Source organism: Pseudoalteromonas sp. MEBiC 03607 (assembly GCF_004792295.1).
GTDB lineage: Bacteria > Pseudomonadota > Gammaproteobacteria > Enterobacterales > Alteromonadaceae > Pseudoalteromonas > Pseudoalteromonas lipolytica_C.
Genome location: NZ_SRRY01000002.1, coordinates 634,388 through 749,730 on the forward strand (window position 1 = coordinate 634,388; position 115,343 = coordinate 749,730).

The 115,343-nt window shown below is 39.7% G+C and carries 98 protein-coding genes (2 of these 98 running past the window's edge); 61 read left to right on the forward strand and 37 right to left on the reverse strand.

Going from position 1 to position 115,343, the window contains the following annotated elements:
• From E5N72_RS19780 to E5N72_RS19800, 5 genes are all read left to right on the forward strand, one after another.
• Positions 1-1,595: the 3' portion of a TonB-dependent receptor gene (locus E5N72_RS19780; protein WP_135926803.1), read on the forward strand. It extends 1,096 nt beyond the left edge of the window; 1,595 of the gene's 2,691 nt are visible here — the last part of the coding sequence; its start codon lies beyond the left edge, outside the window; its stop codon occupies positions 1,593-1,595.
• A 66-nt stretch (positions 1,596-1,661) separates the two neighbouring features.
• Positions 1,662-2,438 carry a family 16 glycosylhydrolase gene (locus E5N72_RS19785; RefSeq protein ID WP_135926804.1) on the forward strand — a complete coding sequence of 259 codons (777 nt, stop codon included), beginning with the start codon at positions 1,662-1,664 and terminating at the stop codon, positions 2,436-2,438.
• A gap of 37 nt (positions 2,439-2,475) precedes the next feature.
• Positions 2,476-5,007: a glycoside hydrolase family 3 protein gene (locus E5N72_RS19790; RefSeq protein WP_135926805.1), complete on the forward strand. Its 2,532-nt coding sequence runs from the start codon at positions 2,476-2,478 to the stop codon at positions 5,005-5,007.
• Positions 5,008-5,136: 129 nt separating this feature from the next.
• Positions 5,137-6,123: a histidine kinase gene (locus E5N72_RS19795; RefSeq protein ID WP_135926806.1), complete on the forward strand. Its 987-nt coding sequence runs from the start codon at positions 5,137-5,139 to the stop codon at positions 6,121-6,123.
• Positions 6,120-6,908 carry a LytTR family DNA-binding domain-containing protein gene (locus E5N72_RS19800; RefSeq protein ID WP_135926807.1) on the forward strand — a complete coding sequence of 263 codons (789 nt, stop codon included), beginning with the start codon at positions 6,120-6,122 and terminating at the stop codon, positions 6,906-6,908. Before E5N72_RS19795 ends, E5N72_RS19800 begins: the two co-directional genes overlap by 4 nt.
• A gap of 60 nt (positions 6,909-6,968) precedes the next feature.
• On the opposite strand, the gene E5N72_RS19805 is transcribed toward E5N72_RS19800, so the two are convergent.
• From E5N72_RS19805 to E5N72_RS19855, 11 genes are all read right to left on the reverse strand, one after another.
• A complete protein-coding gene (locus E5N72_RS19805; RefSeq protein ID WP_135926808.1) occupies positions 6,969-7,628 on the reverse strand; it encodes a LysE family translocator in 660 nt (219 codons plus the stop codon).
• A gap of 201 nt (positions 7,629-7,829) precedes the next feature.
• A complete protein-coding gene (locus E5N72_RS19810; RefSeq protein WP_135926809.1) occupies positions 7,830-8,603 on the reverse strand; it encodes a class I SAM-dependent methyltransferase in 774 nt (257 codons plus the stop codon).
• Between the two features lie 104 nt (positions 8,604-8,707).
• A complete protein-coding gene (locus tag E5N72_RS19815; RefSeq protein ID WP_135926810.1) occupies positions 8,708-9,280 on the reverse strand; it encodes an NAD(P)H-dependent oxidoreductase in 573 nt (190 codons plus the stop codon).
• Positions 9,281-9,462: 182 nt separating this feature from the next.
• Complete coding sequence (locus E5N72_RS19820; protein WP_063527685.1) at positions 9,463-10,155, reverse strand: DUF4336 domain-containing protein; 693 nt, start codon at positions 10,153-10,155, stop codon at positions 9,463-9,465.
• Positions 10,156-10,464: 309 nt separating this feature from the next.
• Entirely contained in the window at positions 10,465-10,806 is a 342-nt protein-coding gene (locus E5N72_RS19825) for a MerR family transcriptional regulator (RefSeq protein WP_063527686.1), read from the reverse strand.
• 68 nt (positions 10,807-10,874) lie between these two features.
• Positions 10,875-11,882: a LacI family DNA-binding transcriptional regulator gene (locus tag E5N72_RS19830; RefSeq protein ID WP_135926811.1), complete on the reverse strand. Its 1,008-nt coding sequence runs from the start codon at positions 11,880-11,882 to the stop codon at positions 10,875-10,877.
• A gap of 34 nt (positions 11,883-11,916) precedes the next feature.
• Entirely contained in the window at positions 11,917-13,449 is a 1,533-nt protein-coding gene (locus tag E5N72_RS19835) for an MFS transporter (RefSeq protein ID WP_135926812.1), read from the reverse strand.
• 13 nt (positions 13,450-13,462) lie between these two features.
• Positions 13,463-14,791: a GH1 family beta-glucosidase gene (locus E5N72_RS19840; protein WP_135926813.1), complete on the reverse strand. Its 1,329-nt coding sequence runs from the start codon at positions 14,789-14,791 to the stop codon at positions 13,463-13,465.
• Positions 14,792-15,284: 493 nt separating this feature from the next.
• A complete protein-coding gene (locus E5N72_RS19845) occupies positions 15,285-16,772 on the reverse strand; it encodes a tryptophan halogenase family protein (protein ID WP_135926814.1) in 1,488 nt (495 codons plus the stop codon).
• Entirely contained in the window at positions 16,769-18,307 is a 1,539-nt protein-coding gene (locus E5N72_RS19850) for a tryptophan halogenase family protein (protein WP_135926815.1), read from the reverse strand. The genes E5N72_RS19845 and E5N72_RS19850 overlap by 4 nt, the downstream gene beginning before the upstream one ends.
• A 207-nt stretch (positions 18,308-18,514) precedes the next feature.
• Positions 18,515-21,487, reverse strand: a complete 2,973-nt coding sequence (locus tag E5N72_RS19855) for a TonB-dependent receptor (protein WP_063529643.1) — start codon at positions 21,485-21,487, stop codon at positions 18,515-18,517.
• A 602-nt stretch (positions 21,488-22,089) separates the two neighbouring features.
• On the opposite strand from E5N72_RS19855, the gene E5N72_RS19860 reads away from it, so the two are divergent.
• The 3 genes from E5N72_RS19860 (at position 22,090) to E5N72_RS19870 (ending at position 25,283) form a co-directional block, all read left to right on the forward strand.
• Positions 22,090-22,344: a YfhL family 4Fe-4S dicluster ferredoxin gene (locus E5N72_RS19860; protein ID WP_135926816.1), complete on the forward strand. Its 255-nt coding sequence runs from the start codon at positions 22,090-22,092 to the stop codon at positions 22,342-22,344.
• A gap of 97 nt (positions 22,345-22,441) precedes the next feature.
• Positions 22,442-23,758, forward strand: a complete 1,317-nt coding sequence (locus E5N72_RS20830; RefSeq protein WP_063529392.1) for a PAS domain-containing methyl-accepting chemotaxis protein — start codon at positions 22,442-22,444, stop codon at positions 23,756-23,758.
• Positions 23,759-23,966: 208 nt separating this feature from the next.
• The gene (locus E5N72_RS19870) at positions 23,967-25,283 is read left to right on the forward strand and encodes a PAS domain-containing methyl-accepting chemotaxis protein (RefSeq protein ID WP_135926817.1); all 1,317 of its coding nucleotides are present in this window, start codon (positions 23,967-23,969) and stop codon (positions 25,281-25,283) included.
• Between the two features lie 2 nt (positions 25,284-25,285).
• Here E5N72_RS19870 and E5N72_RS19875 read toward each other — a convergent pair whose 3' ends face one another.
• Together E5N72_RS19875 and E5N72_RS19880 are read right to left on the reverse strand one after the other, a co-directional pair.
• Positions 25,286-25,537: a TIGR03643 family protein gene (locus E5N72_RS19875; protein ID WP_135926818.1), complete on the reverse strand. Its 252-nt coding sequence runs from the start codon at positions 25,535-25,537 to the stop codon at positions 25,286-25,288.
• Positions 25,538-25,583: 46 nt separating this feature from the next.
• Positions 25,584-26,468, reverse strand: a complete 885-nt coding sequence (locus E5N72_RS19880) for a LysR family transcriptional regulator (RefSeq protein WP_135926819.1) — start codon at positions 26,466-26,468, stop codon at positions 25,584-25,586.
• A 102-nt stretch (positions 26,469-26,570) separates the two neighbouring features.
• Between E5N72_RS19880 and E5N72_RS19885 the strand changes: the two genes are divergently transcribed.
• The 3 genes from E5N72_RS19885 to E5N72_RS19895 all read left to right on the forward strand — a co-directional run bounded on the left by E5N72_RS19885 (position 26,571) and on the right by E5N72_RS19895 (position 29,003).
• Positions 26,571-27,200, forward strand: coding sequence for an NAD(P)-dependent oxidoreductase (locus tag E5N72_RS19885; RefSeq protein WP_135926820.1), 630 nt, complete (start codon positions 26,571-26,573; stop codon positions 27,198-27,200).
• Between the two features lie 64 nt (positions 27,201-27,264).
• Positions 27,265-28,287: a kelch repeat-containing protein gene (locus tag E5N72_RS19890; protein WP_135926821.1), complete on the forward strand. Its 1,023-nt coding sequence runs from the start codon at positions 27,265-27,267 to the stop codon at positions 28,285-28,287.
• Positions 28,284-29,003, forward strand: a complete 720-nt coding sequence (locus E5N72_RS19895; RefSeq protein WP_135926822.1) for a Sir2 family NAD-dependent protein deacetylase — start codon at positions 28,284-28,286, stop codon at positions 29,001-29,003. Before E5N72_RS19890 ends, E5N72_RS19895 begins: the two co-directional genes overlap by 4 nt.
• 32 nt (positions 29,004-29,035) lie before the next feature.
• Here the strand turns inward: E5N72_RS19895 and E5N72_RS19900 are convergent, their stop codons facing one another.
• Both E5N72_RS19900 and E5N72_RS19905 read right to left on the reverse strand, forming a co-directional pair.
• Complete coding sequence (locus E5N72_RS19900) at positions 29,036-30,631, reverse strand: carboxylesterase family protein (RefSeq protein WP_135926823.1); 1,596 nt, start codon at positions 30,629-30,631, stop codon at positions 29,036-29,038.
• Positions 30,632-30,745: 114 nt separating this feature from the next.
• On the reverse strand, positions 30,746-31,744 hold the full coding sequence (locus E5N72_RS19905; RefSeq protein WP_135926824.1) for a DUF4382 domain-containing protein: 999 nt from the start codon (positions 31,742-31,744) through the stop codon (positions 30,746-30,748).
• A 227-nt stretch (positions 31,745-31,971) separates the two neighbouring features.
• Here E5N72_RS19905 and E5N72_RS19910 point away from each other — a divergent pair, with 227 nt between their 5' ends.
• Positions 31,972-32,412 carry a hypothetical protein gene (locus tag E5N72_RS19910; RefSeq protein WP_135926825.1) on the forward strand — a complete coding sequence of 147 codons (441 nt, stop codon included), beginning with the start codon at positions 31,972-31,974 and terminating at the stop codon, positions 32,410-32,412.
• 37 nt (positions 32,413-32,449) lie between these two features.
• Here the strand turns inward: E5N72_RS19910 and E5N72_RS19915 are convergent, their stop codons facing one another.
• From E5N72_RS19915 to E5N72_RS19940, 6 genes are all read right to left on the reverse strand, one after another.
• A complete protein-coding gene (locus tag E5N72_RS19915; RefSeq protein ID WP_135926826.1) occupies positions 32,450-34,138 on the reverse strand; it encodes a methyl-accepting chemotaxis protein in 1,689 nt (562 codons plus the stop codon).
• A 97-nt stretch (positions 34,139-34,235) separates the two neighbouring features.
• Positions 34,236-34,745: a GNAT family N-acetyltransferase gene (locus tag E5N72_RS19920; protein ID WP_135926827.1), complete on the reverse strand. Its 510-nt coding sequence runs from the start codon at positions 34,743-34,745 to the stop codon at positions 34,236-34,238.
• A gap of 3 nt (positions 34,746-34,748) precedes the next feature.
• Positions 34,749-36,092, reverse strand: a complete 1,344-nt coding sequence (astB, locus tag E5N72_RS19925; protein ID WP_135926828.1) for an N-succinylarginine dihydrolase — start codon at positions 36,090-36,092, stop codon at positions 34,749-34,751.
• A gap of 48 nt (positions 36,093-36,140) precedes the next feature.
• The gene (locus E5N72_RS19930; protein ID WP_168246765.1) at positions 36,141-36,371 is read right to left on the reverse strand and encodes a helix-turn-helix domain-containing protein; all 231 of its coding nucleotides are present in this window, start codon (positions 36,369-36,371) and stop codon (positions 36,141-36,143) included.
• Between the two features lie 450 nt (positions 36,372-36,821).
• Positions 36,822-37,835: a zinc-binding alcohol dehydrogenase family protein gene (locus E5N72_RS19935; protein ID WP_135926830.1), complete on the reverse strand. Its 1,014-nt coding sequence runs from the start codon at positions 37,833-37,835 to the stop codon at positions 36,822-36,824.
• Positions 37,836-37,928: 93 nt separating this feature from the next.
• Positions 37,929-38,360: a MarR family transcriptional regulator gene (locus tag E5N72_RS19940; RefSeq protein ID WP_135926831.1), complete on the reverse strand. Its 432-nt coding sequence runs from the start codon at positions 38,358-38,360 to the stop codon at positions 37,929-37,931.
• A gap of 123 nt (positions 38,361-38,483) precedes the next feature.
• Here E5N72_RS19940 and E5N72_RS19945 point away from each other — a divergent pair, with 123 nt between their 5' ends.
• Complete coding sequence (locus E5N72_RS19945) at positions 38,484-38,912, forward strand: organic hydroperoxide resistance protein (RefSeq protein WP_135926832.1); 429 nt, start codon at positions 38,484-38,486, stop codon at positions 38,910-38,912.
• 27 nt (positions 38,913-38,939) lie between these two features.
• Here the strand turns inward: E5N72_RS19945 and E5N72_RS19950 are convergent, their stop codons facing one another.
• The gene (locus tag E5N72_RS19950) at positions 38,940-40,673 is read right to left on the reverse strand and encodes a GMC family oxidoreductase (RefSeq protein WP_135926833.1); all 1,734 of its coding nucleotides are present in this window, start codon (positions 40,671-40,673) and stop codon (positions 38,940-38,942) included.
• Between the two features lie 424 nt (positions 40,674-41,097).
• Between E5N72_RS19950 and E5N72_RS19955 the strand changes: the two genes are divergently transcribed.
• Together E5N72_RS19955 and E5N72_RS19960 are read left to right on the forward strand one after the other, a co-directional pair.
• Positions 41,098-43,221 (forward strand): methyl-accepting chemotaxis protein, encoded by a 2,124-nt coding sequence (locus tag E5N72_RS19955; protein WP_135926834.1) that lies wholly within the window; start codon positions 41,098-41,100, stop codon positions 43,219-43,221.
• A 457-nt stretch (positions 43,222-43,678) separates the two neighbouring features.
• Positions 43,679-45,196 carry a DUF3360 family protein gene (locus E5N72_RS19960; protein WP_135926835.1) on the forward strand — a complete coding sequence of 506 codons (1,518 nt, stop codon included), beginning with the start codon at positions 43,679-43,681 and terminating at the stop codon, positions 45,194-45,196.
• Between the two features lie 45 nt (positions 45,197-45,241).
• Here the strand turns inward: E5N72_RS19960 and E5N72_RS19965 are convergent, their stop codons facing one another.
• Positions 45,242-45,766: a hypothetical protein gene (locus E5N72_RS19965; protein ID WP_135926836.1), complete on the reverse strand. Its 525-nt coding sequence runs from the start codon at positions 45,764-45,766 to the stop codon at positions 45,242-45,244.
• 52 nt (positions 45,767-45,818) lie between these two features.
• On the opposite strand from E5N72_RS19965, the gene E5N72_RS19970 reads away from it, so the two are divergent.
• Positions 45,819-46,178, forward strand: a complete 360-nt coding sequence (locus tag E5N72_RS19970) for a DUF1294 domain-containing protein (protein ID WP_135926837.1) — start codon at positions 45,819-45,821, stop codon at positions 46,176-46,178.
• 55 nt (positions 46,179-46,233) lie between these two features.
• On the opposite strand, the gene E5N72_RS19975 is transcribed toward E5N72_RS19970, so the two are convergent.
• Positions 46,234-46,578: a PEGA domain-containing protein gene (locus E5N72_RS19975; RefSeq protein WP_135926838.1), complete on the reverse strand. Its 345-nt coding sequence runs from the start codon at positions 46,576-46,578 to the stop codon at positions 46,234-46,236.
• Between the two features lie 114 nt (positions 46,579-46,692).
• A complete protein-coding gene (locus E5N72_RS19980; protein ID WP_168246766.1) occupies positions 46,693-48,651 on the reverse strand; it encodes a serine/threonine-protein kinase in 1,959 nt (652 codons plus the stop codon).
• A gap of 259 nt (positions 48,652-48,910) precedes the next feature.
• Between E5N72_RS19980 and tagH the strand changes: the two genes are divergently transcribed.
• From tagH to E5N72_RS20135, 31 genes are all read left to right on the forward strand, one after another.
• The gene (gene tagH, locus E5N72_RS19985; protein ID WP_135926840.1) at positions 48,911-50,221 is read left to right on the forward strand and encodes a type VI secretion system-associated FHA domain protein TagH; all 1,311 of its coding nucleotides are present in this window, start codon (positions 48,911-48,913) and stop codon (positions 50,219-50,221) included.
• Positions 50,222-50,247: 26 nt separating this feature from the next.
• Complete coding sequence (gene tssJ / locus E5N72_RS19990; RefSeq protein WP_135926841.1) at positions 50,248-50,706, forward strand: type VI secretion system lipoprotein TssJ; 459 nt, start codon at positions 50,248-50,250, stop codon at positions 50,704-50,706.
• A 10-nt stretch (positions 50,707-50,716) separates the two neighbouring features.
• Complete coding sequence (gene tssK, locus E5N72_RS19995) at positions 50,717-52,045, forward strand: type VI secretion system baseplate subunit TssK (RefSeq protein ID WP_105181721.1); 1,329 nt, start codon at positions 50,717-50,719, stop codon at positions 52,043-52,045.
• Positions 52,046-52,061: 16 nt separating this feature from the next.
• The gene (tssL, locus tag E5N72_RS20000) at positions 52,062-53,339 is read left to right on the forward strand and encodes a type VI secretion system protein TssL, long form (protein ID WP_135926842.1); all 1,278 of its coding nucleotides are present in this window, start codon (positions 52,062-52,064) and stop codon (positions 53,337-53,339) included.
• Positions 53,340-53,349: 10 nt separating this feature from the next.
• Entirely contained in the window at positions 53,350-56,850 is a 3,501-nt protein-coding gene (gene tssM, locus E5N72_RS20005) for a type VI secretion system membrane subunit TssM (protein ID WP_135926843.1), read from the forward strand.
• Positions 56,832-57,560: a type VI secretion system-associated protein TagF gene (tagF, locus tag E5N72_RS20010; protein WP_135926844.1), complete on the forward strand. Its 729-nt coding sequence runs from the start codon at positions 56,832-56,834 to the stop codon at positions 57,558-57,560. Before tssM ends, tagF begins: the two co-directional genes overlap by 19 nt.
• A complete protein-coding gene (locus E5N72_RS20015) occupies positions 57,553-58,344 on the forward strand; it encodes a protein phosphatase 2C domain-containing protein (RefSeq protein ID WP_135926845.1) in 792 nt (263 codons plus the stop codon). Before tagF ends, E5N72_RS20015 begins: the two co-directional genes overlap by 8 nt.
• Before the next feature lie 159 nt (positions 58,345-58,503).
• Positions 58,504-59,610: a type VI secretion system protein TssA gene (gene tssA / locus E5N72_RS20020; protein WP_135926846.1), complete on the forward strand. Its 1,107-nt coding sequence runs from the start codon at positions 58,504-58,506 to the stop codon at positions 59,608-59,610.
• Positions 59,611-59,622: 12 nt separating this feature from the next.
• Complete coding sequence (tssB, locus tag E5N72_RS20025) at positions 59,623-60,126, forward strand: type VI secretion system contractile sheath small subunit (RefSeq protein WP_135926847.1); 504 nt, start codon at positions 59,623-59,625, stop codon at positions 60,124-60,126.
• Complete coding sequence (gene tssC / locus E5N72_RS20030; protein WP_135926848.1) at positions 60,123-61,616, forward strand: type VI secretion system contractile sheath large subunit; 1,494 nt, start codon at positions 60,123-60,125, stop codon at positions 61,614-61,616. The genes tssB and tssC (E5N72_RS20030) overlap by 4 nt, the downstream gene beginning before the upstream one ends.
• Before the next feature lie 27 nt (positions 61,617-61,643).
• Positions 61,644-63,170 carry a type VI secretion system contractile sheath large subunit gene (tssC, locus tag E5N72_RS20035; protein ID WP_135926849.1) on the forward strand — a complete coding sequence of 509 codons (1,527 nt, stop codon included), beginning with the start codon at positions 61,644-61,646 and terminating at the stop codon, positions 63,168-63,170.
• A 2-nt stretch (positions 63,171-63,172) separates the two neighbouring features.
• Positions 63,173-63,940 (forward strand): type VI secretion system accessory protein TagJ, encoded by a 768-nt coding sequence (locus tag E5N72_RS20040; RefSeq protein WP_135926850.1) that lies wholly within the window; start codon positions 63,173-63,175, stop codon positions 63,938-63,940.
• A 13-nt stretch (positions 63,941-63,953) separates the two neighbouring features.
• The gene (gene tssE, locus E5N72_RS20045) at positions 63,954-64,439 is read left to right on the forward strand and encodes a type VI secretion system baseplate subunit TssE (protein WP_135926851.1); all 486 of its coding nucleotides are present in this window, start codon (positions 63,954-63,956) and stop codon (positions 64,437-64,439) included.
• Positions 64,436-66,262 (forward strand): type VI secretion system baseplate subunit TssF, encoded by a 1,827-nt coding sequence (tssF, locus tag E5N72_RS20050; protein WP_135926852.1) that lies wholly within the window; start codon positions 64,436-64,438, stop codon positions 66,260-66,262. Before tssE ends, tssF begins: the two co-directional genes overlap by 4 nt.
• Entirely contained in the window at positions 66,259-67,239 is a 981-nt protein-coding gene (gene tssG, locus E5N72_RS20055; RefSeq protein ID WP_135926853.1) for a type VI secretion system baseplate subunit TssG, read from the forward strand. Before tssF ends, tssG begins: the two co-directional genes overlap by 4 nt.
• A gap of 19 nt (positions 67,240-67,258) precedes the next feature.
• Positions 67,259-69,862 (forward strand): type VI secretion system ATPase TssH, encoded by a 2,604-nt coding sequence (gene tssH, locus E5N72_RS20060; protein ID WP_135926854.1) that lies wholly within the window; start codon positions 67,259-67,261, stop codon positions 69,860-69,862.
• Between the two features lie 224 nt (positions 69,863-70,086).
• On the forward strand, positions 70,087-70,566 hold the full coding sequence (locus E5N72_RS20065) for a type VI secretion system tube protein Hcp (RefSeq protein ID WP_105181734.1): 480 nt from the start codon (positions 70,087-70,089) through the stop codon (positions 70,564-70,566).
• A 71-nt stretch (positions 70,567-70,637) separates the two neighbouring features.
• Positions 70,638-72,491, forward strand: coding sequence for a type VI secretion system tip protein TssI/VgrG (gene tssI, locus E5N72_RS20070; protein WP_135926855.1), 1,854 nt, complete (start codon positions 70,638-70,640; stop codon positions 72,489-72,491).
• A gap of 1 nt (position 72,492) precedes the next feature.
• Positions 72,493-72,849, forward strand: a complete 357-nt coding sequence (locus E5N72_RS20075) for a hypothetical protein (RefSeq protein WP_135926856.1) — start codon at positions 72,493-72,495, stop codon at positions 72,847-72,849.
• Positions 72,850-72,869: 20 nt separating this feature from the next.
• Positions 72,870-73,160 (forward strand): PAAR domain-containing protein, encoded by a 291-nt coding sequence (locus E5N72_RS20080; RefSeq protein WP_135926857.1) that lies wholly within the window; start codon positions 72,870-72,872, stop codon positions 73,158-73,160.
• Position 73,161: 1 nt separating this feature from the next.
• Positions 73,162-74,151 (forward strand): hypothetical protein, encoded by a 990-nt coding sequence (locus tag E5N72_RS20085; RefSeq protein ID WP_135926858.1) that lies wholly within the window; start codon positions 73,162-73,164, stop codon positions 74,149-74,151.
• A gap of 2 nt (positions 74,152-74,153) precedes the next feature.
• Positions 74,154-74,996, forward strand: a complete 843-nt coding sequence (locus tag E5N72_RS20090; protein ID WP_135926859.1) for a hypothetical protein — start codon at positions 74,154-74,156, stop codon at positions 74,994-74,996.
• Entirely contained in the window at positions 74,996-79,468 is a 4,473-nt protein-coding gene (locus E5N72_RS20095; RefSeq protein ID WP_168246767.1) for an RHS repeat-associated core domain-containing protein, read from the forward strand. The genes E5N72_RS20090 and E5N72_RS20095 overlap by 1 nt, the downstream gene beginning before the upstream one ends.
• Positions 79,469-79,471: 3 nt before the next feature.
• On the forward strand, positions 79,472-80,662 hold the full coding sequence (locus E5N72_RS20100; protein ID WP_240704569.1) for an ADP-ribosylglycohydrolase family protein: 1,191 nt from the start codon (positions 79,472-79,474) through the stop codon (positions 80,660-80,662).
• Positions 80,663-80,743: 81 nt separating this feature from the next.
• Positions 80,744-81,088: a hypothetical protein gene (locus E5N72_RS20105; protein WP_135926860.1), complete on the forward strand. Its 345-nt coding sequence runs from the start codon at positions 80,744-80,746 to the stop codon at positions 81,086-81,088.
• Between the two features lie 398 nt (positions 81,089-81,486).
• Complete coding sequence (locus E5N72_RS20110) at positions 81,487-81,978, forward strand: DUF6795 domain-containing protein (protein ID WP_135926861.1); 492 nt, start codon at positions 81,487-81,489, stop codon at positions 81,976-81,978.
• Between the two features lie 21 nt (positions 81,979-81,999).
• A complete protein-coding gene (locus E5N72_RS20115; RefSeq protein WP_168246768.1) occupies positions 82,000-83,148 on the forward strand; it encodes a lipase family protein in 1,149 nt (382 codons plus the stop codon).
• A 132-nt stretch (positions 83,149-83,280) separates the two neighbouring features.
• Positions 83,281-83,547, forward strand: a complete 267-nt coding sequence (locus tag E5N72_RS20120) for a hypothetical protein (protein ID WP_135926863.1) — start codon at positions 83,281-83,283, stop codon at positions 83,545-83,547.
• Between the two features lie 45 nt (positions 83,548-83,592).
• On the forward strand, positions 83,593-84,351 hold the full coding sequence (locus E5N72_RS20125; RefSeq protein WP_135926864.1) for a hypothetical protein: 759 nt from the start codon (positions 83,593-83,595) through the stop codon (positions 84,349-84,351).
• A gap of 141 nt (positions 84,352-84,492) precedes the next feature.
• Positions 84,493-85,008, forward strand: coding sequence for a DUF4198 domain-containing protein (locus E5N72_RS20130; RefSeq protein WP_168246769.1), 516 nt, complete (start codon positions 84,493-84,495; stop codon positions 85,006-85,008).
• Between the two features lie 30 nt (positions 85,009-85,038).
• Entirely contained in the window at positions 85,039-86,205 is a 1,167-nt protein-coding gene (locus tag E5N72_RS20135) for a lipase family protein (RefSeq protein ID WP_105181749.1), read from the forward strand.
• 45 nt (positions 86,206-86,250) lie between these two features.
• On the opposite strand, the gene E5N72_RS20140 is transcribed toward E5N72_RS20135, so the two are convergent.
• On the reverse strand, positions 86,251-86,850 hold the full coding sequence (locus E5N72_RS20140; RefSeq protein WP_240704570.1) for a hypothetical protein: 600 nt from the start codon (positions 86,848-86,850) through the stop codon (positions 86,251-86,253).
• Positions 86,851-86,908: 58 nt separating this feature from the next.
• Complete coding sequence (gene soxR, locus E5N72_RS20145) at positions 86,909-87,364, reverse strand: redox-sensitive transcriptional activator SoxR (protein WP_168246770.1); 456 nt, start codon at positions 87,362-87,364, stop codon at positions 86,909-86,911.
• A 77-nt stretch (positions 87,365-87,441) separates the two neighbouring features.
• On the opposite strand from soxR, the gene E5N72_RS20150 reads away from it, so the two are divergent.
• From E5N72_RS20150 to E5N72_RS20160, 3 genes are read left to right on the forward strand one after another with little or no spacing between them, the layout of a single operon-like run.
• A complete protein-coding gene (locus tag E5N72_RS20150; RefSeq protein WP_135926865.1) occupies positions 87,442-87,906 on the forward strand; it encodes an NAD(P)H-dependent oxidoreductase in 465 nt (154 codons plus the stop codon).
• A 47-nt stretch (positions 87,907-87,953) separates the two neighbouring features.
• Positions 87,954-88,478, forward strand: a complete 525-nt coding sequence (locus E5N72_RS20155; RefSeq protein WP_135926866.1) for a DsrE family protein — start codon at positions 87,954-87,956, stop codon at positions 88,476-88,478.
• Entirely contained in the window at positions 88,478-89,101 is a 624-nt protein-coding gene (locus E5N72_RS20160) for a GDSL-type esterase/lipase family protein (protein WP_135926867.1), read from the forward strand. Before E5N72_RS20155 ends, E5N72_RS20160 begins: the two co-directional genes overlap by 1 nt.
• 53 nt (positions 89,102-89,154) lie before the next feature.
• On the opposite strand, the gene E5N72_RS20165 is transcribed toward E5N72_RS20160, so the two are convergent.
• The gene (locus E5N72_RS20165; RefSeq protein WP_135926967.1) at positions 89,155-91,425 is read right to left on the reverse strand and encodes a TonB-dependent receptor; all 2,271 of its coding nucleotides are present in this window, start codon (positions 91,423-91,425) and stop codon (positions 89,155-89,157) included.
• A gap of 270 nt (positions 91,426-91,695) precedes the next feature.
• On the opposite strand from E5N72_RS20165, the gene E5N72_RS20170 reads away from it, so the two are divergent.
• The 4 genes from E5N72_RS20170 to E5N72_RS20185 all read left to right on the forward strand — a co-directional run bounded on the left by E5N72_RS20170 (position 91,696) and on the right by E5N72_RS20185 (position 97,078).
• Complete coding sequence (locus E5N72_RS20170; RefSeq protein ID WP_135926868.1) at positions 91,696-92,703, forward strand: substrate-binding domain-containing protein; 1,008 nt, start codon at positions 91,696-91,698, stop codon at positions 92,701-92,703.
• A gap of 101 nt (positions 92,704-92,804) precedes the next feature.
• On the forward strand, positions 92,805-94,055 hold the full coding sequence (locus tag E5N72_RS20175) for an MFS transporter (protein WP_135926869.1): 1,251 nt from the start codon (positions 92,805-92,807) through the stop codon (positions 94,053-94,055).
• Between the two features lie 9 nt (positions 94,056-94,064).
• Positions 94,065-95,573 carry a trehalase family glycosidase gene (locus E5N72_RS20180; protein ID WP_135926870.1) on the forward strand — a complete coding sequence of 503 codons (1,509 nt, stop codon included), beginning with the start codon at positions 94,065-94,067 and terminating at the stop codon, positions 95,571-95,573.
• A 287-nt stretch (positions 95,574-95,860) separates the two neighbouring features.
• Positions 95,861-97,078 (forward strand): sugar efflux transporter, encoded by a 1,218-nt coding sequence (locus tag E5N72_RS20185; protein ID WP_235382689.1) that lies wholly within the window; start codon positions 95,861-95,863, stop codon positions 97,076-97,078.
• Positions 97,079-97,125: 47 nt separating this feature from the next.
• Here E5N72_RS20185 and E5N72_RS20190 read toward each other — a convergent pair whose 3' ends face one another.
• Both E5N72_RS20190 and E5N72_RS20195 read right to left on the reverse strand, forming a co-directional pair.
• Positions 97,126-99,528: a TonB-dependent receptor gene (locus tag E5N72_RS20190; protein ID WP_135926871.1), complete on the reverse strand. Its 2,403-nt coding sequence runs from the start codon at positions 99,526-99,528 to the stop codon at positions 97,126-97,128.
• Positions 99,529-99,680: 152 nt separating this feature from the next.
• Entirely contained in the window at positions 99,681-100,901 is a 1,221-nt protein-coding gene (locus E5N72_RS20195) for an MFS transporter (protein WP_135926872.1), read from the reverse strand.
• A gap of 138 nt (positions 100,902-101,039) precedes the next feature.
• Between E5N72_RS20195 and gtfA the strand changes: the two genes are divergently transcribed.
• Positions 101,040-102,512, forward strand: a complete 1,473-nt coding sequence (gene gtfA / locus E5N72_RS20200; RefSeq protein WP_135926873.1) for a sucrose phosphorylase — start codon at positions 101,040-101,042, stop codon at positions 102,510-102,512.
• Here the strand turns inward: gtfA and E5N72_RS20205 are convergent.
• A complete protein-coding gene (locus E5N72_RS20205; RefSeq protein ID WP_135926874.1) occupies positions 102,509-103,540 on the reverse strand; it encodes a LacI family DNA-binding transcriptional regulator in 1,032 nt (343 codons plus the stop codon). The two genes, gtfA and E5N72_RS20205, sit on opposite strands and share 4 nt — an antisense overlap.
• Before the next feature lie 130 nt (positions 103,541-103,670).
• Here E5N72_RS20205 and E5N72_RS20210 point away from each other — a divergent pair, with 130 nt between their 5' ends.
• Positions 103,671-104,342, forward strand: a complete 672-nt coding sequence (locus E5N72_RS20210) for a YoaK family protein (RefSeq protein ID WP_135926875.1) — start codon at positions 103,671-103,673, stop codon at positions 104,340-104,342.
• Here E5N72_RS20210 and E5N72_RS20215 read toward each other — a convergent pair.
• Complete coding sequence (locus tag E5N72_RS20215) at positions 104,332-105,240, reverse strand: AraC family transcriptional regulator (protein ID WP_135926876.1); 909 nt, start codon at positions 105,238-105,240, stop codon at positions 104,332-104,334. The two genes, E5N72_RS20210 and E5N72_RS20215, sit on opposite strands and share 11 nt — an antisense overlap.
• Positions 105,241-105,417: 177 nt before the next feature.
• Here E5N72_RS20215 and E5N72_RS20220 point away from each other — a divergent pair, with 177 nt between their 5' ends.
• On the forward strand, positions 105,418-106,938 hold the full coding sequence (locus E5N72_RS20220; RefSeq protein ID WP_135926877.1) for an aldehyde dehydrogenase family protein: 1,521 nt from the start codon (positions 105,418-105,420) through the stop codon (positions 106,936-106,938).
• A 592-nt stretch (positions 106,939-107,530) separates the two neighbouring features.
• Here the strand turns inward: E5N72_RS20220 and E5N72_RS20225 are convergent.
• The gene (locus tag E5N72_RS20225; RefSeq protein WP_135926878.1) at positions 107,531-108,004 is read right to left on the reverse strand and encodes a hypothetical protein; all 474 of its coding nucleotides are present in this window, start codon (positions 108,002-108,004) and stop codon (positions 107,531-107,533) included.
• A 206-nt stretch (positions 108,005-108,210) separates the two neighbouring features.
• Between E5N72_RS20225 and E5N72_RS20230 the strand changes: the two genes are divergently transcribed.
• The 3 genes from E5N72_RS20230 (at position 108,211) to map (ending at position 110,749) form a co-directional block, all read left to right on the forward strand.
• A complete protein-coding gene (locus tag E5N72_RS20230) occupies positions 108,211-109,695 on the forward strand; it encodes a S41 family peptidase (protein ID WP_135926879.1) in 1,485 nt (494 codons plus the stop codon).
• 72 nt (positions 109,696-109,767) lie between these two features.
• Complete coding sequence (locus E5N72_RS20235; protein ID WP_135926880.1) at positions 109,768-109,974, forward strand: ParD-like family protein; 207 nt, start codon at positions 109,768-109,770, stop codon at positions 109,972-109,974.
• Complete coding sequence (gene map / locus E5N72_RS20240; RefSeq protein ID WP_135926881.1) at positions 109,967-110,749, forward strand: type I methionyl aminopeptidase; 783 nt, start codon at positions 109,967-109,969, stop codon at positions 110,747-110,749. Before E5N72_RS20235 ends, map begins: the two co-directional genes overlap by 8 nt.
• Here map and E5N72_RS20245 read toward each other — a convergent pair.
• The 3 genes from E5N72_RS20245 to E5N72_RS20255 form a co-directional block, all read right to left on the reverse strand.
• Complete coding sequence (locus tag E5N72_RS20245; protein ID WP_135926882.1) at positions 110,741-111,199, reverse strand: hypothetical protein; 459 nt, start codon at positions 111,197-111,199, stop codon at positions 110,741-110,743. The two genes, map and E5N72_RS20245, sit on opposite strands and share 9 nt — an antisense overlap.
• Before the next feature lie 110 nt (positions 111,200-111,309).
• A complete protein-coding gene (locus E5N72_RS20250) occupies positions 111,310-112,476 on the reverse strand; it encodes a BamA/TamA family outer membrane protein (RefSeq protein ID WP_240704571.1) in 1,167 nt (388 codons plus the stop codon).
• Between the two features lie 35 nt (positions 112,477-112,511).
• Entirely contained in the window at positions 112,512-113,303 is a 792-nt protein-coding gene (locus E5N72_RS20255; protein ID WP_135926883.1) for a hypothetical protein, read from the reverse strand.
• Positions 113,304-113,660: 357 nt separating this feature from the next.
• Between E5N72_RS20255 and E5N72_RS20260 the strand changes: the two genes are divergently transcribed.
• The gene (locus E5N72_RS20260; RefSeq protein ID WP_135926884.1) at positions 113,661-115,157 is read left to right on the forward strand and encodes an arylsulfatase; all 1,497 of its coding nucleotides are present in this window, start codon (positions 113,661-113,663) and stop codon (positions 115,155-115,157) included.
• Positions 115,158-115,212: 55 nt separating this feature from the next.
• Here E5N72_RS20260 and E5N72_RS20265 read toward each other — a convergent pair whose 3' ends face one another.
• A protein-coding gene (locus E5N72_RS20265; protein WP_240704572.1) for a multiheme c-type cytochrome crosses the window boundary here: on the reverse strand, positions 115,213-115,343 show its final stretch. 2,110 nt of this gene lie beyond the right edge of the window; the window shows 131 of its 2,241 coding nt (coding positions 2,111-2,241); its start codon lies beyond the right edge, outside the window — the gene reads right to left on this strand; it ends in the stop codon at positions 115,213-115,215.

Sequence of the window (115,343 nt, forward strand, 5' to 3'; positions counted from 1 at the left end):
TAGATTTAGACATCACTTATCTTCGCAACACATTAAATTATAACCTAAATGACGAATACAATATCGTTTGGTTGATGGGTTATGAAGACATGAAAAGAGAGTCAGCACAAGACAGTGAAGTAGGTCTTGACCCATGGGATGGTGCAACCTACTTTTTAAACGGCACTGGGGCTGAATCGTTTTCAACAGAATTACAACTTCAATCTGATGAATATGGTGACTTCATATGGATTGTAGGGGCAAACTACTTCCACGAAAAAACCACAACCGTGGGTTATTATGATAATCCAATGGATGATAAAGCGTTTTGGGATCAACCTGATCGCTCAACAGATGCATTTGCCATTTTTGGTCAAGGAACATACAAACTAACCGAGAAGTTACATGCAACTTTAGGCTATCGTTTTAGTGATGAAACTAAGCAAGACAAAGGCGGCAGAACGTATCGATGCTCAAATGCCGATGGGTGTGCTGTAGGTTGGTTAAATAGATCAGACCTAAACAATCTGCCAGTCGACTATTACGAAGACCCATCAATATATGCGTCTTACTTTGAAAATGACAACAAAGGAAGCTGGCAACATCATGACTTCCGTGTTGGCTTAGATTATGACATTTCATCAGAAACCATGCTGTATGCATATTTAGCGAGTGGCTTTAAAGCGGGTGGTATTGGTGATGTATACGAAGTAGTTAACGATAGAACCGGTGATGTTACCCGGTTTGAAACGAAGTTTGATCCAGAAGAAGTATTAACGTGGGAGCTAGGGGCTAAATCAAGCTTTTTTGATAACTCACTGAATTTAAAAGCTGCTTTTTTCTATACAGACTATACAGATATGCAATATGCATCGGTTGGTTCGATCGGTAATGTTGAACGCTTATCAGTGGTGGAAGATGATAACGGAACACCTATTTTAGGTGATGATGGCGAGCCTGTTCTTGATTATCAAAATCAACCTGTGATTGCTTATTACACTCAGAATGTTCCAGCATCAACAATTAAAGGTATTGAATTTGAATTTGACTGGAAGCCATATCCAAATGGTCGCATTACAGGTTACGTAACTTGGACTGACGCTAAAATTACGGAAGATTGGAATACTAAGTGGGATTATGATTCAGAGTATCTATTTGATATCTCTTATGAAGAATCAAAAGATCCAGAAAACACATTGTTGGCGACAAACCTCAAAGGTAACAACCTAGCAATGACACCTAAATACACTGCGAATATTAGTTATACGCATACGTTCAATTTAGGTGAGTATGGCTTTATTCATGGTTGGTTTAACGCAAGTTGGAAAGATAAATCGTATTCAACGGTGTGGAATCTTGATAAACATTTAGATGATATGGATTTTGCAGTTTCAGACGAAGCGACAAAATATATTGATGATAGCCGAGATGCATTCGCCGTTTATAACGCATCTTTGAAGTATGAGCCTCAAAGCCAAAAATGGTATGCGGAGTTATTCATTAACAACGCTTCTGATGAGACCATTCAATATTGGAACAACACGAGTAAAGGTGTACCAAAAGGTAGTTTTGGCATGCCGAGATACTATGGTGTTAGAGCCGGTTTCTCATTTTAACCTTACGATTAAGCGCTCTCATATTGCTCAGCAATATGAGAGCTAACCAGATTAAGAGGCAAAAAAATGAAAAAATTATGGCTACCTCTAGCAACTTTATGTGTTGCTTTTTTATCCCCTAATTTAAGTGCAAACTACTTCAAAGATAACTTTTCTTGGGGATACAACACGAGTATTTGGACTGCACGACAAGGTGACAATGGCACGCCATTTGGGTGCTCCTTTGAGCCTAATATGCAAAGCCCCAGCGAGCATGGCTTAACACTAACCTTATCGCAAGGCACATGTTCAGAATTACAGAGCAATCAGTTTTATAGTTATGGCAAGGTACAAGGTCGATTAAAGTCAGGCAATGTTGCTGGTACGGTTTCATCGATATTCACTTATACCTCATGGTGGGATAGTCCAGGTCGAGCATGGCAAGAAATAGACATTGAATTGCTGCCCTCACTTGGTAATGTTGTACATACAAATATTATCTATCAACCGCAAGGTGGTTTATATCAAAGCTGGGAACAAGACATCGATTTAAGCCAATTTGGGCTTGATTACCGTGAAAATCTGCTCATGATAGGCTTTGATTGGTCTAGCAGTGTTATTCGTTGGTATCTGTATGATGCCAATGGCCAAGAGCAAACTATTCGTACCGTTTATAAAGATAATGGTGATGGTGTGCTGGCAAATAATGAGATACCTGCTTACGCTTGGCCTGTTGATAACACCAAAATTATGATTAATCACTGGCACGGCGATAACTCACAAGAAGCCAATTACTTTCCTGGGCAATATTATGGTGCTTCATCTTGGGTATATTATGATTTTATTGAATACATACCTAACTAACTATTTATTTTTCAACGTGTTGTATTATAGGTTTTAAATGTCTAGATTTAAATTTTCACCATTATTATTAAGCCCATTGGTTCTTATTGGGCTTGTTTATAGTCATCTTTCACATGCCATCGACAGCGAACAGGTAAACTGGCCTGATGTAAATACTAAACTCAAACAAGACCCTGCTGTTGAGAAGCAAATTGATGAGCTCATTGAAGGAATGACAATTGAGCAAAAAGTAGCACAAATGGTTCAACCTGAAATAGGCTATTTAAGTGTCGAACAGATGCGCAAGTATGGCTTTGGATCTTACTTAAATGGAGGTAACACCGCGCCTTATGGTAATAAACGTGCCTCGATGAAACAGTGGCTTCAATATGCCGATGAGATGTATCAGGCATCAGTAGATGCATCGATAGATGGAAGCGCAATTCCGACGGTTTGGGGCACAGATGCAATGCATGGACATAGCAATGTTTATGGAGCTACGTTATTTCCACATAACATAGGTTTAGGTGCAACCAGAGATAAAGAGCTAATTAAACGCATTGGTCAAGCGACAGCAAAAGAAGTTGCTGCAACCGGAATAGAATGGAGTTTTGCGCCTACTGTCGCAGTGGTCAGAGACGATCGGTGGGGCAGAACATATGAGAGTTATTCTGAGAACCCTGATTTAGTTAAAGATTACGCAGGCGAAATGGTTGTAGGTATTCAGGGAAGCATCAACAATGATTTCTTAACAGGAACAAATCGTATTGCAACAGCAAAGCACTTTGTTGGTGATGGTGGAACTGAGCGTGGTATAGACCGTGGCAACACTATTATTGATGAAAAAGGTTTGAGAGATATTCATAGTCCTGGCTATTTTTCAGCAATAAATGAAGGTGTTCAGTCTGTTATGGCATCTTTTAATAGCTGGAACGGTCAACGTGTGCACGGTGATAAATACTTGCTAACAGAAGTACTTAAAAAGCAAATGGGCTTTGATGGCTTTGTTGTCAGTGACTGGAATGCTCACAAATTTGTTGAGGGTTGTGATTTAGAGCAATGTGCTGCAGCTATCAATGCAGGTGTTGATGTTATTATGGTTCCAGAGCACTTTGAAGCCTTTTATCACAACACGGTTGCGCAAGTGAAAGAGGGTACTATTTCTGAAGAAAGAATTAATGATGCTGTTCGACGTTTTTTAAGAGCGAAGATCAGATGGGGCTTATTCTCAAGAGGTAAACCATCAAGCCGATCTGAATCTCAGCATCCTGAATGGTTAGGTGCTGCCGAGCACCGTGAGCTTGCTAGAGAAGCTGTTCGTAAGTCATTAGTACTATTGAAAAATAATAACCAAATACTGCCAATTAAAGCAACAAGCAAGATACTGGTTGCTGGTGATGGTGCCGATAGTATTGCAAAGCAAGCAGGTGGATGGAGTGTTTCGTGGCAAGGCACAGACAACACCAATGACGACTTTCCAAATGCGACGTCAATTTTTGCTGGCTTAAAGAAGCAAGTTGAAAATGCCGGTGGGCAAATTGAACTAAACGAAGCCGGAAACTACTCGGTCAAACCTGATGTAGCTATTGTTGTTATTGGCGAAGAACCTTATGCAGAGTGGTTTGGTGATATCGAATATCTTGAATATCAGCATAAAACAAAAGCAGATCTAGCATTATTGAAAAAGTTAAAAGCAGACGGCATTGCGGTTGTTACTGTATTTTTGAGCGGTAGACCACTTTGGATAAATAAAGAACTCAATGCATCTGATGCATTTGTTGCTGCATGGTTACCTGGCTCAGAAGGCGAGGGCGTAGCAGATGTTTTATTGACCGATTCGAAGGGCAACATTCAACATGATTTTTCAGGTAAGTTGAGCTTTTCATGGCCAAAGTATGACACGCAATACACATTAAACTTAGGTGATGAAAACTATGATCCATTGTTTGCTTACGACTACGGATTAACCTACCAAGACACGGTTAATGTGCCTTTACTGAGTGAAAAAACATCACCTAAAAAGCAAGCTAATGAAGACGCAAAGCCACTGTTTGTTAGAGGCTTAGCAGAGAACTTAGTTTGGCGCTTAAAAGACGCAAATACCGCTGCCATCGAAACAACAGGTTCTTCAGCAACCAGTGGTGATGGTGCTAGTTTGTTAATGCAATCAGTTAACTTGTCTTATCAGGAAGATGCAAGACAATTCATTTGGCGAGCAGGCGCAAAGAAAGCTACTTTGAGCTTAAGCTATCAGCAGCCTGAAGTGCTCAGTGATGCAAGTAAGTCAGCTATTCTTGAACTTAAAATGAGAGTTAACACAGCGCCAAGTAAAGCGACTCAAATACAATTAATGTGTAACAATAACCATTGCATGCGTAACATTAAGTTTGAATCAATAGAAGCCTTGATGAATGATAAGAAATGGCATACGTTAGCGATACCGTTAAATTGTCCATCTGCGTTAAATAATATGACCAAGGTGACAGAGGTGTTAAACGTTTCAGCAAATGCTGCCAGCTTAGCTGTTGCGGATATAGCACTGACTAGTAAACCAAATGCAGATGCTTATTTACTCTCATGCTCTGACTAAATCTTAGTAAAGCTGATGAGCAAGTAATGCCCATCAGCTTTACCTTATGGATTGAATAATTTGAATACTAGTAACCCCCGCAGCCACTTATTTTGGCTGTTTCAGATATGTGGTTGGGTTGTTTACGCAATGCTAACCGAATTAATGATTAAAGTACCAAGTGATGAGCCTTGGACTATCCATATCCCGCATCTGATTATTGATACAATCTGCGGCTTTTTAATTACCCTGTTCCTGCGAAAAGTATTCTCCTATATCAATTTTATTGAGCTAAAACTGAAGATTGCGCTTCATGTTGTCGTTGTTATAACTGCGACGTTAATTTGGACACAAATAAAGTGGATTACGCTGCAGTGGTTTTATGGAAACTTTTGGCAACCTATGACGTGGTTTGACTTTGGTACATGGACGTCGGCGTCATTAACAGTGCTTTCAACATGGGCCGCGTTTTATTATGGGATCAAGATTTATTTAGATAACTTAGAGCAAACGCAAAAAGCAGCTGAAGCCACACACCTAGCAAAAGAGTCACAATTAAAAATGCTGCGTTATCAGCTTAATCCCCACTTTATGTTCAATAGTATAAATGCGATTTGTACATTGATTTTGAAGAAAGAAAGTTTAGAAGCTGTCAAAATGCTCGAAAAACTGTGTGATCTATTGCGCCACAGCTTATATACAGATCCACTTGAGAAGGTAACAATTAAGGAAGAAATTGGCATTCTTAGCAATTATTTAGATATAGAAAAGTGTCGATTTACTGATAAGCTTGTTGTTGATATTTCTGTTGCCGATGGTTGCAACGAGTTGTTGATCCCCTCTATGTTGATTCAACCCCTTGTCGAAAATGCTTTAAAGCATGGCATGTGTTCAAACCAGAAAATGTGTATCACCATTGCAATAGAAAAAACGAAGAGTTATTTAAATATAAAAGTGTCTGATACTGGTAAGGGATTTGGTGAGGAAAGTACCAACAAAAGAGGTATCGGGTTAGCTAATTGTGAGCAACGTTTAAAGCTAATGTATGGAAAGTCACACCGTATAGAAAAGGGTAACTTAAGCGAAGGTGGCGCTTGGGTATGTATAACGTTACCTATGAGTGGTCATAATAAATGATAAAACTAAACACGATACTGGTTGATGATGAATACAGCGCCGTCGAAGGTTTACGTATTCGACTCGAACATTTTCCTGAAATTAATATTGTTGGTAGTGCATGCAGTGTTGACGATGCAATTGAGCTGATAAATAACAAAGAAATAGATTTAATTTTCTTAGACATCGAAATGCCCTCTAAATCAGGTTTTGAATTGATAAAGCATTTTCAACCAGAAGCATGTCCTGCGGTCATCTTTGTCACAGCATTTCATCAACATGCGGTCCAAGCTTTTGAAGTTAGAGCCATCGATTATTTATTAAAACCGGTAAAACTAGATAGACTTGCTGAAGCTATTGAAAGAGTTATAAGTAAAGTAAAGCTATTTCAAAAAAGTGAGTTGATAGCGCTACAACAAGAAGTGAGTAGCAAGTCAGAGCAAAACAAACACTCTGCTAATCAGTCAGACTATAATTTTGACAGTGATCACTTGGTTATCCGGGATGCTAAAAACCCGATTCAAATAATTTCATTCACCGATATTCTTTGGATTGATGCGGCTGGCGATTATATGTGTGTGCACACCGCTACCGATACCCATGTTATGCGAGCAAGATTAAAGGAACTCGAAAGTAATATGCTGCCAGAGGCATTCTTGCGGATCCATAAGTCGACAATTGTTAACTTAGCCTATGTAAGACAGCTTGAGCCATTGCGCAACTCAGAGTACATGGCAACCTTAACTACAGGTAAAACCTTAAAAGTAAGTCGAACCTACAGTAAGCAATTAAAAAAGCTGATTTAAATAAATCGGTGCTGTTTTACAACACCGCGTTATAAACAGCACCTTACTATGCAGTAGTATTTACGGCTGTTTTGACCAAACTGATTTTAGAATGTTAAACCCTATCGCACCGAGAACGACACCTGTTACTTTATCAATATAAAATGCGGCTCTAATGAATTTTTGTCTGATAGTCGTTTTTGACAACATATAAATAATTGCCACATCCCAAAAAAAGACGACTAATGTCATCCATACTCCTAAAAGCACTTTAAAGCTAATGCTGACCTCAGGGGTTAGTGCAACAGTAAACAAGCTTAAATAAAATAATAAGTTTTTAGGGTTTAAAATACCTGAGAGAAACCCAGTTACAAACTCTTTGCAAAAGCATGATAATGAAAATTCAGTGGATGCCTTGGTATTTGTGGAGAAATTAGCATAGGCATTTTTAGGGGCTTTTAAGGCGTGATAGGCTATATACATCAAAAATAAGCCACCAATAACTTTGAGCGTTACCATCAAACCAATTGAGGTGGATAATATGGCGCCAACTCCAATTAAGCATAAGGTAATATACACTGCATTAGCTGTTGCAATCCCAAGTGCTACACCAATCGCATTCTTTTGATTGCCTTTTAATGCACTTTTAACAACCAAAACAAAATCGGGCCCAGGACTTAGCAATGCAAGAAAGTGTGCAGCTGCAACCGAAACAAATATACTGATTAAATTAATATCCATAACTTCCTCAAAAAATAATAATACCAATCTGCAATTCTTAATTATTTTAAGGGATAAAACGTGTCGCTAGCTGCGTTAAAGTTTCTTATTTAGAACCACTAAATAACGAAATTATTACCGTGTTATTAGCGAGGTTTTATTGCCTCAGAGTAGTTTGCTTAATTAAGTGAATTGCCATATTCAAAAATTAAATGGGTCAAATTAACATCCTTTTCTTGCTTTAATCGAAAATACTAAAGGAACTTGATGTCCTTTGTGAAGTAATTGGTAGCCTTTATCATGAACATACTCTAAGCCTTCAAAGCAGTCATAAGGGCTATATGGGTATTCGTCGAATGACTCAATCGTCAAACTAGCCTGAATGAGTGAGTTTATAATGTCACTAATTGAGTGACTCCAGGTTACTGTTTTTGACTTTGTACCATCACAATTTTCGGTGTATGTTCCTTCTTCTTCAATGGTAGGTTCAGAGTCATGAAAATAAGAGTAGCCATTTAATAACTCATTAAAAGAGTGAAATTCAACCAGACATAAAGTGCCGCCAGCTTGTAAAGAGTTAGAAATTACTTTAACCCATCGATTTAAATCTGGTAACCAATTTAGAACACCATAAGAAGTGTAAACAATATCAAAAAGTTGCTGGTTGATAGCGTCAAAATCGTAAACATTACTTTCGATAAAAGTGGCTTCTAAATTTAAATTTTGTTTGAGCTCATTGGCATACTCAATTGCAGTAGGCGATAAATCAACACCCGTTACACACGCGCCAAGCCTTGCCCAAGAGAGCGTGTCTTGACCAAAATGACACTGTAAGTGCAATAGCGATTTATCTTTCACATCTGGGAGTAGGGCGAGCTCGATGGGATTGAGTGAGTTTCTCCCATTTTTAAACATTGGTATATTGTAAAAACTAGACTGGGTATGAAGATCAGTTCTTTTATTCCATGTATCTCTATTTACTTTAATATAATCCATATGCGTCCTATCCAGCTAACTTCTAATTAGGCACTGCTCAATCATTGCAGCAATGCCTAATAGAAATAATAATATATTATATTTTATACAACAAACATAAGCCTTTAGTCACATTGAGAACCCAGTTCTCCCACAGTAGTCTGCCAGTCCGATCTTTGCCTGTCGCTTGATAAGATAACTGAACCAAATAAGTTAACTTTTGGCGGTGCAAAACCGCAAAACTCAAGCGTGTGTCGACCCAACTGCTCTAAAATAGGCTGTGCTAATTGATCTATTAGCTCCTTTGGGGTGTCCATGGTTAGGATAAGTCTTGCAGTTTTGCCGGTTAAAAGTGGTGTTGGAAGTAAACTATTTTGTTCAAACGTAAAGGTAACCCCAGGCAATAAAACGCGATCAAACAGCCCTTTTAATTTAGCGGGTAGGCTACCCCACCAAACTGGCGAAATAAGCACGAGATGATCGGCCCAAAGGAGTGCATTTGTAAATGCTTCTAAGCATGATTCTAACGGCTGTACCTGATCATAACCAAAGCTGAGATCTGGGTTAAAGTCCATTTCAGACAGTCTAAAAGTACGTATATTTGCCGTTTCTTTAGCAGTGCATTCATATGCATCCACTAAAGAGTCAGCAAAGCTATTGGGTTTTGGGTTTCCGTTTAAAATGAGTATGTTTTTCACAATCAAGACCTTTGTGTTAGGAAATAATTGCTACTCTAAAGCCTCCCCTTAACGGGAGAGTCAATCACTATCTGAAAAAATTTTGAAATTTTGCTCAGTCAACGTTCCGATGAAATTCCCGTAAGTTCAGTTACTAAACTGATATAGACGCTTTTATAAAGTGGTCAACAGGTGCAATATAGTTAGGTTTTATTAAGCCAACTAAACGACTCACGTAAAAACCCCATGGCGTGGTGTTTTATTAATTCTCCATGAGCCATAATGATAACTTCCGGCTCCCAAGCCAATATTTTTTCAAAATGCTGTCTAGCTTGAGGCTTTTTAAACATAAAGCTGAGGCGCCAATCTATCGGTGTTTTTCCGTTAGGAGCTAAGATCCCCGCACCTTTTGCGAGCCATTTTTGCCAAGCCTTGAAGTTGTCACCAGAAAAGTTCTCAATCAGATCAGTCACAATCAATGTTTTTGAGTTGTTATGGAAAAACACACACTCTTCCATAAAGGGTGAGCCTGTAAATAACTCTTGGGAAATATCTGCCTGCCACTGCCAGTCCAAGTCGTCATTAAGGGATGCATCAAAAGAGATATCATTGCGCTTTTTTATGACCTCACTAGTGCCATAAGTTTTAGCATCGGGATATGCTGCAATCCATTGTGGTAAAAACAAGTGATGTAAGTGATTAGGAGCTATAAGGTATTTAACCGGGCCTAACTGGTCTATTTGGCTCTTTAAGGCATCGCTCAGGTGGATAGGACTGTGCACCCATAGATCACCATTCGCGAGTTTAATAACAGTCATGCGGGTTGTAAAAGGTAAAAAAAAGAACGTTACTGCTTCACCATCAAAAATCCAAATGTCAGTTGCTAACTTTTCCATGATCTTCCTTAATTAATTCGTAAGAACGCTTAATTATTTTCAGGGATTAAGCCTGTCGCTACCTGCATTAATGATTTCTTATTTAGAACAACTAAATCAGTAATCTTTGCCCCGTGATCAACGAGATTTAATTTGTCTAAATTGCTACCTAATAGAGCGAATTGGTATGAAATCGAAGTTATTAAAGGCCCAATTTTTGAAAATATAAAAACGACTTTATTGAAAGCACACTGTGTATGCTATCTAGCTTGATTAAATCAATAACCTACAGCGATTATAAACTCTCCACTTAAGGGGAGAGTCAACTAACTATTTGATGTTAATAAGGCCAACACATGAATCAATATGGGCGATTTTTTGTTTTGTCTGCTCAATTTGTGTTTGCAAACGACTCTTAAGATGCAACAAAAATTCTCTAATCTCGGCCCAGTTTGCTTGCCCGTTTTCATACTTTATAAAGCCCTTCAACTCAGCGAGTGTAACCCCCAGTAATTTTGCTTCTGAGATTAGCTTTAATACCTCTATGTGTTCATTTGTATAAACACGGTACTTTCCTTGACGTTGAGGGGTTGTTATGAGGCCTTTTTCTTCGTAAAAGCGAATTGTTTTAACGGATAAATTGGTTTTTTTGGCTACTTCACCGATAAACACCTGCTTCTCCATTTCTATAGCAATTTTGTTCGTTACTTTTTAACAAGCGATATCGTATTCGCTTTTTATTAAGATCTGGTTAAACGTGTTGTTGAATCGCGGATCAACAAGTTTGGCGTAAATATATGCTCTATATTAGCGCGATTTTGTTTATACACCTGTTTTAACACTAAGTTCGCGGCCATAATACCCATTTTTTCGACAGGGTTATCAACGGTCGTCAAAGTTGGATATAAATAATTTGTGAAATGAACATTATCAAAGCCGATGATTGCCAGATCTTTGGGAAGATCAAGCTTGTGCTCTCTTGCACATTTCATTACGCCCGAGGCCATTTCATCATTTGCACATACAACAGCTGTAAATTCTTTATTGATGTTGAAGAAATGCTGTAAGCCTTTGTATCCGCCTGTTTCTTTAAAGTCACCCACGAAAAGAGACTGCTCGTCAAATGCAATACCATATTCTTTTAGCGCTTTTTTGTGGCCTTCAAGTCGGTTATAAGCATCTGGCTTGAATAAAGGGCCTGCTATGTAATTAATCTGTTTATGGCCTTGCTCAAGTAAGTGCTTAGTCGCTAAATAGCCACCCATTACGTTATCGAGGCTAATGCAGTTTTCTTTCATTTGATCTACATAGCGACTGATTAGATAGATTGGAGTTTTACCTTTATTTAATTTTACTAAATATTCATCACTTACGGCTTCAACGTGGGCGATGATCGCATCACAGTTACGAGAAATTAAAAATTCTAAGCCACTTTTTTCTTTGTCTTCTTCACTGTGTCCTGGCGTAATAATGACATGTTTACCAGCTGCCCTTAATTGGGCTTCAATAGCAGACATCATTTCACCAAAAAATGCACCGTCTAGTTCAGAGACTAAAATCCCCACACTATTGGTGCAATTTGAAGCAAGAGAGCGCGCTATCGAATTTGGTTTGTAACCTAGCTGCTCCATCGCATCGAGGACTTTTTGTTTGGTTTTTTTGCTGACGTAATCATTTTCATTTAACACCCGAGATACGGTTGATAAAGAAACGCCAGCGAGCTCTGATACCTGATAAATAGTTGCCATAATTACTGTTTGATATAAACCTTAACTGTTTAATTTACAGACTTGCACGCCTAATTGCCAAGTCTTCTGTTATTTTTTCTGTCATTTCAGATGTTAATGGATAAAAGGCCATCAGTGCTGCGGCTATTAGAGCAAACGCTGCTGGTAGCCAACTCATTAGTAGTATCATGCCATCGAGTGAGTGTGCAATGGTGGTTTCGTCCATTCCGTCATAGCCATAACTTGCAAGTACAACAAGCACTAAGGCTCCGGCAAATCCACCCCCCGTTTTTTGCACGAAAGTTCCTGCTGAGTATATGAGGCCAGTGGCACGGCGTTTATTTTTCCACTCAGAATAGTCAGCACTATCCCCAAGCATCGTAAAAAACAGGGTAGGCATCATGGCTGCGAAGAATTCAGACAGACAACCCATAACAAAGATCAGGCTGAGGTTATCATTTGGCAGCCAAAAGAAACAAATGGTAAAGAAGGCACTTAGTAATAATGAAGCGATAAACAAAGTACGTTTACCCAGAATCTCAGCTAATTTTCCTGTACTTAACGCGCCGAAAATTGAGACGATTAATAAAGCTATAAAGTATTGGCCAGTTAAAAGCTCATTACCTACGTAATATTTAAAATAATAAGCAATGACACCATATTTAATGCCATTAAACATCATTGTTAAAAAGCCCATACCTAATAAGATCAGCCATGGTTTATTTGTAAGTAAATCAACCATATCTCGTTGAGTGCCACTTAGCTTACTATGATCGCTTGCAAGTAAGCGACGAATTACGACAGTCATAAAAATCATTGTTGCCGCAAAAAACAAACCGGAGTAGAGCTCGCGATAATAGAAAAATAATGTGATCGCCAATAAAGGAAGAATGATAAAAGGTAAGCTTTTACTTAAATCAGTTAGCTCAGTTTTTAGTGAAACTTGCGTTTTTGTTGCAGGTTGAACGCGCTCCTTTGTACTTACAAACGTGATTAACATGAGTACAGTGAGTAAGGCCGCAAATACATACATAGTGTATTGGTAACCTTGTGCGCTATTTCCTTGCCCAAAGTATGCAACTAAATCAGGTAAAAAGCCCATAACTAATAAGCCACCTGCAAATGCTCCGGCAAAGCGAAAGCCAGACAGTTTAGTTCGCTCTAGGTCATCACCAGTCATAACCCCCATTAAAGCAGAGTAGGGTACGTTACTTACCGTATAAGCTAGAGTGAGCCCTATATAAGTGAAATAAGCATAAAATAGCTTAGCTGCTGGGCTTATGTCAGGTGTTGTGAAGCACAACACCATAAACAAGGCGAGAAAAGGAGTTGACCACAATATCCAAGGACGAAATTTACCGAAACGTGTTTGCGTTCTATCTGCAATCATCCCCATTATTATATCTGTCACGCCATCTGATAAGCGCACAACTAAAAAAAGTAACGCAGCAGCGGCGGCAGAAATACCAAATGTGTCTGTATAAAAAACGGCTAAATAGGCCAAAGCACCACGCCAAACTAAATTAGCGCCGGCATCGCCCATCGCGTAGCCTATTTTTTCGTAGATGGGAAGTGTGTGTTTTATCATTATTGTTGTCTTATTATCGGCGCGTGATTAACTGACTATATGCTTTACCACTTAGCTTTACTGTTCGTACTTGTGTATCGTAATCAACATGAACAATTCCGAAGCGTTTTGAATAACCTTCTGCCCACTCGAAATTATCCATTAAGCTCCATGCAAAGTAGCCAGCCATGTTTACGCCTTGTAGTATTGCGTCATTCACAGCATTTAGGTGTGCATTATAATAGTCAACACGGTCTTGATCGTTTACCTCTCCATCTACCATTTTGTCAGCCATCGCAGCGCCATTTTCAGTGATATAAATCGGCGGTAACTCATATTTTTCATGCAAAGAGACTAATAACTCAGTCAATGCTGGTGGATATATCTCCCAGCCGATATCTGTCATTGGCGCTTGATGAGGCAGTTCATGATAATAATCAGTGTCACTTGCTTCATAACGTAATCGGGTATAAAAGTTAACGCCCAAGAAGTCTAATGGTTGGCAAATAATCTCCATATCGTCAGCTAGAATGTCAGGTCTATGAGCGGCTGGCAACTGTTCGATAATGTCAGGGTAAGCTCCTTGCATTACAGGTTTCATATACCATTGGTTTATGTAGTCATCAGCAAAAGCTGTTGCAGCTAAATCGGCTTCGCTAGACGATACAGGATAACAAGGAGTAAAGTTAAGTACGATACCGTTAAGTGAATCCGGGCTATTTTTATTTAGTACTTTCATAGCTAAGCCATGTGCAAGCAGCAAGTGGTGGGCAGCTTTACGTCCAAATTCTCGGCCTTTGATCCCAGGGGCATGAACACCAATTTCATAGCCTAAATAAGAGCTGCAGAAAGGTTCATTCAAGGTCGCGTATGAATAGACTTTTCCTGATAAGGCCTGACTAACTAGGTCTACATAATGCGCAAATTCGTAAGCAGTTTCGCGATTTAACCAGCCGCCTTTATCCTCTAAATGCTGTGGTAAATCCCAGTGGTATAAAGTGACGAATGCTTTAATATTTCGACGCATTAACTCGTCTAAAATATTAATGTAAAAGTTAATACCTTCTTGATTTAAAGTGCCATCTAATTTTATGACTCTTGGCCATGAAATAGAAAGACGGTAAGCATCTACACCCAAAGAGTCGATTAGTTCAATATCGTCTTTCCATTTTTTAACATGCTCGCAAGCGAAATTACCATTTGAGTTATCAGCGATTTTTCCTGGAGTCGCGCAAAAGGTGTCCCAAATACATGGAAGGCGCTTATCGGCAGCTCCTTCTATTTGAAACGAAGCTGTCGCAACGCCATAGATAAAGTCTTTGCTAAGCATTGTTGAGTTTTTTGGTAACGTGAGCTGAGTCATGAAATGAAACCTTTGGTAAACAAGAGCAAGTAAATCTTGCGGCTAAATTTAAAATTTTATGGTAGCGCTTCCATAAAATTACCGTAACACCCCATAAGGATGTTTGTTGTTTTGTGGTAGCGCTTCCATATTTAGGTTAGAGGCTAATCTGCAAACGGTCAACCGTTTATTTTATTTAGCCCTAAATATACAGTGAAAATCTGCTTTATCTTTTAATAATTAATAGGTTAATGGTTTATTACTTTTATAAATTTAGCGCTAATTTAAGAGCTGATAACGACGTAACTAAGCTAGGTGCTGTATTATGTTGCTAGCTTTCACTTTTTACAGCCAGCACGCTCAGCTCTTCAATAGTTAGGAAAGTTTAACGCTTATAAGTATCGTCAAAAGAGACATCATTTAGCTTACAATTAAGGTAAAGCCAACATTTTTGATGTGGCTTTACAGTTCGTTTAATTATAAGCATTTTAGCAATAGTGATGCCTTTTTAGACTTAAGTATCTACAGGGCAGTATTGTTCAATAAACGCTCTATGTGTCGGTAATTGTTGTAAGCGTTGCGCTATTTGCTGTTTGATCCCCTGCATAAATCGGCTTAGCTCTTGATCATTCATTAAAGAAGCTACGTGATGGTATTGATCTGGCATTATGCCTTGCCCAAGCATGACTTGCACCCAAGAGTCGACGCGGAAAATATCACCATCATCTAAGAAAACCCGTCCAGTCTCTTTAAACAATGCGACTTTATGGGCAAGTGACTTAGGTGTTTCCATTGTTTTACAATGCTGCCAAAATTCACTGTCATCCCTATCGGTGACTTTGTAATGCAAAACAATAAAGTCACGAATACTTTCAAGCTCTGACTGTAATTGTTTATTGTATTCATCAATAGCGTGCTGGGTTATGCCTGTAAAAGGAAATAATCGCATAAAGCGAATAATCCCAGTCATGATGAGGTGGATACTGGTTGATTCAAGAGGCTCTAAAAAACCACTGGCAAGACCCAGCGCTAAACAGTTTTTGTTCCAACCCTTGCGTCTTCGGCCTGTTTTAAATTTGATAATTTTTGGTTCGGTGAGAGTTTCACTGCTTAGATTATTTAATAATAACTGAGTTGCATCATGGTCTGATAAATAACGGCTACAATAGACTAAGCCATTGCCAACTCTATTTTGTAAAGGAATTTGCCATTGCCAACCTGATTGATGAGCAATGGATCGCGTGTAAGGAGCGATTTCGGGTGTCCCTTTCGTTTGAACTGCTACTGCACTATCGCAAGGTAATAGATGTGACCAGTCTTCATAACCAGTATGTAAGGCTTGCTCTATCAGTAAACCTTTAAAACCAGTGCAATCAATAAAGAAGTCACCCGTTATCTCTGTGCCGTCATCGAGCAATAAACTCTTTATAAAGCCATTATCAGCATGTTTATTTACTCGTTCAATTTTGCCCTCAAAGCGTTTTACACCTAGATTTTCTGCAAACTCTCGTAAGAATGCCGCATAACGGCTAGCATCCATATGAAATGCATAATTAATTGGGTTATGAGGGCTAATACCAAATTTACCCTGTTTAGCTGCTTGTAATTCATAGCAGTAATCTCCAAAGTCGTCTTTATTCCCCATTTTTTTTGCATGTAACCAAAAATGATGAAACTCGCCAGCCCAACATTCTTTACCTGTCATACCAAATGAGTGAATATAGTCACTTTGTGGCTTGTGCCAGTTCTCGAAGCTGATCCCCAATTTAAAGGTTGCTTGGGTAGCTTTCATAAAAAGTTTTTCATCAATACCTAGTAATTTATGAAAGGTACGAATAGGTGGAATGGTTGCTTCGCCAACACCTACGGTGCCAATGTCGTCCGATTCAACTAAGCTGACTTTAATATCTTTATTTAGTAATTTGGCTAACGCAGCTGCGGTCATCCAACCGGCAGTTCCGCCACCAGCGACGATCACCTGTTTAATTGATTGTTGTCTCATGTTGCCACCTTACTCCCTTGTAATTGTTCTAATAACAGTCGATTAGTGGGTAATTTTTGTAAGTATTGTGCAATCTTGTTGCGGTTGAGTTGGTATAGTTGCTCTGCTTTGTGGCACTTTTGGCCATCAAGTTTTGTGGTTAGACTGGTTTCAAACCCCATACCGTACAGCACATATTGATAACTTGCAGAAGAAAAGATTTCTTCATTTTCGACCAAATCAAATCGGCTGGGTGCTTGATACTGCCACAGTGTTAACAAGTTCTGTAATTCAAGTGGGATACTATTAGGGTTGCGGTTAGCATGCCAATAACCATTATCATCACGATTACTCAATACATAATGAAGTTTTAGGAAGTTTATGACTTGCTCCCAGCGGTATTTAAAACGTTTATTGAACCGAGTACTCAATAACTGCATGTGATCTTGGTCTACAGGCATCTGCTCACTTAGCATACTGATACTAAGTTCAACCATGGCTAACGCAGATGCCTCTAATGGTTCTATAAATCCTTGTGACATGCCAATCGCGACACAGTTTTTATGCCAAAATATTTCTCTGTAACCCGGGGTAAAACGAAGTGTTCGTGTTTCAATTGTGTCTGCTTGTTGAGTGCCTATCGTTTGTGCCGCGTAACTTTTTAGTGTTTCTATTGCGCTTGCTTCGTCACAATATTTATCGCTAAATGTATAGCCAATTCCGCGTCTGGTTGGTAAACCTATATCCCAAATCCAACCTGCGGATTGTGCAGTTGATAATGTCGCAGAGGCAATATTTTGAGATTGGCTTTCGTATGGTATTTGGGCTGCTACTGCTGTGTTATTAAATAGAATGTGGCTTTGATCTAAAAACGGGATTTGATAATGCTTGGCGATTAATAGCCCTTGACTACCTGAACAGTCAATAAATAAGTCACCTGTTATCGCTCCATTATGCTGTGTGCTGACACTTTTAATGTAGCCTTGCTCATCGTTATTTGCACAAATCACATTATCAACAATATGCTTTACGTTAAGCGTATTTACACAATGCTGTGTTAAAAAGCGTGCAAATTTATGAGCGTCTAAATGATAGCCGTAATTTGTAACACCAGCATACTGTGGTGTATTAATCTGTTTTGGCGCTAGTGCTGCTTGGCAAATAAAGCTTTGCATATTCATAGCATCAGCATATTTTTGATGAGAAAATAATTGCTTCCAAGCAGCATGAACATCATATTCATAGTAGCCTTCAGGAATCATAAAAGGGTGATAATAGTTATCTCCTTGCTGTTCCCCTCGCCAATTGATGAACTTTGAACCTTGTTTAAAGGACGCATCACATTGACGTAAAAAGTCAGTTTCTTTGACCCCAATTCGCTGTAATGTATTTCGCATTGACGGCCATGTGCCTTCACCAACACCAGAAATACCAATATCAGCAGATTCAATGAGAGTGATATGAAGATGTGGATGTTCTTTTGCTAGTAATCCGGCTGTAAGCCACCCCGCAGCGCCACCGCCAATGATCACAATATTATTAATTATTTTGCTCATATGCTTACTTTAAATATAAAGCCGCTTCAATAGGAGCGGCTTTTTATCAATTCACGCTAATCGTGAACTTTTAGGGATCTAAATTGACGCTATTAGCGTTAAAAATATCTAATTAAGAATAACTAAAAAATAACGCCTTTCTATCCCCAAGAGCCCACATATTAAGTAAATTGCTATTAGACCGTATACTCTTGCTTCAGCAATAGCTTAGAAGTTATAACGTACACCTAAATTGTAGCGAGCACCATTTTTGTCTAAATTCCATAACTGCGCTTTGTATCGTCCATGTTGGCGGTTGTCTTGCTCTGTAATGTTAATTCCCTCTAAAAAGAAAGAGAGTTTCTCACTATAGTTATAAGCTACATTAAAATCGACTTGGTAATACTCTTCAGTAAATGCAGGTTCATTTACATAGCGAGCTGCATTGTTTAAGAATTTATCACGCCAGTTATAGGCTATACGAGCTTGAAATTTATCATTTTCGTACATTGCAATTAAGTTAGCTGTGTCACTTAAACCTACTAATGCAAACTGCGTTGTCGTAGGATCTGCTGCGACATTAAAGTCAACATCGCCATTTACAATCGTGTAGTTTGCTTGAATACCAAAGCCCGAATCACCAAAGAAATGTTGGATAGCAAATTCATATCCGTCAATTTTTGCATCTTTATTGTTAGTAGGAACTTGAGCTGTAAATTCCATTAGTGGATCATCGCTGTTAGGCAAGATATCGTAGGCTGCTTCAAATTCTTCATAAGTCATTGAATCAAAAGCAACTCCATTTTCCATAGCCGCAACCATTTGGAATAGGTTTGAGTCAGTAACGGCAAGACCTCTAGCCTCTAGTTCAGCTTTTGCTGCTTGAGCGCGGGGACCTGCTGAAACATCTCGTAAGTCATAGTAATTTTGAGTCATTGGTGTTAAACCAATAAAATTATCAACTTTTTTATTGTAATAACCGACAGAAACATAACTAACATCGCTGTAGTACCACTCAGCTGAAACATCGATATTATCTGATTCAAGCGGTACTAAGCCTGGGTTACCGGTTGAAGCTGGTGCATTAGTGGTACCTGGAATTAAACTTGGCCCCGTTGGTACTCCAACCGTTGCTGCAGAGCTTAAATTATCATAAGTAGGTCGTGCGATTGTGGTGCTATATGAAGCACGAATTTTTACATCATCAACCACGTTAATATCAAAATCGATACTAGGTAGAAAGTGATTATAATCAGAGCTTAGAGAGTAATCTTGTTTGTCAGTGCCATATCGCACATTAAAATCGTTATTACCTTCCCAAGCGACTGCATTTGGTAAGTCAATATTTGCTGTTGATGTGATATCTGTGGTTTCGTAACGAGCACCAACTAAGAGGTTAAATGGCATATCACCAATTTCACCTTGATGCTTATATTGTACAAATGCAGCTTGAATATCTTCTTTAATAGTACGGTTTGTTGCAAATGCGCCATCTGCTGCAAAATTAAACCCGTATTGGCTTGCTGCCCAATAACCAATTTCTGACGCGCTGCCAGTGAAACCTTGATCAAATGAACCTGAGGTATTGTAGCCATCTAATTCACTTAAGAAATTTGTCGGGTCAAGGTAGCCATCAGGTAACTCACCTGGGTTTTCGATACCCCAGTTACCCATCGTATTACGAGTAAGTGACTGCAATGAATGACTTTCCATTGAGCGTGACTCAATACCAAAGTCTATTACCCCTGACTCAATTTCATATTTACCAAGTAATCGGAATTCATCAACCGTTGATTCTTGGCGTGCAAAGTTAGAATCAAGTATAGAAGTACCAACATCATCTTGGTCTAACACTCCATTACAGTTTAAATTAGTACGACTACAATCATCAAAATCAATCACCATAGAGGGTAAATCACGACTAAAATCGACTTCTTGAGAAGCGACAATATTCGCTCCTAACCCTGCATTTACCCAGCTGCCATAAGGCGCATCGGGCTCACTCGTTGCTTTTGAACTATGCGCATCAAATACAAAACTGAGTTGGTCATTTACAAAGTATTCAAGATTAAGACCAATAGAGTCATTTTTATTAAGTTGATTGAGCTCTTGTAACGCTAAGCCTAGGTCACGCGTTGATAGATCGCGGCGTTCTTCTTTATAGTAGATTGGTGTTTTAACCGCATTGTCATCAAAGATTAAGTGCGTTTTATAGTTATCCATCCAGATTGACTGCTCAGCACGTGACTCGAATAACTCTTGTTGAGAGTAGGTGTAATCAAGTGTTGCGGTAAGCGACTCTACAGGACTATATTGCAGTGTTAGCTGCGCGTTTGTTCGAGTGCGTTCACGATCGGCGATTGTGTAACGAAGATCGGAAGGCATTGAATAATATTGCCCCATTGCAGGTGCATTTTCGATGATGATGTCATCTGCAGATTGAGGAATTGTGCCGTCGTATGCAGTGGTTCTCCATTCGTTAACAAAAGCACCTGCTGCCGAACTATCACGTTTTTGAACGCTTGCAGTAAGTGATACACCAAACTTTGCTTCTTCGTCAGTCCAACTAAAGATACCTGAGATTTCTGGTGTAATATCATCGCCGACACGATTAGTTGTATCGTGCATAGCTTTTACACCAACATTGGTAATTAAACCTGGATTGTCTAGAGGGCGGGCAGTATTAATGTTTATTGTGGCCCCAATACCACCTGATGCAATATTTGCTTTTCCGGTTTTATAGACTTCAACTGACTTAACACTTTCTGATGCCAAATTAGCAAAATCATATGCACGAGAATTTGGAGAGCCACCGCCAGCAGGAAGTGAGGCTGCTGGCATAGTACGCCCATTTAAAGTCACCATATTATAGTCTGGACCAAAACCACGTACTGTTACTTTTGAGCCTTCACCATTACTACGGTCTATCGATACACCTGTAATACGTTGCAAAGATTCTGCTAGGTTAGTATCTGGGAATTTACCTATATCTTCTGATGAAATAGCATCAACAACACCTGAAGAGTAGCGCTTTAATTGGGTTGATTCTTTAATACTTCCTTTAAATCCTGTTACTTGAATGACTTCAATGTCATCGTTGTGTTCAGACTGCTCTGCATAGGCAGAAAAGCAGGTGCTAGCACCTAAAAGCAAAGATAAGCTAGAAGCTAACTTTGTTCTTTTGAAGTTATGGCTTGGCATCAGGTTTCCCTCATTTTTATCATTGTTATTCATGCAATTAGGGCATGATATTGTTGTCGAAAATAGATTATTAAATGCATCTGGAAGCGCTACCATAAAGAGGTTGAAAATCGCCCTTATGAAAGCGCTTCCAGAAAAGGGTAGTGTGATTTGCAGTTTACGTCAACAGCTATATCAATAAATTGTTAAAAAAGTTGTGTGAAAATTAAACGAGGAATGGGTCGGTTTTGACAGCTTCTATCGCAACGAAATATTTAAAAACTGTTTTTATTTCAGGAGCTTAAAAAGTAAAGTCAAGATGGTAACTTTATGAAATACAGTGTTTTTAAATACCGGATAGTAAAAATGAGTTGGCTCTTTTTAGGGTTTTAAATAAGCAAACTTACTTCTGTTAAAGTGCGCTTAAGGAGGTTGCAATTGTTTATGGTTAAGTGAATTGTCGGCCAAAGTAATTACTTTTCCAGAGTGGCTTGTCGTTTGATCTAGATCAAAGAAACTTCATTCGCAGCCATCTATATTACGCGGCTGCAATTTTCGCTGCTTTTTGAAATCTAGGTTAGCTTTTAAAGGCAATACTCCATCATCGTGCTTAAAGGTGTGTCATGGCATTACTCATCAATAACAAATGTATTAACTGTGATATGTGTGATCCTGAGTGCCCGAATGAGGCTATTTATATGGGGGCGAAGATATATCAAATTGACCCTAACAAATGCACTGAATGTGTTGGGCATTATGATAATCCTACCTGTGTGAGTGTGTGTCCAATTGACTGCATTAAGCCAGATCCAAATCACCGAGAGTCACTAGATGAATTAGCCGACAAGTATGTCAAATTAACTTCACAGGCTTGCTAATCCTTATCGATATAAGTGCCCAAAACTAGCATCTCATACTGAATGTTCTACAATCACATTAACAACAATATGTTAGTGATTTAATCTAGGGCGTTATATGTGGTTCAACAAAGCTTTACAAAATGAAATAGCAGCATTAAATGCTGAGCTCCATCCACTCAAGGGCCTTATTTCAGGCATTGATGAAGAAATGCTGGTATTGAAACTTCGTAAAGATCGTACGATTTCTTATATGAATCAAAACTTTTTAAATGAGTTTGGTTATCCACATGAAAAGTTAATTGATGCTCCTTTTCAAACGATTATAACCCCTCAATCACGCAATACTTATCAGTTTTCAGACTTAAACAATGCACTTGCAAATCAACGACACTGGGTAGGGCAAATGCAGGTTGCTCGTTATGATGGGCAGGTTGAGTGGCTGTGTATTATTGTTCAACCAGTTTTAAATGAGCATGGTGAATTTAATTATTATGCTATTTATGGTTCTGTATGTACGGATGTAATTGCCACATCTCGTGAAAATAGTGATGTTATTAATGCGATAAACCGCTCAATGGCTGTTATTGAATTTGATCTTGAAGGAAAAGTCATTAATGCAAACCAGCTGTTCTTAGATTCTATGGGTTATAAGAAAGAAGAGATTGTTGGCAAGCATCACCGTATTTTTTGTGAATCAGAGGTTGTGGAGTCATCTGAATATGCGCAGTTTTGGCAGCAATTAAGGCGAGGAGAATTTATTGCTGATCGTTTCAAGCGTGTTGACCGATACGGTAACACCGTGTGGCTTGAAGCGTCATACAATCCTATTTTTAATGATTTTGGTGAGCAATATAAAGTTATGAAGTTTGCAACGGTTATTACTGAACAAGTAAACCGTGAACTGGCAACCACGCAAGCTGCAGAAATAGCTTACAGCACATCGGTTGAGACGGACAAACTGGCTCAGCAAGGAGCTGATGTTTTGCGTAACACGATGAAGGTGATGGCAGATCTTGCTCAGCAAATGGAGCAAGCTGCAGAGGAAATAACGGCGCTCGATAAGCAGTCACAGCAAATTTCAAATATCGTAGAAAGTATTAGTAGTATTGCTGAACAAACCAATTTACTAGCGCTTAATGCTGCAATTGAAGCGGCTAGAGCAGGTGACCAAGGGCGAGGGTTTGCTGTGGTTGCTGATGAAGTAAGGCAGTTAGCTTCAAGAACCTCAAAAGCGACTGAAGAAATTGTTGATGTAGTACAACACAACCAGTCACTAACCAAAAACACCGTAAAAGTGATAGAAGAAGGTAAGATACAAGCTGAGCAAGGGCTCTCGTTGTCAAATGACTCGGGTAAAGTGATGGAAGATATTCAGCATGGCGCTCAACAGGTGGTTGATACAATTGGTCAGTTTGTAAACAAACTTAAATAGTCTTATATGCTTAGCCTAGTTTTACTAGGTTTTTTATTATTTCAAAAAATTAAATTATTTCTTATTTTCACCCGAGAAACTTCTTATTGTCGTAAAAGCTGAGTTTTTATTCATTCAATTCGGCTAAAATCATTAAAAGTTACAGCTCATGTAGTTCTTAGAGTACTGCTCTGTGTTGTTTTCATATGATTTTAAGGTGAGAAGAGCCATGTTTTTTACTCAGCCATTGAAGAATAGAATTGCCGATTTAGAGAATGAATTATTTAGTGTTATGCAAGTAAAAGATACTTTAGACCAGAGTATGTTTACTTTAGAGCTTGATGAAGATGGCTATATCCTCTCGGTTAATGAGCACGTATTAACTGAGCTTGGGTATTCTGAAAAACAATTGCTTGGCAAATCTTTACTTGATTTTGTCCCTGATGCTGCCCGAAAAACACCCCACTTTGAACTTTTTAAGCAAGCGCTATATGAACAAACCGTTTGGGTGGGAGCTGTACAGCTTATAAACGCAAAAAATAGCCCAGTATGGTTGCGTGTATTTTTACACCGTGTTGTTAACAAAGATAAGCAATTTCAAAAAATTACTCTGCATGCAAGCGTATTGACGCGGACCATTGAAACCTCCCGTGAAAATCAGGATTTAGTGAAGGCAATCCATCGCTCAATGGCTGTGATTGAATTTGATTTAAATGGTTATGTGCTTAAAGCAAATGAGCAATTTTTAGCGGGGGTTGGTTACACAGCACAAGAAATTATTGGTAAGCATCATAGTATGTTTTGTGAATCTGATGAAGTTGGCTCTAATCAATATGCCGACTTTTGGCAAAAGCTACAACAAGGTGAATTTATTGCTTCACGCTTTAAACGTGTCGATAAGCAAGGTGATCCTGTATGGCTTGAGGCAACTTATAATCCGATCTTTAATGAGCAAGGTGAACTTTATAAGGTTGTAAAGTTTGCCACTGTCATTACAGAACAAGTAAAGCTTGAAATGGCTATTTCTCAGGCCGCAGATATAGCCTATAGCACTTCCACAGAAACCGACAAGATTGCTCAGCAAGGTGCTGAAGTATTGAATAACATGGTGCAAGTTATGGATGCGCTAGCAAAACAAATGGAACAAGCAGCGCAAGAAATGGCTGCCCTTGATAAGCAATCGCAACAAATAGCTTCACTTGTGCAAAGCATAGGGAGTATAGCCGACCAAACCAATCTATTAGCATTAAATGCTGCAATTGAGGCTGCTCGTGCAGGCGAACAAGGCAGAGGGTTTGCTGTGGTTGCTGATGAAGTAAGACAACTTGCCCGCAGAACTTCAAGCGCAACCATTGAGATTGTAGATGTGGTGCAACAAAACCGTGTGCTTACACAAAATACAGTTGGAGTCATTCAATTAGGTAAAAGCAAGGCAGAACAAAGTTTCAGCCTTGCTACTGAGTCAGGAAAAGTGATGGCCGATATACAAAATGGCGCTCAAAAAGTTGTCGATGCTGTTGGGCAGTTTGCTGAACAACTCAAGTAGCGTTATCGATGTTTGTACTGGGTTTTACAGTAGCCGCGAGTGATATCAGGGTTTCGTAGTTTTAAGTGTTTGGTTTGCCTACCTGCTGCGCGTTTTCGCCAAAGTTTAAAGCTCGAGCTTGTTAATTGTTCACGCATTAACGCGATAACGCTTTTTTCATTTAAACCAAATTGCTGGTTTATTGCTTCAAACGGGGTTCTGTCTTCCCACGCCATCTCTATGATGCGTGATATTTCATGATCTAAGTGCTGCATTACGACTCCTTTTTGTTTGCTTATACGTACATGCAGCAGATTTGGATTATAAGATATCGTGTTGCCAGTGCTCGGCTAAAAAGTCGATGAACGCTCTGACCACATTTTGTTGGAAGTTACGCGATAAGTACACCGCCCATAAATGAGAGCCTATAGTTGTATGCTCTGGTAGCACTTTAATAAGCTCACCTGATGCTAAATAGTCATTGGCGAGATCGCAGGGTAAATGAGCCACCCCCATTCCTTGTTTTGCTGCTTTTAAAAGCACACCCATATCATTGGCAACAATGTTGCCCTTAACAGTCACTTTTTGAGTGTTGTCGTCGCGTTGAAATTGCCAAATATTGTGTTTGTTATGAATAAGGCAATTATGTGCAGTTAAGTCATTTGGCTCATTAATCGGTGGGCTCGCAGCTAAATAGTCGTTTGATGCACACACTGCGGTTGCGATATACATTAGCTTACGGGCAATGAGTCCTTCATCGGGCTGGTGGATATAACGCAAAGCGATATCAACGCGGTCATCAACCAGCTGCGATAAACTATCTGAGAGTAACAGTTCAAATCGCGTCTGTGGATGGCGTTTGGTGAACTCTTCAATGGCATCAAATAGTTTATGTTGGCCAAGCCCAATCGGAGAGGCAACTCGAATGGTACCCACCAATTCGTTGTTGTGGCTGTGTGCTCGGCTTTGTAAGTCAGACACTTGATTGAGTATTTGCTGGCAATAGCTAAGGGCCTCTTCACCTTGAAGAGTTAAACTGACTTTTCGTGTTGTGCGATGAAATAACCTTAAATTTAGCCACTTTTCAATATCTTGAATATGCCTAGAAACTTGTAATCTGCTTAAACCTAAGTGCTCAGCGGCCTGAGTAAAGCTGCCTGTGCGAGCAACTTCGACAAAGCTAGTAATTGAGTTGAGTTTATCCATTGGTATCTTAAAGTGAAACAATGTGTATCTATATAGTGTATTTATCAGTAAATAGTGAACAAGTAAACTGCCATCATTGAAACAAACAACGGAGAATTCCTCATGAAATTAGCAGTTATTGGCGCAACAGGTTGGATTGGCAGCCACATTACATCAGAAGCATTAGCACGTGGTCATCAAGTTAATGCGTTAGTAAGAGATGTAAGTAAAGTAACGCAAGATAATGTTACTGTAACTGAATTTGATTTAACAAAAGACGATATTGCAAGTGCTGCTGCAGGTAGTGATGTTGTTATTGCGGCAATTGGTGGTCGCGCATTAGGTAACCATGAAATTGTTGCAAACACAGCACAGCAATTGCTGAATGCATTTGCCGGTACTGGCACGCGTATTTTATGGGTGGGTGGTGCAGGTAGCTTAGAAGTTGCACCGGGTGTAACGCTTGTATCAAGCCCTGATTTTCCTGCTGAATACAAAGCAGAAGCAATCGCTCAAGGCGAAGCGCTTGAAGTATTTAAAGCGTCAACAACAGATACGCCATGGACGTTTGTATCACCAGCTGCGGTTATTTATCCCGGTGAGTCAGAGCGCCCATACCGTGTTGGTGGTGATAGCTTCTTTACTGATGCCAACGGCGAAAGCAAAATATCAGTAACCGATTATGCGAAAGCAATGCTTGATGAAGCGCAGTCTGCAGCGCATTTAAATCAACGTATAAGTATCGCTTATTGATACTTTTCTCAGGCTCATAAAATGGTATTCTTATGCGATGTTTTTTAGCTGATTTTATCATGATATGAGCCTATTATTTTCTGTTGCGCTTGCAACAATTCCTGCCTTACCCGAAGCAGTTGCAAATAATGCCGTCGCTAAAGTTGTTGTAAATGAACAAGCTTATTTCTTAAGTTTTATGGGAATAGGAAAAGGGAAAGCACACCATGATATTCACAATAAAGTATGGGTACTCAAAGTTGGTGAGTCGGCATGGCGAACAGCAAAAGCGGTACCGAGTAGCCAGCCTCTAGTTGGACGTTTAGCTAGCACCGCAGTGGGTGTTGGTAAACATGCCTATGTATTTGGTGGCTATACTGTAAGTGCGGATCATCAAGAAATTTCTACCCCTGATGTATATCGCTACGATGTACTTACGAATTCTTACACGCAACTCGCCAATATGCCCGTGCCTGTTGATGACAGTGTGGCGCTTTCATACCAACAACGTTACATCTATTTAGTCAGTGGTTGGCATAACGATGGTAATGTTAACTTAGTACAAGTTTATGACACCAAAACAGATACTTGGCAACAGGCTTCGCCATTTTTAGGCCAGCCAGTATTTGGTCAAGCAGCGGCAATTAGTGGCAACACAATTTTAGTGTGTGATGGTGTAAAAACGCAGGCCAATGCAGATAAACGTCGTTCTTTTGCTGCGGTTGCACAGTGTTTAAAAGGCACTATTGATGCTAATAATCCATTAAAAATAGATTGGCGTACCGTGCCACATCCAACAGGTGTTGCCCACTATCGTATGGCTGCAACCAGTTTTAATGGTGATATCTATATGTTGGGCGGTTCTGCAAACCCATATAACTACAATGGTATAGGATACAACGGTAAGCCAGCACCGGCGAGTAATCATGTTTGGCGTTTTGATATTGATAAAAACAATTGGCAAATGATGCCAAAAGCTAAAACTGCAAGTATGGATCATCGTGGTTTATTAGAGCATCAAGGTAGTTTGTACCGTATTGGTGGTATGGACAATAATCAACAAGTGACTGCCGATGCACTTGGCTATAAGGTCGAATTATCACTATGAATACACTTTATATCACAGGTGCCGGAGTCAGTGCCGCAAGCGGTATACCGACCTTTCGTGGCGAAGATGGATTTTGGACCATAGGCAGTAAAAATTATACGCCGATGGAAATGGCAACTCGCGCCATGTACGAAAACAATCCGCGAGAATTTTTAGCTTGGTATTATCATCGTTTTGCAACGTATCGACACCATGGGCCCAATGAGGTGCATCATTGGTTGAGCGATAAAAATCTTATTACACAAAATATTGATGGCCTCGATGGCAAAGCCGGTAACACGGATTATATTGCTATTCATGGTCGTTTGGATCAAATGACACTGTTTCACCATCAAGGTGATGATGTGATGGCCTTCAATGCGCCATGGGATAAGGTCAACGAAGACAACCTACACAACTCATTGCTTGAGGTGTTCAATATCAACAATGAAAGCCCCAAGCTAAACGAATCGTTTAAGCCTTACGTGTTGTTATTTGATGAGTACTACACTGAACTTTATCGAATTTCTGAGGCGCAACAGCGTATGCTCGATGCCGATAAAATTGTGTTTATAGGCACCTCTTTTAGCGTCAATATTACGCAAATGGCACTCGATATAGCACGCAGCCAGGGCATACCCATTGAAGTAGTTGACCCCGAACCTACCCATGTATTTCATCCTAATGTGACATACCAAAAAATGACTGCGCTTGAATATATCCAGCAGCAGGGATAAAAATAAGGCGCTTAATTTAGCGCCTTATTTCATTATTGTTGTTCAGCTTTTATTGCTGTGATGTTTAACCGCGCTTGTAAGGGGTCTGGTAAAAATTCTGCAGTCCCTGATTTACTCATTTGCAGAATAAAAGACTCATCATTTTTATATGCTTGCCATGTTGGTAGGCCGGGGCCATTTGGGGTGCCTAATTTAATAAAATTAGTCACATAACGGTGCATTATTTTAGCAGCTTGCTTATCTTGCTCAGTGGTGACATGGCCATATTTCGCTGCCACAGTATTAAAAAAATACGGAATCTCGCTGGCGTGTTCAGCACCGGGTTTATCTAAGGTTTGCGCTACATAACCAAAACGATACAAGAAAGCATCATTACCCATATCTGTCACACGCTTTGCAACGAACTTTGCTGGCTCTTGCATTAAAGCATCCTGTCCGACTTGGTAATTAATTATTGGCAGTGGGGTGTCGCCTTGTGCATCGTAAGCCATTTTGGCTTGTATCGAGTGAGGAGCAAAGCTTTCAAATAGCGCCTCTTTTGAAGAATAGTTTGCAAAGCCTAAATCCATATCAGTTGTGCCGACCATGGTAGCAACATGGCTGAATGTGCCTTTACTCAAGCGTGCTTCAGTTGAAGCATTTATGATGATGCCATCAATGATTGGCCCACCTACGTAAGTAGACTCATTAGTACTTTGTTTGTTTAATGTACTTAGGTTGAGGTTTCCAACGACTTCTTCAGCAGATAATTCACGTAGTGCCGCCAGCGCATTCTTATCACTACCTAAGATAGTGTGTTGCTTGGCAAAGTTTTCACCAATTTTTTCGGCGCTTAATACTGAGTCGTCATTGCTATAAAGTGGCAACTCGTTAAATAACTCGCGCCCGCCAGCAGACATAATAATCGCTTGTTGAAATAAGTTATTTGCTGCAGGAGTTTGCATCATCGCGTGTACCGATGCACCGCCAGCAGATTCTCCCATCAGTGTCACTTTTGAAGCATCACCACCAAATTGAGCAATATTCTGTTTCACCCACTCAAGAGCCGCAATTTGATCCATTAATGCGTAGTTACCCAATGCATCGTTTTCAAAACGAGCAAGTGCAGGGTGAGCAAAAAAGCCAAATCGGCCTAATCGATAATTAAAGCTAACAAAAATAATCCCTTGTTTAGCAAAGCTTTCACCTGAGTAAATAGCGGGTGATGGGCCGCCATTTACAAAGCCACCGCCGTGTATCCAGACGACTACAGGGTAAGGTGTATCGCTGTGTTTAGTCGGTTTAAATACATTTAGATAAAGGCAGTCTTCCGAAGGAGTTGTTGTAAGCGGTGCAGCATCTGCTGCAAACGGCTTTTGCATGCAGTCAGGGGCGTAATCGCTCAGTACCTTTACATCTTGCCACTTTGGCACAGGTTGCGGTGCTCGCCAGCGTAACTCTCCCACTGGAGCTGCTGCATAGGGAATGCCTTTAAACGCAATAAATCGCCCTTGCTGCTGCCCTTGAATAAGCCCGCCAGTGACGGCGATATGATCAGATTGAGGTTGCTCTTGGCAGCCTTGCAAAAATACGGCAGAACCTAATAGAAAAGATGAGTAAAAAATCGATTTTAGAATACGCGATGTCATAACAAAGCCTAGGCTGTTTAGGTAAGGCTTATAATATTAACATATTCATATAGTAACAACGAGAAAACCAGCATAGCTTCAAGTAACTATGCTGGTAAGAAAGTTATAATAACTTTATTCAGAAACAGTGAAAGATACGTCTAAATCTTCACCTGCTGTGACTGTAATTGGTTTAACTTGATAAAGATTAAATGCTTCGTCTTGAGTTTCGGCATCATCAATATGTGCTGCACAGGTGTAAGCTAGTTGGTAGTCACCTGGTTTTACAAACGCAAGTTCAAATTCGTATTGGTTATCTTCGTTATCGAAAACAACGTTAGCGGTTGCAAGTGGTGCATCAGCGGGCGTGTCGTCTTCGCTTACTTCGTAGTTGTCCATTGGCATTTCTATATCGCTGTTGTATAGATAAACAGCGTGACCAAACGAGCCATCAGTCATTGCAATGTCTATGTTATCTGTTTCACAAAATGCGATTAGCTCTTCGCTTACCGTGCCTTCAATGTCTTGCGATTCAGCTAAGTTTTCTAATCTCACACCGCGAGGTTTTAAGAAGATCTCGTCGCTATTTTGTGGGTCAACTAATGACTTTTTAAGGTCAAACTCAAGAACAAAATCATTACCAGCTTGGTTAAGTGTGAAGCCATCAAGTTGGATTTCACCAATACCATCGTTGCCTTTGCGTTTAACAACAAGTGGTGCAATGCTGTCATCTTCATACACAACATGCGATGTCATAGTTAAATCGTTTGTGTCGCCATTAATAACATCGGCACGGATCCATTGATAATCACCTGCTGGCACTTCTTCATCTTCTAATAATGAGAAAATGTCATCACCTGTGTAATCTAGTAAGTTAACCATTTCAGGCATGGTTTCATCATTTTGCTCACGAGTTTCGAAAGTGAACTCTTCACCACCTTGGCTTTTAAGCGTGATTGAATCGAACACAACATTCACAGCTTTTAAGCCTGTTACTGGTGCGTCAGAAACTCCAAGCGTGAATTGCGCAGTTTGTGGCTGCGGATCTACAGTTTCTTTTTTGTCGTTGTCTGAGCCACAACCAACAAGTGCAAATAAAACGGCGCTGCTAAGTAATGTAGTTTTGAAGTTCATTGTTTCTTCCCTTGTGTTCTAAAAATTTATTAATAGTCTAGTCACCAAAACTTAATGTAAGTTGAATTGCTTTAACTGAGTTAAGATCCGCGCGTTTGTACCTTTTTAAAAGCTAGTGAAAGGCGGTTTAATAAAAACTGGCAAATAAAATCTCAATAATGAACAAATCCATTTTTCTTCCACATTTTGTTGTCAACATGGCAAAAAATAAAATCTTAGGAACAAGAATGACAGTCATCGATTTAGAGAAACGCTATGAATCTAGGAGCTTTGCACTGTTAAGTGCACTTAACATGCTTTTATTGGTGGGCTTTATTAATAGCAAAGCAGAAGTGAGTAGTTTTATTTTTAGTTTTTTAGTTTGCGGCATTTCGCTGTTATTAGGTTTGTTAGTTTTTAATTCTAAACGTAATTTTACTGTGTGCCGCCATGGTGTGCATTACCGTAATTTACTTGGACAATGCCGTCAAATGGATGCAAAAAAAGTACAGTCGATTCATCACTATTCAGTGTTAGGCATTCGTACTGTGATAGTTATGGCTGAGAAGCGTATATGTATAGCACCTTTTTATAGTCTAAATGATAAGCACCAACAGCGACTAAAACGTTATGATAACGACTTATTTGACTGGCTAAAAACGTTACAAAAAACCAATGATTTTTGTTAAGCAGGTTATTTTTACCTGCTTAACAATCGTTAAATATTTAAGTTTTATATCGACTTACATTCTGTTCTAACTGCGTTGCGGTGTTATTTAATTCATCCATATATGAGGTCGCAACATCGGTATCATTAGCAGTCTTGTTGGCAATATCAACAATAGTGGTCATGTTTTGATTAATCGCTTCTGAAACTGAAGTTTGCTCTTCAGCGGCAGTGGCAATTTGTGCATTCTGCGAGGTGATGGTATTAACCGAAAGCAGTACTTCATTGAGCGCTTTTTCGACTTCGCTTGCTTCGTTCACACTGGTTGCACTTCCTGATTTGATTGATTGCATAATGCTGTTGACAGTTGTTGTTCCTTGTTGAACCTGCTCAATCATTGCCTCTATTTCGTGGGTACTATCTTGAGTTCGCTTGGCAAGGGTACGCACTTCATCAGCGACCACCGCAAAGCCTCGGCCAGCTTCGCCAGCACGTGCCGATTCAATTGCTGCATTAAGTGCCAGTAAATTAGTTTGCTCTGCAATGTTTCGGATCACATCGAGTACACTGCCAATTTGGCTAGATTGCTGATTTAGCTGATCAACGGCATTGGCACCTTCATCAACTTGCTTAGCAAGGCCGTTAATTACTTTGATAGCGATAAGTAACTGGTTATTAGCCTGTTTTACTAGATGATCGGCATGTTCTGCTGCAGTTGATGCTTCTTGAGCGCTTCGTGCGACTTCCATTGACGCCGCCGACATTTCGTTTATTGCCGTTGCAACTTGCTCACTTTCTTCATGTTGACGATTAATACCAGCATGCATATTGGCAAGAAGCTCGTTGAGTTTATGTGACGCTTGATTCATCGATTGCGATGATTGGCGAATATCAATAACCATTTTACCCACGTCATCAGCAAAGCGGTTAAATGAACTGCCAAGTTTGCCGAGCTCATCGTCTCGTTTAACCATTAATCGTTGGGTTAAATCACCATCACCTTGTGATATATCGTTCATTGCTAGCACGGTTGTGTGAAGAGGGTTGGTAATACTGCGCGATACCACCATTGCAATAGCTGCGGTAATTGCTACTGCGAATACTGAAGCGATAACTGTGTTTATAAAGGCATTATCGATACCTTCATTAACTCGTTGTTCTGTCATTGCAACTTGTTGTTCAAGGCCACTGATCCAAAAACCCGTTCCTAGTACCCAATTCCATTTAGGTACTAAAGCGGCATAACCGAGTTTAGGGTTCACACTACCATTGGTATTTTTCCAAGAATACTGTACATAGCCACCGCCTCTTTTTGCGGCATCAATGAGCTCTCGTATCAAATAAACCCCATTAGGATCTTTAAAATCATAAAGGTTTTTGCCCTCAAGTGAGGCGTTAACGCCATGAGCAACGTTGACGCCTTCAACGTCATAGACAAATACATAACCTGTATCACCAGCATCATCAAAGCGTAAGTTACGTAAAATGCTTTTTGCCTTATCTTGTAGCTCCTTAGTATTAGAGCCATTATCTTGAGCTATTAGATGAGCAATTGAACTCATGGCAATTTTTTGGTAATTGCTGACTTCAGATTTACGATCGCTTTCCATTTGTGTAGCAAAACTTTCTACTGTTTGTGCGCCACTTTGTTTTGATTGCACATAGTTGTAGAGTGTCAGCATAATCGCAATGAGCAAAGGGGGAAGTAAGGCTAAAAAAAGTACCCGTTCCTTTATTGATAGCGCCATTTATCGCTCCTAATAGAAATTCGCAATACTATTTTAGTGGTATTAAAAAATTTTATTAGTCGACTTTATGGTTATATGAAAAGGTCTATTAAGCGATTTACGTAAGCTGCTTATAAAAGTACACGGTAGCATCGAGCTCGCCTGTTGAGCTTTTCGCAAAGTCTGGGATTGTGCCTGCCTCTAAATAATTAAGTTTACGATAGAGATAAGAGGCGGTATCACCCTGGCGAGTATCAAGTACCAGTAACTTAATGCCTAAAGTATAGGCATCGTTTTCTAGATTGGACATTAGCTGCTTTGCGATGCCTTTACCTTGATGTTCGCTATGTACCATTAGCTTTTCTACCTCGCCACGATGAGCACCATTGGTTTTGGCACACAAAGAAAGCTGCACTGAGCCAATCACCGTAGCACCATCAAGGGCAAGGTAAAGCCTACGGTAAGGGGTCGTTAAATCGGCATCGACCCCTTGCCAATAGTCTTGGGCTGACTTTAATGATAAAGGGGCAAGAAAGCCAATTGATGCGCCACTGGCAACGCTATCAATCAGTAAACTATTGAGTGATTTAGACACTCCTTTAATAGAATGAACTGCTTTAATTTTCATTAATTATTCTTGTTGGAATGGATACACAGAGCCTAAGTTAAGTAAGCTGGTTAACTCATCAAGTGCCTGATAGCTTTCGGTTAAAAGCCGTGGATCAGCAAAGTCATCACTACTTAAAGAGTCGCGGTAATGCTTATTAGCCCAACTCACTAACTGGTTATATTTTTCTTCACTAAAACGCACCCCAGGATTGACCGCTGCCAATTCATCACTGTTGAGTGCAACACGTAAGCGCAAACAAGCAGGACCGCCACCATTTTGCATACTTTGGCGTAAATCAAAAAAGCGTACTTGTTGAACTGGATTATCCGCTAAAACCATTTCTTGAATATAGTCGTGTACCGCTTGATTACGCTGACATTCTTTTGGTGCAACAAGTAACATATTGCCATCAGCTAAAGTGATCAACTGACTATTAAACAAATAGCTGCTCACTGCATCTGTGATACTTACTTTATTGGTTGGCACCTCAATAATATGCAGTGGTTTATTGCCAAGGTAAGCCTGTTTAATTTGCTTCAGCGCACTGGGCTGGTTCAAAAATGCTTGTTCATGACACAAAAGTACATTGCCATTAGCCACCGCAATTACATCGTTGTGAAAGACGCCTTGGTCTATTACATCGGGGTTCTGTTGAATAAATAACTGATTTTCTGGTTTTAGTTGATGTAAGCGGGCAATTGCTTGAGATGCTTCAAGTGTTTGTCTTGCAGGAAATTTAACGGGTTTTGGTAAGGCACTATTAAAACTACTTGCACCATATATAAAAAGCTCAAGCCCTGTATCTGCATGACTGTCGCATAGGCGATTATGGTTTGCTGCGCCTTCATCACCAAAAAAGCCTTGATCTGGTAAGTGAGTATGATGGCTAAAATAACGCTCGTCGTTAAACATGGCTTTTAACAATGCCGTAGTTGTCACGGGCTCTAGTGAGCGGTGAAATTTGTTATTTAAGTTAGCAGCCGTAAAGTGCACTTTGCCATCAAGAGTATCGGCAGAAGGTGAAATTGTTCCTGCATTGGCTGTCCACATTGCTGATGCACTGTAACATGCTCTTAATAGTATCGGATCTGCCTTAAATGCTTTTTCGATTATTTGCTTATCGCTGCCTGTAAAGCCTAGGCGTTTTAGCACATTAATGTCGGGGCGAGCATGAGGAGCAAAAATACCTTGCTCTAGACCTAATTCGTGCATCGCCTTCATTTTTTCAAGGCCTTGTAGCACGGCCTCTTTGGGGTTTGAATGCGAAGAGGCGTGACTTAGTGAAGCGACATTGCCATACGATAATCCCGCGTAATTGTGAGTAGGCCCCACTAAGCCATCAAAGTTTACTTCTACTGCGTGCATACTTATTCCATCATTGTTGTGCGTAAATTTTAACCATACAGAAATTATTTAGCTGAAGCTAGCTAACTCCATTTCTACATTGCGTAAGCTTTGCTGCAAACGCTTCTGGGTAGCAATTAAATACGCCTTTTGCTTGTTCTGTTTAACTTGTTGCTGTCTTGCAGCTTTGTATAACACACGCTTAGGAATGTCGTACTGCGCCGACGCTTCGGTGATTGTTAGTTGATGAACCGAAATTTTTTTAAGTGCTTCAATAAATGCGGGATCATTATTTAACATAGCGACGCTCCAAATCTGCAGTATTATGCGGATCGTTTGCTTCATGCATTTGCCATGTGCTGATGTCTAATCGCCAAAGTAGATAAAGAGTGTGAAAGAAGTTAGTCACGTTAGTCTCCTTGTTAGTGCCAGTTCATTTTATCTATTGGAAGATCTGTGCCAAACCGTCATTAAATTTAAATGTATTAAAAATCAATTGGTTAATATATTGTGGCTAGAGCGTCCCTAAAATCAGGCACTAAAATAGTGAAAGACAACCGTAATAATGCACTTTAATGATGCGTGCTTGCATTTTGTTTTTCGTAGCAGCGGCTTTATGCCGCGACATGGGTGAGGTAGGGGAGATACGAGAATAAAACGCGATGTAAAATCGCTGCTACATACTCGCACCTCCATCTTGTAGCTTTAATCTCTTAACTTTTACTCTCGTAACTTGTAACTCGTACCTCGTTACTCAAACCCTTCCAAAACAAGCTTTCCACGAGCTTTATGAGATTCTAAAATCCCATGGGCTTTAACAAGGTTTGCTACGTTTATCTTACCTAAATGCTCACCCAATGTTGTTTTGATTGTGCCGTCATCAACTAAACTAGCAAGCTCTGATAAAAGCTGATGCTGAGCAATCATATCATCGGTTTGGAACATTGAGCGGGTATACATAAACTCCCAATGCAACGAAATACTTTTACGCTTTAACTTTAAAATATCAAAGCTTGCTGGGTCGTCGATCAGTGCCAATTTACCTTGTGGCTTGATCACTTCTATAATGCTATCAAGATGTTGCTCGGTGTGCGTTAAGCTCACTACGTAATCAAATTCATTCAGGTCGGCCGCAAGACGTTGCTCGTTAAGGTTTTTGCTATGATCAAGAACATGATCAACTCCTAAATCTTTAAGCCAGTTGGCGCTTTCTTTTCGTGCGGCGGTACCAACTACTGTTAAATTGGTAAGCTGTTTGGCAAGTTGCACTAAAATTGAGCCTACACCACCTGCGGCACCTATCACTAATACAGAGGCTGGCTTATTGTTTTTAGATTTTTCAATTTGTAAACGGTCAAACAATAACTCCCACGCAGTAATACTGGTTAAGGGCAGGGCGGCTGCTTCACTATTACTAAGGCTTGTTGGTGCAAGACCAACAATGCGTTCATCAACAAGTTGCAGCTCAGCATTACTACCTTGGCGCGTTAAGTCGCCAGCATAAAACACACGGTCACCGACATTAAATAACGACACTTTGTCGCCAACAGCTTTAACGGTTCCCACAGCGTCCCAACCAATAACCTTGTAGCCATTGTCTGGTGATACATTAGCGCGAATTTTAGTATCAACGGGGTTTACTGAAATTGCTTCTACGGCTACAAGAATGTCGTGACCTGTGGCAACGGGATCAGGTAATTCAATCGCTTGTAGTGATGAGTCCGATAACGTTGGGGTTGCTGTAGTGTATCCAAATGCTTTCATGATGGTGTCCGTATTGATGAGTTTTGAACACTATAGCGTATAGAATTATATTAAAAAGAGGTGTAATCCAAATTCACTTTCAAATAATTTTTGTTAATTGAGGTCACTATTTACTAAATCGAGTAATTCAATCAGTTGCAGTGCTTGTTGTTCGTTAATGCTTGGGAAGCGACAACGAATTTGCGACGGTATATCGGCAGCTTGATCTTGCATTGCCTTGCCTTTGGCTTCGAGCTGCACGAGTCGTTTGCGTTTATCTTGGTTATCTTTGGTGATCGACAACAATGCTTTGTCGCTCATTTTTTTTAAAATTTGCGTCATCGCACCGCCATCAATAGCGGTTTTTTCAAGTAATTCAGCAATGCTGATCTGATCTTTTTCCCACAGCGCCATCATCACGACGTATTGCGGGTAGGTTAAATCTAATTGATTAAGAGAATCTCGATACGCACGGGCAATCCCATTCGATGCCATATATAAGCGATGGCATAGCTGGTTATCTAATTTTAGCTGTGGGTATTTCATACTCGGTCCTCAAAATTCAATACGAGCATTTTAATTTGCATACAAAGTATTTGCAATCCCGAAAAAGCTGATCTAATATATTTTGCATGCAAAGTATATTTTCACTCAATTAGGAGAGTAATCATGAAAGAACTACAAAGCGTCGCATACACAGCAAAAGCAACAGCAACAGGTGGCCGTGAAGGCACAGCAAAATCAGATGATGGCCGCTTAGATGTGGCACTATCAACTCCTAAGGGGTTAGGTGGTGATGATGGTCAAGGTACAAACCCTGAGCAATTATTTGCAGCAGGTTACGCGGCTTGTTTTATCGGCGCATTAAAGTTAGTGGCTGGCCAAGCAAAAATTAAATTACCGGCAGATACTCACATTAACTCTGAAGTATCAATTGGTCCTATCGAAGGTGGTTTTGGTATTGCTGTTAAGCTTGCGGTATCGGTGGGTGATCTTGATAAAGACACCGCTCTTGAACTTGTTAATAAAGCGCACGAAGTATGCCCTTACTCAAACGCAACGCGCGGTAACATTGCTGTAGAGCTATCAGTTATCTAATTGCTATTGATCAAATTAGGCCGTGCTTTATGCACGGCTTTTTTGTTTTTCAGCAATCGACTTTGCTAAATCGCCTGAACCCGTAAGCGCAGATACTAGGCCTTCGCGCGGCTCACTGAACACTATTGGCTTTATCTTACTGGCTCGGGCTGCATCGAATACCGGTATTTGGCTCATTGCGTATTCAGACAATGCGGTAATGGTTAATGATGGGTTTACCCCTAAATTACCCGGTATGATTGAGCCGTCAATAACTCGTAGGTTTTGATAGCCGAACACTTCTCCAGAGCTATCAACTACGCCGTTAGAGGCATCAGTTCCCATGGCGACTCCACTCATTATATGTGCCGTCATCGGGGCACCAAAGAGCACTTCAGTTAAAGCAGAGCCTGGCACGCCACCGAGTTTTTCGGCGTAGAGTTTGGTTGCTTCTTCTGCTTTTGGAAAACTAACGCTAAGCGGTGCATCATTCTCTTTTTGCACTGCAGTAATGCCGTTTTTAAATAACCGATACCATTTGCGTCGCCATTCAAGGTGAATAAACGCCTCGGATTTTTGCATCACCAAAAATAGAATCGAGCTGCGGGCTTTGCCTTTTGGCCGCAATACTTTGGCTGTTTTTATTGGATGGCGCAGTGTATTCACTAAAAACTTAGCGATACGCTTGAGGCCTTTTCCTGTCACCATAGGAACGTAAGGTAAATATAGCCATGTGCCATCGGCACCTTCCTTAAACCGGCAAATTTCAATATTGGTGTCTTTATCGACCGAAATAAATGAGCTGATCGCAACGCCATCATCAACTTTTTTAGTGGTATTGTTCGCGGTGGTGAGGGTTTCTGAATTTGTACGAATTTGCTGACCCAGCCAAGCTGAAATATTGGGCAATGTTTTGTCTTTATCACGCATTTTTAAAAGCAAAGGCACGGTGCCCATGACCCCCGCGCTTAGCACAACACCACGTGTTGTTAGCGTATAAATATGGCTATTGCGATGACTGGTATCTTTAATCTTAATTTTGTATCCGGCGCTGCCATCTGCATTAAGCGGGGTGATTTTGATTACTTCAGAGCTTGGTCTTATCTCTACACCATTGCGCTCGGCAAAGTACAAATAGTTTTTCATCAAGGTGTTTTTGGCATTATGGCGACAACCAATCATGCAGCTACCGCAGTAATGGCAGGTATTTCGCCTTGGGCCATCGCCGTTAAAGTAAGGGTCGGGTAGCTCTTTGTTATAGGCTTCGCCGGGCTTTGCAAAAAGCACCCCGGTGTTCACGGTTTTGAACGAGTCACCTTGATCCATCTGCTCAGCAATCTCTTTAAGGGTGTGATCGGCAACATTGGTATAGGTATTTTTGGCACTGCCTAACATGCGCTGTGCAAGGCCATAGTAGGGCATTAGGCTTTCTTTCCAGTCTGATTTTATGCGTGTCCAAGCTGGAGATTGAAACACCTCATCATCAGGAATAAGGTGCACATTGGCATAAATTTGTGAGCCACCGCCAACACCCACACCATGCAGCACAGTGACTTTGCTGGTAAACGAAAATTGAATGCAGCCTTTTAAGCCAATTTCTGGTTGCCACATATAATTTTTGATATCTAGGTTGGTCTTTGGAAATTCTTTATCGTCTCGGCGAAGGCCTTTTTCAAGTACTAAAACCCGGTTACCTTTTTCGCTTAGGCGTAGCGCACTCACTGAGCCACCAAACCCAGAGCCTATAATTATTTGGTCAAAATCAAATGTGTCTTGCTTCATGGTCATCGCTTGTTGATATTTATTATTATAATTAACTCGTTACAAAATACGCTGTAAATTAGCTGCTTATCTATTGTGATTTGGGATGTACTTATTAGTAATATAGAAGCTTGTCGGTTGTTTGTCTTAGAACAAGTAATAAAGAAACGCAATTTATCAATTATTTTAGTGCTCAGCAGCGCTTACTCGCTATATGTTAAGCCATCTAATTAAATAGTTTGTCATGCTTTGTACGCCGTTAATCTAAATAAACCGAATCATAACAAAGCTATAAATTTCAATTGCATGCTAGCAAAATTCTGTTGTCGAACAGGGCATTTTCAATAAATTACTTAAAAATAATGCTTTACTCCTTTTTTGGGCTGTAAAATTAGTTAAATAGTCTAAACTATTAGCAAACCTACAATAAAAACAGGACATTTCGATGCGGCAGTTAGCATTAGCGAAAAAGTTATTATGGCTCACAGTAGGCAGTATTTTTATTACTGTGTTTGTTTTATCGAGTGTTTTATGGTGGCAGTTGTCAAACAGCAACCAGCAGTTAGCTGCACAATCAGAAAAGCTGATTGTTGCTGAAGTTGAAGACAAACTAGCCTCCAATGCTGCCGCATATGGTGAACAAGTTGCTGGATTTATTAACGAAGCATATCGAGTGCCTTATTCATTTGCCGCAATCTTAGGTGATCATGATGCAGCAAGTACTTTAACTCGCGATGCGGTGGTTGAGTTGAATCGCTCACTACTTAAAAAAAATACCATTCTTTCATCTATTTATTCGCAGTTTGAAGCAAATGCGTTTGATGGCCGTGATGCTAATTTTATTAGTGGTTATGATCACTCTGTGGCGGGTGTTGGTACTTTAGAAATCTATTTCACACGCAATCGAGATGGCGCCATTGAGCAACAAGTCGTAGATGATGCGGCTGAAAAATATGTCGATACACTTAATGAATTTGGTCAGCGAGAAGCTGAGTGGTACCTGTGTGTAAAAGACACCAAAGTACCCTGCATAATGGAACCTTACCTATACGAAATCACCCCAGGGTATTCAGAAATGATGACCTCTTTAACTGTGCCAATTCTTCGTGATAATGAATTTATTGGTGTTGCTGGTGTTGATTTAACTTTGCCTGTATTTCAAAGCATGACCGAAAAATTGTCAAAAGAGCTATATAATGGTAAAGCCCGAGTCACCTTATTAAGCTCACTTGATTTAGTGGTTGGTAGTAGCCATTACAAAGATAAGCTAGGCAGACCGCTAAAAGAGGCAGTGGCTAAAAGCACTTTAGACAATTACGTTAAAGCTAAAAATCAAAGTGGTGTATTTAAAGTCGGTGATGAATATTTAGTTAATTACCCAATCACCATTAAGCTTGCTAAAACCCAGTGGAACTTATTGATTCAAGTACCAGCTGAGCTTGCTCTTGAGGGCCCTCATGCGCTGGCAAATAGCATGAGTGAAAACGCCAATACGTTAGGCGGCTTAATCTTGGTGACGGGTATTATTATTGCTGGTGCAGCCTTTGTTATCATGACCTTAGTGATCCGCACCATCGTGGCACCATTACAACAAATTCAACAGCGTGTTGATAACCTTGCTAGTGCTGAAGGCGACCTAACCCAAACCCTGCATGTTGATACCCATGCTGAATTAATAGCACTAGCAACAGGTTTTAATGCGTTTCTTGCTAAATTGCGTGACTTAATTGGTGAGCTTAAAAATGTATCGACGCAAACCAAGGAGCAAGCCCACATGGCAACCAGTGTTGCTGTTGATACTAAACATAATGTACAAGCGCAATTTCAAGAAATTGAAAGCGTGGTGACCGCAATGAACGAAATGAGTGCAACAGCACTTGAGGTTGCAAGGGCTTCTGAACAATCGGCGCAACAAGCTGACGAAATAAATAGTTTAGTGGTTAGTAGTGAAAAAAGTTTGTCTTCAGCTGTAACACAAGTTAAGACTATGTCAGATGAAATAAAAGAAGCAAACAAAGCGGTCGAAAAGGTTGCAGCGCGCAGTAATGACATAACTCAGATATTAGATGTGATCAGAACCATAGCAGAGCAAACCAATTTGCTTGCCCTCAATGCTGCTATAGAAGCTGCAAGAGCTGGTGAGCAAGGACGTGGATTTGCCGTGGTCGCCGACGAAGTTCGTGCGCTTGCTTCAAAAACACGTTCATCAACCGATGACATCAGCGGTCTAATCGACAGCTTACAGCTTGAAGTAGGCAACGCTTCTAAAGTGATTGAACAAGGTGTTGTGCGTGCACAAACCGCGGTAGATGAAACCTCCGTTGCCTTTGATGCGCTTCATGAGGTGGTTGTTAAGGTGGACGAAATTACGCAACAAATTACCCATATTGCAACAGCCGCTGAAGAGCAAAGCTCTGTAACCGAAGAGATTAATAGGAATCTTACTTTAATCTCAGATGCTGCATCGCAATTAGCAGAGTTATCAACGCAGGCTGGAGACGGCAGTCAAACGCTTAATGCCCTTGTTGCACAGCAAGATGATGAGCTGAATAAATTAAAGACGAAATAGCTTTAAGCTGCTAGTTGCAAGAGTGAAGGGGCTAGTTACGAGGTGCTAGGTACGAGATAAAACGCGATGTGAAATCGATGTTACCTACTCGCACCTCGCATCTCTAGACCTTGTTTCGCGCGCCAAGCAAGTGTGATGCCTGCATTCCCATACCTCATAGTTTACCTGTTTGCTATTCATACGATTTATTAGACTAATAGTTAATGTGCTTGATTAATAGGCATTTATTAACAATTGCTGTATGTTGTCTAAATTATAAATTAAGGTAAGTTATTATATTTCAATTGGTTAAGAGAATTTTCTGTATTTTTAATACTATAAGAACGGCTTTTTTACAAATTCATACCCTACCTTTTGCCTAATCGTGTTTTTGGCCTGACTGCTTTACCCTAACTGCATAATAAAAACTCACATAAAAAACTCACATAATTTTTCAAGATAGGCAGTAGGAGAACTCATGAATACGAGGCAGCAATCAGCGTCAACAGCGCCTGCTGAGCAAGGATCGGATACTCATGCCGACCAGCAAAGCTATCAAGCTCTTCATAAACCCAGCAGTTATTTTTCGAGTCGCGACGAATACCTTGAACACGAATTACAAATTATGCAGCCTAAGCGCTGGCGTCCTAATTTACCATTTCGTGATTACCGGTTTGAATTAGAAGACTCTATCCCTGCAATGGCAGGAACCATAGGCAAGGTGGTCATGGTCGGTGCTATTGCTGCAACGTTTGCAGCGCCACTGGGCCTAGGTGAAGGTTTTATTCTAGAAAACGTGCGCTATGAGCTATTAATTGTATCGATCTTCATTTTATTATTTTCGGGCTTCTTTTTACCAACGGCAAATCTGGCGGGTACGCATGGGCCGCTTATTCCATTGATCCCGATTGTGGTTGCAGCGGGTGGTCACCCAATGGCCTTTGGTTTACTGATAGGGGCGTTTGGTCTGTTACTCGCGCTTAGTAAAGGGGGGAGTTTACTGGCGGGCTTAACCAGCCGAGGAGTGTGTGGCGGTTTACTGCTCTACCTTGGTTTTATCGGCACGATTTCGCAGGTTAAAAAGCTGTTTGCATGGGCTGAAGGCATTGATATGACCCATATCGCTTTTATTGTGATTTTATCGACTATCGTGTTGTATGCCTTACTTGAGCACTACAAAAAACGTTGGTTAGCTGTGCCATTAAGTTGCTTACTTGGCGGTTTAATCGCATTTTTACTGGGGGCGCCGTTTGAGTTTAAAACAGCACCGGGCTTACCAAATATGAACCCAATGTATTGGTGGGGTGAAAACACCGGTTGGATGCTGGGGTTACCAACTCTTGAGAGCTTTGTTGTGGTATTGCCATTCGCGGTGCTTGCGGTTGCTATGTGGTCACCTGACTTTTTAGGGCATCAAGTATTCCAAAAAATCAGTTACCCAGAACGCACAGAAAAAGTGCAAATGAACATTGACGATACCATGTTTAGTGCTTCAATCCGTCAGACATTTGGTTCTTTGTTAGGCGGCTCTAACTTTACCTCATCATGGGGAACTTACATTGTGCCAGCAGCCATCGCTAAGCGACCCATTCCTGCAGGTGCGGTGTTAACGGCATTATTTTGTATCATTGCCAGTATTTGGGGCTACCCAATGGATTTAGCTATTTGGCAACCCGTGTTATGTGTCGCCTTGATTGTAGGTGTGTTTATCCCACTTCTTGAAGCTGGCATGGAAATGACCCGCGAAGGTAAAACCACCCAATCGGCTGCTATTGTGGTGTTTTCATCGACTTTGGTGAATCCTGCATTTGGTTGGTCGTTAACGATGTTGCTCGACAACCTGGGCTTAATTGGTTGTAAAGAGCGAAGCTCTGAACTATCACCAATGAGCCGTTGGATCATTCCATTAATAATGTTTGTAATTTTAACAAGCGTGATGGCGCTGGTGGGTATGCTGCCAGGGATCCCAGCATTAATGGCTGACTTTAGGCATTGATAAAAAAGGGTAAGGTGATAAACGCCTTACCCTTTTTCAAAGCTGTTATTTAAACTTAACTGTTTTTTCGCTGCGGATGTAAGTTCGGGTATCTGGTTTTGTCCATTGACCTTTTTTAAGGTAAGAGGTCGACACCACAAAGCTGTTGTTTTTAAACTCGCTTGTCGATTTTACCTTAGTGATCCCCTCTTTGCTGCCTGTCACATTCTCATAAGCAACAAATTGAGTAGGGCTAAGTACATTCATTGTGCCTTGGGTATAAAAACCTGCCGTAGTGAAGTAATAAAACACTAAAGATTGCTTTTTATTATCCCAAAAAATCATCGATTCACCACCATATTCACCTTCATTGATAGAATGAATGGTTTTAATAGCCGTGCCATTGAGCGCGCGTTGCCAGGTACTCACATCTTGCACACCAGGTTTACCTGCTGCGACATTAAAGTCAGACTGCCATGTGCCTAAGTAAGGCTCAAACACTTTTAGCTTGTCATCAAGTTGTTGCTCCGCCGCCAAAACAGAAAGTGAACACAGGCAGATTGATAGTAAAAGTGATTTTAGGTATGCCATAATAGCGTCCCGATAAAATTAATTTGTTTTGCAAAGTATAGGTGATAATTCGTTGATTAAGAAAACATTAATTACATTTTCATTGTTGTTTTTAGCGCTGTTATGGCTGGTATCGTGGCAACTTAATATTACCTACTTTATTGCAGGCACTTACAGCGTAGCGAGCTTAATAAGCTTTTTGGTATACGGCTGGGATAAACGTTTAGCGATGCAACATGGCGAGCATACAATAAGAGTACCTGAGCGAACACTGCATATTTTAGGGTTAATCGGTGGTTGGCCAGGTTCATTAATTGCACAGCAATGGTTAAGACACAAATCCAAAAAACGCAGTTTTATTGCTGTGCTTTGGTTAACAATTATTGTTAATTGCGGTGCACTGTCGTCACTGTACTATTTGCAGTTAATTTAAAAGAAGATCAAAAAAGGAAAGCCGCTGCTTTCCTTTGGTGGGAAGTAGTTTCATATTATTGAGTAGCTTGATTAGACTCTATGCTTTTAAGATCTACAGTCAATATTGTTTTTTTATCTACAACAATCCACTTGCGATAGGTTAAATAACCAGGCTTGGTTACTTCAATATCGTATTTACCATCATTAAGTTCAATACCATCTTCGTAGACAGGTTTAATATTCATGATACGAACACGCGCATCGTTAGGTGTAGTAACGACCGTTAATGAAGTTACAGGCACTTCCTCTATCACTTCAGCTACAGGTTCTACAATAGTCTCTGGTTCTGGCGAAACTTCTGTGGTTGATGAACAGCCTGCTAGTATCATCAGTGCACAGGCAAGACTTAATTTTTTCATAATTACTCCATTAAATTACACTATTTATTAGACGTTAAAGAAAAAGAATGGCGTTCAAAAATTTATTTGTGCAAATTCGCTCTTCCCTGACGTTTGATTATTTAATCTTCTGATCTAGATTGTATTTTCTAGACTCTTTCTAATTTCTTCGCTCCGTTCTACAAGTCTTTCGGCTGTTCTATACATTTTTTGTTTCATTAAACTACTGGCCATAGAAATATAAGTCGTTGCTATTTGATCTTTGATTAATAAAATGGGCTCAAATGATTCAGGGAAGATTTCAGCTTCTTTACTAAATGACTCATCAAACTCGATAAGCTGTTTATAGTCCGAAACATTTGCAAGTTGAGTGTTAAATCTTTCTAATTTTTCTTGATAAAATATTTTGGCATCGTCGTCAGGGTAACTCACAGTCATCCCTTCACTCGTTTTTCTCTTATATTCAGCTAATGCGACCATGGCTGACTCTTTTTTTCGCAATGCAGTAACGAGTGGCTCAAGTTCTGAAGTATTGGAAAAAACTAATTCACCTACATCAAGTAATGTTTTTTGTGTAACAAAATCTTCATTTTCAATAGACGCTAAAACTGCCAGTTTGAAATTATTTATATGCTCTTGGTTGGGTACATAGGTATAACTAGAGTCGATAATTTTTATTTGAGATACAAGACCGTGAATGTTGTTGTCACCACTTTCATCGTATCTAGATTGCGATAACAGTACATCTAAACGGTAACTTAGATCAGATAGGATTGACTGTCTTTCAGTAAGCAAGCTTTCGAGTTTATTATTTAATGTCTCTGAATCAGGATAGAAATTTTTTGCTTCGTCATAAATAGCAATAGCTTCATCGTAGGCTCTTGTATTTATGGCGGTTCTTGGTAAATCATCGACTTGTTTAGTAAATTTTTCTACGACTTTATTTTGATGAACAGCTAAAAGCCCTTCTTTTAATACTTTGTATTGTGGTGGAATTTCATTTAATCGTTGCGGTAAACCATCACTAGGCCAATTCATCCATGTTTCAAGCTGTTCAACTTTTGCGAGCGAGTTTTGATAGTTTGCTTCAATCAATTGCTGTTTATCGCTTTGGGATAAAAACTGATACCCAGCACCACCAATAAGTAATGCGTAGCAAGCTGCATGGATTAATAATGAAGTTCTATTATTGTTTAGTCCATATTTAACTTCAGACAATGATTTAGGGCGATGAGCAGCATCAAGTGAAATACACTTTTTGATTTTAAGCCAAACACTTAATGAACTGTTGCTGGGTTTTTTTACACTTGTATCTTTTGCTACTTGATTTGCAGCGACTCTATTGTATGGATGCTTGCTCGTTAATAGCTCAAATGCAATACAACCAAATGCAAATATATCGTCTTTAGCTGAAGATTTATCTCCATTTAGTTGTTCAGGACTAGCATATGTGGGGGTATAACCATTGCTGTTTGGTTGCTCATTGTTAGCAGGGGCTGCATATTTATCTTCTTGAAGGTTTGTTTTTGCAATACCAAAATCTAAGATCTTTAAGTTTCCTTGCGAATCAAGAATTATGTTTGAAGGCTTTAGGTCGCTGTGTACAATTCCCTTAGAGTGAGCGTAAGTTAGGGCGTCAATAAGCTGATTTAAAATAGGTTTAGCTCGTTTTTGAGACAAACCATTTGGTTTACTTCTTTTGATTAATTGCTCAAGAGTTTCACCTTCAATCCATTCCATTACGACGAAATGATAGGTGTCACTTGAAGACGCTGAAAATACTTTGACAATGTTGGGGTGAGAAAGAGTGCGAGTTTTTATTGTTTCATCTTTTAACAATAATAAAGCATCCTCTGAGTCAGCTAACTCAGGGTGTAATACTTTAACTGCAACTATATTATCTTGATTTAATTGAGTATTTAGGTAGGTGTCTCGTGCTCGATAAATATAACCCATGCCACCTTCACCAATTAATTCTTCAATTAAGTAGCGGTTTGAGAGTGTTTTACCAATTAAATGAAGCTTGCTTCCTTTAGATACCGCATTTTTATTTTTTATTGAGGCAATACGTGTTTTATCATTCTCAGCAGTCATTATAATTCCTTTTATAAAAATCAATATCCTTTTGACTGGGGACATATTTTACAAAAAATACAACAATAAGCAATCATTCAGTTTATATTAATGAACTGGTACTTAAGGTTTAGTTCTTAGATTGGTTATTTGTTTTTGTATTTTATTTTGTTTTTTAAAATTATTTAAATTCTGTTTATGGGTATTTTTCCGCGTTGACTTTATTCTGCGAAGTATTTTATCCTATTAGAATGTTTGTATTTATGGGACTAACAATCAAATGGAAGTGATTCTAAATGTTACCAGTTATCACAGGCTTTCTCCTGAGATAGATGCGAAAAAAGTAGTAAAAAATGAGTTAACTTTTGGTCGGTCAGAAGATTGTGATTGGTATTTACCTGATCCGGAAAAAGTAATATCAGGTCGCCATGGTAAAATTGTAAAAGAAACAGATGGCTTCTATGTTTATGACTACTCGACAAATGGATTGTTTATAAACTTTTCAGTTTCACCGCTTGGTAAAGAAAATAAACACCGACTAAATGATGGTGACATTCTCACTATTGGTGATTTTCAAATTGAATCAACTTTACAGCAAGATGAACAAGCTCAAAATTTTGAGCCACATGTCAACTCTTTCAATACCCCGCCTACAGAACTACCAACAAATTTAAGCGGTAATTTTAATGCTTCTTCTGAGCAGCAATTGGCTTACGACAGTTCTAGTGAACTTGAAGAGGCAATGCTTGCTCCTACTTTTCAGAAAGCACCGAGTGAAAACATTGACATATTTTCACAACAAAACCTCAGTCAACCCATTCCAGAGGACTGGGATGATCTAGCGCAACTAGCAGGTACAGTTAAAGAAAAAGAAAATAGCGTGCCTGTATTACCGGTAGAAGAGCCTGTAATTAGCACTCCAGCTGTTAATGATAGTAAGCCGTTCAATAATGGCAATAGTGCAATGGCTGCAAATAACGCCCCAGTTAGTGCACCTATAAAAGATAATCAAATTTCAAGCTCTTCGAAATTAGTTATTTCTTTTTTGAATGGCTTAAGTGTTAATGAAAAATTAGCTGCAGAGCTGCAAAATGAAGACACATGGCAGCATATGGGCGAGTGTTTTAAGCTTTTTCTTGAAGGCTCGATGGATTTGATTCGTCAGCGAACAAATATTAAGAATCAACTTAAATTGAATCACACAACTTTTAAAGTTGAGCAAAATAACCCTCTTAAGTTTTCAGCAACCATTGATGATGTTATGCAGAATCTTTTTGTTCGTAATAGCGCAAGTTTTTTGCAAGCGAATGAAGCTGTAAAAGAAAGTTTTGTTGATATAAAACTTCATGAGCAAGGGTTACTAGCAGGAGCAACAGGGGCGCTTAATGGCCTTTTAGAGCAATTATCACCGCGTGATATAAAAGCGCAAAGTAATAAAGGTGGTCTACTTAGCTCTTTGCCTGCATATGGCGGTGCTTCTAGCTGGCGTATATATAACGAATTGTATGCTGACATTGCAGATGATGTTAAAGCTAAAGGAGTTTTAGCATTTTCTGATGATTTTCTGAAGGCATACAATAGTGGTAATTAGTTGTATTACAATAAAGGAATAATGCAATGTTGAAGTTCAAGCTTACTTTTGTAGGTGTTATGTGGGTATTTTTAACAGCCTGTACAACGGTAAACAAGTTTGTGCCCCCATCTACTGATTTAAACATTTCAGTGGCCTCAGATGTGAATCCAGATATCTCTGGCCGTCCTTCACCTGTCGTTTATAAATTGTTTGAGCTAAGCTCCCGAACTATTTTCGATACGCAAGATTTTTTTAGTTTATATGAAAATCCTGAAGCGGTACTTGGGCCTGATCTTCTTAAAAAAGATGAACTTGAATTACAACCTTCGTCAAGCATTGAATACAAAATGAATTTAAACAGAAATACTCGCTTTGTTGGTGTGGTAGTCGCTTATAGAGATATTGAAAAGGCCCGTTGGCGAGCTGTTATAGAGGTTGATCCGACAGGCTACGATGACATTGACGTAAATGTTGAGTCGTTAGCTGTATATATGAAAGATTAAAGGAATAAACATGAGTGATTACACGCGGGTCGCATGGACAGAAGGAATGTTCTTAAGGCCTCAGCATTTTCAACAAGCAGATAAGCATGTTTCTAGTGTAATTAGAAGAGTTATAGAGGGCACTGTTGCTGATTCATGGGGAGTCATTGAACTCGAAATTGATAGTGAACTACTTGTAACCGGTCAATTTGCTATTGATAAATTGTCGGCTATTTCGCCAGATTTATGCCCAATTCAGATGCCAAGTGATGAGTTTCTTCCTGATCCCTTAGTGGTAGCTAAAAGTGCCTATGATGAAATTATATGCCTTGCAATTCCAGCCTTGAAGGGAAGTGGGATCAACATCTCATCTAGTGAAGACGAATTAGTGACACGTTACAGGATTGCAGACTTATCAGTTAGTGATGACAGTTTAGGCTCTCAAGCTCAAGAAGTAATCCAAGTAGCAAAGCTTCATAGCCGATTGATGTTAATGTCTGATGATACATCGGGTTATGTCTTGCTGCCGCTTGCAAGAATTACAGAAGTCACGAATGAGGGAGCAATTAAACTTGATTCTAAGTATATTCCTCCTAGTTTGTTTGTCACCAGTAATAAGCCTTTAACAGCGCTTGTAAGAGAGGTCTCAGGTTTAATAAAGCAACGTGCTGAAAGTATTGCAGTCAGGCTATGTCAAGGGTATGCAGGTAGCACATCAGTGGCTGATTTTTTGATGCTACAAACATTAAATAAATATGATGCTATTTTTCAAAGCTTATTAACGCACTCTCGTGTTCATCCTCGAGAACTTTATGCAAGGTTAATTGAGCTTGCTGGCGAACTTGCAACATTTAGTGCTGTAAATAAACGGGTGCCGCAACTTCCAAAATATGACCATGCAAATTTACAGTTTGTTTTTGCAGAGGTTGTGAACTTCCTATACCAATCTCTCAGCCAAGTGATTGAACAAACAGCCACTGAAATTAAGTTAGAACAAAGTAAGTTTGGTATCTCATTCGGTGCATTAAGAGATAAGTCGATTCTCGACTCTGCTCAATTCGTACTGGCTGTCAAAGCGAGTATTCCCCATGAAGAATTAAGAAAGTTGCTACCTTCGCAAATTAAAATTGGTAGCGTAGAGTCGATTCGAGATTTAGTAAATAACCAGCTACCAGGGATCTCAATCAATGGCTTACCTACAGCGCCACGTCAAGTACCTTACCATGCTGGATATCATTATTTTGAGCTTAATAAAAACAGTGAACACTGGAGCAAACTAAAATCCAGTGGGGGTATCGCTCTTCATTTATCAGGTAACTACCCTGATTTAAACTTAATTCTTTGGGCAATTAGAAGCTAATAAAGGAAGCGTTTCAATGGATGAAACAATAATTAAACCACGTCCAGGACGTTTGGGCCGTAACAAGTCAAATTCAGAAGCATCGCAAGGCTCGAGTGACAAAACCGTGGTCTCGTTTAGTCACTCTTCACCTGAAAAGGCGAGTGTCAGTTCTGTATCAATTTTTAAAAATGAATTACTCGATGCGGCTAATGATAGCTTTTCATTGATCATTTTTATTAATCAGTCATCGCAAATAGACAGTTTAGCGGCTTTAAAGCATCGTGCAATTGAATCAATCAAGCGCTTTGAGACGAATCTGCGCGCGAAATCAATTGAGCTCACGGTCATTAATAATGCGCGTTATTGCTTATGTGCTGCAATTGATGAAGCTGTATTAAATGCAAAGTGGAGTTCGTTAGAATGGGCAGAAGAGAGCTTATTATCCACTTTTCATAAAGAAACATTTGGTGGTGAGTACTTTTTTACTTTGCTGGATGAAGCGCTAGCGCATCCAGAAATGAATCGAAACTTTTTAGAGCTACAATACCATTGTTTAAATTTAGGCTTTAAAGGTAAGTTTCGAGTTGCTGCAAGCGGTGAAAGTAAGTTAGAAGATTACCGTAATAGAATTTACCACATCCTCAATCAGCTTGATGGGCCTCATAGTCAATTTTTAACACCTAGCTGGAAAAGCCGTGTTGCAGCAGGGGTAGAGTTAAGAAACCAAATTCCTCTTTGGGTTGTAATTTCGGTTCTTGCTTTAATTGCGCTAGTGGTTTATTTATTTTTCAATATGCGTCTCAATGAGCAAGTTGACGCTACTGCTGAAAACTTGAAATTAGTTCATCCTTTGTCATCTTCACAAGTCGAAGGTAACAAAAGTAAGCAACTCGACTTGTTAACCCAATTATTACACACTGAAATACAACGCGGTATAGTGAGCGTTGAGCAGCAAGCAGACAGAATCAGAATAACAATCAATAATGAGAGTTTGTTCAACTCAGGCGAAGCGACACTTCTGCCATCTTTCCAACCAATTTTAGAGAAGTTAGCGCTAAGCCTTGAAGGAACAAAAGGCAAAATCTTAATCACAGGTCACACCGACGATAGTCCAATAAGTACCAGTCAGTATCCTTCTAATTGGCATTTATCATTAGCTAGAGCTACACAAGTAGCAAACTCAATGGCCAAGAACACGGGCTTAATGGGGAGGTTATGGCCAGAAGGAAAAGGCTCTGCAGAGCCTTTAGTGAGCAATACGAATTCAGATAAGGCATTAAACCGCCGAATTGAAATCGACTTACTTTTTTAATGGAGTTGTGATGAGTTTTATTCAAAAGTGCAAGCGCGCTATGTACGCTGCTACTTCTCGTAAGGTGATGATCGTAGTTGGCTTTTTAGCTCTCTTCCTACTTATTTGGTTTGGTGGTCCTTTGATAGCGATCGCTGATTATAAACCGTTTGAAAGTGTCGCTGCTCGTGCAATCACTATTTTAGCAATTTTACTGGTATATACCGTTATTAAACTGATTGAATTTAGAAATCAAAGCAAGCGAAATACTAGCATGACAGAAGAGCTGATAGAGGTTGATGCTAATTCTGCAGATGAAGTCCAAGAAGAAATTAAAACCTTAAAGACTCGAATGGTTGAGGCGATCGAGTTATTGAAGGATGCCAAGCTCTTTAACGGCCGTAATATCTATCAGCTTCCTTGGTATATCATGATTGGCCCTCCTGGTTCAGGTAAGACAAACTTTATCAATAACTCAGGCCTTGATTTTCCTTTAAAGGAGAAGCTAGGCACAGACTTAATTCACGGTGTTGGTGGTACGCGGAATTGTGATTGGTGGTTTACCAACAAAGCAGTGATTATTGATACCGCAGGACGTTACACCACGCAAAACAGTCATGCTTTACACGACTCAAAAGCATGGCAAGGTTTTTTAGGACTACTTAGAAAATACAGGCCAAAACGACCTGTAAATGGGGTGATCATCAGTATGGGTATCTCTGAACTGATGAATCAAACTAAAACTGAGCGTAATTTGCATGCTCGCGCGATTAAACAACGACTACAGGAGCTTCAAGGGCAGCTGGGCATGACCTTTCCTGTTTATGTTATTTTTTCAAAAGTTGACTTAATTGAAGGGTTTAGAGAGTTTTTTAGTGAGCTGAGTGATGAAGAAACCGAACAAGTTTGGGGGGTTACTTTTGAGCTTGATGCTGAATCTGACAATCAAATTGAAGTGTTTAACAGGGAATTTCATGGGCTAATTTCAAATTTAACCTCGTTATTAAATCGACGTTTAATTAATGAGCATGATTTAGCAAACCGCTCTAAGGTATTTGAGTTTCCAAAGCAACTTCGTGCACTTCAAAGTGTAGGTTATTCTTTTTTAAAAGAAATATTTACACCAAATGCGTATGAAAGTCTGCCAATATTTCGTGGTGTATACCTTACTAGTGCAACGCAAGAAGGGACTCCTTCTAATTTGTTGACGGAACAAAATTCAACGAAAAAAGATTATATAAACCAAACTAGAAGCTTCTTTATAAAGCGTTTGTTAGAGAGCGTTATTTTTCCTGAGCAAAACCTAGCAAGTACCAACAAACATCATGAAAAGCAAAGTAAGTGGTTACGCGTGTCATGCTTAGCTGTGACATGTATCACTTTAATAGCATTAAGTATCTCTTGGTACGTGAGCTTTTCATGGAATAGTGATTTGATAGATGAAACAAATCAAGCATTAGCTGAATATCAAGTGCTAGATCAAAATACAGTAGATAAAAGTAATCTGCTTGTTTTGAATCAGCGCTTTAATAAGTTAAAGAATTTCCCTGTTAATGAAATTAATGCTGAAGATTTTGAGGCTTATGGTTTTAGTAAGGTAGAAGAGCTAACAGAGGCTTCAAAAAGTGCCTACTTGCGTTCACTAAAAACGTACCTAGAACCATATTTACTCAATGCGCTAACATCTGAGATGGAGCAACAAGCTGATTATTTGAGTTATTTATACGAGACATTACGCAGCTATCTGATGTTATTTGAGCCTGAGCATTATAATCAAGATGATTTACTTGCCTGGTTTAGTGCCTATTACGAAAGGGCTCTTCCTGGGGATGTGAACGTAACTAATCGCAGTGATCTTATGGCTCATACACGAGCATTATTGGATCATGGTTTTTCTGGGCAGGAAATTGATCATCAAGCTGTTCGTCTTGCGCGAGCTGAATTAACAAAACTGCCAATTGCAGAAAGAGCTTATCAAAGACTGCAAGCTGACTTTATGGAAAGCAGCATTCCTCCAATAAAATTAACAGACATTATAAGTTACGAAAGCGCACGAGAATTTAGTTTTCAAAACCCTGAAGTCGCGATGAAAGGTATCCCAGGTCTTTATACCTACAATGGTTATCATGGCATTTTTAATGTCGAGAAAAGCAAGATGTTGGGTAACTTGATGGCAAGTAGTTGGGTTTACGGTGAAGAAGCTGCAAACACATACGATATCTCAAAAGCTGAAATCGAAAAGAAATTAGAGCAAAAGTATTTTCAAGATTATATCTATTACTGGCGTTCGTTTGTTGATGAGCTGACTTTAAATGAGTTCAATTCACCAACAGAAGGTGTTCGCGTTACTAATGTTTTAGCGGGACCAGAAGCGCCAATAAAAAATATTATTACAACTGTTCAAAAAAATGTTCAGTTGACTAAGTTGCCTATTTCGGAAAATCAAAAGGCTGCCGGTAAAGTGGCTGCAAATGCAGCTGAAGTCGCTATGCATACTAAGGCTAATAGACTTAAGCGCTACTTACCCAATGAAACACCGAAATTTGAGGTGAAGCTTCCTGGCTATCAAGTTGAAGAAGCATTTAGTGATATTTTAGAAATTGAACCACAGCAACTTGAGACAATTCAAGCAAGTTTAAGAGAGCTAAATATTTACTTAAACCAACTTGACCGTGGTGGGTTACTTAAGTCTTCTGTAAAAAACCAACTAAGTGGTAAAAATAAACCAGAGTTTCTGAGCGAGCTTGAGTTTCAAAGTAAAGGGCTACCTTATCCAGCCAGTAATTGGTTGTTGAACATAAGCCAAGATACGTCAAACATCACAAGAAAAAGTGCCAATCAGCACTTAAACGAAATCTGGAGAAGCAGTGTTTTACGTGAGTACAACGCAGCAATTGTAGGGCGTTACCCGTTGGTACCTCACTCAGATAAAGAAATTAACCTTAAAGATTTCTCTGACTTTTTTGGTCCTAAGGGCACAATTGATAACTTCTTTACTACCTATATTGCACCCAGTGTTGATACCAGTAAGAGTCCATGGCGATTTGAAAAGAACATAGGAGTAAGCGAATCCGCACTTAAAATGTTTGAGCAAGCAGCCAGAATTCGTGAGGTGTTCTTCGATGGCAACAGTAATACGCCACGCATAGAGTTTGGTTTAAAGCCGATAAAACTCGACCAAACAATTTCTAGCTTCATGATCGAAGTTGATGGTCAGTCAATGGTTTATCGACATGGTCCACCGAAAGTAAAAAGTATTGTTTGGCCAGGAGACGTTGCCCAAAGTAAAACCAGAATTGTGTTTACACCACCTTATGGTGGCAGGACTATCAATACTAGTTACAGTGGCGAATGGTCTTTCTATCGAATGTTAGACGATTTAAAGGCTCAACGAGCAGAAACTCAGAGTGACTTAGAGCTGCACTTTTCGCTGCAAGGTAATAATGCAACTGTTGAATTATTACCAAATTCAATTAGACACCCATTTTGGAACGCAAGTATAGAGAGTTTTTCATGTCCGACAAGGCTATAGGTATTGGCTATTTGGGCAAGGTTCCATTTTTGGGGGACTTTGTGCAAGAAGGGATCAGCCAACAGTTTTCAGAGCATTGGGAGCATTGGTTACAGGCTGCTATAGCAGTAAGTAAAGAACAGTTAGGTGCTCAGTGGCAAGAACGTTATTTAACAAGTCCAGTATGGCACTTTGCATTGTCTGAAAACTTAATCACAGAAAGCGCAAAAGTGGGGACACTTTTACCAAGTGTTGATGCTGTTGGGCGCCATTATCCCTTTACAGTTCTCATCGATAGCGATAGCACACCCATTTCGGCGTTAAATTCGAACCAGCTATCGCTTGATTATGAAGACGCTGTGTTATCTGTACTTGATGACAGTGTGGACTTGAGTGTTTGGCAGAAAAAGGTACTGAATACGCTTAAAGTTCGTCATTCACCCGCTAAAAAGTTCAGTAAAAGTCTTTCGCCAGATGAAAATAAATCTGCTGTTGTATTTGAGTTTCAAGGAGATGAATTAGCGGATGGGACTATAGATGATGTATTGCATTCACTTTTACTTAATAAGTATGGTGATTACAGCGTTTGGTGGACTCACGGCTCTATCAATATTAAACCTGTTGTTTTTGTGACCGCAGGTTTACCACCGGTAAATCAGGTGGCTGCAATGCTAGATGGACGTTGGCAGCATTGGGAATGGAATTATACCCAGGTAAGTAAGTGTGAATAAAAATTTTATTAGTTATGCCGTGTCTCATCGCGGAGTCGTTCGAGAACTTAACGAAGATGCTTATATTGAACTTAATAAGTATAACATTTGGGTTGTTGCAGACGGTATGGGAGGGCATGAAGCGGGCGATTTTGCAAGTCAGCTAGTGGTAGATGTTATCAAGGCTGAAGTCGAAGAGTTACCTGCGTCATCAATTTCAACCGAGATGTTGATCAAGGCAATAAAAAGTGCCAATACAAAACTGCTTGAATATAGCAGTGATTTTTTAGCTAACAAAACGGCCGGTACAACAGTTACCGTATTGTTTTTCAAAGATAATAAGTATTCAGCAATTTGGGTAGGTGATAGCAGAATATACCTTTACAGAGCGAATGGGTTGTTACAGTTATCTCGAGACCACAGTCAAATTAATGATTTAATTGACGAGGGCTTACTCACAGAGCAAGAAGCAATAAATCACCCATTAGCGAATGTAATTACACGCGCAGTAGGGGTACAAAATGAATTATCAGTCGATTGTGTTGAAGGTGATTTATTAACTGATGATATTTTCCTACTTTGTTCTGATGGATTAACTGGTGAGTTAAGTGACTCAGAAATTAGTATTGCTTTAGGTCCTAAAAATATAATTGATTCTGGTATGGCTTTAATTCACTCCACTCTTGTGCGTGGTGCAAGAGATAATGTTACTTTTATTTTAGTGAAAAATGAAGAATCGGATAAATCTAATAATAAAAAACTAGTTAATGATGATTTGACTGTGCCCTTATTATTGAGTAAATAGCCTATTATTAAAATAATATGGATGATGCTTTGTTTTATTATTTTATTTTTTGTAATTTTATTTTAATTAATGGTTTTGTGGCTTGAAATTAAAAATAAGAGATGTATTATTTTACGTCGTCTCTATTTTGGGTGTAAAAGGAATTTGTAAGGCAATGGAATGTTTGTATTTGATGAATATATAGCTCCAATTAGCGAAGATGCATTCGCGGGCATTGAGCCTAGATCAGATGTATCTCCTACCTCAACGTATTATTCCTTAAAAGATATGCGTAATCAGCTACGTGCTGCCGAGCGCCTTGCACTCGTTGATGATGAGGGCATAGCTTCTCTTGCTCGTGACTGGCAGCCATTGTTAGAACAATGCAGCGCAGCATTAAAATCAGAAAGTAAAGATATTGAATATTTAGCCTGGTTTATTGAAGCATTATGTCGTGTATATGGTTTTAAAGGTTTGGCATTTGGCTTTCGAGTTGCACATGAGCTTATAAGTAATCATTTTGAGTTACTCTATCCATCACTTGATGAAGGCGATGAAATATCTGATAAAGTTTCTGCTCTTGTTGGTTTAAATGGCGTAGCGGGTGATGGCGCGCTTATCATCCCTATTAAAAGTATCGCTCTAACAGATAGCCAAAATTATGAACCATTTACTTACTGGGAATATCAGCAAGCTTACGACATATCTAGGCTCAATGATGAGAAAAGAGAAAAGAAAATAGCGCAAGGCGCTATTGATTTTGAATTAATAGAAAAAAGTGCCCAAGAAACTCCTGCTGAGTTTTTCCTCGATTTAAAAAACGGCATTGAAGAGGCTCTCACAGAATTTAGTGCATTAAGCATTGCACTTGATGCTGCTACTGAACAGTCACAACCCACTTCTAATATTAAGCAAGCACTCGAGGAATGCTTAAATGCAGTTTTGCATTTAGGCAAAGATAAGCTCAAATCTCTTGAAGTCAAATCAATACAAGAACCACAAGACAATGAGCGAGTGGAAGATGATGCATCTATAGCTGAGAATACTAATCGCAATGATGCGGTAATCAACAGCCGAGAAAGTGCGATAAATAAGTTGCAAGAAATAGCACAGTTTTTCAGAAAGACAGAACCGCATTCACCTATGTCTTACACCATTGAACAAGTTATTCGATGGAGCGAATTATCGCTACCAGAATTATTAAATGAATTAATAACCGATAGTGATGCTAGGACCGGATACTTTAAGCTGTCTGGCATCAAAGTTAGCGAAACAGAAACCGAGTAAAAGGAGTTTTGAATGAGTATCCATGACAAATTAAAACGTGTACGTAAACCTAGAGTACACATTACCTATGATGTTGAAACTGAAGGTGCAATTGTAAAAAAAGAGCTTCCTTTTGTAGTTGGGGTAATGGGGGATTTTTCAGGTCATAATAAAGAAGTATTAAAACCTTTAAAAGACCGTCGTTTTATTCAAATCGATAGAGAAAACTTTAATGATGTTTTAAAAAAAATGAGCCCGTCTCTTAAGTTAGATGTTGATAATACTTTAACTGATGATGGTACTAAATTTAGTGTAAACCTTAACTTCAAAAGTATCGACGACTTTGAGCCAGCGGCTGTAGTAAATCAAGTTGAACCACTGCGTAACCTTATGGAGACACGCAATAAACTTCGTGACCTCATGACTAAGATTGACCGCTCAGAAGAACTAGAAAATGTTTTAGAAGAAGTGTTAAGTAACACAGCGAGTCTAGATTCAATTGCAAAAGAGCTAAAGTTAGAGGAGTCTGAAAAATGAGCACCGAAACACTAGCACAAGAATTAGACACAGCAGCAACGACAGAATCGGCGTCGTTATTAACCCAAGCGATTGGCGCAACGAAACAAACCGATGCAAGTCGTGCTGAAGAGCTACTTCGAACTTTAACTGAAGAAGCTTTAAAAGGCACTGTTCAATGGAATAAAAACATGACGGTGACTTTCAATGAAGCTATTCAACTGATCGATCAAAAAATTTCGAAACAGCTTAGTGTTATCATGCACAATGAAGACTTTCAAAAATTAGAAGGTTCATGGCGTGGTCTTAATCATTTGGTGATGAATTCAGATACAGGCTCAACATTAAAAATCCGTGTACTAAATATGAAGAAGAAAGAGCTTCATAAAGATTTAAGTAAAGCGGTTGAGTTTGATCAAAGCCAAACATTCAAAAAAATCTATGAGTCAGAATTTGGTACACCAGGCGGTGAACCTTACGGCACTATTGTTGGTGATTTTGAGTTTACTAATCACCCAGAAGATGTTGAAACACTCAGCTTAATGTCAAATGTTGCTGCTGCTGGTTTCTGTCCGTTCATTTCGGCATCATCACCTTCACTCTTTGGTTTTGATAGTTGGGAAGAGCTCACTAAACCAAGAGATCTTGAAAAAGTATTTGAATCTCTTGAATACACTAAATGGCGCTCATTTAGAGACAGCGATGATTCACGCTTTGTTTCACTCACGATGCCAAGATTTTTATCTCGTTTACCTTACGGTGCAGCATCTAAACCTGTTGAAGAATTCAACTATGAAGAGTTTGAAGTTGATGAGCTTGCCGGTCGCTCTGTAAGTACTGATAACGGTGATTATTGCTGGAGTAATGCTGCCTATGCGATGGCGACGAACATGACAAAAGCATTCTCTCAATATGGTTTTTGTACTGCTATTCGTGGTGCTGAAGGCGGCGGTAAAGTAGAAGGTTTACCAACCCATATATTCACTAGTGATGATGGTGATCCTGATCTTAAGTGCCCAACAGAGATTGGTATTACTGATCGACGTGAAGCAGAGTTAAGTAAGCTTGGTTTCTTACCACTGTGTCATTATAAAAATACAGATTACGCTGTGTTCTTTGGTGGACAATCGTGCCAAAAGCCGCAAGTTTACTCAACGCCTGATGCAACTGCCAATGCTGCTATTTCAGCACGCTTGCCTTACCTTATGGCTACTTCTCGCTTTGCTCATTATTTAAAAGTAATGGCACGTGATAAAATTGGTAGCTTTATGGAAGCTGAAGACGTTGAATCTTGGTTAAATCGTTGGATCTTATCTTACGTAAATGCAACAGAGGGTGGTGGTCAAGATATCAGAGCTCGTTATCCTTTAGCTGATGCAAAAGTTTCAGTTAAAGAAATTCCTGGTCAGCCTGGTGCTTATAATGCTGTTGCGTGGTTAAGACCATGGTTACAAATGGAAGAGTTAACGTCATCACTTAGATTGGTTGCCAAAATCCCTGAGATTGGTTAACCCTTCCTGCATTAAGGATGATGCAAAATGAATTGTGAAGAGTTTTCATTCATAGGAGCTGACGCTGTATTTTCTCATAATACAGCGTCTGATATCTTCGAAAATAGTGCTTTATTGGAACGCTTTCTAAATGAGAAAGAGACATTTAAAGCACTGTTATTATGGCTTGAAGGCTCTTCTGATTCGCCACTGCAGTGGGATAAAGAGTCAATCAGTTCATATTTGCAACTGACCATTGTTAAAATAGACTCGCTTATTTCAAAGCAATTAGATCAGATTTTACACCACCCAAAGTTACAACAATTAGAAGCTAGCTGGCGCAATTTGTGGTGGTTAACTTTACAAACAGAACTCAGTGATAAAGAAAAAAAAGTAAAGTTACGCCTGTTAGATTGTGATTGGAATACATTATCGAGAGATGTTAATAAGGCTATCGATTTCGATCAAAGTAGCCTCTTTCAATTAATTTATCAAAATGAGTTCGACCGCCCAGGTGGAGAGCCTTTTGGTGTATTGATTGGTGATTACGAAATTACCAACGGGAATGCACCGGGTACAATTTACAACGATATAGACACCTTAAAAGAAATTTCGAAAGTAGCCGCAGCCTCCTTTTCGCCATTTATTACTGCTGTGTCAGCAAGCTTATTTGGTACAAACAGTTTTACTGATCTTGGCTACCAATTCGATTTATATAATCAATTTGAACAGGTCGAATATACCAAGTGGCGTAGCTTTAGAGCCATGGAAGATGCGCGTTTTGTTGGTCTTGTATTGCCGCATGTTTTAGTCAGAGCACCCTATAAAAACGACGGTACCCGTCACTTAGACTTTTTATATACAGAAAAAATAACAGCACCAGAAACAGATATGTTATGGGGAAACGCCGCGTACCAATTTGTGTCGACTTTAGTGCGTGCTTATGCTGAAAGTGGTTGGTTTGGTCAAATTAGAGGGATTGAGCCAGGTAAAATATCTAAAGGTATCGTTACCGGGTTGACGAAAAATTACTTTTCAACCGATGTATATAGAAAAGAAGCTAAGCCACCAATAGATTTGATTGTGACCAGTAAATTAGAAAAGCAATTTTCTGAACTTGGGTTTATACCAGCCTCATCCGTGACTAATACTGAGCATCTGGTTTTTTATAGTAACGCTTCGGCTCAGCAAGCCAAGCACTACGATAGTGAAGCATCGACAGTAAATGCCCGCTTATCGTCTATGCTGCAATATATTTTATGTGTGTCACGTTTTGCTCACTATTTAAAGCTGCTAGCGCGTGATCGGGTTGGTTCTTATAGTACAGCTCAAGCTTGTGAACAAGGCTTGCAAGCATGGGTTAATAACTACACGACAGCATCGGATTCTGCCTCAGAGCAAATAAGAAGTAAGTATCCTTTGGCAAATGCGAAAGTGAAAGTGACCGAAAATAAATCGAAGCCAGGCCACTACTTTTCTGTCTTACAACTACAACCTCATTTTCAGCTTGATCAAATGGTATCAAGTATCAAATTAGTGACTGAACTAAGTCCTCATCATCAAATAAAGGAATAAAAATGAAAAAGATCCATGAGTGTATCCGCAATGGAAAATTAGCAGATGCATTAGAGTACTGCGCACAAAAACTAAAAGATGATCCACTGAATTTTGATATCCGCAGCGCTTATACGGAATTGTTGTGTGTTAATGGTGAACTTGAAAAAGCGGATAAACAATTAGATTTTATGGTGACTAAATCACCTGAGTTAGCAGTTGGTGCTGTTAATTTAAGACACTTAATCAGGGCCGAGCAAGCACGACAAGATTTTTATGAAGGTAAAGCGGCTCCAAAGCTATTTCATGAAGCAGATGAACTCGATGAGATATTTCTACAGATGCATATTGCTTTACGTGAAGAAAATTTAAAAGAAGCGACAGAAAAAGCAGCCAAAGTTGAGTCTTTCAGAACTAATTCAGCAAATGAGCAACTTACTGCAATCAGAGATATTGATGATTCATTAAACCCATTTCTGGAAATTTTGGGGACCAACGGTGAGTTTTATTTAGCTCGCTTTGATGAAATCGAAAAATTTGAAGTTCAACCAATAGAGTCAATCGTTGAGCAAATTTGGCTACGTGTTGAGGTTACTATCAAAGATGGGCCTGTAGGTACAGCTCACATCCCAGTTGTTTACCCACACTCAAAGAGTGAAATAGAAAAACTAGGCCAAGTGACTGAATGGCAAGAATTAAGTGAAGAAATGTACTTAGGACGTGGAATGAAAATGCTGTTTATAAATGATGAAGCAGTCTTATTGTCTGAACTTGGTTCTTTCATCAATTGAGTGTGAAATTTTCATGATTGCAAGCAAACAGCCGCTCAAAGCATCAATTTTAGATCGTTTGATTGATGACGAGCCAGATGTACAGGACTCGCCACAGCGAACGGATGGTATCAGCTTATCACTTTTAAAAAGTTACGTAAGACGAGATATCGAGGCGTTACTAAATGCTCGGATCCAGTGGCATACATGGCCAAGTCAATACAGTGAGCTTGCAACATCGTGTTTATCATACGGATTGCCTGATTTTTCGAGCATGGTTGTAAGTTCGCATGAGGGGCGAGCAGCGTTATGTGAAAAAGTTCGAGATGCGATTTTACGATTTGAGCCTAGGTTTATTGAAGTTGAAGTGTTAGTTGATGAAGAACTCCCCCTTAACCGAGTATTAAACCTAAGAATTAATGCCTTGTTATATGCCGATCCAGAGCCTGAATATATCAGTTTTAACTCTGAAGTTGAGCCAGTTAGTTTAGGTATGAAAATCTATGAGTCTTCACTATGAATGATGAATTATTAAAATATTACAATCGTGAATTAGCGTATGTGCGCCACCTTGGGAAAGACTTTGCAGAAAAATACCCAAAAGTGGCAGGCAGGTTAAAACTTACAGACGAAGTGATAGAAGATCCTCATGTTTCAAGGTTAGTCGAATCATTTGCATTTTTAACTGCCAACATTAGGCAAAAACTTGATGATAGCTTTCCTGAGTTAACGGATGCGCTTTTAGGCCAGCTCTATCCAGACTACCAAGCGCCTATCCCTTCATTATCAATTGTAAAGTTAGAGTCAGAAAACCTATCAACGACAGGAGTCATTATTCCTCGCGGGAGTGAGCTTGAAACCAATGTAGAAGGAATGAAACAGTGTAAATTTCAAAGCTGTTTTGATACCAATTTGTGGCCCGTAGAGATAACAGCTGCTCAGTTTGATAACAGTCCTTTTATTGCGCCTAAACCAAAGTTTAATGAACCTGCTAAAGCGATATTTAAGTTACAACTGACAGGTGAGTATGATGGCGTTTCATTACATGAAACAGAGCTAAATGATCTAAAAATTTATATTCATGGACAATGGCATTATGCGCTCAAAGTATACGAACTATTGTTTAAACATTGCATCGGAATAGCAGTAGATAATGGCGATGAGGGAGTGCATTACCTCTCGAAAACTCATTTAAAATCAGTTGGATTTGAGGAGCATGAAGCTGTTGTTCCTTACTCAATGCGTTCTTCATCAGCATATAGGCTATTAGTCGAAAACTTTATTTTCCCTGAAAAGTTCAAGTTCTTTGAGTTACAAAATATTCGCTCGGTACTCCCTCGCAATGCCAGTACAACAACACTTTATTTTTATTTAGATGTTGAGTCTAGCGAGTTGGAGAAGCAAGTAGATAAAGACATGTTCTTGATGGGCTGCACGCCAATCATAAATTTATATGAACAAGAACTTGAACCGATCCGCCCAGAGCTAAGCGAATATGAGTATAAGCTCGCACCACGCTATATCGACTCTGAAATATCTGAAGTTATTAGCCTTGAAGAGGTGGTTGCATTTGACCACAAGGGGAATAAACAGATAGTGACGCCTTTTTATGCGCAAACACACCCTAAATATCAAGAGCATAAAGATCTCTATTGGCATACTCGACGAGAAACAGCACTTTGGGCTGGTGGCTATGCTGAGGCGGGAACCGAAACCTATTTATCATTAGTAAATGGTGGCTTCGAAAATAGTGCGCAAGCTCTCAGTGAGGGAAATACGGTGGTAACAGCACGCGCTCAATGCAGTAATCGTAATCTACCAGCTAGTTTACCTTTTGGTGATGATGAACTTGGTTTTACATTGCCAAAGCGTGGCGATGTAATAAAAAAAATCAGGTGTTTAGTTGCACCAACTCATGCGGTAAGACCTGTGCTTGGCAGTAATACTCGCTGGCAATTGATCAATCATCTGACTCTTGATTCATTTAGTGGTGAGCAAAGTGCAGAGAAATTAAAAGAAACATTGAGGCTATATGATTTTAAAGCAACACCCCAATCAAAAGGGATGATAGATAACATCTATAGCGTCAAAATTGAACCTGCAACCGCGCGTGTCGTGCAAAACGGTCGAGTCGCTTTTGCAGCAGGAACTGACATTGAAATTACATTTGCAAATGATGATTACGCTGGTAGTGGGGTGTTCTTTTTTGCTTCAGTTCTTGATTGTTTCTTCTCGCAATTTGCATCAATTAATAGCTTTACACGCTTAAGTCTAAAGTTAAAAGAACAAGATCGAGTTTATCATCAGTGGCCAGCTAGAGTAGGTTCCGGAGTGCTACTATGATTGCACAATTGCTCGAGAACGCGACAGAAATAGATTTTTACAAAGCCGTGTTTGTGATCGAGTCTCAGTTGTCGAGTGCGGCCCAGCAATATCGTAAAGTTGGCTATGATTGTCAGCCAAAACTAGAGCTGATTAAGTTTAGTTCAACACAAAAGTTTGGCTTTGCGGGTAATGCAATTACTAATTTAAAGCCCGCTAAAAACGTTGAAGGAATTACCCAATTTGATATGGAAGTATCATTTATGGGAATGACTGGCTGTTCAGGAGCATTGCCACATTTTTATAGTGAACTGGTGATGCAACGATTGCGCTATAAAGACAGTACAATGAGAGATTTCTACGATATGTTTAATCATCGTTTGATTTCGTTGTACTACCGAGCTTGGAAAAAGTATAAACCCGCGCTTAACTTTGCTAATAGTAATCAAGATAACCACACAAAAATTTTGGCACTTCTGAGTGGGGGGAATGCCCCTCATCAGCTTTATTTCAGTGGTCTTTTCAGTCGAAAGACGCGAAATATGGCAGATTTGCGCAATATTTTAACTTTCTATTTAGACTGTGATGTCAGCATAAACCAATTTGTAGGCCAGTGGCAGCCGCTAAAACAATCTGAGCAAACACGCATAAATAGTGGAGGGTTTGCAGGCCAGCATGCAAGGCTTGGTATTGATGCAATAGCAGGTAAGCAAATCTGGGATATCTCGACAAAGATCGAAGTTATTATCGAGCCCAAAGATGAGCACCAAACAGCCCGTCTTCTACCAAAGCAAGATCTTTGGAATTTAGCCCATCAAATTGTGGGTGATTTTGTTGGTAATCAAATCCAGCATTCACTGATAGTAAAAGCAAACTTTTATAAGCTTGGTGCAAAGCAATTATTAAAAGAACAATGTCAATTAGGCTGTAATAGTTTTCTGCTATCTGAAAACGCAGCTCAAAATGGCAAAGTCTCTGAACTTTCGTTCAAAGGATAAATAAATACAAGGAAATATTATGTCTACAATGACGCTAAATACACTCGTAGAAAAACTAAGCCCAGAGTGCAAAAAGAGTCTTGAACAGGCTGTTGCAATTTGTAATAGCCGAAGCCACTTTACTGTTGAATTAGAGCATTGGTTACTAGCGATGCTTGAGCAACAACTTGATGACTTTAGAGTTATTTTGAGCGCTTACGATATTGATAGAGACTCGTTAAAAAATGATTTAAATAAGTCTTTAGAAATGCACAAAACGGGTTGTAATTCATCACCGAGCTTATCGATGCATGTTACCAGTTTGCTTAAGCAAACGTGGCTTAGTACGAGCATTGATTTTACAGATACACAAATTCGTAGTGCTTACTTAATTTACACGCTGGTAAAAGATGACACCTTAGCAAGTTTAGTGAGTCGTTGTAGTAAAGAGTTTAATAAGATAGAAGCAGGGCAATTGTTGCATGCTTGGCCTGAATTGGTCGCTAAGTCACAGGAGCAAAGCTCTGTGGCAAAGAGCCAAGCTGAAAAATCGGTATCTAAAAGTTCTAAAACGCCTAGTTTAGATCAATTTACAGTTGATTTAACAGCCCAGGCAAAAGCAGGAAAAATAGATCCAATTTTGGGGCGTGATTTTGAAATTAGACAAATGGTCGATATTCTTACTCGACGTAGACAAAACAACCCAATTCTAACTGGTGAGGCAGGAGTTGGTAAAACCGCTGTTGTTGAAGGATTAGCGCTAAGAATTGCTCAAGGCAGTGTTCCAGATGTTTTAAAAAATGTAAAAATTCACACCCTAGATCTCGCTTTATTACAGGCCGGCGCTGGTATGAAAGGTGAATTCGAAAATAGGCTAAAGTCTTTAATATCGGAAATTAAAAACACCCCAACTCCGGTTATTTTATTTATCGATGAAGCACACACAATGATCGGTAGTGGTGGTCAAGCCGGTCAAAATGATGCTGCAAACCTATTAAAACCGGCGCTAGCGCGCGGCGAACTCAGAACAATTGCAGCCACTACATGGGCTGAATATAAGAAGTTCTTTGAAAAAGACGCTGCACTCGCTCGTCGATTCCAAGTCGTTAAAGTGGAAGAGCCTACACCAGAAAAAGCAATTGCGATGTTACGTGGTTTAGTGCCTGTTATGGAAAAACATCATAATGTGTTCATTTCCGAGCAAGCACTAGAAAGCGCAGTACATTTATCACACCGCTACATCACCGGCAGACAACTTCCTGATAAAGCGGTGGGTTTACTTGATACAGCCTGCGCTCGCGTTGCAATGAGCCAAGCATCAACTCCTAATTCTATCGAAACTCTTGAAAATGAACGCTCAGAAATAGAGTCGCAAATCAATATGTTAACTCGTGAGCAACGCACAGGGTTAAATCACAGTGAGGTGCTTGAGAGTTTAACAAATAAGTGCCAGCAAATTACAAAGCAGCTTTCACCATTGAAGTCGCAATTCGAAAATGAAATGTCACTTATTAAAGATGTAAAAGAAGTCATCACAGGCCTGAATGATGAAACAGAACAGCCAAGTGCAGAAATTGAAAAGCTTCAACAATGCAAAGAAAGCTTGGCCAAATATGATTCTAACATGGTGCATTGGCAGGTTGATGATGAGTTAATTGCGCAAGTTATTTCTGACTGGACTGGTATCCCTGTTGGCAAGATGCATGAAGATGATGTGAAGAGTGTTCTTAATTTAGCAAGCACAATGAAAGAGCGTGTTGTTGGCCAAGATCATGCGTTGGAGTTAATTGCAAAAGTTGTACAGACATCTAAAGCGCAATTAGCTGACGAAAGCCGCCCGAATGGAATTTTTATGCTAGCGGGTCCTAGTGGTGTTGGTAAAACGGAGACGGCACTTGCATTAGCGAATGAAGTGTATGGCAGTGAAGAAAACATCACAATCATCAACATGTCAGAATACAAAGAAGAGCATAAAGTATCGTTACTACTTGGATCACCTCCTGGTTATGTAGGCTATGGCGAGGGTGGCGTATTAACAGAGGCGATCAGACGTAAGCCATACAGTGTTATTTTGCTAGATGAAATTGAAAAAGCGCACCCAGGCGTACATGACATCTTTTACCAAGTGTTTGACAAAGGCACAATTAAAGATGGAGAAGGTAGAGATATCGACTTCAAAAACACGATTATCATCATGACCTCGAATGTGGGTACTGATACAACAATGAGCTTATTTGAAGACGAAGAAACAGCGCCAAGCGTTCAGGGTCTGCAAAAGGCTATTCAAAGTGATTTACTGGAAGTATTTAAAGCTGCATTCCTTGGTCGCATTAATGTGATTCCTTATTTGCCACTTAATAAAGAAACTCTTGCGGAAATTGCAAAACTTCAATTAAGTAAAATAAAAGATAGAGTTAACAAAAATTACAAATCTGATTTTTTATATTCAGATTTTGTTGTAGATTATATAGTTAACAATTGTAATGACTCTGGTTCGGGTGCAAGGAATATTCATGCATTATTGCAAAATAATGTCCTGCCGTTATTATCTGAATCTTTACTTGAAAGCCTTGTTACTGGTAGTAAAATCAATAGTATATTATTAGATTTAAATGATGATTCATTTATTGTTAATATAAATTAATATATTTAAATTAGTTTCTTGTTTCTTTTTTGGAGTCGGATTATAATTTGTCCGTCTTCATTAGTTGATGGAACATTGAGACATTGTCTTCGTCTAGGGAAAGGATATTGAAGACCTTTTCGTTGCGCAGTTAGAGATAATGATTTCAAAGGAATTTTGGGAAACCAAAAGTAAATGATCCAATGTAATGGATATTATTTATAAATTAAAAGGAGCATTATCAAATGCAATCAAATACATATTTAAAATACGGTTCAATTAAAGGCGAAACTACTGCTGAGTCTTTTAAAGATTTAATCACAGTTTTATCATTAGATTGGAACGTTAGCCGTGAAATTTCAGCACACACTGGTACAGCAATGGACCGTGAATCTAGCTCAACTCGCTTAGGTGATGTAACTATCACTAAACTTCAAGATAAAGCGTCTCCAGACCTTTTCAAAGAAGCGACAATTGGTAAAGGCCTACCGGCTGTTTTCCACATCACTAAGCAAGGTGATAAAGTTGAAGAAATCATGAAAATCGAACTTACAGATGCAATGATTTCTAGCTACTCTGTATCTGTTCAAAATGACCGTCCAGTTGAAACAATCACTATCAGCTACACAGAAATGATGATGACTGTTACTCCTACTGACGACAAAAATAACATCACTGCACCACTTGTTTATGGTTACAGCGGTGTTAAAGGTCAGCAAATGTAATTTTTTGCAGTACCTAATAGCTCTGAGTTTTGCTCAGAGCTTTTTTGATCTTTAGGAATAGGAAGCATGGAATGCAAAAAGCAACACAAGATAACAATGTAATTCAGATTAACACCCCTGCAGGTAAAGATACGCTTTACTTAACTCGGCTGGTGGTGCAAGAGTCTATGTCTGATTTGTTTGTGATGTCAGTGAATATGTTCACTATAGGCACACAAATAGCGCATGAAGATCTGGTGGGAAAACCTGTTTCTATTAAAGTAAAAAATTCCGATAGCGCAGGTGAGCGTTATTTTCATGGTATAGTTAGTCAATTAGTATCTAATGGTAGTCGCACTGCTGATATTGATGAACAAAAAAATTATATAGATTACCACGCCACTATTGTGCCTTTCGCAGCATCAATGCGAAACCGAAAAAACAGTCGGATCTTTCAAAAGAAAACAATAAAAGACATTTTCGCCGATTTGTTTGGTCAACACAGTGTCGCTTTTAAAGATAATACAACTAAAACGTATCCCAAGTACGAGTATTGTGTTCAGTACCAAGAGTCAGATTTTGACTTTATTCAACGCTTATTTCAGCAAGAAGGTATTTTTTATTTTTTCGAGCATAGTAACAGTGCACATACCCTAGTGCTCGCAGATGATATAACGGCCTACGAAGAGTGCGCAGAAGCAAAAGTTGTGTTTACGTCAGGTCATCTCAGTGAGTCACACATTAATAAATGGCAAGGTGGTTTAAGTATTGCGCCTGGCAGCTACAAGCGTATTGGCTATGATTTTAAACAACCACCAAGATACCCTGATGGCGATCACAAAAAAGCAGATTTACCGACTCAGTCAGTCGCTGAAATTTTTGAATACACAGCCGAAGCCGAAACCCATCCAAGAGCTGCAGGTTTAGCAGCCGTACAGCTAGAATCATTACAGCGTAATATGAAGTTAAGTAGCGGTAGAAGTGATTGTCGCTCTTTCTCTGTGGGTAAATTATTTAGCTTTAAAAAGCATGAAGACCCGCGCCTAGAAGGTAAAACGTTTGCTATCACATCTTTACTAACGTCTATTACGGTGCCAAATCAATCGGGTGCTCAGCAATCTGGTGCACAAGAAGTATTTACCAACCACTTTGAATGTGTGCCAAAAGATGTGCCATATCGTGCAGCGCACAGCATGCGAAAGCCTGTTATTCATGGTGTGCAAACAGCCATAGTGACGGGCGACAGCGCAGATGAAATTATGGTTGACCAATACGGGCGTGTGAAAGTGCAGTTTGATTGGGACCGAGAAGGTAAAAAAGACTCGCAAAGTTCATGCTGGATCAGGGTTGCGCAAAATTGGGCAGGTAAAAAATGGGGCGCATTTTTCTTTCCTCGTGTAGGGCAAGAGGTGTTAGTCGACTTTATTAATGGCGATCCTGATCAGCCAATCATTAGCGGTGCAGTATACAACGCTGATTTAATGCCTCCTTATGCATTGCCTGCAGATAAAACACAAAGCGGTATCAAAACACGCTCAACAAAAGAGGGTGGAGCAGATAATTTTAATGAACTTCGTTTTGAAGATAAAAAAGGCAGTGAACTTGTTTACATGCAAGCTGAAAAAGATAAGCAGCTGTATGTAAAAAATGATCAAAAAGAAAAAATTGATAATGATCGTTTTCTTGAAGTTGGCAACAACGATGATGCAAAAGTAAAAGTGAATCGCACGGTTGATATTGGTGAAAATGACACGCTGAAAGTGGGTAAATCACTCAATATCGAAGCGGGGAAAGAAATTGTTATTAAGACCGGTTCGGCAAAAATTACTATGAGTAGTAGCGGTAATATTTCTATAGAAGGCACAAATATCAATATTAAAGGCAGTAACGTGAAGGTTGATGGAAGTGCAATAACCCTTTCTGCTGGCATGATAAAGTTGAACTAGCATGGAATTACATAATACGTTTCAATCAGGTTTCGTTCATGGTGCAGCAAGCAATGGCTTTACCGTTTATTGCCGTTATGGCTTACCTCATTTGGTATGTCTTTGTGTAAACCGCCCTGATGATCCGTTTTTGAACTTGCCAATAGATTATTTTAAGGGCCTAGATGGTTATTTTGCTGAGCAATTTTTTATAAACCTTCACCCTGTACTCAATAGTAGCAATGTGTTGTCGCATATTTACCAATACGCTACACAAACAAGCTCAATAATAAATGATCTTTCGTACGACGAAATAGCGCAGGAGTTAGCAAAACTCGTGTGCACAAATAAGTTACAAGTTATTCCTTTAAACGAATAGCCAAAAACAAGGAAGGCATTATGGGAAAACCCGCTTCAACGTTAGGGCATATGCATGTTTGTCCAAAAGTAACAGGTACAGTTCCTCATGTTGGAGGGCCAATTGTAGTGGGTTCGGCTAATGTGTTGATTGGTAATATGCCTGCCGCAAGAAAAGGCGACATGCTTGTATGTGTTGGCCCGCCAGATAGCATTAATAGTGGTTCGGGTACAGTCAAAATAAACGGAAAACCCGCTGCTCGAATGGGAGATAGTACCTCACATGGCGGCAAAATTGTTTTAGGTAACCCGACTGTTTTAATTGGTGGATAAGGTGTTATCACTCATTTTAAATGAGCATAAAGCAGCTCTTTCAAATCTAAATATGATGCAGCAAAGTGCTTTTTATAGCGTTGGGTTTATTGACCAAGTTCGTCAGCAATTAGTTTTAAAAGTTCAAGCTTATCAAGGTGCTAGTATTTTACAGTTTGAAATTGTGCAACGCATTTTTGAAGAACTTGAGACGTTAAAACAACAAAAAATTTTATTGGATGACATTGCTGAAGCGTGCTTGGTTGCGCTGCTATTAATGTCGAACTCTCAAAAGCAGAGGTTATTGGGGTTATTAAACCGACATGAGTTTACGCTTTTAAAAAATAAGCTTTTGGAGAAAAGCTTAACAATAAGTGGGTCCGCCAATAGCGACTTTTTGAATTGGGCAAATGTGTACGGTAATTCAGATACAAAGGCGATTATTTATAAAGCAATAAAACGTGCTGTAAAACAACTCCCAGATATGCCTGAAATGCAAGAAACAGTAAACGCATTTGAAAAGGCTGCGATGATTAATTCACCGTTAATGTCTGTGTACCTATTATTGCTAGACCCACAAAGGATGAATTTTGTTTGCAACTATGTGAGCCAGCAGTTTACTCGAGAGCAAGCTATTGCGGTGCTATTGCAAACTGGGGCAACAAAATATGTCCCCATGGCTGTTGCACTGTTGACCGAAGTGAGGTCGGCCAAGAATCTTGTTGCTGGTATTAAACGCTGCTTAGGTAGTCAGCTCGATGAATTAGTTGCATTTGATACTCAAGTTCAGGCTGGCGATTGTAAGCAAGCCGCTGTTGATTTTCAGCGCCAATTTGCATTGAGTTGGCCAGAGCAAAAGATCAACTTTAATGATCAAACTCTGGTTTATGGCTTTGCGATGAATAGGCCTGTCAGTGTAGCAAGCCTGCAAGGTGTTGATTTTTTTAGTTGGCAGGTGATTACAATTTTAAATGCGCTTAAATATGACTGTCAAAATAGTCAAGCGAGTTAGCATTGAGTGCATTTAAAATTTCAATACAGCAGTTTGATACACCTTATGAAGTAGCCCCAGAAGTATTAGTACTAGAGGGGAGCTCAGGTCATGAGCAAGTGCAAAACTGGCATTCATTTGATGCCTTTATTTATGACTGTATTGTAAAAGCAAAGTCAGTATTGAAAGAGTCAGACGTGCAGCAACCGTTAATTTGGTTATTACCGGCACTGCCTTTTCAAACTGATCATAAAACACTATTTATAAACAGCCTTCAACAGCGTTATGGCATTGCTGTCGAACAGATGATTTTTGAAGGCGCAAACGCTATACACAGTGCGATTGCATTAGCTAAAGAGCAAAATTTTAGTGTTTTTCATGTGATTGCAATTGATGGTGTGTTTAAAGCCTCAAAGCATAACGGCTTTGAATATTTAGGGATAGCGGCTTGTAAGGCATATGTTGAATTTACTCAGGTAGGTTGGGCGTTGCAATCTACGAGCATGTGTTCTTCTGTGGATATAGCAAAGCATCAGCCTATACATGCAGAGCTTGAACGTATTTTATCGCTAAATGAACAAAAAATAGATTTAGTGTTTGCCCCAGGTAATGGCCTAGAAAGTGATGATTGGGTAAGTTATTTACCTGTTTTAAGTAAAAAAATTAATGAACAAACGTTGTTCCAACTTCCTAATTATAAATTAGGCAAAATGGGAGCAATAGAAGGGGTTGTAAACCTCGCAAGCCTGACAAATAGCTCACTTTATGCTGAGCGTTTTGGGCAGGCGTTAATAATTTCGCAAGAGTACAACAAGTACCAAGCCGTCGCGTCATACTTATGGATAAGTAAGGAAATGTGCAACTAATGGATAGTAAAGCAGTTGTGTTACAGGGAACACGTTATCCCATCTGCCTCGTGTTAGCTAAACAGCCAGCCCCCAGTGGTTTTATTGCTGTCGCAACGAATACGCCGGATAGTGCCTACAAATTTGTAGCAGAGGTTGGCGCGGTATTAAGTGGCGATGCTGCTAAACGATTAGATCTTATTCAATTGTTAAATGTTGCTGGTATTAATTGTCCAAGGCAAGCAACAGCGCGCGAAACTGCATCGGCTTTGATAAAAGCCTTAACCTCAGGTGTCATTACGTGCTACCAGCAGCAAGTAAAAAGCACCATTCAAGTCAGTGATAATACTCGCTCATCGCAAAGTAGCAGTTCAGCGTCTTCGGCTGTGCCAAGTAATGCCAAAAAAGCAACACAAGCTCCTGCTAGCAATAAGGGCAGTGCCAGTAACACAACCGCAAGTGAAACGCCTATAACAGAACAAGAATGCCGTTCAGACCCGGTTTCGATGCTAACAGGCGAAGAAATTCTTCCTTTAACTGACTTCTCATTAGCCGCAAATAGGCCTTTAACGTGGCGTCGGTTATATCGTTCGTCTCACTGTAATCAAAAAACAATACTGGGTAATGGCTGGCGTCACGATTATTTAGTGCAATTAACCGAGCATTACCTACCACCGCCGAAAGTGGGCCCAAAGAAAAAGGGCACCTACTGGCTCGAGTATCACGACGAACATGGTGCGACTCATAAGTTTGAAAAAGTGAAGCCGGGGCAATCGAGTTATCAGCTAAGTAGTAACTTGGTGCTTCATTATAAAGAAAATGGCAAGCAAGTATTAGTAACACCAGATGATAAACACCTGACGTTTATGCCGGGTGCATCAGCATGGTTGCTCGAAAAAATCATCAATGAAAAAGGTCAAAGCACCCGTTTTTATTATGATTCGATGGAGCGTTTACAACGTATTGAAGTAAACAAAGTACGCGGCTGTGTACTGAAATATAATAAGCACGGTTTGCTCAAAACGGTGCACGCTTATCGTACTAATGAACAAGGGAAATTAGTTCTTTTAGATCAGCCGTTAGCCAGTTATGAGTATGATGAACAGTCAAACTTAGTGGCGGCAACAAACCAATTTGCTGAACAAGAGCGTTATGAGTATAACGCTGCAAATTTACTAATAAAGCGAACTAGAGCAAGCGGTTTTAGTCATCACTTTGAGTGGGACTCATATGGTTATGATGCCAAATGTATTAAACAGTGGGGTGATGACAATACCTATTGCTACCAGTTCGAGTATCAAGGCAATAAAACAACCAGTATAGATTCACGCGGCAACCAAGAGCACTTTGTTCACAATGAGCAAGGTAAGCTGATTGAGCACACTGATGCCAATGGTAATATCACACGCTATGATTACAATTCGCTTGGACAAAAAGTAGCGCAAACTGATGCTCTAGGCTATCAAACGCTTTATACCTATACTGAATACGGCCAACTTGAATCAGTCACCCAAGCTGATGGTAACCGCACTCAATTTGGCTATAACCAACTTGGTCAACAAGTCGTTGTTATTTTGCCAAATGGCGAGAAGATTAAACGCCAATACAGTGCCTCAGGGTTATTACAAAGTGAAACCCAAGCAGATGGGCGAATAGCACTTTACAGTTACGACAAACAAGGTAATTTGACCCAGCATGTCACGCCAAATGGTCATGTATTAAAATACACATGGAATGAACAAGGTGAGCTACTTGCAAAGCAGCATAATGATGAGCTCATTCGTTACAGCTACGATAACCTCGGTCGTGTAAACGCAACCATTAACCAAGCCGGTCTGCTTACTCAATATAAATATAATGAGCAAGGGCAACTAGTTGAAACAACCGCGTTTGAGCAAAGTAACCCTGATAACAAACAACAGCAGCTTTTTACTTATGATGATGCTGGTCGATTAGTTCGTTCGCAAAACGGTAATGGTGATACCACAGAGCAGCACTTTGAGGGGCTAAGCCAACCTCACTGCGTGATCCAGCCAGATGGCAGTGCACTGCATTTAACGTATGATAAAGAGCGAAATTTAACCGCAATCGAGCGTAGTGACGGCCATATTTATCGCATCAATTACGATGCAAATGAAAACCCAACACAAATCACGGGTTTTGATGGTACTGAGCAGCAATTTAAGTACGACGCATGTAATCGTTTAGTGGCTGTCACGCAAAGCGACAAACGCCATGTAAATATTAAGCGTGATAAGCTAGGCCGCGTTATTTCGCAGCACGCAAGTCTAGCCACAAATAAACACATAGTTAATAACGCTAACCATTACAGTTATACTCTAGAGGGTAAAATAGCGCGTGCTCATAATGAGCAATCAACGATTAAACAGTCGTTTGATAAAGGCGGACGGCTACTCAGTGTTGAGCAAATCCACAACCAGTCTCAAACCCATAAACTCGCATACAGCTACGATGACTATGGCAGACGAGAGTCTCTTACCTTGCCAGACTCAACAATCCTTTATTATAACTACAATAGTTTTGGTCAGTTAAGTGCTATACAGGTAAAGCGAGCGGAAGGTGAGTTAGCAAAACTCGTCGAGCTTGGCTACGACAGCCAAAATAATATCAAAACTCAACGTTTCGCTAATAAGGTTACCCTTAATCAGACGTTTGATGTTTTTGGGCGTTTAACGCAGCAGCAACTATCGCATCCAGAGCACACATTATTTGATAGCTGTGATTATCAATATGATGCGGTTAATCAACTTATTGCACGTGAAGAACAAGGCATTAGCTGCCAAAATACACAGTTTGAATACAATAGCCTTGGCCAATTAATTCAGCAAAATCTAGCTGATGCAAAGTCGGATACACAAGCGCCAGAAACCGCTAAGCAATTTCAGTGGGACAGTTTTGGTAACCCGATTAGCCAAACTCAAGCGCAGCATGATGAAGCAGTCAATAAACAAGAAGCTAATGATGCTGTTACATATAGCCAAGTCGATGCCGACAGGTTAACCCATTTTGGCGATAGCGATTTTGAATACGATGACTGTGGTAACCAAGTTCGTGAAACGGGCAAAGGTATAAAAACGCACCGTGAATACAATGCGTTCAACCAATTAAGCAGCTTTAACAACAACGGTACACTAACACATTACGACTATGACCCACTGGGTCGCCGTATCGCTAAGCAGACTGAGCATGGCAAGATTGATTATATTTGGGATAACGACCAGCTAATAGGTGAATACCAGCACGGCGAGTATACCTGGTACATCAACTTACCGAATCAATTTCACCCGGTCGCACTGATTAAACAAGGTGAGCTGTATTACTACCACCTAGACCAACTAAACACCCCACGTTTTGTTACAAACAACAATGCAGAAGTTGTATGGCAAAACCACGCCGATGTGTACGGCTATGAAGAGCCAGTAGCTGATACTGACTTTAATAAAGAAAACAGCTTCACTCAGCCAATACGTTTCCAAGGGCAATATTCTGATGATGAAAGCGGCCTACACTACAACCGCTACCGTTATTACAGCCCTAAGCAACAACGCTTTATAAACCAAGACCCGATAGGCTTAGTAGGCGGCATAAACCACTACCAATACGCGCCAAATCCAGTTAATTGGGTTGATCCCTATGGGTTGATGTGTAAGGAAGGTGAAAGAAGTTTAAAAATAAGCTTAGATAGAGCTTTCAATAAAGGTGTGATTAGTAGGGAGTTACAAAGGAATCTATTTGAAGCTGCGCAAATTGGTTTCATCACTCCGAAAGAGATTAAACAAGAGCTTATATCTGGAAATCCAGCTTCATTACTTGTATTCGAAGCTAAAGACAAATCAGAGCCACTAGTTTCTCAATCTGTAATAAAAGAAAGTAATAAAACTCCGCCCTCTGTGGATGAGCTAATTATGTCAGATTTAAACATCGGCAATAGTTTAAATGGTTTAGAAGGTGAAGATTTCAAAAATCATGTCCTTATGAATTACTACTTACACCCAGGTTTAGATGTACTATCGCGCGAAGAATTTTTGTCAATCTCTGTATATACAACAAACTTATATGAACCAATTAATAATGGTTTAAGAGGCTTTTCTTCCGATAATAAAAAGAAATGGTCTAGGGTTGTTGAAAATGCTAATAAAGGCTTAGAAAAACTAGCTGAAAACCCAGAGTTTAGATATGAAGGTGAGGTTGTGCGGGGAGATAAGTTTAGTGATGATTTATTAGATGAGTTATTTCCCATTGGCGGAATACATCATGAAAAGGGTTTTAAAAGTACCAGCTTTAATCCAGATAAAAGTTTTCCCGGTAATACAAAGATTACAATTAAATCAAAAAATGGTGTTAAAGTAGCTGACACAGCTTCAGTAGCTCCACATGAAGAAGAGGTTTTATTTAAATCGGGAACTAAATTTAAAGTTATCAGCCGTGAAAAAGTTAATGGTAAAAATTTTATAGAGTTGGAAGAGGTTTAAAATATGAGCGAAAAAAAATACTATAATGATTCTGGTGAGTTAATTACCTCTTCTGCAATAATTCGTATGTTAGAAATGGAAAATAAAATTCCTGACAATCTGCGTTTTCCCCCAATGACAAATAAGTTTAGTAATTCTAGAGAGCCTATTAAAACACAGTGGATGTCATCATATCTTGTTTACCGAACAGCGGTGCCCAAACCTACTGATGAACAGTGCAAAGAATATTATAAGAGAATTCAAGTAGATTGTGATGATGATATTAATCGTTTTCGAGGTGCTCTGCTTGGTTGTGCTGTTGGGGACGCTTTAGGAACGACGCTTGAATTTCAAGCTCCGGGAACATTTGAGCCGATTAATGGCATTATTGGAGGTGGGCCGTTCAATCTTAAAGCAGGGGAGTGGACTGATGATACAAGTATGATGTATTGCTTAGCTCATAGCCTTGTTCGCACTAAAGTTTTTGATCCAAAAGATCAAATGGATTTGTATTCTAAATGGTGGAAAGATGGTGTTTTTAGTGTTAATGGAAAATGTTTCGATATTGGAAATACCGTAATTCATGCACTGAAAAATTATGAGCGAACAGGTGATCCTATAGCGGGTGACAAAGATCCTAATTCAGCCGGAAATGGTTCGTTGATGCGTTTAGCACCAATACCGATTCGTTACTATTACAGCTTCGAAGACTCAATTAAATATGCCGCTTTAAGTTCTAAAACAACTCATGGTGCAGAAGAAGCAGTCGATGCGTGCCGATATTTTAGTGGTTTGCTATGGGGAGCACTTCATGGTGAATCTAAAGAAAATTTACTAGATGGAGTTTACTCACCTATCGAGGGTTATTGGGAGAAGAACCCACTTTGTCAATCTGTAACTGACTTAATAATAAATGCTGAGTATAAAACTAAAAAAGCTTCGCAAATACGTGCTAGTGGCTATGTAATGCATACTTTAGAAGCTGTTTTATGGGCTTTTTATCATTCTGATACATTTGAGGACGGTGCTTTGCTGGCTGTCAATTTAGGTGAAGATGCTGATACTACTGGGGCTGTATATGGGCAACTTGCTGGTGCTTATTATGGAGAGCGTGTGATTAATTACGAGTGGGTTAAAAAGATTAGAGAGTTACATGTCTTTTATTTAAAAGCTATGGAACTTAAAGAGCTAATTAAGTCAGAGCTAACTAATTAAAAGTATTTGTTTTTTACTTTTTCTTGTACCGACGCTTTAGATAATGATGACAAAACGTATGTCAGCCTTGATGTTATTGAGATGAATGTAGAAAGGGTCAATGACAATTTGTTTCGTTGGCTTAAATTTCATCCTGATAGCGAGTTCCCTTGTTTAAGACTAGAGATTTTAGAAGCAGGTAGTAATGCGCTTATCAAACGAAAGAATATATGTAACGTGTATGATGAAGCGTTAAAAGTGACACATGATTTTAAAAAGTTAACATTTTTAGATATCTACAATTTGAATGTTAATTCACAAACTCTGACATTTGACTTAGAACTCTCTTTGTTGAGTCAGAATGTAGTTAATATGAATTGTTCAATTAAGATTGAAAATACAGATTTTTCTCCACTTGAGTGTCACCGTTTAGAGGTGGGGGAATAGCCAGGGCTGGATTGATGCTAGCTGTAATAAACACAACTAAGTCACTCGAAAGGAGTGATTGAACAAATTTATTGTTTGATAACAAAGAGCTCTCTGAAGAGCTTTAATTAATGAAACTGCTTAGAAATTAGCTTTGCCAGCAATATTGCATTGATGCTATTCGCATTTAATGTAATTAAAAGTGAAAAATACCAAAACTTAGTTCAATATCAGTTTGATTTTTTTAAGGATATAAAAGAGGCTCGAGTAGCAATTGAGCAAGAAGTGTTACGCAATAGAAATCAGAATCGAAAGTAATACCATATAATTTTCAGGGATAAAGCATCTTAGCTTGAAACTGATAATACCGAGAAGGTAACAAATTCTTTCAGTCATAAGTTAAAGGGAGATTTAAGTGTATGTTTGGCTTAATAAAAAAATACGATGTTCATATGTGCTCTGAGGTTAAGGGTTGTATTTTGAATCATGGAGAGCCGGTAAATGGAGCAAGAATACGTCGTGAGTTAACTTATGCTCACTCAGTTGTCGAAGTTGATGAAACGGTAACAGATGCTAATGGCCATTTTTCAATGCCCGAAATATTAATAACGTCAAAAAAGCCTGGTGATATGTTTGTTCACGATGTTGTATTACAACGCATTACAATTTTAAGTAATGAAGAAACGTATGTTTTATGGAACACAAAACAACTTGGTATTGAACCATTCAAAGAGATAGAAGAAAAATTACTTACCCTGAATGGTGATTTAAGTTCACAAGAAGTGCGATTCACTTTTCCCAATAAGAAAAACCCGAGTTTGGAATTCGATGGGTTAAGTATTTGCAGATGGGAAAATGATTTTGAAGTTTTTGAACTTGAGGATGATGGAACACAATTTTTTAGTAGTTAACTTTTCTAATTAAGGATGAATATGAAAACGTTGAGCCCAACATTGGCAGTTAACCTTGCCGAATTTGCTTATGAAAGTCTTACAGGTAAGTTAGATGTACCTATAGTTCTGGCAAAGCAGTTTCTTTTTAACAGTAAGTCATCACTAAAAGGGGTTACTGGAACCTGTTTGGAGCATGTTTTAAATCATAGTAGTGGCTTTGGGTATATTGGTGAAGGAAGAAACGGTGGTATTTATGAAAATGAAATTGTCATCACTTTCCGTGGTACTGCAGGCATTGCTGACACACTAACAGATTTACATTGCGGAATGACGGTGGGGCCAAACTATAAAGCCGTACATGCAGGTTTTAATCGTACTTTTGAATCTATTAAACCACAATTATCAAAAATACTCAGTAAATTAGGTAGCAGACCAGTTCATTGTGTCGGTCATAGTTTAGGCGGAGCAATTGCAACATTGGCTGCTAATTGGATTAAGGCGCAATTTAAGGTGCCGGTAAAGTTATACACATTCGGTGCTCCTAGAGTCGGCTGCAACCCATTTGCAATTCAAACTGAAACAAATTTAAATGGTATTTATCGTGCAGTACACAGGAGTGATCCTGTCCCTATGGTACCTGTTTGGCCATTTGTACATGCTGGGAGCGAGTATAGGCTTAGTACTTGTGTTTCTTTAACTGGGGCTGCTCACAAAATGGCAGGGAATGCACCAGGTTATATTAATACCGCATCTCGTTACCCAGACTATAAAAGTATGGAAAGAGGCTCATTATCTAATTTGACGATGACACGTTTAAAGTATGTTAATCGCCATCATGCATCATTTAATGCTCACTGGGCAGATAAAATCACGAGCGCACTATTAACGCTCTTACGAGAGAGTGGCAAAATAACAAGCATATTAGCGCAAGGTGTCGTTGCTGGTACCTTAACTATATATGATGCTTTAGCACGTAGTTTGGTTGAAATATCAAAAATGTCCTCGAAATATGCAGAAGATTGCAAAGGGGTGCTAGGCCATATACTTAACTTTGTTGGTAAGCCTGGCGTTAATTTGGTTGATATTACTTATGCCAAAGCGAAGAAAATACTTTATTGGATGCTAGAAAAACTCAATCAGTTAGTAATAGCAGCAGTAAAAGTATCGCCTTATATTGGAATTAGTTAAACAAGGTCATACTGTATGAAGCCCATATACGCTAATTTAGAACTCATGGGCTTTATTCACCTATTTTAAATCAAGAAGTTTAATCTCACAGCAAGGAGCTATAAACGCAGTTAAATGCGCTATAGAAACAGTATGGAACAACAACATCAACAAACACTCACTCAACTAGTTAACGATGTTTATAACAAACCGGACTTAATCGAAGAACATCAGGTTCTTATTCAACCCTTATTAAAAGACTTGCTAGCCAGTGCGCCAGCGGGCTTTGAGGGGATGGCTACGATGATCCATAGTCATTTAGTTAATGGCCTAAAATCCACCAATCCAAACATTCAAAAGTTTGAACTTGAGTCAGGACTTTTAAAGCTTAAGCCTTATTTTCAAAGAATTAATCAGTAATCTATAAAAGCCTGAGTTTAGGTAAACAAAGTACAAGGATGGTTTATGTCATTAATGAATGCGTGCATTTTTATGCTGCTGTTACAGCCATTGTTTATTTACTTTGCGTTATTTGCAAAAGAAGTTGATCTTAATGAAGACTCGCAAGATTCGACTGTCATGCTATTTAACTTTGGTCTTTTGGGTATCACGCCTAGTGTTGCTTATTTTTACATGGAGCAGTTTTGGTTCGCAGTTGGGATGTTAAGTGGCGTCACACTATTAGGTTTAACACTCGCTAAAACTTTAGAGTCAAAGGGCAAAAGGCCATTGGATATCATCCTAACTTTGCGTTTTGTGACGTCGTGGCTGCTTATTTTTGGCGTTATATATTGGTTAATTTCATTATTTACAGGCTCATCAGAACTTCAGCCAACAATTGCTGATACTGATCAGTTAGTTGAGCCATTTTATCAGCTATTTTGGCCTTCATTTTACTATTTAGGTTTAATGGTTTTTACATTTTTACTTAAAGTACTCGAGTTTCGCTTTCAGTTAAAGCCAGCATTATCAGGTACTTTCTTGATACTTGCGGCTGCGTTAATAGGTATATCTCCACTCGTTGATGGCAGTTTTATTCTTGGCTTGTTTATAAATATAGCCATATTTTTTATTTTCTGCTCAATGTGTATAGCAATTGATAAACTAAATGATCCCTCTGGCGGCGCTATTGCTTTCTTCTATGCATATGTATTATCAATGGGAATAGGATTAGCTATTATCGTGAAAATTATATATGCAGTGTTTTTTAGTACTGAAGTCTGATTTTTTAACCTTGCAAGTAGGTTTATTTATCAGTTATTATTTGTACCTGTTTTGTTGTTTTTATTCTGCGTGAATTAATAATGTATAAATCAGCATAATAAGGTTTTTGTTGCCATAAATTGCATTGCAAGGAGGCTTGGTGTGTTTTCATCAAGGATTAGTCATTTAGCTATATTAATTGCTACGTTATTTGTTTTATTCACTACAACACAGGTATTTGCGAATATGTTTGGTTTCTTTAATAAAAGTGATTTTATTTTGTCTGCTCCTGTAAAAGGGCAGTTATTTGATGATGGAAAACCTGTTGCAAATACCAAAGTGATGCGTTCACTTACTTACGGTGATGAATATATCGACGAAACAGTAACTGATGAACAGGGCTATTTTACGTTTTCAGAAAAAACAATTAAAACCAGTAAGCCAGCTAACATGTTCGATAATGACTCATTGGTACAGCACATTTATTTAGAGAATGGCACGCCAGAGGGAATAATATTGTGGTATACACTTGTTTCACTTCATGAAAACAGTAAAACCCTCAAACGATTACTTGCTGATTTAAAATGCGATATCTCTAAAGAGCCAGAAACATACGATATTCCTATCGAAGAAGATACAAGCCATACTTTTGCGATTTATACATCATGTAAACTTTAACCTAACACGACTCATACAAAGGGAACTTATATGAATACCTTGACGCCTACTCAAGCGGTGCAACTCGCTGAGCTTGCTTATAAAGCAAAAAGTATTAAAACAACAAATTTACTTAATCACTCATTGCATGCATCTTTGCGAAATAATTTTAACTTCTCAATTAACCCAAGTGCTGTACAAGGTGTGTCGGGTGGGTTTTTCTCTCATTTATTTGGTTTAAGCACAGGCTTTGGTTTAGTTGCACACGGAAAAAATGAGTTTCAAGGTGATTCTGTTATCACCATTCGCGGCACAGCCTCTTTAAGAGATGGTTTAACAGATGCAAACTTCGGTTTAAGTGGTGGTTCAAACGGTAGTATGGTCCATGCGGGTTTTAATAAAACGTTTTACACAATGAAGCCGGGCTTGCAAGAGTTTGTAACAGCAAATATACGAGACAAAGTAACAGGATGCGTACATTTAGTTGGCCATAGCTTAGGTGGTGCACTTGCAACGTTAGCGGCAGATTGGATCAAAGCTGAATATTCGTTACCTGTAAAGCTGTATACATTTGGCTCTCCTCGTGTTGGTCTAGATAACTTCTCAAGAGCCGCAACAGGCAGAATCGATAAGATTTATCGTTGTACTCATGGTGCCGATCCTGTCACTAAAGTGCCGTTATGGCCATTTTCTCATGCTCCTTATCAGGGCCAAGAAATTCGTTTAGACAGCGGGCAAGGTTTAAAAGGTGCTGCCCACAAACTCAGTGGTACACCTGGCTACATCAATACCGCAAATAGTAATGATTGGGGCAACCTGACAATTCGTGCGAATCATTATCTAAATACACCTGTGCGTTTAAATTTTGAAGATCGTAATCAAGCATCATTCAATTCACATTGGGCAGATAAATTAGGTGCGGCGCTTGTTACCTTATTAAAAGACGCTGGTTATTACAGTGCTGTCGCTGCACAAGCAGCGATTGGAACAGGCCTGACATTTTACGATATGCTTGCTCGAACTTTAGATAAAATTGCGAAAGCATCAGCATCATTTGCTGCACAAACACTGGGCCTCATTGGTCATATGTTGGTTTTTGCTGGTAAAGTTGTTAGCAAAGCCGTAGAACTAACATACAGTGTTATTAAGTGGGCTTTTGACTCGACTCTTGGTGCTCTTTATCGCGCCGCAAAAGACGGCTTAAATGGCTTAGATTAATAACAAAGTGGGCATGCTGAATAGCATGCCCACTTCTTATCATTTTTAGTTTTCTTTTAATGAGCTTATTTGTATTCCATTCTTATTCAGCTCATTTTGTAGCTTTAATGCACTGCCTTTTAAATTTGGTAACGTCTTGTTATTTATGCTATCGACCTCTTCATTTAACAGCTCTGAAGCATGTTTAGCCGACATTTTTCTACTGATTGCTGAATCAATTATAAATTGACTTTTGCTATAAAAACGACGAATTTCAGTTAAGAACTCACTGGGCGTTTCTAAAGTTGTGGGGGAATATTGCATGGTTTGCCAAATATACTTTTCGATTGTTGGCTTGTTATATTCAAGTTCGGACTTAGGCGGGCTTTTTGCTAGTAAGTTAGCAAATTTTTTGAGATGTTCAGCATTATCTTTAACTTCATCATATAGAGAGGTTCTAAGATAATAATTATCTTCCATTTTACTGAATGAGTCGAATTTTAAAGCTTGCTCTAAACCACTTTGGGCTGCAAGATAAACCCCAAAAATAGTTGAAAAAACGAGGAATAATTGGTTTAGCCAAAAGCCAGTACTTTTTAGCTCTTTATTATCAACGGTTTTAAATGCGGTGGTTATCTTTGGGGTATTTTTATTTCCTATATCCATTATTAAATTCCTTTTATTATTTTTACTTAGTATTTCACAGCTGTTTGATTTATAAACTTTAATCTCTTTCTAAAAGCACAGCGCCGCTATGTTCCTCACCTAAATAGTCGTCTTTGTTGTAGATAGGGCATTTTGCCATTGATAAACAGCCGCAGCCAATACAACCGTTAACGCGCTCGCGTAAACGCTGCATGTATTGAATTCGTTCATCTAGTTGTGTTTGCCATACCTTTGAAAGAGCTGCCCAATCTTGTTTAGTGGGTGTACGCTGATTAGGTAGGGTGCTTAACGTTTGTTTAATGTTTTCAAGGGTTATGCCCATAGTTTGTGCAGCTTTAATTACAGCAATTCGGCGTAATACATCGGATTTATAGCGGCGCTGATTACCGTTATTTCGCCAGCTGCGAATAAGCCCCTTCGACTCATAAAAATGCAAGGTTGAAACTTTTACGCCACTGCGTTTTGCGACAAAGCCAACCGATAGGTTTGCATCAACAAGTTTTTTATCTGCCATAATTTGCTCCAAGGTGTTGACCTAAAGTTAGCTTGAGGTTTTACGCTGCGCACATCATAAAAAAAGGAGTGATAGTAATGCAACAAAAACCAACAACAAATACGGTAATTATTTATTCAAGTGCGCGAAAACAGGGTAACACGAGCTTACAAGTTAATGATTATAAAACGCAATATGGTGGCGATGTGGTATGCCTAGATGACTATGTTATCTCGCCTTATTGCTATGACAAGCAATATAAAAATGATGATTTTTATGCGGTATTCGAAGCGCTGTTAAATTATCAACACTGGGTGCTGGCATCGCCAGTGTATTGGTATAACACCACACCGCAGTTTAAAGCATTTTTAGACCGGATCACTGATTATATGGATGATGAAACGCTAAGGCCAAAACTGAGAACACTGCGTGAAAAGCAGTTTTCATTGCTGTCAAATGCAGGTTCTGCACACGCACCTAACGCGTTTATCGAGATGTTTAAAAACACCTTCAATTACTTAGGAATGACCTTTAAAGCGCATCAACATATTGATGCTAGTTAAACGCGTCTAAACAAGGTAGGCTAAAGTAAAAAACAACAGGAACTTTCATGCAATCAACACTGTTAGGTTTATCTTTAGCCTTATTATCTTCGTTTAGTTATGCAGAGCAAGCTGAGCCTGCTATCAAAGGTTTTGGTTTTTATTATGATGTGCCAAACCATGCACCAATCTCTGATCAAACGGTGTTCAAAGTGGCATTTGATGTAGCTGATGCGGCAGAAAAAGGGGCGCAGAATAACAAAATGAACTCATTAGCAAGGTTCATTAATATGCATATAGCCCATGGTGTGAAGCCTGAGAACATTCAACTTGCTTTAGTTGTGCATGGTGGCGCAAGTGTTGATGTACTGGAAAACAGTTTTTATAAAAAGCGCTTTGATAGTGACAATAAAAATCAGCAATTGATCTCACAATTGTTGGCACATAATACCGTTGTGTATGTGTGTGGGCAGTCTGCAACGCACATGAAGGTAAAGCAGCAACAGCTTATTCCTGGTGTGCAAATGGCGTTATCGGCAATGACCGCGCATGCACAGTTGCAGCAACAAGGTTATACACTTAATCCATTCTAATGAATATCTTATGTTTTGGTGACTCAAACACTTTTGGTATTTCGCCCGTCGATGGTAAGCGCTTTGCTGCTGATGAGCGCTGGCCTAGTTTACTTGGTATTAAATTAGGTGCCGGCTATCAAGTTATTGAAGCTGGCCAGCCTAATCGCACGCTGGTGAACGACCCACCTTTCAGTGGCGATAAACTGGGTATTAAGTACTTAGAGCCTTACCTAGCGGCTTATCATTTAGATGTGATTGTTATTCAGCTCGGCACGAATGATTTAAAGCGCCGTTTTGCACTGTCGGTTGCTGATATTGCCAAGGCACTAGAAGCCCTCATCTCAAACATAAAGAAATATTATCTACATCGAGACTTACCCAAAATTATAATACTAAGCGCTGCTAGGGTTTATGAAGTTGGCGCATATCAATCTATTTATGCGGGGGCGGCTGCAAAGTCTAATGAGCTAGTTAAGGCTTTTTCTGAACTGTGTGTGAAACAGCAAACGCTGTTCCTGGATATCACAGCAATAGCTCCGCCTTGCCAGCAAGAAGGTATACATTTAACCCTTGAGTCGCATCGAGCTATTGCAGAGCATTTGCTAGAGTTACTAATAAATGAAAAAAGCCACAGGTTTTAATAACTCAGTGGCTTGGGTATTGATTTTACAATCAAGGGATTAGGGAGTTATTATTAAAACTCGTAGCTAATACTTAAGCGTGTAGTACGCGGCATAATGTAACGACCATTCGGTGCATCAGCATTACGAGGGTCACCTTCTGTTATGCCTTGTTCGTCAGTTAAGTTATCAACCGCTAACTGCACTTTAATACCTTCCATAGGTTCAACAATTAAACCTATGTCTACTTTTTCGTAACCTTCTAAAGTAACTGAGTTTTCGTTGTTTCCGTAGCGGTCATCAACCGCTGAGATTGTGCCGTACAAGGTTGCATACATGTCACTAACTTCAAAGTCATAGCTTGGTGTTAAACGTACTTGCCATTTTGGCTGACGCTGACTTTCGTTGCCTTCGTTAGTTGGGCTTTCTGTTATTTCAGTTTCTTGAAGCGTTGAGTTTAAGTTAACTGAGAAACCAGATTCATGGTTGTAGTTATAATCAAGCTCAATACCGTATGCTTCGTTGGTTAAAATTTCAGATGGGTCACCTGGTCGACGATTAAATGTGTCACCTTTTACTTCGTTAGTGAAGAATGTTGCGTAAAAGTCGGTGCTGTCTGTTAATAATTTATAACCAAACTCAGCTTGTGTTACTTCTTTAATTAGCTTTTCGCCATTTTGGTAAGCACCATAGTTATCACGGAAGTCGTCGAAGTAAGGCATTTTGTAACCACGGTTTACACGAGCAAATACGCCCATGTCATCGGAAATTGAGTAGTTAATACCTGTTGTCCACGATGTTTTGCTTTCGTCATATTGAACAGACTGAGTGATCACACCGTCAAGACCTTCATCAACTGAGTATTCCACTTCATGGTTTTCAAAACGAATACCTGCATCAAGCGTAAAGTCATCGTTGAATTTATATTGAGCTGTTGTGTAAAACGCATTGGTGCGTGCATCACCTGTTGAATTGATATCGTAGTTAAAGCCACAACCATCAACACTTGCATTACATTCGAAACCGTCTAGCATTTCGCCACCTGCTTCAAGCACGTGATACGCTACATTGCCTAAGCTCCACCAGTCATTTGCTGATGTGCTTGCTGTGTAATAACCAAATGCCAGCGATAGATTATCAAGCTTTTTAGCAAACGCTAAATCATTGGTGAATGCGCTGATCTCTTTTAATGCCACCCAACGGCCAACTTTTTGCACCGCCGTGTCTGCGCCGTATTCTGTGCCAGTTACTGCACCTGTTACTGGACCTGTTATCGTTTCACCGGTTTCAGCAGCTGTTTCAATCGTTGTTGCAGAGCCTGCCGGTACTAAGCCGTATGTGTTAGCATCACCCTTGGTGAAGTTAAAGCGATCTGTAAAGCTCCAGCCGTTATCAAATTCAAGTTTGATACTACCGCCAGAAACATGACCTTTCCAACCACGGCCTTCACCTAAGTCGATTTGTCGTTCGTCATTATTTGGGCCTGTGTAAATAGTTGCTTGGCGATTTAAAGTACCTAGTTGCGTGTACTCAGCATCAATACCGTCAACATTCAGTGGTGTTGGTAAGTACCAAGCACCGTGGTCATCTGTTTGACGGGTGTATAAATTAATGGTGCCGTTTTCTAACTCTTTTGTGATATTAATTGTGAACTGGCTGCCTTTTTCTGATGTGAAACCAGCATCACGAATACCTGGTGAGCTTTTAACATAACCACCCACCATAAAGTATAGATCATCAGAAACCTCACCACTTACCACAGCATCAAGTCGCTGCAAGTCATAATCTGAGGTCGTGTATTTGAAAACACCTTCAGTGTATTCACCACCACGCTTTAAACGGAAATTCGTTGTTAAACCAGGCTGGCCGTTTGATACAACAGGGTTTGGACCACCACGCAGTGCTTCCATTGTTTCAATGGTTTCATCTAAACGGAATAACGACGAGTTTTCTAAAAATGATAAAGTAGGTGCAGGGTAAATTGGTGAGCCTTCAAGACTCAATGTTAAAAATGGCGCATCGCCACCACCGGGAAAACCACGCACAAACACGTTTGCGCCAGATTCACCACCTGAACTTTCTACCCACACACCTGGTACGGCTTTAAACAAGTCAGCTGTACTTTTTGGCGATAGTTTAACAATTTGATCGGCATCAATGTTTGTCACGGCGTAACCAGCGTCGATTTTACGAACACCGATACCGGCAGGTGTGCCCGATACGACAATTCGTTCTACTTTTTCATTTGCTGATTTTTGTGGCTGTTCTTCGGCCATTGCAGTTTGGCCACTGATTGCTAGCAGGATTGCAGAGGCTAATGCACTGCGAGTATATGTTGTTGTCATCATTGTGTGTTCCCATTTCCTTTTGTGTGTAAAGCAAGTTATTGAAACGATTTTTGCAATTGTTAATGCCTTGCTTTTTTAAACCATAAAGATCAATGCAAACGTTTGCAAATGGTTTTTATAACTTTTTGTTGTAAATTTGAACACAGGATTAGAGTATGAAATGCGTGCTACTGAAAAAATATTATCTGCTGAAACGCAGCGGTTTAGTTAAAATGATGTTATATTGCTGGCACATATTCTAAGGACAGCACCCAGTGTTTTAGCATTATGAATGAAAAAAAATTGAAGCTCGCTGATCTGGCTAAATTAGCAGGGGTTTCGACATCAACTGTGTCTCGCGCCCTGAATGATAACCCATTGATTAAAAAGGAAACAAGGGTAAAGCTTCAACGCTTAGCCAAACAGCATAATTTTAGTTTAAACACTGCTGCAAGTCGTTTACGAACACAAAAAACCAATGTTGTTGCCGTGATAATTAACCTAGATGGGGACACCGAGCAGTCTATAAATGACCCTTTTCTACTTAAAGTTGTTGGCGAAATTAATCTTGCATTGAATAAATTTGGCTTAGAATTGCTGCTTTCAAACTCATTTATGGCGAGCGACGATTGGGCCAACTACTTCATAAATAGTCGTCGTGCTGACGGTCTTATAGTAGTTGGGCAGGGTAAGAATCAAGCAAATATCGAAGCTGCAGCAGATGCTGGTGTGCCCCTAGTGGTTTGGGGAGATCCTAAATCGCCCAGCAATTACCCTATTGTAGGGAGCGATAATTATTTAGGTGGTAGGCTTGCTACTGAGCATTTATTGAATAAAGGAGCCAAGAATATTTTGTTCTTAGGTGATCCTGGGCATGCCGAAATAGGTGAGCGCCACCGAGGTTATTTAGATGCGATAGCGAGTGCGAAAGCCACACCTCATGTGGTTTCTATTGATATTACAAGCGGCGCTTCTTACAAAAGTATAAATAAACTCTTGGTTGAAAAAGGCCTATATTTTGACGGTATTATGGCATGTAGCGATATGGTGGCACTTGGCGCTATGAAAGCGTTAAAAGAGCGTTATATTAGTATTCCAAATGATGTCGCTTTAGTCGGTTTTGACGATATCGCAATGGCAGATATCAGCCATCCTTCCTTATCAAGTATTAAACAGAATACGCAGCGTGCCTCAGTTATTCTTGTGGAAAAATTAATAGCGCAGTTTTCGGGGCAAACAACCACCTCTCAAGTTGTTGATATTGAATTAATTTGTAGACAATCCAGTCAGCGTTGATTTGAGCTGTTGTTAAATATTTGTTTAAATGCGTTTGCAAACGTTTGCATTTACTTGATTGCTAAACTAGACTAAATAAAAATAATCTTAGGTTTGAGTGAATGAATCCGATCAGAATAACAGTCGCATTGGCGTGCAGCTATTTTGTATTTGCTATTATGCTAAACAGTGTCGGTACTGTTATTTTGCAAGCAATAAATAGTTTAGGTGTGACTAAAACAGACGCATCTGTTTTAGAGGGTTTTAAAGACTTAAGCATAGCAATTGTTTCATTCTTAGTTGCGTCGTTTATTCCTAGGGTTGGTTATAAAATCGCGATGTTGGCTGCCTTAGTTTTTGTCGCTGTTATGTGTTTAGTTGTACCAACAATTGCACAGTTCTGGGTACTAAAGGCACTGTTTGCAGCAATTGGTTGTAGCTTTGCAGTGATGAAAATTTCTGTTTATTCAGTGATTGGCCAGGTAACAGACAGTGCTAATAAGCACTCAGCGTTGCTAAACACCATTGAAGGGGTGTTTATGCTAGGTGTGTTAGCAGGCTATTGGATCTTTGCTTTATTTATCGATCCAAATGATGTGCAGAGCACTCACTGGTTAAATGTATATTATTTGCTTGCCTTGATTGTTGCCGTAGCCTTTTTAGCTGTTTTTACAGCACCAATTAAATCACCTGAATTAAAGGGCTCGCATTACTCACAAATTCACGCGTTTATTGACATGCTAAGGCTTGCGTATAAACCGTTGGTGTTAATTTTTATTATCAGTGCCTTTCTTTATGTATTAATCGAACAGGGAGTAGGTACTTGGTTACCTACTTTTAATAATCAAGTTTTAATGCTCCCCGTTGATGTAAGTATTCAGCTAGCAAGTATATTTGCTGCGGCGCTTGCGCTAGGTCGCTTGGTTGCTGGTCAATTACTGCGCTATCTAAATTGGTTTAGTATATTAATCAGTTGCTTAATATCTATGGCTGTGCTGGTTTTACTTGTATTACCTATGACGCACAACGTTGATGGTAGCCAAGTAAAAACAATATTTGATGTACCACTTGCTGCATTCATGTTACCCCTGATTGGCTTTTTTATGGCACCGATTTATCCGGTACTTAACTCAGTTATGTTGAGTTCATTGGCTAAGTATCAGCACGCAGCAATGACAGGACTGATAGTTGTTTTTTCTGCTCTTGGAGGGACTACTGGCTCAATTATTACAGGGTTGGTATTTGATAAATTTAGTGGCCAACATGCCTTTTATTTAACTTTGGTACCTATTGCATTGTTATTGGTGAGTGTTTCAGTGTTCAAGAAACACACGTTAAAACCTCTTTCTCATACAACTTCAGCTGAACAATAAAGGGTATTTATGAGCTTTCTTGATAGTCAATTATTTAAAGATGTGCAGTTAGAAGAGGTGTTTGCTGATTCTAAGATGTTTGCTGATGCCATTCCTAATTTGTCTTGGCAAAGTGCTTGTGAATTATATTTGCTCGTTGGGCCTTTGAGAGGCGAGGAGCTTCGTGAGTTTGTAATGACTCATTTTATGTTTGCCGACCAAACAATCCCAACAGCTAAGATAGATACTTCTTCAGTACAACAATATATTGCTGATTTATGGCCTCACTTACACCGCAGTGCAGATACAGACTTATCAAGCTCATTGTTACCGCTGTTTTATGACTATATTGTGCCTGGTGGACGATTTCAGGAAATATATTATTGGGACAGTTATTTTACCGCATTAGGCCTTGAGGATATTGGTGATCTTGCAACAATAGAAGCAATGGTAAACAACTTTATTGACCTGCAAAATCGCAATGGTTGCATACCAAATGGTAATCGAATCTATTACAGTAGTCGCTCACAACCACCTGTATTAGCACTCATGCTTACTATGCTTTGGAAAGCTAAATATCAGCATCAGGATGATTTAACTTGGCTTGCAAGTGCTATTGAAGCTTTAGAGTCTGAGTATCAATTTTGGATGCAAGATTGTAGCGAATTATCAACGCAAACACCTTTAATAAAGCGAGTTGTAAGAATGCCTGATGGCGCAATTTTAAACCGTTATTGGGATAGCTCTACAACTCCTCGACCTGAATCATTAAAAGAAGATTTACACGATGCTGAAGGTCTCGATGAGGTACAAAAGTTAAGTTATTTTCAACATATACGAGCGGCATGCGAGTCAGGATGGGACTTCAGTAGTCGCTGGCTTGTAGATCATCATGATTTAAAAACGATTGAAACCACCAATATCGTCCCAGTTGACCTAAACTGTTTGCTTTATAACCTTGAAAGAACACTTGGAGACTTTTATCGACTGCTGGGTAAGGATCAAAAATGTCATTCCATAGAAGAATTAGCCGCTCTTCGTTTGCAAGCAATTGACCAATATTGTTGGCATAGTGAGGCTGGGGTATATCGAGATTTTAATATTCGTTTAAATCAGCAAAGTGAGGTTGATTCATTGGCAACAGCGGTGCCGTTGTTTGTTGGCGCAGCGTCTGCTAGGCAAGCCAAACAGGTAAAGCAAAAGCTGATGTCAGAGTTTTTAAAACCGGGTGGATTAGTAACAACTTTATGTAGCACTTCACAACAATGGGATAGCCCTAATGGCTGGGCTCCTCTACAGTGGTTTGCTGTAAAAGGGCTCTCTGATTATGGTTATGTTAGTGAAGCGCAGGCAATTATGAAAAATTGGTTGAGCATGATTGAAATGCGTTTTACTGAAGATAAGTGCTTATTAGAAAAATATAACGTTTGTGAGTTAGTTAGTCGAGCCGGTGGTGGTGAATATGCTGTGCAACAAGGGTTTGGCTGGACAAACGGGGTGACATCTCGCTTTTATAAATTACTAAATAGCACGCTTTAAAGGTATTGGTTTATCACTTCAAGCAATTCTCGCAGCTGTAAGTATATTGCGAGTTCAAGCTGTATCTCTTAAGTTGTTTCAGTCATAGTAACAGCTTAAGGGATAACCCTATTGGCAAGTAATTGTTTGTTCTTAACAGTTAATTGTCTCTTCTTAAAAGCATAGCTTCATTATGCGAAACTCCTTCTCTATTATTTGTATTACAAAATGAAAATTACAGCAAAGCTGTGTATAATCTGCGCCCTTTAATTTGTTTATTAAATTGTCGTTTTGATGTGGAGTTGTTGGTGAAAGCATTGCTTAAACAGCATGGTGTAATTTTTATTCTTCTAAGCATGCTAACGGGATTAATGGGGGCATTCGTTAACCCTTTGATGAGCTTATTCATTATAGAAGGGCTGCAGACACCACCCGTTTATTTGGGTGTTTATATGGTAGCAGTAACTATTACGGGGTTAATTATTAGTCAGTGGCTGGGTGGTATGGCTGATAAAGGAACTAGTGCACGTAAGTTATTTATGGTGGCTGTATCAGGTATGGTGTGTGCGTTAGTGACCTTTGCTAATGCCACTGCATTTTGGCAAGTGTTACTTGCAGGCGTGTTATTTCTAGCTATGGGAAATGCAGCAATTCCGCAAATGATGACCGTGGCAAGGCAATGGGCAGGGCGTCAACAGAACATCGACATCACCAGTTTTAATTCGCGTTTACGTGCCGCTATTTCTTTTGCTTGGGTGGGCGGCCCGCCGCTTGGCTATTTGTTAGCCTCGGGAGGCGAGTTTAGCCGCTCGTTTTACTTTGCTGCAGCGTGTGCATTGGTTGCGCTTATCTTTGCATTTAAGTTCATTCCTGACTATAGCGCTAAAAAGTCACAACATAGCTCAGAGCCAGCAGCCGCTGCGAGTTTATCATTTTGGTTGTTGGGCTTAGCTATTATGCTTGGCTCAACGGGCAATATAATGTATTCATCGGCACTGCCGCTCTATAGCATTACTGAACTAGGATTTGCTGAGCATACGCCTGGGCTATTTATGGGTGTTGTGGCACTGTTAGAAATTCCTATCATGCTGTATGGGGCAAAGCTTGCTAAAAGATACAGTAAGGTTTCGATGCTTGTAGTCGCATTTTGTTGCGCCATTGTATTTTATTTAGGGGTGTTTTTTGCCACACAGGTATGGCATTTAATCGCGCTGCAAGTTTTAAATGGCCTGTTTTACGGTATTTTTGCGGGCATTGGTTTAACCGTATTACAAGATCAGCTACCAGAGCGTATTGGGTTTACCTCGGCGTTTTACACGAACGCGATTAAATTAGGGGTTATGTGTGGGGCAGGGGCAACAGGAGTTATTGCACAGTTTCACAGCTTTAGATTTGCAAGCCTAGGTTCAATGCTTGCTGCAAGCTTAGCTTTAGGCTGCTTAATACTGTTTAGTTATGTGAAAAGAAAAGAGCAACAACCTAGTCTTATACAAAGCCCTTTTGTTGCTGTTACTAAGAACACGTAAAACGCAAAAAGCCCAGTAAATACTGGGCTAAAGAGGGAGGAGAGGTATTAATAAAAAGAATATTTTAAAGTAAGCGACGTTGTACGGCCGTTAATAGTACGGGCGCGAATAATGTCGTTATCTGGTACAGAGCCTTCTTCTGCTTCTGTGATACCTACGGTGTCGAACAGGTTGTTCACGTTAAGCGATAGGCTTAAGTTTTCAGACAGGTTGTAACTTACAAAGCCATTCACTTGTGTATAGCCATCAAATTTAAGGTCGTTACTGTCTTGTGCGTAAGCATCCGTTGTACCAATAAAGCTCAGGCCAGCAGCACCTTTGTCAAAGTTGTAAGTTGCCATTAATGAGTAGATTAGGTCAGCTTGACGACGTGGTGTATTACCAACTAACTCTGGCGATAACGCATCTTTAGCAATTTCTGCATCTGTCCAAGTAAAGTTACCACGGAAGTCCCAATCACCAACGTAGTACGTTGATTCAACCTCAATACCTTTTGCTTCGTACTCGCGGTCAAAGAATTTTTGTGATGTTGCTTCAAAGTTTTGCTCTTCAGTTTCTGCGTAGAATGCTGTTGCAAATACTGATAGTGAATCAAAACGTTTTTTCACACCGAACTCATATTGATTTACTTCATCAATTGCATCGGCTTCGGCAACTGAACCATCAGCTTCTACTTTACCGAATAGTAAGCGGTCTGCATTTGCGCGGCCACCTTTACTTAAGCGGGCAAATGTCGCGAAACTTGGGTCAATTTGGTAGTTCGCACCAATTGAGTATGAGCTGTAGTGCCAGTCGTAGTTAACAATGCTTGGATTTGCGTTATCAATACCAACAACATTTTGCTCTGGAATTGAGATGGTACCGTCGCCGTTCATATCAATCGTAGATGTAACTGCACCTGCGTAGTTGCCACGTGCTTCGCCTGAATCATAGCGAGCACTTGCATCAATGCTTAAATCGCCAAACTTAGTTGCTAAGTTAATGTAAGGTGCACGCGTTTCGTATTCTGTGTCGTAGTTACGTTGACAGCAGTTACCCCAGTATGGAGTACCATAAGCGTACAAGCCATTATCAGAGTAGCTATCGCCATTAGCAGCGGTAACATCAAGTAATGCTGCGTTGTCGCCTTTTAGCTCCATAACGTAAGAGTTCCAAAGCCAAGACATATCAATTGATTGGCTTGATGCAAAGTAACCAAAAGTAACACTAGTGTCATCAGAGAACGACTTAGTTAACTTAAGATCATTAACAATTGAACCCATGTCATTTAGCGTTACATCGAATGTGTGAATACGCATTGCTAAATCGTCATCGCCGTAAGCTTCGCCTGCTGAGCCACCATTTGCATAAACAAGTGATGCACCATCACCAGCAATGCTAGAGGCAATAGAGCTTGCAGATGCAACTTCAGCTGGAATAAGAGAAATAAAGTTACCGCTCACTGACGATGTTCTAAAGCGGTTTTCGATACGCCAGTCGTTTTCTAAATCAAATGCCGCTTCAAAACCGACTGAGGTAACAACCGGATTCATACCGTCGGTCATATCGCCAGTACTAATTTGGTTATCGCCATTTAAACGCAGAGTTTGTGTGAAAAGTGCTGAATGCGGCGTATCTGATTGCGAATCAAAGCCTGGGATTGAATCGCCATTTGAGTACATTGGCATAGGTAGGTAACCTACGCTTTTATCATCAAGGTGCTTAAAGTAAACACGAACATAACCGGCATCAAATTCTTTAGTCAGGTTTGCCTTAATTTGGCCACCTTTATTTGATGTATAACCGGTTTCACGTGGGCCTTCACCTTGGCGAACAAAGCCACCAATGTGGTAGCGCACACTGTCATTTAAATACGTACCATACTCAAAGTCAGTACGAATAGAGTCATAATCAAGGCCAACCGTGGTTGATACGCTACCTGACTCGTTCTCACCCGTTTTTGAAATAAAGTTGATGATACCGCCTGGTGCGTCACTTGCTGCTGTCGAAGCTGAGCCACCACGGATTGATTCAACACTTTGTACTGTTGAATCTAAACGCATGAAGATATCTGAATTACCAAAGGCAATATCGCCAAACTGCATAACAGGTAAGCCATCTTCTTGTAGTTGCAAGAACTTAGCACCACCCGATGCAACAGGTAAACCACGTACTGCGATATTCGCGTTACCTTCACCACCTGTTGATTCTGAACGAACACCCGGGATTGTTCTGAATGCTTCTGCTGTAGAGCGTGGTGTTGATACTTCAATTTCTGCTAATGTAACGCTGCTAACCGATGAACTTGATGCCATAATCGTTGTACGGCGCGGTACACCTGTTACAACGATTGTTTCAAGGCCGCTTTTTTTAGCCTCTGCTGGTTGTGCTTGCTCTTCGGCGTGTAAGTTTTGGCTTACTGCTAGCGCAAGCGCGCTTAATGTGTAAAGGGCATGTTTGTGTGTTGTCATAATGTGCCTCGTGTCAATCCCAGATGGTTTGTTGTCTAAATTGCTATCTTAATCGATTAAGTAAAGATAACAATAATTTTACACAGTGCAAGTCTTTTTAGCGAAAAACTTGCACAATTTATGTTCGATAATTGATTTTTAACGATTTTTATTTAGTGGCTTAATGCACTGTGCTGCGCTAAAGCTTGCTCAGCAGGGTTGCGTAAGTAGTTATATAGCATGGCTAAAAACAGTAAACATGCGAAACCTGTTGCGAGATAAAACCCATAACGAATGTGGCCAAAGAAATCACTGATCATACCCATAAGTAGTGGGGCTGCAGCTGCAGATAATGCAGTGAAAAACAGGATGACCCCAGCTACCGCACCGTGCTGCTGAACGGCAAAGCAAGAAATACCTTTCGAGTTTAAGGTTGGGTAAATCATTGACATAAACAGACCTGATAAGGGTAATAAGAATATTGCCCAATCAACACCACCAAATATTAAGCCTAAATAACATAGTGCGATCCCTAAGCTTAAATACAGCATCGCCGCTTGCCAGCTTAAGTGGTTTAAAAGCCATACCGCTAAGAAACGTCCCGCAGCGCGTAAAATAAAAAATAAGGTCAATGCATAGGTTGCCAGTAATTGCCATGGGCCAGTGTAATCGCCAAGTAGAGTAGGCATCCACACATAAATAGCCACTTCGGTTGCTACATAAAGGGCAATCGCTAAAGAAAAACCAAGTGCGTAAGGGTTTTTCATCATGCTCATAGTGGTGGCAAGGGAGGCAGGTTTTGCGTGTTCTTCTTGCTTTTTAGGTTTAGGGTAATCTGCACGCCAAGCTATAATGGTTAAAATTAAGCATAAAACCCCTGCAATAACATATAGGTAAGTCCAGCTAACTTTTTGCGTAATTAAAAAGCTCACTAAAGCAGGGCCTACGATAGCACCGATACCAAAAAAGCCTTCGACTAAATTCATGGTTTTTGTGTGCTCTAAATTGTTTTTAGAGATATCACCTAACAATGCTAAAGCACCTGTTTTGAATAAACCAATAGCAAGGCCTATACAGCTAAGTAGCACTACAAATATGCTAAAGCTGCTGCTTATTGCGAATAAAAAACAACTAATCGTAAATAAACCCAGGCCCAACATTATCGTTTGTTTACGGCCAAAACTGTCGGCAAGAAATCCTAAAAATAGGCCACTAAAAGCAATCAGTGCCATTGGGGCATAATGGAATGCACTAGCTTGTGTCATGCTGAGGTCAAATTCTTTTATTAACTCAGGAATGATCATACCAACCGCATCAGAGGTCATGGCAAACATAAAAAACATCATGTATGTCAACCATCTAATCATTTGCAAAGGATCGTGTGTTCTATTCATTGTTGTATCCTCATGTGAAGGCTTACACCTTTACTATGTATCTTAGTGTATAAAAGTTGTAAAAACTGCTTGAATAATTTGCTGTCGTGGTTAAAGATATATCTTAATCGATTAAGTTTCAACTTGGTATTAACAATTATGATCAACAATAAAGTGCAATTAATCACCTACGCAGACCGTATTACCGGTCAAGGTATTGATGAATTAAGTAATTTATTAAATGGCCCACTTAACAATGTGTTTGCAGGTGTACATTTGTTGCCATTTTATAATCCGATTGATGGCAGTGATGCTGGCTTTGATCCTATTGATCATAGTGAAGTAGACTCGCGTCTTGGTAGCTGGGAAGACATCAAAGTGCTTGGTGCAAACTATGATTTGATGGCTGACTTGATTGTTAACCATGTTTCAGCACAGTCGTTTCAATTTAAAGACGTGCTAGCCAAAGGTAAACAATCTGAATTTTGGGATTTATTTCTAACCAAAGACGATGTATTCCCAAATGGCATGTCGGAGGCTGAACAAAAAGCGATTTATCGTCCGCGTCCAGGTAGTTGCTTTACACCAATTAAATGTGGAGATGGCCTAACCTATGATTTTTGGACCACATTTACCGATAACCAAATTGATATTAATGTGAAATCAACAGCAGGCATTGAGTACTTAAACACTGTACTTGGTAAATTTGCTGATAATAATGTCAACATCATTCGTTTAGACGCCGCTGGTTATGCTATCAAAGAAGCTGGCACTAACTGTTTTATGCTGGACGAAACGTTTGAGTATTTAAATAAGCTTTCAGCACAGGCAAATGATGCTGGTATGGAGACTATTGCCGAAATTCATAGCCATTATCAAACTCAGGTAGCAGTCGCAAAACGTGTAAATATGGTATATGACTTTGCACTTCCACCGCTTATTTTGCACAGTTTATTTAGCAATGATGCGCAAGCATTGGTGAATTGGCTAACAATTTCACCGCGTAACTGTTTAACAGTGCTTGATACTCATGATGGCATTGGCATTATTGACGCAGGTCCAATGGGTGATAAACCAGGCTTACTAAACGCCGAGCAAATTGATAACTTGGTTGAAACCATTCATGAAAAAAGTGATGGGCAAAGTCGCCTTGCAACAGGGGCTGCAGCCAGTAACGTTGATTTATATCAAGTAAATTGTACGTATTATAATGCCCTGGGTGCAGATGACTTTGATTATCTATTAGCGCGTGCGATTCAATTCTTCGCGCCAGGTATTCCACAAGTTTATTATGGCGGTCTGTTCGCTTGTGAAAACGATATGGAATTACTGGCACGTACAAATGTTGGCCGTGATATCAATCGTCCTTATCTAAATGCACAAGATATTGAAGCTGCTCTAGCAAAACCTGTGGTTAAAGGATTGATTAAACTTATTCAATTGCGAAATGAGCACCCAGCTTTTAACGGTGAATTCACAGTGAACGGTGAAGGCAGTGTGTGTCGTTTAAGCTGGCATGATGATACCAGCTCAATTGAGTTAAAAGTCAACTTTACTAGCCGTGAAGTGTTCATTGTCGATCACCGCGACAGCGAACAAAGCATAGTTGATTTGGCTGACTTTTTAGCTTAACTACTTTGCCCCAATTGCAGTTGATAGTCGATTTCGGCTGTTTGCTGCTCTTTCGATAAAAATAAGGTCGCTGCTAAGCGGCCTTTTTCTTCGCTGTTTTGGTGAACAGTCGTAAGCTTTGGCACAAATCGTTGTCCTTCATCGATGCCATCAAAACCAACAATTCTGACATCTTCTGGAATCGATAAGCCCATTTTTAATGCTTCACGCATTGCAGCAAGGGCGATTAAATCACTCATACACAACAAAACGTTTGGTCTTGGTGTGCTGCTAAGCGCTTCTTTGGCGGCAATACTAGCAAAACGCTCACTACTTTCTGGAATATTCCATGTTCTATCATCACCAAGGGTGATGCCAGCATCACTGATTGCCTGGTGATAACCGCGTAGTCGTTGATGAGCGATAGACTGACCAGCTTCAAACTCGTGATGCTCGTAAACTCGGCATAGTACGTCGTTATCAAGTAAGCGCAGCCCTAAAATTGCCACCCGATCATCATTTTTTTGCAGTGCGTGTTTAGCAATATCAAAACTGGCTTGTTGGTTATTAACGTTTACCGAGGCATCGCGACCGATATTAAAATCAACCGTCACCACATGTTTTGGTACTTGTTTCAATTGTTCAACAAGTTGCTTATTACGAGGGCGGCCATAACAGATAAAGCCATCTACAAAATCGACTACGCTATTTAGGTTATTGCTATTACCAGAAAATAATAAAAGGTTAATGCCATTTTTTTCGAGTACCGCCGATACGCCCCGCATAAAGCTGCTTGCAACGGGATCTGATACCATGTATTCAACACTGTCTGGCAACACCAAGGCAACGATATTAAAGGTCCCTCTGCGCAGTGATTGCGCCGCTTTGTTAGGGCCAAAATAGCCGAGTTTTTTACAGGCAGCCAAAATCTCCTCGCGGCGAGATTTTGATAGTTGATCAGGGCGGTTAAACGCATTTGATACGGTGGCATTTGAAACGCCTAACTCTTGGGCAATACTTTTTAGCGTCCAATTTTTTGGCTTGGGCATTATCATCACTTAATCGATTTACTTATCTGTAAATTACCATATAAAGAGTCGAAAAAAAGTGTTTTTAGTCATAAAAATAGGCGTACCATAAAAGAATGAGAGAACAGGTCATAAAAAAGGTAAAGAGCGAGTGATTTCTAAGTTACCAAAATGGGTTGAAGTAGGCGCATTTATTTTGGCATTGGTTGCCGGATGCGTGAATGCGGTTGGTTTACTTAGCTTTGAGCATCAAGCGGTATCGCATTTATCGGGAACTGCAACCTTGCTTGGAGCAGATCTTATGCATGGCAATAGCCTTGATGCTTTACATTTATTAGGCGTATTACTGTCATTTTTAGTAGGGTCTGGTATTGCTGGGTTTTTATTGCACAGTTCAGCACTTAAACTAGGGCGTCATTACGACACCGCACTATTTATTGAGGCAGTGTTTTTACTCGGTGCACTTTGGTTACTGTGCAATGGCTCTGGCTACGGGCACTTTTTAGCCTCTGCGGCATGTGGGTTACAAAATGCATTGGCAACAACTTACAGCGGCGCAATTGTTCGCACTACCCATGTAACTGGTATCTTTACCGATTTAGGTATTATGTTTGGTCGAGTTTTCCGCGGCGAGGCGCTTGATCAACGTAAGGCTAAACTGTTTGGCCTAATCATTTTAGGCTTTATCTTTGGTGGCTTAGCTGGGGCATGGTTATTTGCTAAATTAAGCTTTGCAGCGCTTTATGTGCCAAGCGCCATTTGTGTATTGTTGGCATTTACCTATCGGGTTTATTCTCATCGAAACCCAAAAATTAATGATTAGCGATACTTTTGGGGGTTGCGCCAAAGGCTTGTTTAAACACACGACTAAAATGGCTTGGGTTATTAAAGCCTAACTGATAACAAACTTGGCTAATCGCTTCACCTTTTTGAAGTAGTTTATACGCTTTTTGTAAGCGTAATTGCTGTTGCCAAAGAGCTGGCGTAACACCAAACGCTAGCTTAAATTGCTGATAAAACTTACTGCGGCTCATACACGCTATCTTGCATAGCACATCAATATCAATATTCTCAGCAAGGTGCTGTTCAATATAACTAATTACATGGCTTAGCGGGGTTGCAAGCTTGCCTTGTTTACAGCTTGCTATCATTAAATCTCGGCTTTGCTGCTGTAACAGGCGGGTTATCAGTTCATTGAGTGATAAATCAATTAAGTAATCCCGGTGTTGCTCATTTTCACTAAACAGGGTGATCATCCGTTCAAGTAGTTGTTGAGTTTGCTGGTTATGCTGGGCATGAACTAGCTTTGCTTGATATTGGAAAAAGTCATCTTGCGTAATTTGTTGGTTAAAATTAAGAGCATCAACTACTTGGCTTATCTTATCGGTACTGATTTCAATCGCTAAACAGGTTGTTGGTTGATTAAGAGACGCATTAGGGAAATCGATTAACACCCCTTGCTCAGGAGCAAGCACAAATGACTGGTTTGGCAAAAATTCTTCATGATAATCACTGTCGGCAACATGCATGATTTTTTTGCCGCTGATCATGCCACAAAATAGTAGCTCAGTGGAATGTAAGGCCACTTTTTGCGCATCTAAATAGGTGTCGTAAATACTTAATTCAGCATGTTCGCCAGCAAAACTAACTTTATTTTCAATAAGCACATCAATACGTTGTCGTTTTTTATCTAAACTTCTGTTGCTAACTGATGTGTTCATTGTTGCCTCGCTGTTGCCCTAAATTCTGGACAAATAGTCAAAAAGTCTGGACTAGGAATCAAGTGTGTTTTCAGTAACTGAGCTAACTTCAAATGCTAGCGGTTCATTAAACAATAACCTACCGCATAATTTAGTCAATGCTAAATGAAACACAACAATTTGAAGAGAGAACACATTATGATTTATGCAAACCCAGGTAGTGAAGGCGCAAAAGTTAACTTTAAAGCGCAGTATGAGAATTATATTGGTGGCCAATGGGTTGCCCCTGTAAAAGGAGAATACTTTGAAAACATCAGCCCAGTAAACGGTAAAGTGTTTTGTAAAGTACCTCGTTCATCAAAAGAAGATATCGAACTGGCACTTGATAAAGCCCACGATGCAAAAGCGCCATGGGGAACAACGTCGGTCACCGAGCGTAGCAATATCTTATTAAAAATTGCCGATCGTATTGAACAAAACCTAGAAATGCTGGCAGTGGCCGAAACCTGGGATAACGGTAAAGCAATTCGTGAAACACTTGCGGCAGATGTGCCACTCGCGGCTGATCACTTTCGCTATTTCGCAGGTTGTGTGCGCGCGCAAGAAGGTTCAATCGGTGAGATAGACGAAACTACCGTTGCCTATCATTTTCATGAGCCATTAGGTGTAGTAGGGCAAATTATTCCTTGGAATTTTCCACTGTTAATGGCTGCGTGGAAGCTTGCTCCAGCTCTTGCTGCGGGTAACTGTGTTATTTTAAAACCAGCTGAACAAACGCCTGCATCAATTTTAGTACTGCTTGAAGTAATCGGTGATTTATTACCTGCAGGTGTATTAAATGTGGTGAATGGCTATGGTAAAGAAGCAGGCGAGGCTCTGGCAACGAGTACTCGAATTGCGAAGATTGCCTTTACAGGTTCAACACCCGTAGGGTCGCATATCTTAAAATGTGCAGCTGATAATATTATTCCTTCGACGGTTGAGTTAGGTGGTAAATCGCCAAATATTTTCTTTAATGATGTAATGGAAAAAGACGATGAGTTTTTGAGTAAGGCTGTTGAAGGAGCTGTACTTGCGTACTTTAACCAAGGCGAAGTTTGTACGTGTCCGTCGCGTTTATTTATTCAAGAAGATATTTACGAGCAATTTATTGAGCGTGTACTTGCCCGCACTTTACAAATTAAACGGGGTAACCCACTTGATACTGAAACCATGGTAGGTGCTCAAGCATCACAAGCTCAGTTTGATAAGATCCTAAGCTACATCGAAATCGGTAAAAAGGAAGGGGCAGAAGTCCTTGCTGGTGGTGAAGTCGAGCAACTGTCAGATGAGTTTAACGGCGGTTACTACATTCAACCAACACTGTTAAAAGGCACCAATGACATGCGTGTGTTCCAAGAAGAGATTTTTGGCCCTGTTATTTCAATGTCGACTTTTAAAGATGAAGATGAAGCGTTAGCGCTTGCTAATAGCTCAGAGTTCGGCTTAGGTGCGGGTGTGTGGAGTCGAAACATGAACCGTGCTTATCACTTTGGTCGTAAGATTGAAGCGGGCCGTGTTTGGACCAACTGCTATCATATGTATCCAGCGCATGCTGCGTTTGGTGGTTATAAAAAGTCAGGCATTGGTCGAGAAACACATAAACTCGCCCTTGATCATTACCAACAAACCAAAAACTTATTAGTAAGTTACAGCGAAAACCCACTGGGCTTCTTTTAAAAGCAATTTCTTATTGTTGTCGAAACTACCCAAACGCCACATCTAGTGGCGTTTTTATTTTATAACGGGCATAAAAAAGCCCGGCGAACACACAAGCCAGGCTTTTCGACAACAATTTGGTTGAGTCACCGCAAGTGCAGTGACTCGGAATAAAAAAGCTTAGAGAACACACAAACTAAGCTTTTGACAACAATTTGGTTGAGTCACCGCGTGTGCAATGACTCGGAATAAAAAAGCTTAGAGAACACACAAACTAAGCTTTTGACAACAATTTGGTTGAGTCACCGCGTGTGCAGTGAATCGGAATAAAAAAGCTTAGAGAACACACAAACTAAGCTTTCGACAACAATTTGGTTAGTCACCGCAAGTGCAGTGACTCGGAATAAAAAAGCTTAGAGAACACACAAACTAAGCTTTTGACAACAATTTGGATGAGTCACCGCGTATGCAGTGACTCGGAATAAAAAAGCTTAGAGAACACACAAACTAAGCTTTTGACAACAATTTGGTTGAGTCACCGCGTGTGCAATGACTCGGTATATAAAAAAGCCCAGAGAACACACAAACTAGACTTTTTGTGACAACAATTCGGTTATAAAGCTAAGTTTTGCTTAGCGCGGTTTAGGTTGTGATTAACTAAATCATTACCCGACATTTTTACCGCTTCATAAAAATCAGACAGTGCAGCAGTGTCGTTTTTCGACATGATGCGTGCGATACCACGGTTACTTAAAGCGAATGAAGTAAGCTCTCGGCGTTTGTAGCCGCGTACTTCGCTTTGATTAAGAAGCTTGATAGCTTCAGTACAAAGTGATTCTGCGTGGCTGAAGTTTTTAGACTTCACACTTGCTGCGCAACGATTAAATGCAAGTTCGTATTGGCTGTTTACGTCAGACGCTTTAGCTGTGTTATTTAACACTGCTTCATATTGGCCTTGCATAATAGCTTGCGATGAATCTGAGTCGCTAATTACCATCAGTTTGTAGTCACTTTGATCAGCGATTGCAAAAGCTGAACATGTCAGCAAAGAGCTAAGAGCAAGTCGTTTTAAAAGTGGTTTAAACATGATTGGTTTCCTCATTAATCGCAGCATCGTTTGCTGATGAGTTAACTTTAGAGTAATCCATCTAAACCGACAAACGATTAAAATAAACTTGATAGATGAATTTTTTTAATCTATTGGCATGTGTTGTACTTTTTATTGCCACAACAATGCCTTAGTGTTTAAATGGGATGTTTTTTAAACATAATAATTATTTAAAATGGATTTTTATGAAACCCTTGACGCTTTACTCATCACTTATTTTTACAGCTCTTAACTTCAGCCCACTTGGTGTGAGCTTATGTAATGGCGAAGATAGCCATTCAGTAACTAACTCTGAGATTAATTGGTCTGAACTTGCTGTAAAAGATGTTGAAGCGGCCTATCAGTTATCGGTTATTAATCACCCTGGTATGTATGATATACGTAACCCAGGCTTTGCTAAACAGCTCGAAAAAGCAAAGCAAGAAGGCTTAAAGCTGGCAGTAAAAGCGCATAGTTCACAAGCTTTTGCTGCGGCTATTTCACGTTTTAGAACTGTTCTACAAGATGGTCATGCAGGAGCTATCGATACCTTGCCCAGAGAATTAAAGCCACAAAAAAGCTGGCCGGGCTTTTCAACAGTGTGGCGCGGTGATGCGTTAAAAGTGTATTACAGTGAGTTAGATGCAATTGCCAAGGGCGATAAACTAGTGAGTTGTGACAATACAGCAATTAATACTTTGCTGGTTGAGCGTGTTTTTCGCTATTACGGCGAAGTTCAGCAGCCTGGTAGTTGGTGGAATCATGGCTGGCGACTAACAATTGATGATGGCAACCCGTTTTTGTCGCCGCTTGAAAGCTGTACATTTGAAAAAGCCGACGGTTCTACCTATAGCCTAAAATTAAACTGGACTGTTAGGCCTGATGATGTCAATGAAAAACTTAAAAATGCCTACAATGGCGATAAGTTGCCAATTGAACTTAATTGGCCTTTAGGGAATATTGCTTGGATCAGTATGCCAACTTATGCACCTAATGAGCAGCAGCAAGCGGATTATCAAGCGATGTTGAGCGCTATTGAACAGCAGCATAGTAAGTTAATGCAAGCTAAAGCCGTTGTGCTTGATCTTCGCCATAATCAAGGTGGCTCATCGATGTGGAGTGAGCAAATAGCCTCAGCACTTTGGGGCAGTGAACAATTCAAATATGGCCGCTATAAGCTACACAAAAATACCCAAGTGTGGTGGCGAACTTCTAAAGGCAATACTGACTATTTTGGCGATGTAGTCGCAAGCTATGATACGGCTAGTCCTTGGTATCAATGGTTAAAGACAACCCACGAAAGTATGCAGGCGGCTTATGAAAAGGGTGAACAATTTTATGTCGAGATAGTCTCTGCAGAGCAACAAGCAATGCCAAAAAACGCCAGTCAGTTTACTACACCTGTTTATGTGATTGTGCCAGGGCAATGTGCCAGTGCTTGTTTAGATGCGCTGGATAGTTTTAAGCTGTTTGCAAGCACACAATTAGTTGGCGCACCAAGTAGTACAGATTCTACCTACATGGAGGTGAGGCTCGAAACCCTACCTTCAGGTTTTGCTAAAGTCATTCTGCCTATTAAAGTATATGTAAATAGGCCTCGCGAAAAAGGCTTTTACTATCAACCTGATATTAAATTCAACGAACTTGAATGGACAACACAAGCGCTTGTTAAAATGATAGCTGAGTTGTAATTAAATAATATTAACTTGCTTTTTTATATTATACGATTACGATCTGTATACGTTTTATATATAGGTCATATAATGGGTATTGTTAAAATTAGCGATGAGCTACACGAAGAAATCCGTAAAGCAAGCACAGCGATGGTGCGTTCAATCAACTCACAATCTGAGTATTGGATTAAAATCGGCATGCTTGCTGAGCTAAATCCAACTATGACCTACAGCGATATTATCAAAGAGCAACTTCGCCTAGCTGATGTGAAAGCTAAGGATGTGCGTGATGAGTAAGGTTGTGATTAAAAATGCAGACGAAATTGCTTTGATGCGAGAATCTGGCCGATTACTTGCCGATGTATTTGCTTACCTTGATCCTTTGGTAAAAGAAGGAGTGACTACAATGCAAATAAACGATCTCGTCGAGCGTTACATAGTTGATCAGTTACAAGCAAGGCCATCTAGTAAAGGACAGTACGACTACCCTTATGTACTAAATGCCTCTGTCAACGAGGTGGTATGTCATGGTTTCCCTAACGAAAAAGGCATTTTGAAAGCGGGTGATATTGTTAATATTGATATCACTCTTGAGAAAAATGGCTATTTAGCTGACTCTAGCAAAATGTATTTAATTGGAGAGGTGTCGCCGTTAGCGAAACGTTTGGTTGACACAACTCAGCAAGCGCTATGGCATGCGATTAAAATGGTAAAACCCGGTGTGCGGCTGGGGGATATTGGTAATGCGATTGCAAATTTTGCTCATCAACATGGTTACAGCGTGGTTAAAGAATATTGTGGTCATGGTATCGGCCAGCAAATGCACGAAGAGCCACAAGTATTGCATTACGGTAAGAAAAACACTGGGCTGGTGTTAAAAGAGGGTATGACCTTCACGATAGAGCCAATGATCAATCAGGGGGCTGCTAAAGTGAAAACTAAGCCTGATGGCTGGACAGTGGTAACAAGGGATAAAAAGCTCTCGGCACAATGGGAGCACACTTTAGCGGTAACGGCTGAGGGCGTTGAAGTGCTAACCTTGCGCGAAGAAGAGCACCACTTTTTAAGCTAATTCAGCAACAGGCTCTTCTGCTAACCAATTTAGAGCCGCTGTTTTTGACTTAAATACATTCATCACCATACCTGCTCGTTTATATAAATTACAGTAGGTATCGGTGAGCAAGCTACCACCTTCAAGCCCCTCTTTTATGACTAAGGCTGTTTTAGCCGGCGCAATGCCTTTGCGTCTAAGCTCAACAAAATACACCATTAGTTTTTCAAGAGCCCCAGGTGTTGCCATGCATGAGTTTTCAAATTCAACCAATTCATACCATTGACCATAAGCCGTGGTGAGTTTGTTGATATAATCTTGTTGCATGAAAGAGTGAGCTTCAATTATTTCTTCGTTGAACGGCCCAGTAGCAGTCGTTAAAAGCGTGTGTTCTCGTTGGTAAAACTCGACAAGACCATGTGGCTTAAAATCTTTGAATGGATAATGGTTAGTTGATACTTTGTTATGCATCCGTTCAATCCCTGAATGTTTATTAAGCTATTGATAATAGCAGTGTAATAGATTAATTCAATATTTAGCCCAACAAGATTGCTAAAATAACAATAAAAGTATTGTTTTTATTACCAAGTCGAACCGGCTTGAATGTAAATAGCATTCTGTTCTGGGCCATGTGCTACATCTAACCCTATGGTAATACCATAATGCTCATCGATGAGATAACGAAAGCCCGCACCGACTGTATCAATGGTTTCTACCTTTGATAAATCAGAAAAATTATCAGCAGCCCAGCCCATGCCAGTAAACACATTAAGCTTTATTTTATGGGTGATTTTATAGCTTGCTTCTGCTTCAGTAACAAAAACATCCAAACCTTGATAACGGGTAGCAGACACACCGCGCAGGCTAATACTTGGCGGAATATAAACTGGTAAGCGTTTTTCACCTCGATTATTAACAGAGTCATATTGCATACGTAATGCAAAGTTAAACTTATCGGTATAACGCCAGTAATTGAGAGCGGTTAATTTTAAGCTGCTGTAATCAACTTTACTGCCAATTGCCTCATCGAAATATAAGTACTCGGCTTTATAGTTAAAGCCACGCTCAGGGTTAAGTGGGTTATCTCGGCTATCGTACTCTAACAAGGGGCCAATACCTGACGTATTTACATCTAGAGAAAGGTGTTCTTTGATAATGCCATTCTCAAGCAAGTAATCTTCAATTGGATTTTCTGCTAGACTAATATCCACTTGGCGATAAATCTGCTTAAAACCATAAAAAAAGTTACTGTTGTCATAACGTAATTTAAGATTTTGAAATACTGCAGGGCCTTCAATATTTAGTGAAAGTGGTGTGAGTAGTTTTATTTCATCAAAGGTATAAAAATCGAGATTAATACTCGCCCAGCCAACAATCCCTTGGTAGCGAATTCTGTCTTCGTCCCAAAACGTTATGTGGCCAACAGCACCCCCTTTAGTGCCATTTTTAGTGCCCATTAGGCCAACTAAACTGATGCTTTGAGGTAGGGTAGAGCCCTCTTTCTTTTTTTTAGCTTTCTTTTCATTATCGTGAAAAAATAAACCAACCACACCAAGGCCAGGCCCTACTGCTGGCTCTGTAATAAACGTGGGGATAGGTAAAAACGAAATGGGCTCATCAATTTTTTGTTGCTGATTACTTAATTGTTGCTCTGCTGGTTTAATTGCGTATTCATCATAGCTAGAGGCAAGGCAATAATCACTTAGTAAGCTTGCTGACAATACACTTATTACTACTACTTTTTTCACTTAATCCCTTACCTTAAATATCAATTGTTGTCTTGTTAAAGTTGATAGTTAAATTCTAGACGATGATCGCCATCCATAAAGTCAACGTTTCTATTCCAGTTAGCGAAATAGCGTAGATTCATACGCGGGTTAATCTGATAACTTGCAGCAAACTCATGAGTTAAAATATGGCTTTGGTTTAGGCCATAGTAATGGTCTTTATAATTATCACTTCCACCAATGGTTGTTAGCCAAAAAGGATTGTAATTAAGCCATATTTTGTCAGTTATAGTCACTTTTGCGTACATGCCAACTAAGCCATAGGCTCCCATTATGGAGTAACCACTGTCTCGACTACCGTCATCTTCAAGAGCATTTTCTCCAATCGATGCTCCGACTCCGGCAAGCGGGTAAAAGCTAAACTTGCCCACTGGTTTTAATGCTTTTATATAGCTATACGAAACATCCATACTTTCATCTGCAACCAAATTCGCATTTAGGTTGTAGGAAGCATCAAGTTGTTTAGCGCTCATCGAAGTTAAATCAACCGAAAAGTTACGAAAGCGAAAAGAATCAATGGAATCAGTGGTTTTGTTATCACTCTCCCAGCCTAGCGCATCACCGTAAATCCCTTTCACTTCGATAACATTCATGCCAGCAGTTGTTGTTATACCGGTGTCATAGGCTTGTCCTACTTTAAGGTTAATCCCCTTGTTAGTTGAGCCTGCGCCTATTTGGGTATATACCGCAAGTGGGTCCGACATATCTTGCACTTCTTTTTCATTAGCTGACAAGTTTGATAGTTGAAACGCAAGTGAAAATAAGAACGAAATTCGTAGAAAAGGCATGTGTTTTCCTTACACAAGTAATAAAAAGTTGCTTACTAATTCTTAAGGTACTTATAGTCTATTTATTTATTGAATTCAATCATCAAGCCGCTAAATAATTTGGAGTATTTTAAATGAATATAGCGGTTTAGAATCTACCCGCTGCAATATAATAAAGTGGATTTGGGTTTAAATATGATAATGGCTAACCTAGTAAAAACAGTAGAGAGTATACTTTAATAAAAAAGTTTTGATTTTATGAATAATTGATTTAAATCGTTTTTTACTAGATTAGAAACTAGACGCATTTTGTTTTCATCTTATACTAAACTGAGCTCTTTAGGAGTAAATAGTACTATTAATAAAAAGGGATAATTTATGAAAAAACTAATAGCGGCGGCTATTTGCAGCTTGGTTTCAACAGTAAGCCTAGCGTCAGATAAGCCAAACGTATTGGCCATTATGGTTGATGACGTTGCGCCAATTTCACTCAGTGCCTACTCACATGGTATGACCTACCCAACCCCTAATATTGATCGCATTGCTAACGAAGGTGCGTTGTTTACAGATCACTATGCTCAGCCTAGTTGTACAGCGGGTCGTGCCGCATTTTTAATGGGGCAATTACCTATTCGAACTGGCTTAACAACGGTAGGCCAACCGGGAAATCCTCTTGGTATTAAAGAAGCCGATCCTACCTTAGCTGAATTTTTAAAAGATCGCGGTTATATGACGGCGCAATACGGTAAAAACCACTTAGGTGATTTAGATGAACACTTACCAACAAAGCATGGCTTTGATGAATTTTACGGTAATTTGTATCACTTAAATGTATCTGAAGAGCCAGAGCAAGCGGATTACCCAAAAGATCCTAAGTTTGTGAAAAAATTTGGCCCACGTGGTGTTATCGAATCTTACGCCAATGGCAAAATCATTGATACGGGTCCACTTACTCGCAAACGTATGGAAACCTTTGACGAAGAAGTGTTAGAGCGTTCACTTAACTTTATGGAGCGTGCAGTTAAAGCGAAAAAGCCATTCTTTATTTGGCACGCTACAAGCCGAATGCATGTATACACTCACTTAAAACCTGAAAGTCGTAATTTAGCGACGGGCATTAGCTCTGAAGAAGATATTTTTGGTAGTGGTTTGATGGAACACGATGGTCATGTTGGCAAGCTGCTGGATAAACTGGATGAGCTAAAAATTGCCGATAACACCATTGTTATTTACACCAGCGATAATGGCCCTGAGCAATCAAGTTGGCCAGATGCTGGAACAACATCGTTCCGCGGCGAAAAAATGACAACATGGGAAGGGGGCGTGCGTGTGCCTTTCTTAGTTCGTTGGCCAAACAAAATACCAAAAGGCTTAAAGCTAAATGGTATTTCATCGCATGAAGATGTTTTCCCAACGATTGCCGCAGCACTTGGCGAGAACAACTTACGTGAAAAGCTTAAAAAGTCAGATAAAGTTTATATTGATGGTGAGAATAACTTAGCGTACTGGACTGGTAAGGCGGATAAATCGGCGCGTAACTTCTTCTTTTACTACTATGAATCACAGCTAACAGCTGTTCGTTTTGGCCCGTGGAAAATGCACTTTGCAACCAAACCAACAGGGTTATATTACGATGATATGGTAACGCACAGTATGCCTAAGCTATTTAACTTACGTAAAGATCCATTAGAGCACTACGACGGTATCACTGGCTTTCACCAAATTATGCGTAAGAGTTGGTTGCTACAGCCGATCATTGCTAAGTTAAATGAGCATGTACAAACTTTTGTTGAGTTTCCACCGCGTCAGGAAGCGGCGTCACTTAACGTGAATGAAGCAATCGAAAAAGCAAAATCACTAAACTATGGTCATTAATTATTAACCATAAGTTAAATAGAAAAGGGCCTACTTGGCCCTTTTTTAATGCTTATTAATTAATACTCTTCATCATTTCGAGCTGTTTCACAAACTGCTGAACTTGCTGGTTACCGGGCACTAACCTCGCTAAGTTTCTGGCATAAAACAACGCTTGGCTGTAGTTTTCTTCTGCCACATACCACT

Coding starts and splice junctions, on each gene's coding strand:
- E5N72_RS19785 (WP_135926804.1), top strand. CDS start 1,662: ATGAAAAAATTATGGCTACCTCTAGCAACTTTATGTGTTGCTTTTTTA.
- E5N72_RS19790 (WP_135926805.1), top strand. CDS start 2,476: ATGTCTAGATTTAAATTTTCACCATTATTATTAAGCCCATTGGTTCTT.
- E5N72_RS19795 (WP_135926806.1), top strand. CDS start 5,137: ATGCTAACCGAATTAATGATTAAAGTACCAAGTGATGAGCCTTGGACT.
- E5N72_RS19800 (WP_135926807.1), top strand. CDS start 6,120: ATGATAAAACTAAACACGATACTGGTTGATGATGAATACAGCGCCGTC.
- E5N72_RS19805 (WP_135926808.1), bottom strand. CDS start 7,628: ATGGATATTAATTTAATCAGTATATTTGTTTCGGTTGCAGCTGCACAC.
- E5N72_RS19810 (WP_135926809.1), bottom strand. CDS start 8,603: ATGGATTATATTAAAGTAAATAGAGATACATGGAATAAAAGAACTGAT.
- E5N72_RS19820 (WP_063527685.1), bottom strand. CDS start 10,155: ATGGAAAAGTTAGCAACTGACATTTGGATTTTTGATGGTGAAGCAGTA.
- E5N72_RS19830 (WP_135926811.1), bottom strand. CDS start 11,882: ATGGCAACTATTTATCAGGTATCAGAGCTCGCTGGCGTTTCTTTATCA.
- E5N72_RS19835 (WP_135926812.1), bottom strand. CDS start 13,449: ATGATAAAACACACACTTCCCATCTACGAAAAAATAGGCTACGCGATG.
- E5N72_RS19840 (WP_135926813.1), bottom strand. CDS start 14,791: ATGACTCAGCTCACGTTACCAAAAAACTCAACAATGCTTAGCAAAGAC.
- E5N72_RS19845 (WP_135926814.1), bottom strand. CDS start 16,772: ATGAGACAACAATCAATTAAACAGGTGATCGTCGCTGGTGGCGGAACT.
- E5N72_RS19850 (WP_135926815.1), bottom strand. CDS start 18,307: ATGAGCAAAATAATTAATAATATTGTGATCATTGGCGGTGGCGCTGCG.
- E5N72_RS19855 (WP_063529643.1), bottom strand. CDS start 21,487: ATGCCAAGCCATAACTTCAAAAGAACAAAGTTAGCTTCTAGCTTATCT.
- E5N72_RS19860 (WP_135926816.1), top strand. CDS start 22,090: ATGGCATTACTCATCAATAACAAATGTATTAACTGTGATATGTGTGAT.
- E5N72_RS20830 (WP_063529392.1), top strand. CDS start 22,442: ATGTGGTTCAACAAAGCTTTACAAAATGAAATAGCAGCATTAAATGCT.
- E5N72_RS19870 (WP_135926817.1), top strand. CDS start 23,967: ATGTTTTTTACTCAGCCATTGAAGAATAGAATTGCCGATTTAGAGAAT.
- E5N72_RS19875 (WP_135926818.1), bottom strand. CDS start 25,537: ATGCAGCACTTAGATCATGAAATATCACGCATCATAGAGATGGCGTGG.
- E5N72_RS19880 (WP_135926819.1), bottom strand. CDS start 26,468: ATGGATAAACTCAACTCAATTACTAGCTTTGTCGAAGTTGCTCGCACA.
- E5N72_RS19885 (WP_135926820.1), top strand. CDS start 26,571: ATGAAATTAGCAGTTATTGGCGCAACAGGTTGGATTGGCAGCCACATT.
- E5N72_RS19890 (WP_135926821.1), top strand. CDS start 27,265: ATGAGCCTATTATTTTCTGTTGCGCTTGCAACAATTCCTGCCTTACCC.
- E5N72_RS19895 (WP_135926822.1), top strand. CDS start 28,284: ATGAATACACTTTATATCACAGGTGCCGGAGTCAGTGCCGCAAGCGGT.
- E5N72_RS19900 (WP_135926823.1), bottom strand. CDS start 30,631: ATGACATCGCGTATTCTAAAATCGATTTTTTACTCATCTTTTCTATTA.
- E5N72_RS19905 (WP_135926824.1), bottom strand. CDS start 31,744: ATGAACTTCAAAACTACATTACTTAGCAGCGCCGTTTTATTTGCACTT.
- E5N72_RS19910 (WP_135926825.1), top strand. CDS start 31,972: ATGACAGTCATCGATTTAGAGAAACGCTATGAATCTAGGAGCTTTGCA.
- E5N72_RS19915 (WP_135926826.1), bottom strand. CDS start 34,138: ATGGCGCTATCAATAAAGGAACGGGTACTTTTTTTAGCCTTACTTCCC.
- E5N72_RS19920 (WP_135926827.1), bottom strand. CDS start 34,745: ATGAAAATTAAAGCAGTTCATTCTATTAAAGGAGTGTCTAAATCACTC.
- astB (WP_135926828.1), bottom strand. CDS start 36,092: ATGCACGCAGTAGAAGTAAACTTTGATGGCTTAGTGGGGCCTACTCAC.
- E5N72_RS19930 (WP_168246765.1), bottom strand. CDS start 36,371: ATGTTAAATAATGATCCCGCATTTATTGAAGCACTTAAAAAAATTTCG.
- E5N72_RS19935 (WP_135926830.1), bottom strand. CDS start 37,835: ATGAAAGCATTTGGATACACTACAGCAACCCCAACGTTATCGGACTCA.
- E5N72_RS19940 (WP_135926831.1), bottom strand. CDS start 38,360: ATGAAATACCCACAGCTAAAATTAGATAACCAGCTATGCCATCGCTTA.
- E5N72_RS19945 (WP_135926832.1), top strand. CDS start 38,484: ATGAAAGAACTACAAAGCGTCGCATACACAGCAAAAGCAACAGCAACA.
- E5N72_RS19950 (WP_135926833.1), bottom strand. CDS start 40,673: ATGAAGCAAGACACATTTGATTTTGACCAAATAATTATAGGCTCTGGG.
- E5N72_RS19955 (WP_135926834.1), top strand. CDS start 41,098: ATGCGGCAGTTAGCATTAGCGAAAAAGTTATTATGGCTCACAGTAGGC.
- E5N72_RS19960 (WP_135926835.1), top strand. CDS start 43,679: ATGAATACGAGGCAGCAATCAGCGTCAACAGCGCCTGCTGAGCAAGGA.
- E5N72_RS19965 (WP_135926836.1), bottom strand. CDS start 45,766: ATGGCATACCTAAAATCACTTTTACTATCAATCTGCCTGTGTTCACTT.
- E5N72_RS19975 (WP_135926838.1), bottom strand. CDS start 46,578: ATGAAAAAATTAAGTCTTGCCTGTGCACTGATGATACTAGCAGGCTGT.
- E5N72_RS19980 (WP_168246766.1), bottom strand. CDS start 48,651: ATGACTGCTGAGAATGATAAAACACGTATTGCCTCAATAAAAAATAAA.
- tagH (WP_135926840.1), top strand. CDS start 48,911: ATGGAAGTGATTCTAAATGTTACCAGTTATCACAGGCTTTCTCCTGAG.
- tssJ (WP_135926841.1), top strand. CDS start 50,248: ATGTTGAAGTTCAAGCTTACTTTTGTAGGTGTTATGTGGGTATTTTTA.
- tssK (WP_105181721.1), top strand. CDS start 50,717: ATGAGTGATTACACGCGGGTCGCATGGACAGAAGGAATGTTCTTAAGG.
- tssL (WP_135926842.1), top strand. CDS start 52,062: ATGGATGAAACAATAATTAAACCACGTCCAGGACGTTTGGGCCGTAAC.
- tssM (WP_135926843.1), top strand. CDS start 53,350: ATGAGTTTTATTCAAAAGTGCAAGCGCGCTATGTACGCTGCTACTTCT.
- tagF (WP_135926844.1), top strand. CDS start 56,832: ATGTCCGACAAGGCTATAGGTATTGGCTATTTGGGCAAGGTTCCATTT.
- tssA (WP_135926846.1), top strand. CDS start 58,504: ATGTTTGTATTTGATGAATATATAGCTCCAATTAGCGAAGATGCATTC.
- tssB (WP_135926847.1), top strand. CDS start 59,623: ATGAGTATCCATGACAAATTAAAACGTGTACGTAAACCTAGAGTACAC.
- tssC (WP_135926848.1), top strand. CDS start 60,123: ATGAGCACCGAAACACTAGCACAAGAATTAGACACAGCAGCAACGACA.
- tssC (WP_135926849.1), top strand. CDS start 61,644: ATGAATTGTGAAGAGTTTTCATTCATAGGAGCTGACGCTGTATTTTCT.
- E5N72_RS20040 (WP_135926850.1), top strand. CDS start 63,173: ATGAAAAAGATCCATGAGTGTATCCGCAATGGAAAATTAGCAGATGCA.
- tssE (WP_135926851.1), top strand. CDS start 63,954: ATGATTGCAAGCAAACAGCCGCTCAAAGCATCAATTTTAGATCGTTTG.
- tssF (WP_135926852.1), top strand. CDS start 64,436: ATGAATGATGAATTATTAAAATATTACAATCGTGAATTAGCGTATGTG.
- tssG (WP_135926853.1), top strand. CDS start 66,259: ATGATTGCACAATTGCTCGAGAACGCGACAGAAATAGATTTTTACAAA.
- tssH (WP_135926854.1), top strand. CDS start 67,259: ATGTCTACAATGACGCTAAATACACTCGTAGAAAAACTAAGCCCAGAG.
- E5N72_RS20065 (WP_105181734.1), top strand. CDS start 70,087: ATGCAATCAAATACATATTTAAAATACGGTTCAATTAAAGGCGAAACT.
- tssI (WP_135926855.1), top strand. CDS start 70,638: ATGCAAAAAGCAACACAAGATAACAATGTAATTCAGATTAACACCCCT.
- E5N72_RS20075 (WP_135926856.1), top strand. CDS start 72,493: ATGGAATTACATAATACGTTTCAATCAGGTTTCGTTCATGGTGCAGCA.
- E5N72_RS20080 (WP_135926857.1), top strand. CDS start 72,870: ATGGGAAAACCCGCTTCAACGTTAGGGCATATGCATGTTTGTCCAAAA.
- E5N72_RS20095 (WP_168246767.1), top strand. CDS start 74,996: ATGGATAGTAAAGCAGTTGTGTTACAGGGAACACGTTATCCCATCTGC.
- E5N72_RS20100 (WP_240704569.1), top strand. CDS start 79,472: ATGAGCGAAAAAAAATACTATAATGATTCTGGTGAGTTAATTACCTCT.
- E5N72_RS20105 (WP_135926860.1), top strand. CDS start 80,744: ATGAATGTAGAAAGGGTCAATGACAATTTGTTTCGTTGGCTTAAATTT.
- E5N72_RS20110 (WP_135926861.1), top strand. CDS start 81,487: ATGTTTGGCTTAATAAAAAAATACGATGTTCATATGTGCTCTGAGGTT.
- E5N72_RS20115 (WP_168246768.1), top strand. CDS start 82,000: ATGAAAACGTTGAGCCCAACATTGGCAGTTAACCTTGCCGAATTTGCT.
- E5N72_RS20120 (WP_135926863.1), top strand. CDS start 83,281: ATGGAACAACAACATCAACAAACACTCACTCAACTAGTTAACGATGTT.
- E5N72_RS20125 (WP_135926864.1), top strand. CDS start 83,593: ATGTCATTAATGAATGCGTGCATTTTTATGCTGCTGTTACAGCCATTG.
- E5N72_RS20135 (WP_105181749.1), top strand. CDS start 85,039: ATGAATACCTTGACGCCTACTCAAGCGGTGCAACTCGCTGAGCTTGCT.
- E5N72_RS20140 (WP_240704570.1), bottom strand. CDS start 86,850: ATGGATATAGGAAATAAAAATACCCCAAAGATAACCACCGCATTTAAA.
- soxR (WP_168246770.1), bottom strand. CDS start 87,364: ATGGCAGATAAAAAACTTGTTGATGCAAACCTATCGGTTGGCTTTGTC.
- E5N72_RS20150 (WP_135926865.1), top strand. CDS start 87,442: ATGCAACAAAAACCAACAACAAATACGGTAATTATTTATTCAAGTGCG.
- E5N72_RS20155 (WP_135926866.1), top strand. CDS start 87,954: ATGCAATCAACACTGTTAGGTTTATCTTTAGCCTTATTATCTTCGTTT.
- E5N72_RS20160 (WP_135926867.1), top strand. CDS start 88,478: ATGAATATCTTATGTTTTGGTGACTCAAACACTTTTGGTATTTCGCCC.
- E5N72_RS20165 (WP_135926967.1), bottom strand. CDS start 91,425: ATGACAACAACATATACTCGCAGTGCATTAGCCTCTGCAATCCTGCTA.
- E5N72_RS20170 (WP_135926868.1), top strand. CDS start 91,696: ATGAATGAAAAAAAATTGAAGCTCGCTGATCTGGCTAAATTAGCAGGG.
- E5N72_RS20175 (WP_135926869.1), top strand. CDS start 92,805: ATGAATCCGATCAGAATAACAGTCGCATTGGCGTGCAGCTATTTTGTA.
- E5N72_RS20180 (WP_135926870.1), top strand. CDS start 94,065: ATGAGCTTTCTTGATAGTCAATTATTTAAAGATGTGCAGTTAGAAGAG.
- E5N72_RS20190 (WP_135926871.1), bottom strand. CDS start 99,528: ATGACAACACACAAACATGCCCTTTACACATTAAGCGCGCTTGCGCTA.
- E5N72_RS20195 (WP_135926872.1), bottom strand. CDS start 100,901: ATGAATAGAACACACGATCCTTTGCAAATGATTAGATGGTTGACATAC.
- gtfA (WP_135926873.1), top strand. CDS start 101,040: ATGATCAACAATAAAGTGCAATTAATCACCTACGCAGACCGTATTACC.
- E5N72_RS20205 (WP_135926874.1), bottom strand. CDS start 103,540: ATGCCCAAGCCAAAAAATTGGACGCTAAAAAGTATTGCCCAAGAGTTA.
- E5N72_RS20215 (WP_135926876.1), bottom strand. CDS start 105,240: ATGAACACATCAGTTAGCAACAGAAGTTTAGATAAAAAACGACAACGT.
- E5N72_RS20220 (WP_135926877.1), top strand. CDS start 105,418: ATGATTTATGCAAACCCAGGTAGTGAAGGCGCAAAAGTTAACTTTAAA.
- E5N72_RS20225 (WP_135926878.1), bottom strand. CDS start 108,004: ATGTTTAAACCACTTTTAAAACGACTTGCTCTTAGCTCTTTGCTGACA.
- E5N72_RS20230 (WP_135926879.1), top strand. CDS start 108,211: ATGAAACCCTTGACGCTTTACTCATCACTTATTTTTACAGCTCTTAAC.
- E5N72_RS20235 (WP_135926880.1), top strand. CDS start 109,768: ATGGGTATTGTTAAAATTAGCGATGAGCTACACGAAGAAATCCGTAAA.
- map (WP_135926881.1), top strand. CDS start 109,967: ATGAGTAAGGTTGTGATTAAAAATGCAGACGAAATTGCTTTGATGCGA.
- E5N72_RS20245 (WP_135926882.1), bottom strand. CDS start 111,199: ATGCATAACAAAGTATCAACTAACCATTATCCATTCAAAGATTTTAAG.
- E5N72_RS20255 (WP_135926883.1), bottom strand. CDS start 113,303: ATGCCTTTTCTACGAATTTCGTTCTTATTTTCACTTGCGTTTCAACTA.
- E5N72_RS20260 (WP_135926884.1), top strand. CDS start 113,661: ATGAAAAAACTAATAGCGGCGGCTATTTGCAGCTTGGTTTCAACAGTA.